This is a genomic window from Psychrobacter sp. UBA3483, from assembly GCF_002377905.1.
In the GTDB taxonomy this organism is placed as follows: Bacteria; Pseudomonadota; Gammaproteobacteria; order Pseudomonadales; family Moraxellaceae; genus Psychrobacter.
Genome location: NZ_DFQS01000050.1, coordinates 1 through 115,343 on the forward strand (window position 1 = coordinate 1; position 115,343 = coordinate 115,343).

Sequence of the window (115,343 nt, forward strand, 5' to 3'; positions counted from 1 at the left end):
TTTCGAAGTTGAGAGTGGGGTATCCATAGTAAATAATAAACGATAAAAGCAGAGCACAATAAGATTGCGCTCTGCTTTTTTATGCGCATAACTAACGTATCGTGGCACTTGTATAGAGGGCATTGCAGCATAAATATCAGGGTCTGCTATAATGAACGCCATCAGCCATTTAAAAGGCCAAGCATTACAATAACGAGGATTACTATGACAACTCATACGCCGACTGCAGACGCCCTAAATAATGAACTGCAAGCCCTGCAAGCACAGCATATTGAACTGGTGAATGAATCAATGAACCATGCCGGTTATTTTGACGGTAAAGAAAGCCATTTTAAACTGACCATTGTCAGTGATGCCTTTGAAGGCAAACGCTTGGTGGCGCGTCATCAACTCGTGTACAATCTAGCAAATCCGCTTTTGACCTCACAAGGTGGTCAAATCCATGCCTTGGCCATCCATGCTTATACGCCAACAGAGTGGCAAGGCCAAAGCCCTGATAGCCCACTATGTGCTGGACAAAATAAAGGCTAGATGACAGTTTTTTGGTCGCTATTGTTAAGCAACGAATTGTAAAAACTGACATTGAACGTTATCGTTAAATACTATAGATAAGCTGGCAAACGGCACCTTTAAAGGAAACCCTATCCAATGAAACACCTACATATGCTCATGGCCGTTCTGTTGATTGCGCTGTTTTTATACCAAAGCTATGTGGTATTAAGTGCAAACAAAAAGCCGCCATTTGCGGTAAAAATATCGACCCATATTCTCTATGCCGTTATTATTATTTCAGGGGCTGGCATGCTGGTGCAACTCATGAGTGTTAATGCGCCAGTACAGTGGGTATTTGCTAAAGTTATCTTGTTGGTTGCAGCACTCAGTGCCAGTATTAAAGCCTTTAATGATAAAGCTACGCCTAGCCAAAGAAAAACGGGCATTTTGATCGCGGGTATCGCCTATATTGGTATCTTGGTACTCGCCTTTACCAAGCCGGGTAATTTGTTTTAAGGGCGTTAAACGATATATTTTTCAATATCTTAATCACATTTTTTTTGCTATCTTAAACCAATATCAACCTCTCAACGTCGCCTTATGGAGCCACTATGAAAACTCTCACTGCAGCAACACTACTCGCAACAGCTGGCGTTTTTGCTCTCTCGGGCTGCGCCTCAACGGGTAACATTACCCCGCAATACGTACCACCAAGCGCCTACCAAAGTTATGACTGCCAAGCACTAAGCCAAGAATATAGCCGTGTCAATCGCTATGTCGATGCGGCACGCAATGAGCAATCTACCATAGCCGCCTCAGGTGTCGGCGTTGGGGTTTCCGCTGGACGTTGGGGTATCTCGCCTAATATCAGCTTTGGCGTGGGTAAAAGTAACAACACCAAAGCTCGTGATACCAAATTATCTCGCCTCTATGGTGAGCGTGATGCCATTATCCAATCTGCTCGTATCCAGCGCTGTAGCTTTGCCAATGGTATTAAGATTTATGGTGAGTAATCATTCATACCTGTTTCATAGTTTTGAAAGTCGTTTACAAACCAAAAAGCCAATACGCTTACGCATATTGGCTTTTTGGTTTGTAATCATGACGAGCAGTAACTCAGTCTCAGATTAAGAGTTTAAGCTTCTCACCCACTGCACGATTTGATCGCTCGGTAATGCTCCAGACTGTCGCGCGATTTCTTTACCATTTTTAAAGGCCACCATCGTCGGCAAGCTACGAATATTATAAGGTGCCGCCGCTTGCTCGTATTTATCGGTTTGTATCTTAGCAAACACCACTTGCGGCAGCTGACTGGCTGCGGCTTTAAACTGCGGTGCCATCATTAGACACGGCTGACACCAACTCGCCCAAAAATCAACGATGGTCAACACCTCGTTTTTTTGAATGACTTTACTAACCGTTTGGGCGTTTAGCTCATGCGGACTTGCCGTTAATAATGGTTGACCACATTTGCCGCAGTTCGGTGCTGAATTCAGGCGTGCTGCAGGTATACGATTGGTGGCACTGCAGTGCGGACAGACCAGATGAGAGTTTTGCTCACTCATTATAGAACTCCTTTATCATTAGCACTGGAATTGGCACTCGTCTTAGCAAAGCGCCTATGCTTGATATTTATGCATTTATTACGATAAAAATTAATCATTATTTAGCGCTTACACGTGTTCATCCCAAGCATTTTATATAACGGACAAAAACGGAATAGCCCAGTTAGCAGGGGGATTAGACCGACTACGCCCCACCAACTTTGGAAATAAAGCCCCAAGCCGATAATGACCAAACCAACGATAATACGTAGTAAACGCTCAGTACTTCCAACGTTAATTTCCATGGCTAAATCCTCAGTTATTATTAATTGATCCTAAAAAACAGCCATCTTTTTATCTCACCATATTTCTCATTTCATCTTACAGATTAGCATTATGATGGCTGCTACTGGTATTGTGCCTGCGTAACTTTCTGCTCTATTTGTATATTGAGGACACGCCCTAGTTACTAAAGCGCATTAATCGGTACTTTTAGATAACGGGTGCCATTGTCTTCTGGTTTTGGAAATTGACCAGCATCAATATTGAGTTGTACTGACGGGATAATGAGCCGCGGCATCTCTAAGTTGGCATCGCGGCGCTCACGCATCTCGACAAACTCGGCTTCATTAATGCCGTCTTTAACATGAATATTACCGAGCTTTTGCGCTGCTACCGTCGTGGTTGGGCAATGCTTGCGACCTTGACTTGGATAGTCATGACACAGATACATCAGGGTCTCATCAGGAAGTGCCAGCAGTTTTTGGATAGACTGATACAGGGTTTTGGCGTCTCCTCCCGGAAAGTCACAGCGCGCCGTACCCACATCGGGAGCAAATAGCGTATCACCGACAAAGACCACGGTTTTTTCATCGTCAGCGGCAAGATACGCCATATCCGCGCGCGTATGGCCGGGCACATACATGGCAGTAATCGTAATGTTACCAAGCATCAAGGTATCGCCATCGTCGGTCAAGATATCAAACTGGCTGGCATCGGTACGAAAGCTGCTATCAAAGTTAAAAATTTGCTTAAATATTTTTTGCACTTCGGTGATATATTGCCCGATGACCAGTTTACCGCCAAGCTCATCTTTTACATGGATAGCAGCTGATATATGGTCGGCATGAGCATGGGTTTCTATAATATAAACCAGCGCCCAACCCTGCTCACGCACGAACGCTATTACCTTATCGACACTAGCGGTATCCGTACGTCCTGACTTGGCATCGAAATCCAAAACAGGATCGATAATGGCACACACTTGCTGCTGCACATCAGCCAGTACGTGGGTGTAAGTCTCTGTGTCGCTATGTAAGAAAGAATGAACTTGCATGGCTACCCCTTTACTTGTATATGAATGTTTTAATTTTTAAGATATTGTTCCGTATAATGGGCGCTTACTTATGGCATTTGCTGCTAATTTATAGTATCTATCTCTAATGCTACCTCTATTACCTATGCTTTGCCTGTCAATACCAATACTATAGCAATCATTATACATTTTATCAATTTATATAATGTAAATAATGATAACTTGCTATAAATCGTAATATCATTGATAATTAACTATATATATCCATAACTTATCTATAAACTCTGCTTTTTCTATTTACATCTTTTATAAGGAGCTCGCTCTGACTACTTCAACTTCAGCATTGAGCACAACCACCACCCCCACTGGCAAGCCTGCATCTGCCAACGTCGCAGACTTTGCGCCCAAAGACCTTGCAGAGCAAATGCAACAAGCTTCCATGCAAGCCAGCCAGTTATTAAAATCGCTCTCGCATCCTGACCGCTTATTACTTTTATGTCAGCTGACACAAGGTGAATACTGTGTCAGTGAGCTTGAGGGCTTGGTCGGTGTCGGTCAGCCAAGTTTATCGCAGCAGCTAGGTATCTTGCGTAAAGACGAGCTGGTGACGACCCGCCGTGAAGGTAAGCAAATCTACTATAGTATCGCAAGTGAGGATGCATTATCGGTATTGCAGTTATTGTATGAACGCTTTTGTGCCAAAACAGATGCCTAACTGCTTGTTTGGTTTTTAATTATTTTTAACTTTCTTTATCGTGATGACATATCGCTATGCCTTCTATCGCTGCCCGTCTGATTCCTGCTTGGTTACGTCAGTATCAGCTGTCTGCCCTGCCGACTGACATCATCGCAGGCTTGGTGGTTGGCGTACTTGTCATTCCACAAAGCCTAGGCTATGCCGTGCTAGCGGGGCTGCCGCCTGTCTATGGACTCTATGCGGCTATCGTACCCGTGTTGGTATATGCGTGGATAGGCTCAAGTAATGTACAAGCCGTAGGGCCTGTCGCCATCACTGCGATTATGACGGCAAGCAGTTTGCATCCTTATGCCAATGATGGCACGCAGCAATATATATTAATGGCCAGTTTACTGTCATTGATGGTTGGGACGATGTTATGGCTGGCGGGCCGGCTGAAGCTTGGCTGGATTATGCAGTTTATCAGTCGCGGTGTATCGGCAGGTTTTATCAGTGGCGCGGCGGTACTGATTTTTGTCAGTCAGCTTAAATATCTGACAGGGATTCCTATTGCCGGTAATGGCCTCATCGGTTATTTATCGAGTATGCAAATGTACGCTCGCCAGCTGCATCCGCTAACCTTGGTTATCGGTGTTATGGCTTTTACACTGTTGTTTGCCAACCGTTATGCGAGCAAATGGGTCTGGCGCTCTTGGCTATCAGCCTCTTATGCCAAATGGGCTGAGCGTCTATTCCCGCTTATTTTGCTTACTCTTGCCATTGTATTAAGCATGAGTTTGCATTGGACAACAAACGGTGTGGCAACGATTGGCACTATTCCGCAAGGGCTACCTAGCTTTACCCTGCCTTACTTGCCAGATTTTCATGAAGCGCTCAATCTATTACCGAGCGCAGGTTTAATGGCGTTGATTATCTTTGTCTCAAGCAGCTCAGTGGCCAGCAACTATGCGCGCCTACGCGGTGAAAGCTTTGATGCCAATCGTGAGTTAACTGGGCTGGGACTGGCCAATATGGCGGGCGGCTTTTTTCAAAGCTTTACGGTCGCTGGCGGCTTTTCAAGAACGGCCATTAATGCCGACTCAGGCGCTAAAACACCGGTCGCAAGCCTGGTCACTGTGCTGGTTATGATTGCGGCGTTAATCGCTTTTGGCAATTTATTAGCACCTCTGCCTTATGCTTTATTGGGCGCGACCATCATGGCATCGATTGTCGGTCTCATTGATATGGCGACCTTAAAGTCAGCATGGCAACGCGACCGCTTAGATGCAGCAAGCTTTTTGGCGGCATTTATCGGTGTGCTGATATTTGGGTTAAATACGGGCTTAGTCATCGGTTTGATGGTGTCGTTTGCCAGCCTTATTTGGCAATCGAGCAAACCGCATGTCGCCGTCGTTGGTCAGCTAGCGGGTACGGGACATTTTCGCAATATCAATCGTCATGATGTGGTGACCTTTAGCAATTTATTGATGCTGCGTATCGATGAGAGCTTGTTTTTTGGCAATAGTGAATCCGTGCATCGCAGCGTCATACAAGCGACGCGGCAGTATCCTAACGCGCATGAAATTATCCTGATTATGTCCGCGGTCAATCATATTGACTTGACCGGACAAGAGATGCTTATCAGCCTCAATCAAGAGTTATTGAATCAAAAAAAGCACTTAAGCTTTAGCTTTATTAAGGGACCGGTGATGGATATTATCGAGCATACACCGGTCATAACCCATCTATCAGGGCAGGTTTATTTGAGCACCATGGATGCGGTCAATGCGCTTAAAGAGATTTGATAGCACCGTATTTATGCAACTCAAGTTAAATTATTCATGACCGTTATTGTCCGTGACAAAACATCAGTGATAAAACCTTAATTATAAAACATCAATGTCAAAACAGAGATACGATAACAGCTGTATTATGCTAAATTACTATTAGATTTAAAACTTATCGTCTCTAGAAACATCAGAAAATCTAACGCCATTTAATATATGCGACCGAAAAACTTATGACCGATGATTTAACGATTTATAAACAAATTTATCCAAGCCAATGCGTCAAGATTGCCGAGCTTGGCTACCGCTCTGTGCTCAATATTCGACCTGACGCTGAGACAGAGACGCAGCCTAATAGCTGTGACTTTACCAGTGCGACGGCAAAGGCCAACCTTAAATATCAGCATTTACCATTTGATGATGAGCGTTTAAGCATGGCGACTGTCGAGCAGTTTGCCGCCTTTTATCGCAGCATGCCAAAACCCATCCTGATGTTTTGCGGCACGGGTGCACGCGCCAAATTGCTCTATCAAAGTGCACTGATGCAAGGTTTGCTATAGAAAGCAGATAGGCTTTATTAAAATATTTTAATCTAAGCGCAAAATTTTCGTTTTTACGCTAAAAAATAACAAGGAGCTCTTATGAGCCATGAAGTGAGTATTACCGGACAAATCACCCCTGATCAAGTACCTATGATTGCTGAAAATGGTTTTAAGACCATTATTAACAACCGTCCAGATGGTGAAGAACCAAACCAACCAACCAGTGCTGAGATTGAAGCCGCGGCTAAAAAAGCAGGTCTTGCTTATAAAGAAGTGTCTTTTGCCGGTAGCGAGCTCAATCAAAACCATGTGGAAGAATTTGCTGACTTTTTTAACCAAGCTGAGCAGCCAATACTTATTTTTTGCCGTACCGGTAACCGCTCCACGGGTATTTATGAGGCGGCAAAGCGTATGGATTTGTTAGATGATTAATACTTTAGTGTTTTATTAATTTAACGGACTATTCAATCATTTAGCCCATATTAATATATGGGCTAAATAACGTTTATGCCCCTACTTAAAACACTATGACAAAAACTAGTGCTACAAGGAATGTGAGCGACTTGCAAAGATCATTTGAACTGACTTTCAATTTAACAAGGAATGTTTCATGAGTAATAACGTAATGGCTTTATTGCCGCTTGCCCTTGCCTATATTATGTTTACCTTAGGAACGGGGCTTAAGCTAAGTGATTTTAAGGTCATCGTCAATCACCCAAAGGCGTTTATCGTCGGCTTAGTTAACCAAATTATTTTTGTGCCTTTAGTGGCGTTAGCGGTCGTCTTATTCATGTCGCCACCACCTGCCATTGCCTTTGGTATCATGCTGATTAGCTTTTGCCCAGGCGGCGTGACTAGCAACATGCTCACCTACTATGCTAAAGGGAACGTGGCGCTGTCAGTGGCGCTCACGGGCGTAGTTAGCCTGTTATCAGTGGTGACACTGCCTATCTTAATTACACTGGCTTTTAATCACTTTATGCAAGATCAGGCAGGTTCTATCAGCGCACTAAAAATCGGCGTGGTGATGTTTTTACTGACTACCTTACCTGTGACCCTAGGTATGCTCGCGCGTTATAAATTTACTGATTTTATGGTACGTAGAAGCGGCATCCTAAATGGCTTAGCCAGTCTATTTTTTGTCTTAATCGTCTTTGCTGCTATTGCGACCAACTGGCAATTACTACAAGAGCAACTGGCATCTATTGGGTTTGAGTTGGTCTTTATCATTGTCATCTTGTTTGCGTTAAGTATTTTGACCTCTAAAGCCATGAATCTCAGCTGGTTTGATACCAAAACCATCTCGATAGAAACCAGTATTCAAAACAGCACGACTGCGATTACCTTGGCGCCTATTATTATGGGGGTCAGCACATTACCGGTCATCGCTCTACCTGCTGCGGTATATGGTGTGTTGATGTATGTGGTTGCGCTGCCCGTGATTGCGTTGATTCGGAATAAAAACTGATTGTATAAGCACAAAAAAAGCCATCTCATTTGAGATGGCTTTTAACACTAACGGTAGGGATAACTTACTGCATAACCAAGTATTCAAACGCTGATAATGCGGCTTTTGAACCTTCGCCCATCGCAATATTAATCTGCTTAAATGGTACGGTCGTGACGTCACCACAAGCAAAGATACCTTTGCGGTCGGTGCGGCAGCGCTCGTCAATTTCAATCTCGCCAAAGCGGTTTAGATCTACAAAGCCTTCAACGAATTCAGTATTTGGCACCAAACCAATTTGCACAAACACTGCTGAAGTATCGAGCTCTTTGGTTTCACTACTGCTACGATCTTGATAAACGAGCGAAGTCACTTTACCATCATGCGCTTTAATCTCTTGCGTTGCAGCACTAGTAATAATATCAATATTGCTCTTTTCTTTGGCTTTATTAATCAGTACTTGGTCAGCCTTTAAATCATCAGCAAATTCAAGGACGGTCACGTGTTTAACGATACCTGCCAAATCTAGCGCCGCCTCGATACCTGAGTTACCGCCGCCGACGACCGCGATATCTTTACCTTTAAAGAATGGGCCATCGCAGTGTGCACAGTAAGCCACGCCTTGACCCACGTTTTCATCTTCACCGGGAACACCAAGCTTACGCCACTGGGCTCCGGTCGCTAAGATAATACTGCGCGTCTCAAACGTCTCACCAGTGTTGAGATGGATACGGTAGTTTTCTTCTTCAGTTTCACTGATTTCTTTGACACTGACATGCTCTTTAAGCGTAATGTCATATTCGTGCAAATGTTTCTCGAAGTTCGCTGACAGCTCACTACCCGTGGTTAAAGGCACAGAGATTAGGTTTTCGATATCCTGCGTGTCTTTCACTTGTCCACCGATACGGTCGGCGACCATAGTGACTTTTAAGCCTTTACGCGCGGTATAAATCGCCGCCGCTACGCCAGCCGGACCTGCACCAATAATCGTCACATCTTGCTGCTCTAACTGTTCAGCGTCATCACTGGCTTCGCTCAATAAATCAGGAAATTGCTCTTGTAACTTCTCAATCAATTTAGCCGTATCGATTTTACCATTGGCAAACGGTTTACCATTTAAGAATACCGCAGGTACACCTTGGATGTTATTGGCCTCGACTTGCTCTTGAAACAAGGCACCATCAATCATCTCATTACTGATGTCATCGTTGAGCAGCGCAAATTGGTTCAGCGCCTGCACGACATCCGGACAGCTATGGCAAGATAGCGATACATAAGTCTGAAACTGTAGCGGCTTATTAAAACGCTTAATCAGCTTTTGAATACCTTCATCCAGTTTTAGCGTATGCCCGCCTGCTTGCAAAATCGCCAAAATCAGCGAGGTAAATTCATGGCCGCCCGGAATACCACTAAAAACGATACCCGTATCGGTCAATGCATCGCCGATATGGCTGACGACTTTAAAACTAATTGGGCTTGGTAAGCTCTCATCAGTTGCCGTTGCATCAAAATGAATTTTATCTGTCGTGCCAGCAATTTTAGTCAAAAAATCAATCAGCTCAGCGCGTTTGCTATGTTCGCCACTACCCAATACAAAGGTAATGGGACGGGTCATGTTTTCACTATAGCTTTTGACTGCATCTAATAAACCTTGATCTATCATGTTTGTTCCTCATTATTATCGAATATGTAACGTCAGCTATGTCGCTGGACATTTAAATAGGGTTTGGTAATAAGTTAAACAACTGATTTGAAACGCTATAAACGCTATAAACGCTCTACTTATCACCTTTGATACGTCTATTATCAAGGCTTTAGAGGTGCCACGCAAGCCGATAAACTCAAACTTTATGTTTGATAAAACAAATCATAAATAGGAATTGTATATTAATTTTAAAACGACCGATAAAAGAAAATCCATGACAGTCATGGTATCGGGTAAATTTTTTCGCTACAATCAAGTGAGGCGAATAAGAAAAACTCTTATTTACCGTTTGGCAGATTGACTGCTAGTGGTCATGAGCAAACGTCCTTTCTGCTGCTAATAAGCCTGTGCAAAATTGAGCTAAATTGCGATTTGGCTTGGTAACAATGAAGTCTCACAATCATATTAATTCATCAGAACACTCTTAACTAAAATGCGCTATGGCTTTAATAAGCGTGCGCTTCATAACAAGGATGACAACATGAGAAAGACTGATACATGGCAAGACAACAGAGAAATTATTGCTGAGCTTAAACAAAAAGACAGCTACTTTGCGAACATTTTTGATGAGCACACCCAGCTTGATCAGCAAATCAATCAGCTCGATAAAGATTTGGTGACGCACGCCAGCTGTGACGAAGAAATAGAAAAAATGAAAAAGCGAAAGCTGCACTTAAAAGATGAGATTTATAAAATAATCGATAAGAATAAAATACAATCTCACGCTTAACCAGTCGCTCGTTTATCGCGTTAAATATTATAAATTCTTATAAAAATGAGACAAAAAAGACCCCGTTAGCATAAGTTAACGGGGTCTCTTTTTGACACTTTATTTCGTATTACCAATTCAGCAAATACTGCTTCAAATAATACTAAAATCTCGATCTAATAACTTTAGTCTAATAAATAACGACTTAGATTTTACCTACTAGATCTAGACTTGGTTTAAGGGTTTCTTGACCTTGTTCCCAAGCTGCTGGGCAAACTTCGCCGTCGTTGTCACGAACGTATTGTGCCGCTTTTACTTTACGTAGCATGTCTTTTGCACTACGGCCGATGCCGCCTGCATGGATTTCAGCAACTTGAATCTTACCGTCTGGGTCTACTAAGAAAGTACCACGCTCTGCCAAACCTGCTTCTTCGATCATGACATTAAAGCCACGCGTAATACGGCCAGTTGGGTCACCGATCATTGGATAAGTGACTTTGCCGATAGCGTCTGAAGAATCATGCCATGCTTTATGAGTAAAATGTGTGTCAGTTGATACTGAGTACACTTCTACGCCTAGGCCTTTAAGCTCTTCATAATGGGCTGCCATGTCTTCAAGTTCAGTTGGGCAAACAAAGGTAAAGTCAGCTGGGTAAAATAGGAAGATGGCCCAATTGCCTTTTACATCTTCTGAAGTGATGGTTTTGAATTCACCATTTACAAACGCTTCTGCTGAAAACTCTGGAATTTCTTGATTAATAATTGACGCCATGATTGGCTCCTTTTTTTGATTGATTGTTGTTAAGTGAATGGCTGTTTATTGTTGCAGGTTTTGATTAACCTGCTCATTAACTGGGTTACAAGACAAACTATACGCGAATTCTATGGTTAATCCAGTTAAAAGTTTTTAATGTGATGTTTTGTTTTATTAAACTTGTTAAACTATTCTAACGGCTTTTTTTATACGAACATCGGCATTAAATTGCTATAGTACACAAGATAAACGCCCAAGACAAATAGCGTCCAAAGCCCATTAACAGAGAGGTTTTATGATTACCTTACGTCAACTTGAGTTTGCCTTAGCGGTTGCCAAACATCGTCACTTTAAACGGGCGGCAGAAGACTGCAATATTTCGCAATCGGCGCTAAGTTTAGGTATCGCCGAGTTAGAAAAACAATTAGATACGCAGATTTTTGAGCGTAATAATAAGCAAGTTTTGATTACGCCTATCGGTGAGGACATCTTGACGCGGGCGCAGCGCATATTTTCGGAGGTCAATGATTTGACCACGCGCGCGCACAGCCATCAATCGCCGCTTGCGTACCCGATGACGGTTGGTATCATTCCGACGATTGCGCCGTATCTGCTGCCAAAAGTACTGCCTGCTCTGCGCAAACACTACCCTGAATTTCGGATGACCGTTATCGAGCAGCAAACCGAGCGTTTGCTTGAGCAAGTGCGCTATGGTCATATTGATACGGCCATTATTGCACTGCCTTATGCGGTCGATGGTTTGCATACGTTTGAGTTTTGGGCGGAAGATTTCTTTGCTGTCTTTCCACAGGATGACGTCCATGCCAAGCTTGAAAAAATTAACGCCGATGAGCTAGCAACAGCCAATCTGATGTTACTTGGCGAAGGACATTGTCTGACCGATCAAACCTTGACCGTCTGTCATTTCGACCGCGCACAAATGAAATCAAGCTTTTCTGATGCCAGCTTAAACACCCTAATACAAATGGCGCTTGCCAATATGGGCACGACCTTGGTGCCAGAAATGGCGCTCGATCAGCTGCATTTGCAAAACCAAAATGCGGTCGCAGTACCATTAGCAGAAAAAGGGCCGCATCGTCATATTGCTTTTGTCACCCGCTTAAACTATGCCCGCGTTGATGATGTTAATTTATTAGGTAAACTCTTTAAACAAGCATTTGAAGATGCGGCTAGTAAGAAGTAAGCATTTGCCAATAGATTGCAGTCATTAAATAAAGGCTAAATATGGACGGGTTGTCACAACTAGAAACTGAGCTTGGGACGATTTTCGAGTGGCATTTAACGGCTATTAATAACGCTATCGAGCCAGCAATATTAAAAACACTTTGGCAAGATATCGCTGTGCGCTATAACGAAAGCCAGCGCGCTTATCATAGCTTGCAGCATATTTGGCAATTATTTGCGCAGTTTGAACAGATTAAGCATCATTTAAATGAGCTGCATATTATCGCATTGGCACTGTTTTATCATGACGTGATATATGATCCGACGCGCTCAGATAATGAGCTGAAAAGTGGAGAATATGCCGTAGAGGCGCTACGCCCTTATTTATCGGCAGCGCAGTGCCAATATATTTACGAGCTCATTATGATGACGGCTAATCATAGACTTGCTGAGTGCTCAAACGCTCGAAAGAACTTTGATGCCGCTTATTTACTAGATATGGACTTAAGTATTTTAGGGGCATGTTGGCTTGAGTATGAGCAGTATGCACAAGCAGTTCGGCAAGAGTACGCGCATGTCTCAACCATAGATTATCGCGTTGGGCGCATGGCAGTATTAAAAGGATTATTAGCGCACCCAACACTTTATCTGACGGATTATTACTCTACGCGGTTAGAAACGCAAGCTCGGCAAAACATCAAGCGTGAGATTAAGATTTTACGCGCATCTTAATAAACAGCTCACTGCCCTGCCGCGCAGGATGCGAGTTATAGCTCGTTTCCATAATCTCAATATCGAAATAGGGTGCAAAACGCTGCTGGTATTCAGCTTTCGTGCCGCCAAACGGCGGTTCCTCTCGTCCGAAATCCTTATCAAACAGCAGCCCAACCAGCTTACCATTCGGTTTCAATAATGCGGCCATTTTCTTGACATATTCATCACGGCGCGCAGGATTTATGGCACAAAAAAACGTCTGCTCAAGCACCCAATCAAACTGATATTGCGCTGTCGATAACGCAAAAAAATCAGCACAGACCAAATGCTCTGCTGGAAAGTTGGGATAGCGCTCTGCGAAAGCCTCAATCGGCGCAGGGGCAAAATCAACCAAGGTGACATTGGTAAACCCTTGCTCATGTAGATAACCGACCTCATAAGCATTGCCCGCGCCTGGTACTAAAATCGCTTGCTCTTTAGCAGTTTCAGGCAACTGGTCAATATAAGCTTTGAGCGGTGGTGACACCTGCCCCATATCCCAGCCGATACTGTCTCGCTCATAACGCTGCTGCCAAAACTGCGCTTGATTGACGTTTTCCATAGCACATCCTTGTTTCGATAAAAAACCTTATCTTAGCAGATTAAGACATGACATCTGGTTATTTAGCAGTAGGTTGTACTTTAATCTAGCTGCCCTGTTTTACCTGCCAGCATATTATGCCAATACTGGTAATCGGGCATTACCGTCGCCACCGTTTGCCAAAAAGCGCGGCTATGATTGGCATGATGCAGATGGCAAAGCTCATGGACGATGACGTATTCGGTGCATTCGATAGGATAAGCGGGCAGATAGACAGATAACCAAATCCGCCGGGCGCGAGTATTACAACTGCCCCAACGCGTATGCATTTTCTTTATACGTATCTCATTAGCATAAGCGCCGACAATCGGTTGCCATTTGTTAAACAATACCGGTAGTACTTCGGAGAGATGCTGCCGATAGTAGGCAATTTTTTCATCGTGGTTTAAGGTGAATGATTGCTCTAAGCCCCACAATAGCAGTGTGCTATCGGCAGTTGAAGATTCTTTTATAGATTGCTGTGATGGGATTTGCTGACGTTTATAGCGTTCTAATACGTGCGCGTGATTGGCGATTGCCCAAGGCACACGTTTTTCTATCGCCTGGGCAGTTTGCGCTGAGCTAAGAGAGGTTGGTATAGAGACCATTAATTTATGCGGTTTTAAGCGGAAATTGATATTTTTAACACGCTTTTTACTAATATGTAGCTCAATATCCGCTTGTGCCAAACAATGTATAGCGCTGTTTAATAAAGGCGAATGATACTGTGACGGCATATTCATATTCAGAGCGCTTGCAAGTGATTATCAAACGACATCATATGATATTTTCTGTTGATAAAAATACGCTCACCTTGATCTATAGTAGCAAGTTCAGCAGCTGCCAGGTTATTAACAGTTAAGGCGGTTAACTGACCTTGGCCATCACTAACGATAAAACCTGAGTGCGCATTAGCTTTAACATTGGCATTGGTGTTGGTATTGTTATCGCCTGCTTTATCAATATGCTGATTTGGCAACACTGCTGCTCCCGCACAATCTGGCAGGCTAACATCATCAATCAATGCACGAGTATTTAAGTCAAAAATCGCCGCACAGCCGCCTATTGGTGTGGTCACACATAATAGGTTACGCTCACTATCAACTGCCACACTGGCGATATATTGGTGGAAACGTTGCCACTGATTATTGGGCATCATCAGTGCTTTAAAATCAGACTCACCGCGTTTATGGGTCAATACTAACGGGACATTGATATGCTTTTCACCTTGAAACTGAATGCCTATCATCACCGTTCCATCGTCATGCATGGCGAGATGACGCACGCTCATCTGATTGTACTCAGGCATGATCTGCTCAAGCAAATCGCCAGTATGACGATTGAGGTAAACCAATGAGGGTCGCATCGTATCTAAATTAAGCTCTTCACGCGACGCCTGCTCGGTTTTGATACCACCATTCGCAATCACTAACGTCTCGCCATCAGGATGCATAATCAGCTCATGCGGGCCGATACCATGCGAGTCATACTCTGCTAGTTTTTTATAATCATCATGAGCATTATAAATACCGATTTTACCGTCTAAGCTTATGGTGTCATTTTCGGTCACATAGAGCAGCTTACCATCTAGGCTATAACAAGCATGGCCATAAAAATGACGATGCGTAGACGCTTTAATAGCAAACTTTACTTGCCCAGTTGCCGTATCTAATATCCAAAACCTTTCGCTCGGGCGCCGACCCATCACCACCACGTCGCGTGTTTGCTTGGTTGCAGCAGATAAGTTTTGTCTGTCGAAAATCGGCTGGACGACAATATCATGCACACGTTCTGACATAGTGGTTTGCCAAACAATTTGTCTATCGGCGTCGATACCAACCACACCGAAGTCATGCTCATTATGGCTGGCATCAGCGCTATCATTATTTGCTGAAATGCTTTTTGGCATAGACGCCACGCCACTCACCCAGCAGACTGTGCGCGGCAGTAGCGTGGTGGTATGTGCAGCGCTAAAATCAGCTAGGCTATTATGATTGGGGGTTTGCTTACCCTGTATCGGTAAACGATAAGCCTGTTGCCATGCTATTGCCGCTTGCTGACAAGCGTGGCAAAATTGCACGAGCTTGCGTTTTGGTGTTGAGTTTATCAACTGCAACTGCGAGCGCATACCTGCTACATAATCCCATAAGCTAGCATCAGGTTGCTGCTGCTTACGAAAACGATGATGGATACCGACCAGCGCGGCTGTACCTATGACAGCAGAAAGCGTGGTCAATGCGGATGTTACTAGCAGCTCATTATTAGGCTGCTGCTCTTGTGATTTACCTGCCGTTTTAGTATCGAGAGAGTGCATTTCTTAATCGCCATCGGTGCTATTAAAGCCAACGCGCAGACCAAGGGTTGGAATCAATTGACGCTTAATAATGCGCGTAATGGTCGTGAGATGATCAAGTAGTTCTTGCTGCGTCGCTTTATCAGCAGTCGCCAAATCTTCTGGCATTTGTGCCAGTAACGTCGTGGTATCAGCAAGCGCGGTTGATAGATTATCCGCCACTGCATTTTCATTATTGCCACCAAGAATAGCGGTCAAGACAGGGTCAGTCATTGCTTTATTTAAGGTCGCCAATTTAGCATTGATAATCGCACGGCTTTGTCCAGCGGTTGCAGCTGGCAGATGACCTTTTGCTTTGCCTGTCAAACCCAATGGCTGGTCGATAGCGTTAGATTTCATCGTCTCAACCAATGACAGCAACGAGTTAAACCATTGGTTTAAACCTCGATCGCTCTCGGCGGTTTTATCTATTGCTAGTAAATCAGTGGCATTTTGCTGCCAGTTTTTCTCGATATCTTTTAAGCGTGTGCTCAAAGCACTGCTCGCGCTCATCACATAAGCGCACTGCCCAGCATCCAGACTATCATTGGCATACAGCACTTCTTCTAAGCCTGGCACGCCTTGGACGATGGCGCTCTCATTCGCCAACTGCTCGGCGGTAAGCTTGGGATTGGCGGCAATCAAATCAGCAACCCCGCTGTGTACCAGTCCGCGCTCATCAGGATAGTAATTGATATATAAGTTACTCATGCTCGCCGTCGCTGGCCCAAAGTTAACCATCTCAGCGCCTGCCCAAGCTTGTGCGAGCACCAACCATTGATCGCGCAGTTCTTGTAATTTATCACCGCTCACTGGCGCTTGCTGACAATGCTTTTGTGCCAAATCATGCAATAAATCACTCTGCTTTGCGGCATCTGCATAGGCTGGAATAACCATGTCATTTGCCACGTGGGTCAGATAGGTTTTTTCGGTATCAGGACTAATATCAACAGCGCTAATCTTTTCAGCATTATTGTCTTTTTTGTCAGGAGTAGTAGAAGTAGCACTTTCTTGGGCGACTTGGCTGTCTACCTCTGGTGCTTTACTTTCTTCCGCAGGTTTGACGCAGCTGATTAGAATACCAGCACTTAGTGCTGATAATGCCATTGCTAAAGCAGGGTTTATTTTCATAGATTTCTCAGTATTTGGATGAATATTGCTATAAGTAATTATTTAACTTTGTATTTCTTACGTTGAATGACCATCGCTCTTAAAGTTTATACGCTTATTTTTATAATGATTTTAAGAAGGCATTCAACTCATTGCGTCCTTGTTTATCAAGCTTAAGCACTTTTTGCTTCTGCTTTTCTGCTTCGCCGCCATGCCAAAGTACCGCTTCCATTAAAGTACGCGCGCGCCCATCATGTAAAAACGTTGCTTGTGGATCGACCGTTTGCGCAAGGCCAATGCCCCACAAAGCAGGCGTACGCCACTCATAAGAGTTGGCTAAAAACTCAACCTGTAAGTCTTTTGATGGCAGCTTACCCGCAATGGTACGATCAGCAAGATCATTACCCATATCGTGCAATAATAAATCCGTATAAGGATAAATCACTTGTCCGTGCTGCTCAAGATGGTCATCGTCGGTCTTTGGCAACTGATAACGTGGCGTATGACAGCTTTGACAGCCCATATCATAAAAGCGTTTTTTGCCTGCCAATACCAGCTTGTCTTCGGCATTACGGCGATGTGGCACCGCTAGATTACGGGTATAAAATTCGACGAACTTTGCCACTTCATCATTGACTTCGACAGGCGGCTTACCATTACCTTGCTCATCAGCACCTGTCACTGCATTCACACAAGCGGTCTGCGCTGGCATACACGATTCATGGGGACGGATATTTGAGGTCAGCCCCATATCCTCATTAAACGCACTTTGGTTTTGAGTAATCAGCTTGGTTTGACCCGCTTTCCAGCCAAAGCGTCCTAATGCCACCTTACCCGTTTGCGGATCCATCACCATATTAAATTTACCGCTAATATCGCTATTAGCCTCATTTGCCTTGCTTGCCTTGCTTGCTTGCTTTTTAATGTCGTCATCGGGAATCTGCTCGAGTAGCCCAAGCCCAATCATTGGCAAGGCAACACGCGGCGACACCATCAGCTCAGCATCAAATGGACCATAACCGGGTTTGGTCAGATTGAAGGTTGGCGCGCGCAAGGTCTCGACATAACCATCAGCAAAAGTAACGGGTTTATCAGTCCACTGTACTACAATTCGAGCTTCAGCAGGGACGCCTTGCACACCGCGATCTTGCAGCTGACCGCCATACATAGGATGGACGACTTTTTCAATCAAGGAATCTTTCAGTTTTTGACGCTGCTCATCGGTAGTCGCCGGCATAGCAAGGCGAATCAGCAAGCTGTCGGCATCGTCATCAGCGCTCATCGGCGCATGACCGCGACCGTCTTTGATATGACAAGATTGACAGGCAGCGACGTTAAATAAGGCACCAAGCCCATCACGGCTATCGGTACTCGCCGGCGCGACCACCCAAGGTTGCCTAAAAAATGCATTGCCGATAAAGAAAGACCCTTTACGCGAGGCGGCGATATTTGAGGAAGGTTTAGAGTAGCTTTCGCTCGTGGTAATACTAATGCCTGTATCGCCACCTTGTTTGATTTCTTGCGCATCAAAGCTTGCAAGCTGCTGCATCGGCACGCCTGCTAGTGTTTCAATCGTTTGAGCACGCTCAGAAGTTATATTTTGCAAATGGCTACTGTCTTGAGCTTTATTATCGTCTTTAGTAACGACGTCGTCATTTGGAGATGGCTGGCAGGCACTTAATGAGAGCGCACAGGCCATTCCTAGCGATAGCTTTAATAGCGAATTTTTAAATATTAAAGGGGAATAAAACGCGGTAGATTGTTTGGCTGTTGACACATTACTGCTACTCATAGGGAACCTTAGTTCTGGTATAGAACCATTAAAAACACGTGCTATAATTTTTTCACTTCTATTCGATAAGTATTTCTAGCCGATCATTATGTCACGTCGATAAATAATCGCGGCGCCTGACATCTTTGTTTATGCTATTGCGTTAAAAAAAACACGCTGCCAACAGCGATCGACAGCGTGTATATTATACCCAAATTATTTTTCTGTGAAAATAATTCTCATTCACTGATAACGACTCATCAGGCACACAGATACAGGCAATGAAAGCTTCCTAAATTAAAGCCAAAAGCACCATTTTAAATAGATGTCCTTTTAAATAAGCGCTCTTTTAAATAAGCGCCTTTTTAAAACTGTGAACCCGCATCAGCGTCTAAATTATCAATACCAACGGCTTTTGCTGCATTTTCAATACCATCGGTCAGCTGTTGTAAGCTTGTGATACTGCTTTCAATCCAACCGCGGCGTTTGTTTTGCTCTTCAGCAGCAATACCGTGCTTGCTGGCTTGACCCACCGTTGCAATCATCTGATCGACCTTGATGCCTTCTTTCTCAGCTTTTTCAACGATGACTTTAAACGCCGCTTCTACGTTAGCAAAATCAGTCGCAAGTTTATCGGCCGCTTCTTTATTGCCGGTATCGACAAGATAATTCTTTAGTCCATAACCACCTACTGTCTTGCCAGCGACGGTTTTATAGCTGCCATTAAAGATATTTTGAATACCGCGGGCATTATTGGCATAGCTCAAATGGGTCAAATCACTAAAGCATTCATGCTCATCTTCGGTAGAGCCAGTGACAAACGCCACTTGTATACGCTCAGAGGCCAGCTCACCAAGTGCTAAGCTGCCCATTTGATACATGATTTGACGCAGACCGTTTTTGTCTTTACGGGCCATCATATCGCTACGTAAGGTGTTTTCGCTATCAGGTTGCCACTGGGCTTCCATTGCGGTCAAATCATCGACCAATAACTGGGTAACCGCTTTTAGATACTGTCCACGGCGCTCGCAAATACTCGCATCTGGGTTTGTCGTATCGCCGCTGGTACATTCGCCCTCGGTCGTTATATAGTCGCTCACCGGACGATTACCTGCACCTTCACCAACGCCATTGGTATCCTGTCCCCACAGCAGAAACTCAATCGCATGATAACCGGTAGTGACATTAGCCTCACTACCACCAATCTCGTTCATCTCAGCCAGCAAGTCAGGCGTAATGGTGCTGGTATCTTGCTTGATGCTACCAACCGTGATGCTCTTGCTATTGATAATATTGTCCTGACTGTTATATTCACCCTCATAACTGTCACTAACATAGTCAATCAAGGCTTCATCTAGCGGCCAAGCATTTACCTGTCCTTCCCAGCCATCAACGCTACCAAGTGCGCGTTTATCATCAGCGGTCACAAAGCCTTCGTCGAAGCGAAACACTTCAGTCTGTGAATATGGCTGACGCGCGGCTTTATAGGCAGCCTTTGCAGCGTCAAGATTGGCTTGGGTCGGCGTGTCTACATAAGTATTCACTGCTGTTTGTAAAAGTTTGGCCGTTTCTAAAGAATCTTTATAGGCGGCGTGCGCCATATCAGCATAGCTAATCAACAATCGATCGATATGCGCCTGATCAGCAGCCGAAGACGTTTTGTTATCGCTGTTTTGGGTTGCTTGGACGTCGGTTTGTGCCTCTGACGCTGTGGTCTCATCAGACTGTTTGGTACATCCTGATACTAGCAGTATCCCTGCCAATGCAGCAGCTAAAGTAGTCGGTAAAATTTTACGGCTTGTCGCTGGGCTGATATTCATACACGTCCTCGATGAGATACACTAATAAAATAGCAAGGTAGAAGTTTAAAGCGTTAGAAGAAAAAACTCGCAAGATAGATCGAAAATATTGCTTGGAATAACGCTTGTAATTTAAGTTTTTATTAAATACGAGCAAAATTTAACATCTGCGAATTATAATGTTATTGATAACTATTATCAAATATAATTTCTTGAAGATTGAACAAATTTTAGGCAAAAAAAAGACCAACTCCACGTTGGTCTTTTTTATTCGATATTTCACATATCAGTATCGATTAACGAACACTGCTTGGCGCGTTTACGGTTAGCTCAACACGGCGGTTCTGTTGACGACCATAATCCGTGCTGTTATCAGCGATTGGACGAGTCTGACCATAAGCAACCACGTTGATACGGTTACCAGCTACACCGCGATTAACCAGATAGTTTCTTACAGAGTTGGCACGATCGCGTGACAAGTTCATGTTATAAGATGGGTTACCTACGCTGTCAGTATGACCGGCAATCGTAACTGTGTTTTGGTTATACTCATTCATCGTTGCTGCAAGCTTATCAAGTGTTGGTCTAAACGATGGATTTAAAGAAGCACTGTCAAAGGCAAAAGTGATATTACCTGGCATAACCAAATCAATGTTACCGTTTGCATTTGGGGTTACAGTAACACCTGTACCCGCCATTTGCTGCTCAAGCTGCTTAGCTTGACGCTCCATATAGTAACCTACGCCTGCACCCAATGCAGCACCAATAGCAGCATCACGACCAGTTTTACTACCGCCTGTTGCTTTTGAGATAGTCGCGCCACCAGCTGCACCTGCTAGCGTACCGATAGCAGTTTTGTTAAGACGTTGCTGTCCAGTATTTGGATCAGTTGTACAGCCGCTCAATGCTAAGCCTGATGCTAATGCTGCAACTATTAATGTATTACGCATAATATGTCCTCTTAAGTTGAAAAAATGGGCTATCAATATAGGGTATCGATAAATAAACAATTTTTTTATAGATATTGCTTGTCACGAATATGGGTCAACAAACCTGTTTATTTGTTTATTCACACTTATTATCATTATGGCAATTACCGCCTATTTGTGTGTAATATTTTGTCACATCTATGTATGACAAATACATAGATATATATAGTCTAGTGTTTATAAAAGCGTGTTATTTGTTACCGCAAGTCACGTTTACAGTCGTACACTCTAATTATTTTCTGCTAACATTATCTTCTAAAATTTCTGATAAAAATATTTCAAGTCATTATAGAATCAAATAATGACTGGACTTAGATAAGGTTTTGGCCAATATTGGGACTAAAACTTACTAAGTAAGATGTGATTTTAACCTGCTAAAAATGGTGAGAAAAATCAGTGGTCTTTTTGAGATGATGTAAAAAAACGGCTTAACCCATAGTAATGAAACGATTAATGAAGCAAATAGGAAGGAATAAGACATGCGCTTGAACGCTGCTATGCAAAAAATACACGAACGCGCGCCAAAACTTGGCAAAGCAATGTCACTTACCACAGCAGCCGGAGTCATCGCTGCCAATAGTTTTGGTGGCAGTATTCCATTATGGCTTATGGGCGTTGGTAAAATCATCACGGGTGCCCCTATCGCTGATAAGACGGTGATTAAAATTGCCGAGCACTGGATTAGTAGCAATAACGCCTTGATTGATACCATGTTACCGCGTAAGGATTGGCGTATTCAGCTGCCGGACGATGTGCATGTGGACGGTAAATACCTGTTGGTCAGCAATCATCAATCATGGGTCGATACCAGCATCGTGCAATACATTAGTGAAAAGCGCTTACCGCTAACCCGTTTTTTCACCAAGTTTGAGCTCATTTATATTCCTATCGTTGGGCAGGCGTTTTACTTTTTAGATTTTCCAATGATGCGTCGTCACTCTAAAGAGGCGGTCGCTAAAAATCCAGCGCTAAAAGGTAAGGATATCGAAGAAGCCAAGCGCGCTTGTGCGTTATTAAAGGATAAGCCGTTTACTTTATTGAACTATTTAGAAGGCACGCGCTTTACCCAAGGAAAACATGATAAACAAAACTCGCCCTATACCCATCTATTAAAACCGCGCGCTGGCGGTTTGTCGCTGGCGATTAACGCCTTAGGCGCTGATATGGATGGTATCTTAGATATGACCATCGTCTACCCTGACGGCGTGCCAACCTACGGCGATTTATGGAAAGGCAATATCAAACGCTTAGGCGTCGATGTCCGCCATATTGCCATACCAGATGCGCTGTTTGCTGGTATTCAAGGTGGTGGTTACGAAAACGATGAGACCGTTAAAGCGCAAATGTTTGAGTGGGTCGAGGGAATTTGGCGTCAAAAAGATAAACGTATCACACAGATGCTGGCGGAATTCGAGACTCATCCGCAAGCGGCGCATCAAAGTCATTGAAAAAGGGTCATTAAAAAACAACATTAAAAATTGCGGATTTTTATATAAAAATATAACGGCTAAAATACCAAATTATAATGGTTGATGGCTTGTTTTTTGGCATGATTCATTGATAATGTGAATAGCCATTAAAACTCGCCACTGATTTGGTAGTGAGTGGCAAAAGACTACTCACTACCAAAGCCATTTACTACTTAATAAGGTATGACTGTGTCCGCCTCTTCTACTCGTGCGCCTATAAAACCAGCGCCTATTCAGTCCTCAGACATAAACAGCAGCCCGCCACCAAGACCGAATCGTCCCAAGCCCAATCGCTTGAAGCTGACCTATGATATCGTGATGCTCATCGCCATCAGTATCGATTTATTTTTAATCAGTATTGACGCTATCTTGATGAGTAATTTTAGTAGTAATGCCGCGCAGTGGTTAAGTATGAGCGAGCCACTAAGCTGGTATCAAAACCATATTCATGACTCGTTACGGACAGCGGGCGGTTTTTTTACGCTATTCTTGATTGCCGAGCTACTCTTGCGCTGGGCGGTTGCTATTAAAGAAAAGGTGTATTACCGCTGGTTCTTTTTCCCTTTTGTGCATTGGTATGAAGTGTTAGGCTGTTTTCCGCAGCTGCGCGCGCTGCGCCTATTTCGTGCCGTGGTTATCGGGCGCCGCTTATATCAGCTAGGTTATCAAGTATTACCGCAGCCGTGGATTAATCGCATTAATTTTTATATTAATTTGCTGTTAGAAGAGCTATCTGACCGCGTCATCTTAACGACTATTCAGACTTTTCGTCAGCAACTGACCGATCCTAACACTCATAAATCCTTTATCGAATCTACCATTGCCCGCAATCGCAATGAGATTGAAGCGGCGGTGCTATCGCTACTGCGTAAAGAGCTGGCGCCCAAACTTCAAGCACTGACCGAATCATCGGGCGGCGGCACTATTGTCGCCACCGAAATGGGCAATGCCATTAAAGAGGGATTGGCCAATACGCCTGAGCTACGCCGCTATCTGCGTATGATACCTATTGCTGGGACGTTAATTGAGTCGCAGCTACAACATGTGGGGCATAATATCGGCGAAAACGTGGTATATGCACTCAACGAGCGCCTACTTGATGCCGAACGTATTGACGCGTTAATGGTTGCTATCGCCAGCGGCGTTGCTCAAATCGATACCGACAACAGCGCCCTTGATACGTTAATCTCAAGCATCATCGCCGATGGTTTGGATGAATTTGAAGCTCAAATAAAAGTTCAGCAATGGAAACATCAAGACATGCTTAATTTGTAATTTTTTCAATAAAAACCAGATTTTTTGATACTCATAATTTTGATAGTCGCACTTTCAATAACCAAACTTTGATGCTATATGCCGAGGCAAAAACGGCACATTGAACACCGCAACACGACCATTTTTGAGGATGTATATTATGACGATTTCAGACGACAACCAGCAGGTGCTTGACTCACCAGCTTTGGCATTTTATGGCAAAATGCTGACCTTTTCACGCGTGCATTTTAGCACCGATGACTTTGCGGCGATTGGCAGCCAACTTGAAACCACGCTGAGTAATAAAAATAGCAATATCCCTGTATTGATTGACAGTGAGGTTGAGCAGGATTTAGCAGCATTAGTAGAGCTGCTTTGGTCGTGGGGTTTGCAGCCTATCGGCGTGGTCACAGGTTTGCTTGATGAGCAAGCATGTAAGCTACGCTTGGCGATATTTCCAGCGGACGGCAAACGTATCGAGCGTATTTTGCCCAGTAAAAAAGCTACTACACAGTTAAGTCAAGTAGCAGCTTCTAATGACAGCGCACAAACAACACCTGTGAGCGATTCTGTCAGCCCTACTACCGATAATACTGGCTCAGCTGTAAATAGACAAGCTGCTGCCACTGCCGAGGTAAATGCAACGACTGAAACCACCTTAACGGCAGAGACGCTTATCAGCGCCGAGCATATTACCAGCCTTATTTACGATCAAATGCTGCGCTCGGGACAAAGCCTCAACCACGTCGGCGGCGATTTAATTTTGACCAACAGTGTCAATAGTGGCGCTGAAGCCATTACTGACAATAACCTGCACGTTTATGGTCGCGCTCAAGGTCGTTTAGTCGCAGGCGCAACGGGTGATAAAGATGCGCGTATTTTCTGCCAAGTCTTTAACCCCTCTCTGGTCTCAGTTGCTGGCACGTATTGCTTACGAGATAACCTACCCGAGCACGTGATTGATAAATCGGTTGAAGTGCGTTATTTAGAAGGCGAAGGCTTGGTGTTTACGGTCATGGATAACGCCTAGGTTTTATTTGCTTTTTAGAGGACTCAAAGGCGTCATTTCATCATTATCAGTTTGAGTATACTTGGGCATAAATGATAAATTGACGTTTAAATAGTATGGTTAATATTATAGTAAGTTTACTTAACAAAACTGCGCTATGATGGATTGTTAGCTCTGCCACTATTTACGCTAGACTATAGACGCGGGCGTTGAGCACAGATAATAGAGGGCGTTTTGACTCCCTATTTAGCTGATATAATCATTATCTGTAGGCAGCTTTTGCGCTTAAATACGTACTGGCTATAAGTTTTTGTATATTTATGCTAGGCTTACGCTCGCAGATAGCACATCTTGGCTAGGTAAACGCCGAGCAATTGTGCTACTTTACATCTATACTGTTTCATCTAAAATGTTTTAATTAATAAATATCCCATCAATTCATAGGAGTGTGCCATTGTGGCGAAGATTGTTGTAATCACTTCGGGTAAAGGCGGTGTGGGCAAAACCACGACCAGCGCTTCTTTTGCCGCCGGTTTAGCATTACGTGGCTATAAGACAGTTGTTATTGATTTTGATGTAGGCTTACGTAATCTAGACTTGATTATGGGCTGCGAAAATCGAATTGTTTATGACTTTGTCGATGTTATCAATGGCAATGCCCGCCTGTCACAAGCGTTGGTAAAAGACAAGCAACTAGAAAATTTATATATCCTGCCTGCCAGTCAAACCCGTGATAAAGATGCCCTGACAGACGACGGCGTCGCAGAAGTCATGGATGAGTTGTCAAAGCAGTTTGACTATATTATCTGTGACTCGCCTGCTGGTATTGAACGCGGTGCTCAGCTAGCGATGTATCATGCAGATGAAGCCATCATCGTCACCAACCCTGAAATCTCTTCGGTACGTGACTCGGACCGTATCATTGGTATCTTGCAAAGCCAAACCAAAAAAGTGATCGAAAATCAAGGTACGGTACGCGAGCATTTAATCATCACCCGCTACAACGCCGACCGTGCGGCCGCTAACGAGATGATGGATATCGATACCATCTCTAACGATATTTTAAAAGTGCCGTTACTTGGTGTGGTCCCTGAAAGTCATTCAGTGCTTGAAGCGTCTAACCATGGCGAGCCGGTGATTCATTATACCGATTCAGTGGCTGGTCAATGTTATGACGATATCGTCGCCCGTTTCTTAGGAGAAGAGCGTCCATTACGTCATATTGATGTGAAGAAAAAGAGTCTACTACAGCGCTGGTTTGGGGGTTAATGATGAGTAAGAAAAAAGGATTTTGGAGTAGCCTATTTGGTACGGATGACAGCAGCAGTGCTGGCAGTGCTAATATGGCAACTGAGCGCTTAAAAGTTATTGTTGCAAGTGAAAATCGCTTGAATAACCGTTTGACCGCTGATCGTATTGAAAAAATGAAACGTGAGATACTAGAAGTGGTCAATAAATACGTCAACGGCGTACAGATTGATGATGTTAATATCAACCATCGCTCTGAAGACAGCCTCGATGTGCTTGAGATGAATATCAGCTTACCTGAACATAAAAAGTAAACGGCATAACTTTATATTTATAGCGTTTGCTAGATAAATGCTGGCACAAAAAAAGCCCTAAGTTTCATACTTAGGGCTTTTTTATACGCGCTCTTCCCATTTTTAAGTCGTTATTTTATACGCGCCATAATATTGTCTTTTTTGATAAATTGATGATATAGCGCGGCGCCAATATGAATCAAGGTAAAAACGATAATCATCGGCCACAAAATATCGGTATGCCAGTCATTAAAAACCCGTGCCAACCCTCTATCGGGGGTGACAAAGACAGGGATTTGAAATAAGCCAAAAATATCAACGGCTCGGCCACCATACACTGACATCAGCAGCCCTGCGGCAGGCATCGCGATTAATAAGGCATATAAAGCAAAGTGTGATAATTGTGCAAGCAGCATCTGCCATTTTGGCATTGCCAACGCTGGTGGTGCTTTAGTAAACAGCCGGCTGATCACGCGGGCTATCATCCAAAACAACAAACTGACCCCAAAAGCCTTGTGTAATCCGATATAGACCTTACTATCCAGATTGTCATATAACAGTATCATGATCCAAGTGACCAGTAATAATATGGCGCTAACCCAATGAAAGATTCGACTAGCAACCGACCACTTTGTCAGATTTGAATGGATATTATTCATAGTATATTTTATCGCTTCCTATTCATCGGTACTTATTGGCGCTGACTGATGCAAATCAGATGACATTGATTACAAGCTAACGGCTGGCAAATAAGCATAACAACTATTTATCCCAGATCAAGGCTAATAACCTTATTTAGAGCTAATACTAAAGTCCATGATAAAAAGTGTCACCATGAGCAAATTAGCCATCTAAGTCAACCAATTGATGGGCAATTTTATCCAAATCTGGCACCAAGTAAACCGTATCATCAATCATCACCGCTTGGAAAAGGTAGGATAGCACAACATCTTCTTGGACACGCTGCTGAACGGTATCAATTTTGCTGTCGGTTTTAATGAAATGCTCAGGCAAATCGATATCTTTGACATCAGAAATACGCGCCTGTAGTTGGCGGAGCTCGCCTGCTGTCTGTAGCGCGATGCGATGAGCGGTGGTATTGCCTTCTAAGATAAGCATCTTGTCCGGCGTTTGATGGCGCGGCAGTAGATGGAATACAGCGACTTCTTGTTGTTGCCATTCATAAGTCCATGTATGTTCACTATACTCATCCACACTTAAAATCAAACTACTAGGGATAAGCCAATCCGGTTGGTCGTCTGCTGGAACAATCGTCACGTCGAGCATACCATTGTTGGTGGTCAATAAGCTCACGGCTTCAAATGAGTGCTTTAGAATCTGTTTCATATGTTGCTCACAATAAATGACTCCGAAGAGGCGGGCATCGCCCTTTCAGCAATATAATGGGTAAGTTTTTCTGCTAAGGCTTTGGGGCTGCCGACAAACTGACAATAACCTGAATCAATAATGGCTTGCGGCTGACTTGGACAAGCGCTTGAGCTTGGGTCTTGTGCCCACAATTGACTGTCATTATCTTGGATTAAGCTTAAATACTGCGAACCATCATTTCCCATCCCAGAGAAGATAATATTGATAAGCTCACTGCCATAGACATCACTGGTATTTTTCAAGATTTGACCGATAGCGGGCTTATAATCGCCCTCCCACCCCTGATCCATTAAGATGATACGACCAGTTGAATCGCAAACAATTTGCTTATCAATAGGTACAATGAGACATTGCCCACCGCGCAGACGCTGTGAGGAAGTTATCAGCTGACAGCGCCAGTCATTATGGCGATTGAGTATGCGTGGTAGCGTGCCTATCATGGCTTGGTTAAAATGATGAGCCAGTAAAATACTCACAGGCAAGGTGGGTGACAAATGATCTAAAAATTCTTTGACCGCGCTAGGCCCGCCCATTGAAGCACCTAAAAATACCACATAATGCCAATCGTTAGGCTCATTTTGGTAAGCCGTATTCTTATAAGCAGGACTATCTACTGTCTTACTTAATAACGGCAACCCCAGCATTTGTGCAAGCTTGCGCTTGAGTTTGCGCTGCCATTTTGCATATTGTTGGGCTTCATTAAGATAAGGCGCTTGACTAAAACCTACTAACACTGCAGCAGGCTTAGCGGCGGTGGTCGCTGTTGCCATATGCTCATCATAATCACCGTCTATGAGCCAAATATCAATCGTCACTGTATAACTGCTCAACCTACTTTTTAATTGCGCTCGTGACACACAGTCAACCAGCTGCAAACCACAACTACGCACGGTATCAGAAAAAGCCATGCGCTGATGATGATCTTCTGCCACCACCAGCACCTTGATATCATTTTTATGCTTATTCCTTAGCATTAAGGCATGGACATTATCCTTCATTGACTAAGCTAGCCTCTATACCCAATAATCCTTGGATTTTATTAAGAAGCTGGTTTTCTTGGAAAGGTTTGCCCATGTAGTCATTGACCCCAATCTCAAAAGCGCGCTCGCGATGCTTTTCACCGGTACGTGAGGTAATCATAATAATAGGCAGCTGTTGCAAACGTCGGTTATGGCGAACTTGCGACGCAACTTCAAAACCGTCCATACGCGGCATTTCAATATCGAGTAACATCAAGTCTGGCGTGGTTTCTTGTAAAATCTCAAGCGCATCGATACCATCTTTGGCAAGGACCACATTGAAACCTTGACGCTCCAAGAAACGTGAGGTCACTTTTCGTACCGTGACTGAATCATCGACAACCAAAATGGTGGTTTTAGATTCTGTACTGCTACGAACACTGATAGCAGGTTTTGCGAATTCTCTGCCTAAAGCGGCATTTCGCATCAGTGCAATAAGATCAAGAATAAGCATTACCGAGCCATCACCCATGATGGTTGCTGCTGAGATACCCGATAAATTTGAGAACTGTTGGCCTAAAGGTTTTACCACGACCTCAATACGAGACCCTGCGATTTGATCAACCTGTAGGGCCATGTTTTGTCCACTGCGGTTTTTGATAATAATCAGTGGCACGCTGGTGTTGGTATTGACGACCAGTTCATTGAGTTTATTACCTGATAAAATCTCATTTAAATAACGCACGCGATAATCGTTATCTTCAAAGTTAAGCGTCGCTGCGCCCGATTGATAATAGTCATAAATTCTTTCTGGACTGATACGTACGACGCGCTCAATCTGCACCAGCGGTATCGCATAATAGCGGTCTGCGGCGCGAACCACCAACGCATCAGACACGGCAACCGTGAGCGGCACACGCATGGTAAAGCGCGAGCCTTTACCAAGCTCTGACACCACTGATACCGAGCCGCCTAACTGACGAATCTCACTAATTACGACGTCCATACCGACACCGCGACCTGATATTTGCGTCACTTGCTTACTGGTACTTAAGCCAGCATTAAAGATGTACTGCATGATATCAAGGTCGCTTAAACTGCTGTCTTCGGCGTCAATTAAACCTTGAGAAATGGCTTTATTGCGTACTGCTTCTACATCAATGCCGCGTCCATCATCAGTTAACTGGATAATGATTTCACTACCTTCACGCAGGACTTCTAAAGTAATTTGTCCATTACGCTCTTTACCAGCTTCTAAGCGCGTTGCAACCGTTTCAATTCCGTGATCGACCGCGTTACGTAACATATGCTCAAGCGGTGAGGTAATGCGCTCCAAAATGGTTCTATCCATTTCGTCATCAGCATTGATAATCTTTAAATCAACCGATTTGTTCAGCTCATTAGCCGTTTGGCGCACGATACGCTCAAGCCTTGGCGTTAGACGGGTAAAGGGTACCATCCGCGAATTCATCAAGCCGTCTTGTAGCTCAGTTTGTGTCCGCGATAATTGTAGCAATAGACTTTCGCTATCACGCATTTTTTCAAGTAAGGTATGATTAATATCAACCAAATCCGAGGCCGACTCGGTCAAGGATTTCGAAAGTTGGTTTAGCGAAGAATACTGGTCCATCTCTAGAGGGTCAAAGCCTTCATGATTGACCAACTCATCATCAATCTGCGATAAAATCTGCGCCTCAAGCTCAATCTCCATCCGGCGCAACTGATCCGCTAGACGTTGTACAGTCGTTCCCATCTCTTCAATACTAGTGGTCAAGCTACTCATACCCATATCGATACGCGCACGGTTGATCGCTGATTCACCTGATAGATTAATCATATGCTCAATCAGACCACCTGAGATACGAATCATCTCGTTGCTACTGGCGTTCTGTTCTTGCTCAGTCGTATCAGCCACCATCGGCGGCATCTCACTGATATCTTTTTGAATATAGGTAGATTCTTGTTTTTCTTTCGCCAGTAAAATAGCATCACGCTGCGGTTGCAAAGACTCTTTTGGTATGTGCTTTAAGCTATCAGGGTTTTTACTAAATTGCTGCAGCGCCTCAATTAATAAGTCTGGCGTTGGTGGGTTCACCTGTTGCGAGAGAATAAATACCGCATCTGCCAGCCAATCGTGACAGGCTACTAGTAGCTCTAAGACTTTTTTGGTAGCAGGTCGGCGACGATCAATAAAATCGGTATAAACGGATTCCATTTCATGGGCAAGGTCAGCGATACCACTTGCGGTCACCATACGCGCGCCACCTTTTAGGGTGTGTAAGTCGCGCTGTAGGGCTTGCAATGCAACCGTATCACCGGCATCACTTAAGAATGCTTGGAGATATTCATTGCGGTTGGTCAGCGCCTCTGCTTCTTCTAAAAACACCTCTAAAATATCTGGGTCAGGTAAGCCGTTCGCCCAAGATTGTTTAATAATTCTATCTAAACTTAAGAAATCTGCCGTTTTATCGATACGATGGGTGTATTCATCGGCGCTGATTTGCGGTTCTGCAGCAGCCTGATGTTGCGGCATTGGTACAATAAGCTCAACGTCTTTTGGTAACGCTGCTGCTTTTTCAAACTGCTGCAGCTGCTCGATCAGTTCAGGCGTAAAAAATGATTGCTGATAGCGGACAATATGCGCCACTTGCAACGACAAAGTATCTTGCACGACTTGCATAATTTCAAGCCACTGCGCCGTTGGCGTACGTCTTGCTTCAACGAACGCCTCATAAATGCTCTCCGCTTCATGGGTCAAATCGCCAATACTGCGTATGCCTGCCATACGCGCACCACCTTTGATGGTATGCAAGTGGCGCTGTAAAACCTTTAAGGTATTGATATTGCTGATATCAGCACGCCATTTACTAAAGCTATCATGGAGCGCATCATCAAGCTCTTGCGCTTCTTCTAAAAAGATTTCTAATAGCTCAATATCGGTATCGATGGTTTCAAGTGCAAGCTCAGGTGCAGCAACACTTTGCACTGTGCCCTTAGCCTCTTCTTCAGCCTCTTTATCAATATCAGTATGTCCTGCAGTACCTGCTTCTGCATTGCTATTGATATCGTCACTTTGAGCAATATTTTTTAGCTGCTCAATAACCTGCCCATCAATTTTCAATGAGGTGCTACCCGCTAAAGCATCAAATAAACCAACTAGCTGACCATGACCTGCAAGTAAAGCGGCTTGGATATCAGTATCACGGGGTTTTTCAGGATGATGACTTAAATAAGTATAAGCATTTTCCAATTCGCTAAGAATTAAAGCAAACTTTGGTACATCTTGTGCTTTGCTGGCTAGATGCTTTATCTGTGAGATTTGCTTTGCTATATAACTTTGAATCTGTTCTTGCTCTGCATTATTAAAGACCGCTTCTAACTGCCATTCTGCATCTAGTAGCTCATTGATATTATCCTCTAATAATTGGCTTATCGTTGGTCTATCATCGGCTGAGTCTTCGTCATCGCTAACGGCGTACTGCTCACCAAGCATAGCTTGTAAAGAAGCAATATCTCGCTGACTTTGCGCCTCTTCTAACGAAACCTCTTGCTCCTGAACGTCTCGTTTATAATTAGCTAGATAGCCTTCAATCAGCGTCACAGACTGAGCGAGCGCTTTTAAATGCTGAGCATTCATCGGCGTGTCCTGTTGCTGCAAAAGCTCCAAACTTTGCTCTATCGTCGTGCCAACCTCACTGATTGCCGTTAAAGCACTAGCGCCAGACGCTGCTCTTAGGGTATGAAAAGCGCGAACAATTTCATCACTCACGGCGACATAAGGCTCGTCTTGGTGATCAAAGACAAAATCTTTAACGCTCTCTAACAGCTCTTCGGCCTCTTCAACAAAAATATCGAAAAAGGCTTGTTCCTCTTCGCTTTGAGGCGTCAACACGATGGGGGTTTCGGCCATTTTTTCATTTACCGAATGAATGGTTCGCAGCGTACTATCAATGCTACTGTTACTTTCGGCAATGTCATAAGCAGTGTCATCAGCACGTTCTTGATCTGTATTTTTAACATCAGAATATTGCGCTGTGCTTATGTCCTGCTGTTGCTCAGAATCATCAAATAGTTGATCATGTAGCGTGCGGTAGCTGAATTCACCACCCAACTGCTTACTATAAGCCTGAGCACAAGCCACCCATAACGGTACAAGTGCAGGATAATCTTGACTGTCATTTTCAAAGGTAGTTAACAGCGTTGGATAAGCCGCTAACACATCACCAATAAGCTGCTGTATGTCTGCAGACGCTACAACTGTATTATCTAAAATACGGTTGAGCATATTTTCTATCGACCAGGCTAACTCGGCGCTATAATTAGCACCAACCATACGACCCGAGCCTTTTAGAGTATGGAAACCGCGACGAATATCAGCTAACTGGCTTAAGTTATCAGGAGTAAGCTGCCAATGCTCGTATAAGGGCACAATTTCTTCTAGAACTTCATTGGCTTCTTCTATAAATATCTCTTTGATATCAGGATCAGCATCGTTAGCATCTGTCGGTAGCGACTGCGCCGCTGCCATAAATGGGATTAATACGTCTGGTATCTCTAAATCCGTTAATGAGGCTGAAAAGTCTGTTTTTACTTCAAAGACTTCGTCAAAGTTGCTAACAGAGTCCTTTATGTCTAGAGTATCAACTTGTTCGATATTTAAGAGTCGCTCATCTGTCGATTGCGCACCCTCATCTAGTACCGCATTATTTTTTTCAACCTTACCTGTAAAGAAATTACCATCAAATGTCTCTAAACCTGTATTGATAGGCTGCTGACTTATTAAGTTACTGCTTTGCAAAATAGTAATGGCTGGATCAAAACTTGGTGGGTTCTGTGCTGCAAAATCCGCCAACATCGCTGGTAGACGTTTAGTGGTTTCTGTGACGAGTACCACGACCTCATCGGTCACTGGTAGGGTTTTGTCCAATAGACGGTTGAGTAGGTTTTCAATAGACCACGCCATCTCACTGATACTAAAAGCACCAACCATACGCCCTGACCCTTTTAAGGTATGAAAGCCTCTGCGCACTTCAGTTAATGGCGTTAAATCTTGCGCATCTTGCTGCCAAATGGGTAAAAAATCCTTTAAATCGGCAACAACCTCTTCAACCTCTTCGATAAATATCTCGCGAATATCTTCATCCACATCAAAGTTATCGGGCTTAAGCTCACTACGAGCATTTAATAAAGCGGCGCTTTGCTTTTTATCGCTATGGTATGTGTTATCGGTTGAATCAATGTCTTCATTAGCAGCAGTAATAGGCGCAATCTCGCCACTATCATCGTAGCGCAGTACATCATTTGTCGCTTGCTTTTGCGTTAAAAAGGTATCATTAACGGTTTCAGGCGCAGCTATATAGCCACTAAGTAGTGTCGCCGCCTTGTCGATATATTCGTGAGCTTTGGTCAATAAAAGCTGATCGAAGACCTGCTGCGCAAGATAGTCGAGCAGCAATTCGATAGAGGTTAAACCTTCGGCTAAGGCCTCGGTGACATCCCAGCTCAGTACGGCAACATCATGAGTGGTTAACTGATCGAATATATTTGCCATTTTATCGGTCGCTTGGCGGATAGATGACAGGCTCATACTGTCAAAAGCTTCGCCAATGTTAGAAAAATCTACAGCGTCTGGTAATAGGACTAGGTCTTGGCGCTGAATATAATCACTAAAGCCTTGCTTAACGTCTTCAACCGCAATACGCAGCTCGCGCAGCTCTTTATCGTCCGTCTTAATTTGGTGGCTACTTTCTACTTGCACGCTATCCATGTCATCATGAGTAATGACGTCAGCCGCAGGTATAAAAGAAGCTGCGCTTCCTATTTTACTTAAGATAATTTGTTCGGTATTGTAGATAGCATTGTATAATTCTTGAAGACGCTGCTCAATTTGCCACTGCTGTTGTGATTGCTCTTCTACCACTCCAGTTTGAGCAATTAAGTCACGTTCTATATCTGCTAGGATAGATGTTGCTTGCGAGGCAAACAATGTCCAACCACGACTTTCTAGCTGATTGCTGATTTGTTGTAGTGGTTTAATTAGGGTTTGCGGTTTATCAAGGCTAAAAACAAGTGTATCAATATCACTTAAAATACGCGGTAAAAAGCGTGTTTCGACCTCTTTTGGCGCTATGCTTTGCAGCATAGCTTGCGTGCTATCACTCTGTTTGGCAAAGCTACTGATTTCGATATAAATATTTGCTACCAGCTCGTTGATAATACTCGGCGATAGCGCTTTTTGATGGCTACTCGACTCTATTAACGCATCTAACTGACTCAATAGCGCAGCGTAATACTTAGGTCGCGGCGTTTCATTATGGGCAAGGTCATGTAGCCAAGCTTCAGTCAAATACCAAAGACGCTGCAAATCGGCATCTGCGGCGGTTTGCCATAAGTATTGACCGACTTTCTCTAAAATCGCCAGTATAGAAGCGTCATTGGTGTCAGCAGCAAGTAACGCTTGCACTTGTTGACGCCAAACCAATAGCAACTGCTGATACTGCGCCTGGTCTAAACTGACCATTGCCGTACTGACGGGTAGCGCAATATCAATAATATCGTTAGTGGCAATGCTAGCAAGACTGTCCTCTTTAGAGTCTAAAGCAGCGTCTACAAGGTGATCAGTCGCTATATCATAACGTGCTAAGAATTGGGTAAGCTCAGCTGATGTTTTATTTATAAAAGCTCTATGGAAATTGCCCGTACGCGCGTAGTAAACCAGCTCACGTGTAAGCAGTCGATGCCCTACTTGACCAATACGGCTGGCATCAGCACCGAAATTGTCTATTTCTGCCCCTGCAAGTAAGCTGAGCTTAGTGGCTAAACTAGCCAATATCGGCAAGTTAATCATGGTCAAAGCGCCACCAATCTGATGATAGCTCTGTGCCATCTGCTCATAATCAGCGCTTTTTTTACCCAATTGCCAGCCATCAGCTATCTGTGATAATTGCTGATCAAACAGTGGCAATAACCACTCAAGTGTCACCATGTCGTTGGGCTGGTTTTTCATAGATATATCCTAACTCGTCTAGGCGCTAATTTAAGCACTGGTTTTTTGCCAGGCGTTAATCTGTGGGTGTGCAATACGGCGCATGTTTGAAGGACGCCAAAATAACGCCTCACCTGGAGCCAATATAATATAACCGCCTACTGCGCACTGCTCTGATAGCCGCGCTAATATATCGCGCTGATCAAACTTACGAAAATAAAGCAGCATATTTTGGCAGACAATGACTTGTTGTAAATGCGGCGTCGGCGGTTTTTTATCGATAATGTTGTGTAAAGCAAAGCGTACATGCTGTTTTAGCGTTGGCATCACCTGCCAGTGGGCCCGAGCGTTTTTCTCTGTATTTTTTTGCATAGACACAGGCAGAAAACGTAATTCTTCAACGATACTTGCTGGCCGTAATGGTTGAATAAATTGCTGGCAATCCTGCGGAATTAAAGCCCGTTGTTTTTTATCATACTGACCTAAACGTGCTTTTTTTAAAGCTTGCTGACTGACGTCAGTCCCTAATATACGGTAATTAGTCAGCTGCTTTGCGGCCAAACTCATGGCCAGCGACCAAGTTTCTTGCCCACTGGCACAGCCGACGCTCCAGATACGGAATGAATCATCAGGATTGCTGGCATCAATACTAGCGCTGCTATCATTAGCATAGCAGCTAGTACTAGCAGCGATTAGCTGCTCTCGTTGCCACTGCAAGGCGTAATCAGTGATAAACTCTATAGAGGGCAAATGGCGAAAAAAGCGACTTTCATGAATGAGCACTTTATCTAACAATTGCTGGCGCAGCTCATGATTAATCGGCAACTGATTCCATAATTGTATGATGCTCAAACCACAGGCCAGTGCCGTTTGACTGACGGCGTTGACCAACCATTTACGTTGAACATTTGGCAATATAAAACCAATCTCTTGTTCTATATAGCGCTGCCATTGCTCAGTATCAAAAGCAACATCATCCCATAAAGCCTCAACTGCCAAAGCGTCAGCTTTATTTATCATCAGACTGTCTTTTTGAGTATGATTATTCACGTGACCTGCTATTAATAGTGTTGTTCAACAGAAAACAACGAGTAGCGCAACCGGTTGGTTAATATTTCAATATCACAATCATAAACTGATAACTAGAGATTATATCGCTCATAATTAATTACCAAGTAGTGCTTACTTACATTACATGCTCGCCGAGACGTTTTCATCAACCTCTGAATACTCATCTTCGCTAAGCTCTTGCTCCAACTGCTCGTCATCATTAGAGATCTTAAAGCCTGTGACCGACTCTTGCAGTGCCGCCGCCATTTCGCTCAGCTCACCAATAGAGCGCGCTGTCGCCATCGAACCAGACGAGGTTTGTGAGGTAATGTCTTGAATAATATTCATGGTATGCGAGATATGACCTGCAGACTCGGCCTGTTGTAGCGCGGCGTTAGAGATGTTTTGAATCAGGTCCGCCAAGGTATTAGAAACCGTTTGTACCTCTTCTAGTGCTTCACCCGCATCTTTTGCCAAACGGGCACCACGTACTACTTCAGAAGTTGTTGATTCCATCGACATAACCGCTTCACTGGTATCGGCCTGAATGGTTTTTACCAGCGTTTCAATCTGTTTGGTTGCATTGGCTGAACGCTCAGCGAGACGCTGAACCTCATCAGCAACAACCGCAAAGCCTCGACCTGCTTCCCCTGCCATTGATGCCTGAATTGCGGCGTTCAATGCCAGAACGTTGGTTTGGTCAGCAATATCGTTAATCAGACCAACGATATCACCAATCTCTTGCGAAGACTCGCCCAAGCGTTTGATACGTTTTGAGGTTTCTTGAATCTGATCGCGAATTACGTTCATACCTTCTATCGAGCGCTGTACAACTTCCGCGCCGTTATAAGCAATGGCAACCGAACGCTGTGCAACCGTCGCCGATTCTGAAGCGTTATTTGAAACTTGGTCAATCGAGACCGTCATCTCATTAATCGCCGCAGATACTCCAGCAATTTCTTGTGCTTGGTGCTCTGAGGCTTCAGCAAGCTCAACTGCATTCATCTGCGTTTGCTCTGAGGACTGCGAGACACGCTCAGCAGTACTGTTAATAACCAGTACCAATTGGCGTAATTGGTCAATTGCGAAGTTAACAGAGTCAGCAATCGCACCGGTAAAATCTTCCGATACCGTTGCGTTTACTGTCAAGTCACCATCTGCCAAATCGCCTAACTCATCTAGTAGACGCAAAATTGCAATCTGGTTACGCTCGTTCTCTTCTTGAATTTGGCGCGCGCGCTCAGACTCCGCTTCTGCTTCTTGACGACGGCGTAAGGTTTCTTTTTCAATCAATAAACGTTCGGAGCCGCCACGTTGTTTGAGTAACTGGTATAAAGCAAATAAAATGCCAAGCACACCTATCACAAAAACAATCACTGGTAAGATGACCGATTGATTAAAATTGGTTAAATATTGACTGACCGACGACAATGAATTGACCAGCCAAAACAGACAGGCCACGCTCACTAAAGCGCAAAGCCCTAGTAACAGCTTCCATTTACTATTAGCATCTGTCGTTGTTTTATTCGTACCAGCTACAGGGTTGTTTATAACATCACTCATCGTGCCTATTCCTTTCAAACAATCGTCAAAGTCGTATCGTGACTGACTCTGAAATCATATTGTCATCAAAACAACAGTGATTCACAAAGCCTGTATAAATGCTGACATCTCATCAAACCATGTCAGCCTTTGTTCTTTTCTTGCATTAACAAACACCCCGTTTGATAACCGACTTGTTTGTTAAAGTTTAGGTATTTACTAAAAATAGATATTTAGTAAACATCGTTAATCATTAAAAATGACTAGATGGCAGCATCGGTATATTGCAAATCCTGTGCCAGTAAGCTTGGCATAAACACATACCAATCTTGCTCATCTTTGACAAACTTACCATGATTATAAGGCGCAAACGGCGAGCTAGAGTCAAGCGCTTCTGCCCGATATTGATCTTGCGTAAACTGCTCAATACCCAGCACCTGATCGACCAGTAGCCCTGAAAATACATTATCGTGATCTATCACAATGACCTTACGCTGGCTCATTTGCGTCAATCGGCTAGGTACTTGTAAAAACCGTGACAAATCGGTTAACGGCAACAAGCGCCCGCGGATGTTAGCGATGCCCAGCATCCAAGGCTTTACTAAAGGTAAGCTGGTATATTCTGGCATGGACAATACTTCTGATACTTGACCCATTGGCGCCACCAAACGTTGACCACCAATTTCAAATACCACGCCTTGCCAATCAAACTCCTTGCCGCCGCGGCGACCACTTTTACGCGCGCGTGCTAAGTCTGCTATACGCAGCAGCTCAATAAATCCTCTGGATGCCACAAGCTACCCCATTACTTTACGAATTATCTGGACCAAACCACTTTCATCAATCGGTTTGGTGATATATTCTTTAGCGCCTTGACGCTTGCCCCATACTCTATCTGTTTCTTGATTTTTGGTACTGATCATAATAATAGGGATATGAGCAGTCGTTTTACCGCGCGTAATTTTGCGGGTTGCCTGAAAACCATTCATCTCAGGCATCACCACGTCCATCAAGATGACGTCTGGTAGATGGTCGGCTGCCATCTGACAGCCCTGCTCTCCATTGCTCGCTTCTAATACTTGAAAGTTATTTTTAGAAAGCATGTCGCGAAATTTCGCCATCTCAGATGGCGAGTCGTCAATGACTAAAACAGTAGTCATAGGTGTTTCCTTTATTTTCGATGATATCCATTAGGATATATTGTTAAAACAAACCGATTAAAAATAAATCGCATTGATTGAATGCCAATATGATTTACATCAAGATAAAAATTAAGCAGCAAGCACTCACTGTTAACCTAAATAACCGAGCTTATAATCTATTTTTTATAGCAGGTTTTTGACGCGCTACTATTGACGTTACTGATTATTTAACGATATTGGTTAATCGCCTCAAAAAGCTCATCTTTACTAAATGGTTTGGTCAGATACTCATCAGAACCAACAATGCGGCCGCGAGCTTTATCAAACAAACCATCTTTCGATGACAGCATAATCACCGGTTTGCTCGCATAATCTGGATTATTTTTTATCAAGGCACAAGTCTGATAACCATCTAAACGTGGCATCATGATATCTACAAAAATGATATCTGGATTATTATCAACAATCTTCGCTAAAGCATCAAAACCGTCAATGGCGGTGACGACTTCACAACCCGCTTTTTGCAATAAAGTTTCTGCGGTACGGCGAATGGTTTTTGAGTCATCGATTACCATCACTTTTAAACCATCAAAATTATTTTCCATTATCTCTGTCCTATAAACGACTATTTATTCGGGGTGCTATTTATGAATATGAACGATCACACTAAGATACTAATGCAAGCGAGGCGACGAATACAAGAAAATAAGCCGTTATCTCAATTAAGCCATTAGCGTTTGTCGTATAAAAAAATAGCTAAGTTTTTACGCAAAGTAACTGCCTATTCGCTAAGCATTGATAATAGCGCGTTATCATCCGTCACTATACGCACTTTAGGGCCAATTATCTTAGCCATTTGCGCGACATTTTAAGTTTTTTTGATGCTTTATGATAGCCATACTAGCTTGCGCAAACGTACCATCCAGTCATAACTGCAAATGCTTATTTTTCAATTCTTCCGCTTCCCAATTACCCTTATAATCGTTGTTAAAATGGCGCTAAAAGCAACGTGGAATGATTAAGCAGGAAATAATTCCTTTAAAACAGCAATTTCAACATAAACTCTTTTAAAATAAGCCCTTTTAAATGGGAACCTGCACAATCTTTAAAACGGTTATATTTTGGACATTATATAGAAGTAGCGCACACCTTACCGAATAATTTTCTTTTGTCATAAAAATGTATCAATATATTTTATTATGTTCGTTTTAGCACAGTTATGAGCGCATTTCCAGTCATTTAATGAATTTATGTTCAAATAAATATTGGTAAATTCAGCACTCTGGCCGAATTTCCCTTATTAACTATGATGATCACTAACTATTTGTTTTTACGCGTTATCTATCGCGTGATACATAGATAGGCTGAAATTCGCCGCTCGAAATCAGTAGATAACAGTAATCATTTCACCCCATCAAAATTCCCTATATAATAAAAATTCGTTGACAAGGGTGATCGGTATGACAGGTTTTATAAATTTAAGGCGTTTCAGTGCTAAATTTTCAAGTACCATACTTTTAGCTTTTAGCCCATTAAAAAAGAGCGCTTGTCTTTTGAGCACGGCGCTGCTTATCGCCTGCCAGCCCTCCCCGCCTACCTCAGAACCTGTCACAGCTGAAAATAGCGAGGCCTTTGACACGCCCCTGCTCATACGTGCTGATAGCATTACGATGACCTCTGATCATATCCTAAGCGTCAAACCAACCCGTTATCAGCCGAGCCTTGGTTTAGAAGGTCAGATTGAACCTATCAAACAGGTAAACCTAATTGCTACCCAAGCACTAACGGTGGAGCAGGTGTTGGTGAAAAAAAATCAACGGGTCGAAAAAGGCGCACCGTTATTCACCGTTCGACGTCAAGCAGCGCCTATTGAATCAACAGAGTCGTTTGAACCAGCCACTAATAAAACAACAACTTCTTTAGAGGTAAAAGGTGAAGTAGTCGATAATAAAGGTGCGGCCACTGAATCCAAAGCATCTGCCATTAATCATACTGAAGAGACGCCAGATGATATTGCTACTAATAACATCAATACGATAAAACCCAGTGCAGAAAAGGCCGATGAGGATAAGAAAGAAAATCTTGCTAATACAAGCCGTCACGACTTAAACGATAATCAAACTTCTACAAATACGAAAACGGTGAATAACTTGATAACAGTACGAGCAAGCTTTGCAGGCCGCATCGAAAAGCTATACCTCAAAAGCGGTCAAGAGATCGCACCGCGTCAGCCACTACTAAAGCTTAGTGATGGGACGGCGCTGCATTTTAGCGCAAGCTTACCGATTGAAGCCAAATCACAAATCTCCGTTGGACAAACGGTTAACTTCACGGCGGAAGGCTTGATTGATAAATTTACCGGTCAAGTCAGTAAGCTGACAGTTACTGAGCTACCAAAGCAGCTGTTGGTGTATGTCAATGTGGTTGATAATGAAGTCAGTCGCAACCAAATAAGACCTGATATGCAGGTGACTGGGCGCGTTGACTACGGACAAATAGAAGTTGGAACCATTGTTCCTAAGCGCGCGCTGCACAATGTCGACCTGACGGTGCTGCACAAACCGCCTTATAAGCCGCTGCGTCCTTTGCGTGCCAATGTCTGGATTATCAAACAAGATCAGCGCTTGACGCGCCAACCTGTCGAAGTCATCGAGTATGACCCTTTGACTAAGCAGTATTTAATTGCCGGTATTACCAATGACAGTTTGATTTGTTTGGCGAATTTACCGGTGGAATCTGAAGGCAAAAAGGCGGTGGTTTCATAATGTCCAGAGCCAGTAGTTACATTGTGTAGAAACATTAACAAAGCATGTCTTGTTTAATAACATCCTGATTAGGCAATATAGCGTAAAATAGCAACGATTAAGCCTTTATCTAAAACTGAGGCTATTGGAAACTAAGGGCGTGCTTATTTATAAAAGCAAATTTATAAAGATAGAATTTGTAGAAGAACACTTGGTAGCAATACTTTAAAAAAGCATTTTGCATAAACTATAACAACAACTAGAGGAAAAATTATGAGCAAGCAGATTTTACTAATCGAAGATGATCCAGATTTAGCCGAGTTAATCAGCGATTATCTGACCATGAACTATTATGATGTACATCATGCAGGGCTGGGTCAAGAAGGCTTAGACTTGTTGGACGCTAAAGAGCGCGATATTGATTTGGTGGTGCTAGATTTGATGTTGCCTGATATGGATGGCATGCAGGTTTGTCAGAAGATACGTGGCAACAAAAACAACATGACCAATAAAGTGCCGATTATCATGCTAACGGCAAAAGGCGATACTACAGACCGTGTATTAGGTCTAGAGATGGGCGCCGATGATTATATTGCCAAACCATTTGAGCCACGCGAATTACTCGCGCGTATTCGTGCCGTCATTCGTCGTCATGAGCAGCCAAATCAAGCTGACAGCCAGTCAGACAGCTTAACCTTTGGTCGTTTAAGCGTTTTTCCTGACAGTCATGAAGTCACTATCGATGACCAACCTGTGCGCTTGACGACGCATCAGTTTCAGCTGCTGCATTATTTTGCTACCCACTCGGGCAAAGTATTAAACCGTGAGCAATTATGGCAAGCGATGCCAAACGATGACAGTTCGGATAACATTGATCGCGCCATTGACGTGCATATTTCGCGTCTGCGTGCTTTAATCGAAGACAATCCGCGCCAGCCAAAACGTATCATTACCGTACGCGGTGTGGGTTATCAGTTCGCCACCGATCAGGTATAGTTAGCACATGCAATCAAACGCTATTAAACTAAGCCCGTATTGCAATAAAGTTATTAAAATAACGTGAATAAAATGGTTATAAGCGTTTGATAATAGAGATGATTTAATGCAACAACTGGGTTTTCGTTCCGTATTTGCCAAACTATTTGCCAGTGTGATGCTGGCACTTATCTTATTTGCGGTAGCGATGGTGTTATTGACCCAGTTGGTACATGACAAAGACGCTGGTATTCGCTCGGAGATATTAGCCACACAAATTTTGGGCCAAATAGACCCATTTTTGCATGAGTTAAATATTGCCGTTAGCAAGGACAACCGTTTACAAGCGCGCTTTATGCTAGCGGTGGTCAAAAAGAGCTTTGACATTTTTGATGAATCATTGCAAGCAAAAATGGGGCTATATGACAATGAAGGTCATTTGCTCATGCAAAGTGACAACAGTGATTTGCCGTTAGAATTACCTGCGCCGCCCTCGCTATTGGCGCGCGTCTTTCCCTCATTTGCCGAAACCTCTCCAACCAAGCAAGCCCAAGTTTATAGTAGCACCGGTTATACGCTATTATACGAATCACGCTTGCCGCCTAAAAAACCTGTCCTCTCTGCCGCCTTAAACTTATTTACCGGTACCTTACTGCTGCTGCTTATCATGGCAGGGGTGCTTTGGTGGATTGCCCGTACCATTACTTGGCGTATCAATCAGATGAGCCAACAAATGGCGCAATTGGGCGATGGCGACTTTACAGTGCGGGTCAATGCGCGTGGTAATGATGAGATTGCATCGCTTGCTCGTGGCTTTAACCAAGCGGCACAAAAAATTGAACACTTAATCAATGCCAATAATCTTCTATTGGCACACGCTTCGCACGAGCTGCGCACCCCTATCACCCGTATCCGTTTACAGATTGAGATGATGGATATGCTGGCAGGAGCATTGCCGAGCGATACCAAAGAAAAATTTGATAAGCGCGCCCAAGCCATCAATCGCGATTTGTCTGGATTAAACGACTTGGTCGAGAGTATTTTGCTGGTCAGTCGTTTAGATGCTGGACACGCGTTACAACAAGTTGAGCATTTAGACTTATATGACTTAGTAAACCAAGAGCGCCAGCATTATCCTGAAGCAACCTTGATTGGCGAGCATATCGTTATCGATGGTCAATCATCGATGCTGACTCATTTAATACGTAACCTATTGACTAATGCTATGCTGCACGGCAAGCCGCCTGTTACGGTATTACTTTACGGCGTGCAAACGCTGGATGAAGCTGACGCTATTCCCGATTATCTTTTGCAAACCATACTTTGCAGCAGTTTTATCGATTATAACAGCTCAGATTTTGATTCTTATGATGAAGAAGCGCCTGATAGCAACCATGCGCTTGAAACTGATCAAAACGCCCAGCAAAATGCTGACGCCACAATTACTAACGATAATATTGTTACTAGAGATAATAAAGGCACCTCAACCTTAACGTCGACGGAAGAAGCATCGGCCGCAGCGTTACTACCTGCGCCAGTGATTTATAAAAATGGTGAAAGTATCACTGCGGACGCTGAGATTGATGGCAACACGAATAGTGATAACAGCACAGATACTGATAATTCATCGATGGCAAAAACTGTTGACTCATCTAATGAGCTAAACAATGACCTAAATAGCACCACTGAGATAAAAACCTTTGTTGAGCCGTCGTTATTACTTACCTATCAGCGCTTTACCACCGATTTGACAGAAAAAATTAAAAAAGTTATTTGGCGGGCGGTTCCTAAACAACAAGATACCTCCATTGGCGATATCAACGATAAAGCTATCAATAAAGAGGGAGAAGAAGCGGATAAAAGCGTTAGTACTGAGAAGGATGACGCTAAAAGTGTCTCTAAAGACCATAATAAAGACAACGGTAATAAAGAGAACGGCGACACGTCAAACGCTACCCGCAAAGAGGGCATATTTAGTAAGCATCTCAAAAAACCGAAAGCTGAGCCAACACGCCCGCTACCGAAATTTGCGGTGCTGGCGGTGATTGATGAAGGCGAAGGTATCCCCGAAAATAAACGCGAAGAAGTCTTTAGCCCCTTTGTACGCTTACAGCAAAAAAACAAAGGCTCAGGGCTTGGCTTGTCGTTGGTTGCTCAAATAGTAACGGCGCACCAAGGCCGTATCATTACAGATACCATCAATGGTCATACGCGATTTTTAGTGGTATTACCCGTTAAGCACGACCCTCATTATCAGCATGACAGCCGTCACTAATCTCATCAGCTAACCAAGCTACAGCCAAGATTATCCGTTAATCATGGATGTCCATATCCAAAACGCTGCATAATATGCTATATTAGCGCCCCTTATTATAGGGTTATTGAAGGTTGATTTTAATTTGCGCACAAATACGCAAAAGAGCCTGCAACCGCTTCATAGCCATTAAAATATTTATTAAATTTTGAGCATTCCATGAGTGACATGATTGTCTTAAACGATGTGACCAAAAGCTTTTTAAGCGACCGGTCTATAAAAGATAAAGACGGCAAGCCACATTGGTTTACTGCGGTTGAGCCGACATCTTTAACGGTAAAACAAGGCGAAATCTTTGGTTTAATGGGTTATTCGGGCGCGGGTAAGTCTACCTTATTGCGCCTAATTAATTTACTTGAGCGCCCAGATTCCGGTCAAGTCATCATAGATGGTACCGATTTGACCACCTTATCGGCCAGTGATTTACGTATCGCTCGCCACAATATCGGTATGATTTTTCAGCAGTTTAACCTGATGTCCAATCGTACTGTCTATGATAATGTCGCCTTTAACTTAACGGTGGCAGGTTATCCGCGCGCCGATATTTATAAGCGGGTGATGGACTGCTTAGAAATCGTCGATTTGACCGACCGTGCTGGGCACTATCCTGCGCAGCTATCAGGCGGACAAAAACAGCGTGTTGGTATCGCCCGTGCGATCGCGCCGAGCCCAAAAGTATTATTGGCTGATGAGCCGACCAGTGCGCTTGATCCTTCAACCACGCGCAGCTTATTGACTTGTCTGCGTGATATTAATGAGCAGCTTGGCGTCACCATTGTCATCGTCACCCATGAGATGAGCGTCATTCGTAGGCTATGCGACCGCGCCGCGTTGTTACATCAAGGGCAGTTGCTCGAGGTTGCCGATATCCGCGACGGTCTGATTCAGGCCACGACCCCGATTGGTAAAGGCTTGGTTCATGAAGATTAAGAGGCAGGAGAATAGACATGTTAACTGGTGCTGAATTATCCGCCTCATTGGACAAGCTGCTTGCGCTACGTAAAGAAATTTTGCAGGCGTTTGTAGATACCTTTATTATGCTAGGTATCTCAACGACGGTCGCCATCGTCATCGGCGGTCTGTTTGGGGTATTCTTGTTTTTATCCAGTGATCGGCAGTTTTTGCAAAATAAAACCTTGTATGGTGTCCTTGGTGCGATCACCAACTTTATGCGCGCCTTCCCGTTTGTGATTTTGATGATTGCCATGAGTCCTTTTACCAAAGCCATCGTTGGTACTGGTATTGGACCGATTGCTGCATCACTAGTACTGGCGATTGCCGGTTCCTTTTACTTTGCGCGTCTGGTCGAGCAAAATCTGCGCGAAGTACCACGCGGCATTATTGAAGCAACGGAATCGATGGGCGCCCGCCCCTTGACCATCATCAAAGTATTGCTCAATGAAGCACGCTCGGGTTTGGTGTTGTCTGTGACCATTTTATGTATCAGCTTACTGTCGTTTTCGGCGGCGGCAGGTATGATTGGTGGTGGCGGTTTGGGCGATTTGGCCATTCGTTATGGTTACTATCGTTATCAAACTGAGGTGATGGTCTTTATCGTCGTGATGCTATCGATTATGGTTATCGGTATTCAGGCGTCTGGTAATTGGATCGCCACCCGTTTGGATAAACGTTAAGGCAAAAACTTAGACTTCACCCTCTCTATTATGGTGATTTCACCTTTTATTTTGAGAGGCAAAGACTGTTTAATATGAATAATACTCAAGGTTTAATGCCGATTCATCCTAAGCAAATGCTTGACTTTGTAACTGATTCCCTTTAATTTTGATACTATCTTAACAGCCTTTAACTTAGCAGCATTACTATTCATAATGTTGCTTTTTTAATGCGGATTTTTACTGTTGACATTTAATCCCTATTCCCTCCCCCTTATTAAGGAAGTTTCATGAAATTAACAGATATCAGCCGTCAACTCGCGACCGCATTGGCCACCGTTGGCGTATCAGGCCTTGTATTGGTCGGTTGCAACAACTCATCAGCGCCAGAAGCTAGTAAAGAGCCAGTCACTGAAGGTGCTACTGAATCAACGACGACAGAAACGGCAGCGGGCAACGATATCGATCCTGAACATAGCAAGATTGTGATCGGTACCACTGAAGGCGATTTTGCTGATATGGTTCGTAACCAAGTAAAAAGCTCGTTAGAAGCGCAAGGCTATGAAGTTGAGCTGGTCACCTTTACTGATTATGTACGTCCAAACATTGCTTTAGCTGATGGCGATTTAGACATCAATGTCTTCCAGCATAAGCCTTATCTTGATACCTTTAAAAAAGAGAACAATCTTGATTTGGTTGAAGTTTTCCAAGTGCCTACTGCGCCACTTGGCATCTATACTGGTAAAAAGACCAAGCTTGACGAAGCCTACAAAGGCATGAGCGTTTCTGCGCCTAATGACCCAAGTAACTTTGCTCGTGCATTGGTCATGATGGATGAGCTTGGCTGGATTACGCTAAAAGACAATATCGATCCACTGACCGCCTCAAAAGCTGATATCGCTGATAATAGCAAATACGACATCAAAATCGTTGAGCTAGAAGCAGCCCAGCTGCCACGTGCGCGTGATGAAGTAGACTTTGCTGTTATCAATGGCAACTACGCGACCGATGCGGGTATTAAGCTAACTGAAGCGCTATTTCAAGAGCCAAGCTTCGCTTATGTCAACTGGTCTGCCATCAAAACTGCGGATAAAGACAAAAAATGGGTCAAAGACGTGACCAACGCTTATAACTCAGACGCCTTTAAAAAGTATGCTCATGATAGCTTCCCAGGCTACAAATACCCAAAAATCTGGGGTGAGAACACTGCTACAGCCCCTGCAACCGCTGCTACTACAACAGATACTGCACCAGTTACCGAAGCTGCTGCTCAATAGTTAATATTAACCATTGTAAAAACGATTAATTCGGATAAATAAAACGTTTTTACAGTTAAAATTGCCTTAATTTGAAAAAGCCCATTATTTTGAATAGTGGGCTTTTTTGCTCTTAAATTTTATTGAATGGGTACAATCAACGACTCGCAATGACGTTACAGCCTGTTTGTGGTTTGTAGGAAAGCGTCACCTGCTCTTTCACTTAGCCTATTTTCTTTTTATAGTGGCTAAGCCTAATAGAGAATGTGCCTTAATATAAGCTTTGATTTAATAAAAATCGACGCTTAATAAAATCTAAGAAATTTATATGTCTGCTCAAATTCTCTATTAATAACGATAAGAACCATTAATAAATCACAAAAAAACAAGGATAATAATATGCGTGCTAAAACTTATAATATTCGCACCGCTGGACAAGCGAACATTCCGGTACTCGGACTGGGTACATGGCAATCAACGGGACAAGACTGTATCGATGTGGTCAGCCAGGGGCTACAAATGGGCTATGAGCATATTGATACTGCCCAAGCTTATGATAATGAAGTCGAGGTGGGAAAAGGCATTAAGCAATCAGGCGTCGCGCGTGATAAGTTCTTTTTAACGACGAAAATATTTCCTGATGACATGAAGTTTGAACCAGAAAAACTTATCGCTGCGGCCAAGCGCTCGCTAGAAAACTTAGATACTGATTATGTTGATTTACTGCTGCTGCATTGGCCTGATGATCGGGTGCCTTTGTCTGAAACGATGCCAGCGCTTTGCGAGCTACAAAAACAAGGGCTGACTCGTAATATTGGGGTATCTAACTTTAATATCGCCAATATTATCGAGGCTAAAAAATATGCTGATGTGCCGATTGCGGTTAATCAGGTTGAGTTTCATCCCTTTATTAAGCAAAACACCCTGCAGACTTTTTTAAACAATCACCATATTTTATTAGAAGCTTACTCGCCGCTTGCTCGTGGTGATGTGTTTGATAATGAAATCATTAAAGACATTGCTGATAAGCATGGGATTACACCAGCGCAAGTTTCACTAGCGTGGATTTTATCTGATAAGGCACGTATTGCCATTCCAAAAACCTCTAACCCCGACCATTTACAAGGCAACTTAGATGCTGTCAAGGTAACGCTCAGTGCGGATGAGCTTGAGAAAATCGGTAGCTTAGCGCGTAGCGATGGCCGTAAAATCAAGCATCCAGATTATTCACCAGAATGGGATGATTGATAAGCCATACTTATGTGAATACTAACAAAAAAGCCAGTGATCAAGGTCACTGGCTTTTTTATGTTTAATACTTTTTACGATACTATTAATATTTATATTGTCAGCGCTATTACTGCTGCAAAGTATCGGTCTTATGCACTTTTTCGGCAGGATTATATTGCTCAGAAGAAGGCACTGCGCCATTGCGATTGTTTTCTTTCATCGATTTGGCCACTTCTGGCGGCATATAGTTTTCATCATGCTTAGCCAATACTTCGGCTGCAACAAAGGTATCGCCTTGCATTTTACCTGTTGCCACTACGCCTGAGTTTTCAGCGAATAAATCTGGCAAGATGCCTTGATACGTCACGGGTACGGTTGATTCAAAGTCGGTGATCGCAAACTCCACGCTTAACGGGTCGTCTGGCGCACGTTGGACACTACCGGCAACGACCATACCGCCAGCGCGGATTCGCTTGTCCTGCGGCGCTTCACCTTGCGCAATGGCGGTGGCGTCAAAGTAGTAATCGGTCTGTTGCCCAATGGCGTAAATCACCAATACCACGGCAATCGCCGCCCCTGCAAGCGTAAACATAACCCACATCAGTTTTTTGCGACGAACTGCGTTCATACCACTACCTCATTGATGAGTCGCTGTTTTACAAACCACTCGTCTGCAAAACAGAAAATATTAAAGAAATTCCTATTAGACTGACTTGATAACAAGCCCGTCTAACCGTACTTTTCTAATACCTATATGGTAGCATTTTTTGCCCAAATCAATAAGCCCCCTCGCAACTGATGAGGTCATATATTCACCAGTAAGGCATTATTGTTTGCTAAGCTAAAAATTTGATATTAAAAAGGACTGTTTAAGGAGAATTGTTAAGAGGACTGTTTGGTGGCAGGATTGGGGGTCTTAGCAGCGCGCTGTGCTTGACGCGCTTGCTGAATGGATAGCTGCTTGATAAGCGCTTGGCGTTGACGGCGACTATAAATAATAAAAATCAGCATCACGCCGACCGTAATTGCCCAGCATGACCAGACAAAAGCGCCATGCTCACCCATGGCAATAAACTCAGAGACGCTATAAAAGTAAGGCTGCATTTTATTTCCCTAGCCGTTATTTGCTTGGTTTATGGTGATGTTTTATGGGCCTATTTACTGCGATCACGAACGTATTCTTTGACCCACGCTTTGCCTTGGTCTCGATATAAAATCAGGGTATTGGTCCGATAAATGGCCAATGAGGCGACCAGTAAATAACTACCAATAATCATCAGTAGCAAAGGCAGCCACATATCCGCCGACATTTTTGGTGCCGCAGTCAGCGTAAAGGTTGAACCTTGGTGCAAGGTATTCCACCACTGCACTGAGTACTTAATAATAGGCAAATTCACCGCGCCAACGATAGACAAAATAGCGGCCGCTTTACCGCGATTGGCGGTATGTTCAAAGGCGGCAAACAACGCCATTACCCCAGCATATAAAAACGCTAAAATGAGCATAGACGTCAAGCGTGCATCCCAAACCCAATACGTCCCCCACGTCGGTTTTGCCCAAATAGAACCGGTCAATAAGCTAATCACACAAAGCAAAAAGCCCATCGGCGCTAGTGCCTGAGCTACAAGGCTTGCGGTCTTAATTTTCCATACCAGATAAATGACACCAAGTACCGCTAAGGCAAAATAAATAGAGATAGCGAGACTGGCAGCGGGTACATGGATGAAAATAATGCGATAGCTATTACCTTGCAGATAATCCGGCGGCGCAAATGCCAAGCCCCAAACGCTACCGATGAGCAGACAGAGACCGGCTAATATCGCGAGCCACTTAACCCAAGGCGCAAAGATACGAAAAAACTGCTTGGTACCCACAGTGGTCAAAAAGACCTGCCAAATGCGTTGCCACAGGCTAGGAGATGAGACATTATTCAGGTTGGGCATGGGAATAAACCTATTACGCAGCTAGTAGTTATCGAGTAAAACGCATGATTCATACGACTACCCGCTAACTTGCTGGCGTTGAACGCTGGATAGAATCTACACGTGATTATTTGTTGAATAGCCTATTATAGCAAAGTTGCCAGTTTTCATCATGCTGTTAAGATAAAGGGCTTTCATCAGAAAAGGTATATAGTCGATACTAAATGAAAAGGATAGACAATACTATGCCGCGTGACTGGTGCAAATTTTTCTTGCTTGCTGTGCCTACGCCGACAGAGGCGACGAAAAATTTATCCCAGCCCCGCTGCCTCTTTTTAATATTGACCTGAATATAACATGCCAACATTAATTGTTAATTTAACCATGCCATTTTTAACGTCATTGCAATCACCCATGGCATCACCAGTATCGAAATGATGCTACCTGCTAATAATAACGCTAAAATCGGCAAGCCGTTGAGACCTGTGGCAAATAAATCAACCGCACCAGTAGCAAAAATCAATACCGGCAACTGCATCGGTAAGGCAATCAAAGGTACCAGCACCGCGCCGTTTTTTAGTGATAACGTCAAACTACTGGCGACTGCTGACAGCATGAGCAGCATCGGACTACCAGTAATAATAGACGCCATCAATATCCATGCCTCAAACCAGCTTAGCTGAAATAATGGCACGGCGAGCAAACTTAATGCTGCCACGATACCGCTACTAAAAATCCAATGGATGACCAAACGAATCAGCACCCATAAAGGCAGCGACGCTTTGGCGACGACCAGTTGCGCCAAGGTGCCATTATCAAGGGCAGGTTTAAACAAGCCATCGACACCCATCACCAGTGACAGTAATGCTGCAATCCACACTGCCGATACCCCAAGGCGTTGTAATAAAGCAGGCTCGCTGCCAACCGCTAGCGGAAACAAGGTGATAATCACTAAAAACAGTACCAAAGGATATAACCACTGTACCGCTCCTTGCTGCTTCACCTGCCATTCGCGGCGCCAAAGCTGCATAAAACTGATAGCGCGCACAGCAGCTGTATTAGCATTTGAGATGTTAGCATTCGAGCTTGTATTCACGGTTTTTACTGCACTGTCTGTGTCTATCATTTATTGGCTCTTCCACTAATGCTTGTCGCACTTATATTGACGCTTGTTGCAGTTAGGTTGATGCTTATGGCAGTTATATTTATAATATTTACACCATATAATCGGACAAATCGAGCACTTGATTGGCAACGCCAACCGCTTGATGACTGGTCATTAATATCGCACCGCCAGCCGTAGCGAATTCGCGCAACCTATCTTCCATGCGGGCCACCATATCGACATCAAGCGCGGTAAAGGGCTCATCAAGTAGCCATAGAGGGGTGACGTCAGGCGTTAATAAATACAAGCGCGCCAGGGTAATGCGCCGCGTCTGACCCGCAGATAAATGGCTTGAGCTGATGGTCTCAAACCCTTGTAATCCTACCCACGTAAGGGCGTCATCAATATCGGCGCTACTAGGGCTAATGCCATATAAATTAAGCAAAAACGTTAGGTTTTGGGCGACGGTCAGGTTTGGATGAATACCCAACTGGTGCGACACGTATAAAGGCTGCACGGGCAAGCTTGCTATCCCTTGATAAATAACCTCACCGCTTAACACGGGCAATAATCCAGCTAATTGCATCAGTAGCGTCGTTTTGCCAGTACCATTAGCACCGACCAAATGACAAATGCTACCCGTAGCAAGATTGAGCGTCACGCCTTCACATAAAGGAATCTCACCGCGCTGAACCGTTAGCCTATCAAGCGCAAGTAAAGCTGTATTCAGAGCCGTCATCCAAACCTCTCATTTATTTATTAAGCAGCAGGCAATATTCATCACAAACACAGCTGATGTTCGTGGCATAATACTTTATGCTTACTTCAACCCCACAGTATAACAAATTGTCGATTACTATGACCTCAAAACCTATGCAGACTTCAAAAGATAGCCAAAATTTAGACACTCAAAGTGTCACGAGTACCAACCTAACACTCGACAGCTTAATCGAGGCGCAAGTGGCGTTTATGCAGCAATGGCTGCATGCGCAAGCCCAGCCGCTATCAATGCAGGCTTGGAAGTGGTTTGGCGAACAGCCAATGGGTAAATACATCAGCAGCGATGATTTACAACACCTTATTAATGACTGGTTTCTCAAGCAGCCACTAAGCGAGGTGGTACGACGTGATATTCGCGATATTTTGCACACTATTATTTATCATCCGGTTAACGATAATGTACCTCTATCAGAACTGGTCGATGACAGCCAAGTTGAGATTCTAGCCAGCTACGTCGGCAGTCATGAAGAGCAGCGTAATATCTTGATGCATACGCTGATCGGCAATGAAACCTTTGCTGATTTATTGACCCAAACGCTGTATCACGCTATCAACGACTTTATGGAAACCACACTAGATAAAGCGGGCCCTGCTGGTAAGCTCATGAAGCTTGGGCGCAGCTCGTTTGAAAAAGCCACCAATCGCAATCTTGATGAAAAACTGCAGACCTACCTGCACCGCAATATTAAAGACTTAGCGCATCGAGCCGAAGCCAACGCCCAAGCGCATTTATCCAATGAAGAGGTTGCGCGCTTATTGGTCAGCGGTTGGGGGCGTATTAAAGAGAAACCGATTAGCGAAATCCAAACCTATTTGCGTGATGAGCCAAACGATAGCAGTATTGCGCATATTGAAAATAGTATTCAACAAAGCTACAACCGTTTGCGTCTATCGCCTTACTTGCACAGCCTTGTGGCTGCGAGCGTTGACACTTGGTATACCAACCATCAAGCCGATAGCATGGCCACTATCGCGGCAAGTTTACACATCGATGAGCAGGCAATAATACAATTGAGTACCGCCCTGCTGCCTGTTATTACGGACGCCCTTGAAAGCTCATGGTTTATGGCGCATATAACAGAGATGCTGCAAGCGTTTTATGACCAACCGAGTATCAGAGCAGGATTGGTATTGAGCACTGATTAATCTACTGTTGTAGCGTACGGTTTATCATTTAGTTTTTAAATTTCATCTTTTATTAGTCAGTCTATTATCTATGAGCCAATCTTCTAAATTCAGCTTATGGCAAAGAATCAAACAGCTGCTTAGTATATCAGCTGAACAGGTTGCTATTGACGATACGAAGATTGATAACGACTTGGACTCGGACTTGAGTTCAGATTCAAGTCTGACAAAACAGGATAAAAACAACGATTATTCTTTAGAAAATGAATGTGATAGTAATGAAGATAATGGTATAGCAAACTCTCCTAAAGACCCTAAGGTTAATAACAACGAGAATACGGATGTCAGTGGCTCTAGCGTTGACTTAAACCCTCATTTAAATCACAACGCACACCGCAGCGTTGATAACCGTTTCGATGAGGTTATTTATAGCAGCCTTAGTAGCAATCTTGATAGTCGGTTAGAGAGCTGCACTGATACTGATACTGATACTGATACTGATACTGATACTGACGCTTATTTTGATAATGACATTGACAGTATGGCGAAACAAAATGCGCTCAATGACACTCCCATTGTCAATTATCTTAAGCAGTATTTCGACGAGCAGCAATGGCATTACACCCATTATCGACCGAAAAGCAGTAGCAGCGATAATAACAATAATGACAGCCAGCAATCACACTACTTGTCTTTCAGGATGCGTAATAAAAAGCTTGATTGCGGCTACCTATTTCGCGTGCAAGAACACAACAACCTACTGGCTGTCTATGGTATTTTGCCGTTCTTAATACCTGAAAGCCATCAAAGCGCTGCGATGTTACTGATTACCCAAATCAATTACGACATGCTGATTGGCAATCTTGAAATGGATATTAATGATGGCGAGATACGCTACAAAAACGCCATCGATGTCGAAGCAGTCGGCATGGATGACACTACCATTGAGCACTTATTACAAAGTGTCATCGCGATGACCACGGTGACTTATGAGATATTTAGTGAGTTGGTCAACAATCAAAATCCTGCGGTAGAACTGCAAGAGCTATTAATGGCGCTACATCAGCAAGAGGACGCGCGCACCTTTTTCTTACCCACGCAGTTTGTTCAGTAATCCACTGTGCAAGCGAGATATTTGTCGCTCTTACATTTTCTCACCAATACCCTACTTTCAAAACCTTTAAACCTTTCTACTCTTTTATCCCTAAATCACTTTTTAAAAGACATACGTTAATACTATGCTAAAAATTGCTTATTCTGATATTTTTCGTTATTCCGTACCCGAAAAACACCGCTTCCCCATGCAAAAATACACCATGATTCCTGAGCGCTTACTAGCCGAAGGGACCATCACTAGCGATAATTTTTTTGCACCGAAACGTCTAAGCGAAGAAGAAATTTTGACCACCCATACGCCTGGATATTGGCAGCAGCTTAAAACGCAGACCTTACCACGTAAAGAAGCGCGCGCCATTGGCTTTGAGATGACGCCAGAGTTGGTAGAGCGCGGTCGTTATATTGCCCATGCTACCTATGAATGTGCATTATTTGCCCAGCAATATGGGGTGGCGATGAACGTTGCGGGCGGCACTCATCATGCCTTTGCCGATCATGGCGAGGGATTTTGTGTTTTTAACGATGTTTGCATCGCCAGCAATTTATTACTAAATCGCGGACAGGCACAACGAATCTTAATAGTGGATCTGGATGTGCACCAAGGTAATGGCAACGCCAGTATCATGGCGGATGAGCCGCGCGTTTTTGTCTTTAGTATGCATGGCGCGAAGAATTATCCGTTTCGCAAACAAGTTTCAGACTTAGATATCGAGTTGGATAATGATACGGCTGATACAGAGTATTTACAGATATTAGAGGATACGCTGCCGCGCTTAATTAATGAATTTGCCCCAGATATGATATTTTACCAATCTGCGGTCGACGTCCTTGCCACTGATAAATTGGGCAAACTTAGTTTGACGCTAGAGGGCTGTAAGGCGCGTGATGCGTTTGTCTTGCAACAAGCTAAGGCAGCCAATATTCCCGTTGCTATCGTCATGGGCGGCGGCTATTCAGAAGATATCGAAGACGTGGTTGAGGCGCACTGTAATACGTTTCGTTTGGCACAGAAGCTGTTTTTTGCGGAACTGATTGAGTAATGTACAACGTAGAAACAGGCGCGACGAAATAACGTAAGAAAATTAAAGAGATTAGCGAGAGTCTAGATGGCAAAAATATTGATAGGCATAGGAATTTTGCTGGTTATTATCGGCGTTATTTGGCTGCTGTTTCCAAATGCTTTTTCATGGATAGGCAATATGCCAGGCGATATCAAACACACCTCAGGTAATACTAGAGTGTACTTTCCAGTGGTCACCATGATTATCATCAGTATCGTTGCCACCATACTGTTAAATTTGTTTAATCGCTGAACTTGTTTAAGCGTTAAGTTTATAGCAACGCTATTATGCCTTGCCAGCCAACCCGAATACCGAGAACGGTAAGAATCAACAAGATAAGCTGACGAAAGCGGGCTTGCGGTAAATAGCGACGCAAGCGAATCCCAACTAACAGCGCAGCGATAGATAGAACACTAAGCAGAGTAATCAACTGCCATTCACCACTACTCAACGCCATGATAGGGTCACGCAAGACGATGATTTGGGCAATTTTACCCAAGAAATAGCACATGTTGCCGACTTTGGCGATGGTATGCTTATCGTCACTGGCTGACAATAAATACATCATGAGTATAGTCGACATGGCATTGGTCGCGCCGCCAATGATTCCAGCACTAAGTCCAACGATAATCAGTACAGGCTTGGTATTGGGCAAACGAATTTGCTTACCGAGCAAGCTACTGCTGACATAAAAACCAATCACCACTGCCAAGACTAACAAGATATAAGCGCTATCAATCCACAGCAGTAGCTTGGCACCAAGCATACTACCGAGCAGGCTGGTGAGTGCCAACAACCAATAGCGCCTGCCGTAATAGATGAAATTTTGCCAGATAGTACGCCCGCCACCTGCTAGCCAAGTCATGGCATTAAGTAATAATGAGGGAAAAATCACTAAAACAATAGCATGGGGTAACGGATAGATACTGGCAAGTGCGGTGGTGGTTACTAACGTCACACCCAGTCCGCTAATACCGTGCAGCAATGATGCTAAGGCAAAAATTGCAAGTAGTAATAATGTTTGGGTACTATCGCTATCCACAATATTTGCCATATCTGTCATAGAACTTATAACCTAGTAGCGATATTGACGACATATATTGACGACAGTAGAAACAGCATAACAAGGCGGTTTCTTATGATTGGTTATGATTGATGACGTTGCCAAATTGTTTCGCCAATAATAGTAGCCAACTGCTTGGCTATCTCATCTTTACTTGCCTTTTCAAGAATCACGTTATCGTGCTCATAACGCTCGGAGAAAAATACCTGCATGGCATTATCATCACTGGCAAAACCAATATCGGCGCGTGAGACGTCATTACAAGCGATTAAATCCAAATCTTTAGATAGCAGCTTACCACGGGCATAGTGCTCGACATCTTGCGTTTCTGCCGCAAAACCCACGACAAACAGCTCAGGATGGGCAAGTGAAATCGTCGCTAAAATGTCAGGGTTTTTAACCAAGCTTAGCGTCATCGCATCTTGCGTTTTTTTGATTTTTTGCGGTGCGGCATCGAGAGTACGATAATCAGCAACCGCAGCAGTGGCGATAAAGATATCAGCAACCTTTACACTACTCTCATTTTCAGCATGTTTATGTTCATGTTGATGCGCTTCACCGCAACCACAGTCATCGTAATGATGAGAATGGTCCTGGCTATGTTTATGAGAATGCTCATCAGCGTCTTCAGGCAAATACTGTAGCGCACTATGCGTGCCATCGACACATTGCTGTGCTGCTATCAACATATCTTGCGCTGACAACACATCAATGCGCGTGACATTGAGCGGTGTTGGCAGGGCAACTTTGCCACCAGCAATCAAAATAACCTCTGCACCAGCGGCCACACAAGCGCGGGCTAAAGCAAAGCCCATTTTGCCAGTAGAGTGATTGGACAAATAGCGCACCGGATCGATACCTTCTACGGTCGGCCCTGCGGTAATTACCACGCGTTTACCGGCTAAAAGCTGCGGCGTGGTTTGCATGGCCGTAAATAATTGCACTTCCGCTAATAAATCCTCAGGCTCAGGCAAGCGCCCTGCTCCGACGTCACCGCATGCCTGCTCGCCGCTGGCAGGTGCAATAATTTGATAATTCATATCACGCAGGGTTTGCACATTGAGATTCACCGCTGGGTGCGCCCACATTTGCTGATTCATCGCTGGCGCAATGATAACCGGCGCAGTCGTTGCCAAGCAGACCGTAGTCAATAAATCATCTGCCATACCCATTGCAAGCCGTGCCAACGTGTTGGCGGAAGCAGGGGCAATGACAATTAAATCTGCCCATTTAGCAAGCTCAATATGTCCCATGCCCGCTTCAGCATGCTCATCAAGTAATGAAATATGCACCTCATTACCAGTCAAGGCCTGCAAAGTCAGCGGCGTGATAAACGCTTGTGCGCCTGTGGTCATAATGACACGCACATCAAAACCCGCCTTAATAAGTAGACGGGCAAACATAGCAGATTTATAAGCGGCGATACCGCCAGTGATAGCAAGCACAATATTTGACATAAGCATGGCATCAATAAAAAAATGAAAGATAAAAATTGCGCTTATAGTAACAATTATGCGATAAGTTAGGGAAAGTTTTGTGGATTTATCTCAGTTATCTGGCATCCATACTTTATTAAGGAGTAACAATGGCGATTAAAGACTGGCATGAAGATGATAGACCGCGTGAAAAGCTGCTGAAATTTGGCGCCGCTCACTTATCTGACGCCGAGATATTAGCGATATTTTTGCGCACAGGTACTCAGTCGCAATCCGCTATTGAGCTTGCCCGTCACTTAATAGAGCAGTTTGGCAGCTTAGCTGAGCTGTTGGCTGCTCCAAAAGAGACTGTACTGGCTTGTCACGGTATTGGTCCTGCCAAATACGCGCAGATACTGGCATCGCTTGAGATGGGCAGGCGCTACTTAGACAGTCAGCTTAAAACTGGTCATGCGCTTGGGCGCTCGCAAATGGTCAAAGACTATATCAGCACCCAACTGCGCGGTGAGTCTCGTGAAGTTTTCGCCGTGCTGTGTTTGGATAATGCATTAAACCTCATCAATTTTGAAATACTGTTTACAGGCGGCATCTCTTCTTGTTCGGTTTGCATCAAACACGTCTTACGTCATGCGTTGAGCCACGCTGCCAGTCAGCTTATTGTTGCTCATAATCATCCACATACTGACGCTACCCCATCTACGGCCGATAACTTACTCACTTACGAGCTAAAAAAAGCTTGCGACTTAATAGATTTATCATTGGTTGACCATATCATCGTCGGGCGCAATGAAACGCTCTCGTATGCTGAGAAAAGCCTAGCGCCCTTTGACTAGCGACTTCTGTTTGACGCTTGATACATATTATCGACATAGCGTAGCATTTTGGCTCTTGATAGTTATAAACAACTGTTTCATATTGGTAGCTTACTTTATTTTTGCTCTGAGAGATTTATATGCAGTAGATATCGGCGAGCTTAAGTTTTAAATAAAGTCCAACACAGATATTCAATTTGTAGCATAAATGAGCTTGTTCTAAGCACCGCTATAATGAAAAATTAAAATAATAATTAACTTTATTACATCTTTCTTATTCATTTAAATTTTTACGCTTGTTGATTCGGCGTTAGCAAGGAGACAGTCATGGCCATTGGCTTTTTTATTTTGGCAATCCTCATTCAGTTAGCCATGATTTTGGCCATCTTTTTATTATCCTTATCGCGTGTCACCGGTAGTATCGTCGCCCTTGTTACCGTGCTCGTCACCGCCTTTATCAGTCCATGGTCGCTTATCTTAGGCTTACCAGTAGCGCTACTTTGCTTGGTATTATTATTCACCCCGCTGCGTCAGTCATTGATTACCAAGCCCGTTTATAAAGCCTTGGGCGGGGCGATGCCAAGCATGAGTGATACCGAACGTGAAGCGCTCGATGCCGGTACCAGCTGGTGGGAAAAAGAGCTGTTTATGGGCGCGCCGAATTGGGATACCTTTGCTAAATACCCGTACCCTGAATTATCAGAAGAAGAACAAAGCTTTATTGATAATGAAGTCGAAGTGCTGTGCGCGATGCTTGATGAGTGGAAAATTCACCACGAAGATAAAGAGTTGTCTCCAGAAGCATGGCGCTTTATCAAAGACAATGGCTTTTTGGGTTTAATCATTCCAAAAGAATATGGCGGACTGGAGTTTAGCTCGTATGCGCAAAGCCGCGTGATGAGTAAAATCGCTTCGCGCTCACCAACCGCTGCCGTTACTTGCATGGTGCCAAACTCGCTCGGTCCTGGTGAGCTGCTCATGCATTATGGTACTGATGCGCAAAAACAACGCTGGCTGCCGGGTCTTGCCAAAGGCGATGAAATCCCTTGTTTTGGTTTGACGGGCCCTGAGGCGGGTTCTGACGCTGGGGCGATTCCAGATACCGGTGTGGTTTGCTATGGTATGCATGAAGGCGAGCAAGTACTCGGTCTGCGTATGAATTTTTCTAAGCGTTGGATTACCTTGGCACCTATCGCTACCGTCGTTGGCTTAGCCTTTAAAATGTACGATCCAGAAGGTCTGCTTGGCGACCCTAAAAAGACCGATTACGGTATTACCTGTGCACTGGTGCCTGCCAGTCACGAAGGCGTCATTACAGGACCACGGCATAATCCAGTTGGCTCGCCATTTATGAATGGTACGGTCGATGGTACTGACGTCTTTATTCCGCTCGATTATATTATCGGTGGCGTCGAAAACGCTGGTCGCGGCTGGCGGATGCTAATGGAATGCTTAGGCGTAGGCCGCGGCATTTCCTTGCCAGCGCTATCAACGTCTGCCAGTGAAGTCAGCTATTTAACCGTTGGTGCCTTCGCAAAAGTACGGGAACAATTCAAAATTTCGGTCGGCAAGTTTGAAGGCATTCAGGACGTGACCAGCAGCATGGCAAGTAACACTTACATGCTTGAAGCATTTCGTCATTTGGTCACCTGTGGTCTAAATCAAGGTGGCACGCCATCAGTCATGACGGCAATGGCAAAATACTACGCAACCGAAACCATGCGCGGCATTATCAACGACGGTATGGATGTAGTCGGTGGTCGCGCCGTCCAAATGGGTCCGCGTAACTTTTTAGCGATTCCTTATCAAGCCATCCCTGTTTCTATTACCGTTGAAGGGGCGAATATCTTGACGCGCTCGTTAATGATTTTTGGTCAAGGAGCCATGCGTTGTCACCCTTATCTGTTCGATGAGCTACAACTGCTACAAAGTGAAGATAAAGAAGGCGCGTTTAAAGAGTTCGATAATTTATTCTTTAAACATTTGGGCTATACCTTTAATCGCGGTGCCAAAGCCTTTGTCGCAGGTTATGTCGGTGGTAGCAGTCACGCGCCAAGTTTTGCCGATGGCTTTACCCGTCCCTATTATAAAGACATCAACCGTTTGAGCGCAGGATTTGCCTTGACCGCTGATATGGCGTTAGGCTTACTTGCTGGTGATTTAAAACGTAAAGAGATGCTCTCTGGACGTTTAGCAGATATTCACGCCCATCTATTTATCTGTACAGCGATTTTGCAATTTTATGAATACGGTTCTAAATCAGAAGCCGAGCGCTTACACGCAGAAGTGGCATTAAAAAATAGTCTTTATACCATTCAAGAAGCCTTTTTATCTTTGTTTGCTAACTTTCCCAGTCGTATGGCTGCAGGTGTGGTTAGCTTTGTCACCTTCCCAAGTGGCCGTATCTTTGCGCCAGTGAGTGATGAGCTCAAACGTCAATTAGGCGATATCTTTATGGATGACTTTGAAGCCAATCCATTCCGTGACTACCTTAAAACTATGGTGTATTACAATACCGAACCTGATGATGTCATGGGGCGTATGGAAAACGCCTATCAAACCTTACTTGAAGTAGAACCTTTATGGCAGAAATTTAAAAAGGCGGAGCATAAAGACCATTTCGAAGGTCTGACCTTTGAGGATCATGTGGTTTATGCCAGCCAAAATGGCGATATTACCGAAGCAGAGGCGGAGCAGTTGATTCGCTATAATGCCATACGTTTTGATTCCTTATTAACCGATGTCTTTGATAAGCATTTAGCTAAAGCACAACCTCGCGATAATCCGCACAGTTTGGATAATGCCGTCAATAAACTGACCGATTATGCGCAGTTAAAAAACCAAGCGCAAGCAAGAAACGGTGTTGCTACCGACAATTCTGCGCAGAGGGCTGATGCGGTCACTGCCGATAAGCAAGAATCAACGGGCGATGACAATCCTGATCACGGCTATGAAAGCGATGGCGATGTCAAAATGGTCAGCGAGCAAGACACGGTCGAAGAAGTGCGTGAACAAGCCGACTTTAAGGATGCAAATCCTGATGCAGAAGCGCTTGACCCGCGTCGCCGTGATGCAGAAACCCATCTAAGCGAGCGTATGGGCTATAATCATCGTCTGCATAAAACGGACTCGCATGCTGACACAACACAGAATCAGATAGAAAACGGCGTAGAAAAACCTGAAAATCATGCTGAATGGCAAGATGGTCTACGTCGTGACGAAAATGACAAGATATAAAAAAGGTTTGAAGTTATTGCGGTTTTAAACAGTCACGGTATAAAACCGCCAAATCAGCCTTTACTCATACTTGGTTCGTTCTTAAGCGAGATTATTCAATCTGAATGGTCTCGCTTTTTGCTTATACCCTAACTATTACCAGTAAATTTAATCAAAAATTACTTATATTATTCAATTTAATCTAAAAATTTTTGCCGCCAAATAAACTTAAAATACCGTGCGTTTATTCTCTTGCATTTTTTTAGTCATAAATATTTCTTGCAGTCACCCCAACAATTCTTTTATATTGTCCCCAAAATCTGACTTCAAAGACAGATAACCAACTTTTAGACGTAACAACAGTAAGCATAAAAACGACACCCATACGGCAGTATCGTTTTTATGGCTGCGCGTTACGGCAATCAAGGACAGTAGTTATGTGGAAGAATATGGGATTAACGGGCAAGATTATTGTTGCCATGGTGCTGGGTATCATACTGGGTTTAATTATAAACTATTCAGGACTGAATACTGAAGGCAGCTTTGTTAGTGACTATGTGACCAATGGTTTATTTGCCATTATCGGTAAGCTGTTTGTTAACTCGCTAAAAATGCTGGTTGTACCCTTGGTACTGATTTCGCTTATTTGCGGAGTTTGCGGCATCGGTGATATACGCTTGCTGGGTCGTATCGGTACCAAGACCTTTTTTATCTATATGATGACAACGGCACTGGCCATTGCCACTGCGATTGGCCTTGGTGTGCTGTTTGGTATCGGTAAAGGTATGGATATCGAAACAGAAGCGGCATTTGAGGCGCAATCAGCACCGCCTCTGCTTGATGTATTTTCCAATATTATCCCATCCAACCCCATCAGTGCGATGGCGAATGGCGATATGCTATCGATTATTTTCTTTGCTATTTTAATCGGTATCAGTATCTTGATGGTTGGTAAACCTGCTAAAGGTTTGGTGCAAAGCTTGGAGCTTATTAACGAAGTCATCTTAAAGATGGTGACCATCATTATGAACCTCGCCCCTTATGGTGTGTTTGCGCTATTAGCAAAAGCCATGTCAGAGCTTGGCTTAGACCTTATCTGGTCGCTGCTTGGTTATGTCGCGGTATTGATTGGCTCGCTTGCCTTCCATTTCTTTGTGACCATGATGATTGTTCTGAAGCTGGCTTCAGGCCTATCGGTGCGAACCTTTTTAACAAAAATGCGTGAAGTACAGATTTTTGCGTTTAGCACCTCAAGCTCGAACGCGACGATTCCAATTACCTTACGTACTGTGACCAAACGTATGGGCGTCAACAACTCTGTCGCTTCGTTTACCGTGCCCTTTGGTGCCACCATCAATATGGATGGGACGGCTATCATGCAAGGAACGGCGACCATTTTTATTGCCAATATCTATGGTATTGATTTGGGCATCACCGAATATTTGACCGTTATTTTGATGTCGGTGCTTGCCTCCGTTGGTACAGCAGGTGTTCCTGGGGTTGGTTTAATTATGCTCTCGATGGTTTTTGCACAAGTAGGCTTACCAATCGAAGGTATTGGGCTTATCTTAGGGGTGGACCGTATCCTTGATATGTTGCGTACTGCTGTCAACGTCAGTGGTGATGCAGCGGTAACCGCTATCGTCGCGAAGTCAGAAGGCAAGATGGATTTGGCTATTTATAACGACCCTGATGCGGGTACAAAAGACGTCTTCGATGGCCATATCGATGAAAACAGCGAGCGCGAATTCTCTGAAGTCTTTAGCGATGGTATTATGGGCAGTGAATACGACGATATTAAACGTGGCTAGTTTTAATAGTGGTGAAGTTCAATATAGCTAGTGTGAATATAAAATAACCGATGATGAAAGTTTGGTAATAAAAAAACCTCAGTTGATTTTGAACTGAGGTTTTTCTATTTATATCGTAAATTAAATAAGGTTTTTAAAATTCATACCAATACATATTAACCAAACACATATTTCGTCAGCATCGCTATACAAACCAAAACAATCATTGGACGAATCAGTTTACTACCGCCTTTGACAACCATATGCGAGCCAAAGTACGCTCCTATCGTCTGTCCGACCATCATGGCCAGTCCCACTTTCCACAACACATTACCGCCTAGAATAAAGAAAATAAGCGAGCCAATATTGGTGGATAAATTGAGCACCTTTGCTGCGCCCGTTGCTTCAATAATTTGACGACCACGCAGTGCCACATTGCCTAAAGCAAAAAACATTCCCGTACCTGGTCCGATATAACCATCATAAAATCCAATCAAAGGCGCCACTACCTTTTGCCACGTGCTTTCTGAGATGCGCGGTGCGGCTTCCACTTCACCCAACCTTGGGGCAAATAAAGTATAAATACCAATGGCCGCAATCAAAAACGGAATCAGCTTTTCTAGCAAATCAGGCGGCGATAACTGCACGGCAATCGTACCAAGCACAGAACCAATAAAAGCCGCGATAATCGCAAATTTGATACTTTGAGGTTTGATAACACCTTTTTTAATCATGGTAATAGACGCCGCGAGCGCCCCTGACGCCGCTTGCAGCTTATTGGTGCCTAAGGTTAGCACAGGCGGGATATTGGCAAGCAGCATGGCAGGAATGGTCAATAAACCGCCGCCGCCCGCGATGGCATCAATAAAACCTGCCAGCGCCGCAACCGCCGTCAGCATTAAAATAATCTCGATAGAGAGCGATACGTCCATGACACTGACCTTGAAAATTTATAATAAAAAGAAGCAAGCTTAACGTTAAAATTTGTGTAAAGGCGCTCATTATAAAGATAAAACCGTAAAAAAAACCAAAAACCTAGCAAAGTCTGCTAGATTTGTTATATCCACTAAATTATTAATAGGTACTTTGACAGTCGTTGCTTATTCAGGAAAGCTGCATAAAAGCGTTAACGTATTTAATTGTTTATATGAATAAAATTATGAGAAACTAGATCCATCGGTTTGCTACGTCATCTTTAACGACAATTACGGCATGAATGATGAGGGTTTATGGTTTGGTTAAATGGATTTGAGCAAGCCAAAGTAAGAAAGCAAGCCTGCGCAATTTAGAAATTTGAGTTTTTTGCACGATTTAGCACGTTTTATTGAGTGAATGAGGATAATATGGCAATACAAAGAATCAGAGCATTTTTCAACCTCGAAGCGTCAGGCGGCATTGTCTTAGCGCTGGCAGCTATCGCGGCAATGATTATTGCCAACACGCCTCTTAGTACTTGGTATGAATCTTTTATTCATGCGCCCGTCGCCATTCAAATCGGCAGCTTTGCGATTGCAAAAGACGCCCATCACTGGATCAACGATGGTCTGATGGCGGTGTTCTTTTTTTTAGTTGGTCTTGAGCTTAAGCGTGAAGTGCTTATCGGCGAGCTCTCCAACGTCAAACAAATTATCTTACCCGCTGGCGCGGCATTGGGCGGCATGATTATGCCTGCTATCGTCTACTTACTCTTTAACTATAATGAGCCTGAATTTTGGAAAGGTTGGGCCATTCCGGCGGCGACCGACATTGCTTTCGCCCTTGGTATTTTAAGCTTACTTGGCAATCGCGTGCCAAACTCGCTCAAGGTATTTTTGGTATCCATTGCTATTTTTGATGATATTGGCGCTATTTTAATCATCGCTTTGTTTTATACCAGTGACTTATCGCTCGGCTCGCTCGCTGTCGCTGCTTTGTGTTTACCGTTCTTATATCTACTCAATCGCCGTAACGTCACCAGCATTACCCCTTACATATTAATCGGGGTGATTATGTGGATTGCCGTGCTCAAATCTGGCATTCACGCGACCTTAGCTGGGGTGGTACTCGCGTTATTTATTCCGTTATTTGACCGTACTGACCCTGAACACTCACCGCTTGAAGAGCTTGAGCACGACTTACAAAATACGGTGTCTTACGGTATTCTGCCATTATTTGCCTTTGCCAATGCCGGTATCTCACTCAAAGGCGCAGGCTTTGCCGAGCTGTTTCACTCCGTGCCACTCGGTATTGCTGCCGGACTGTTTATCGGTAAACAAATGGGCGTGATGCTGATGTGCTGGTTAATTTTCAAATTGGGTATTTCTACCATGCCGAAAGGTATGACCTTTAAGCAAATCTATGGCGCAGCGTTACTGTGCGGCGTTGGCTTTACCATGAGCTTATTTATCGGTGGGCTGGCCTTTGGTGGCGCCACACCATTATTTGATGAGCGCTTAGGTATCATTATGGGTTCAATCGTGTCTGGTATCGCAGGTTATTTAATGCTAAAAGCCACCCTAAAAGACGAGGTCAGTAATACCTCGGTGGACTTAACCCATCATTCTTAAGCACTCATTAAGCGTGAGCGACTTATGACTATCACGCTAAATAAGCCGCTTAATGCGCTTAAGATGAGTGGATAAAAGCAGACGATATAGAGTAGATAATAATATGGATGCCATCGATATTGCTAAAAACAATGCCAAAGGAAATAGCGCCAGTGCTCGACAAAAAACTGACCCTAAGCCTTCAATTCACGCTTACCAGCGCCATGGACGCACGACGGCGATTGATGACCATAGTGATCTACAAGTCTTAAAGCGTATTAACCGTTATTTATTACCAAAAGACTCTGTTATTTCGCAAGAGTTGTTGGAGGAAATGGTTGCAGGCTATGATATCGGTGATCCAGTGGCAGATGCATTAGCCGCTGACGGTATTCGTTTTGCCAAACCCTTGCAGCAATTTGTCATTAGCGATAGTAATGGTGGCAATGAAAGCAACTTCGATACTAACCTTTTAAACAACCCTGCATTTAACGCCTTAACCGAGCAATTTAGCAGCCATCCTGCTTGGTTTGACCCTAAGCTTGCACACATCGGTGCAGTTGCTTACCGACGTTATCCATTGATGCTGATTTGGCTGTTACGTAATGTCGCGTTAATGGCCGGCTATAGTATTCCCGCCCTCTCCCTACCGCTCATTCAAACGGGTGCATTAATGCATGACGCCCTACCACGTTTGATGCGTACGTATGCCTATATCTTAGCCGTCTCTGAACATCCACAACTAAACTCTAGCGCTTATAATAACCGTCAACCGATAGAGCAGGTATTGGCGATTGGCTCAGAAGGCTGGCGGCAGTCTATCAAGGTGCGGCAAATTCACACTACAGTGCGGCAAAACTTACTCAAAGGTAAAGGCAATGCCGCTAAAGGTATCATACCGAGTACCGACCAACACCATCATCCAGATGGCAGTTGGAATACTGACTATTGGGGTCTACCGATTAATCAAACCGATATGATTGCCACCCACTTGCAGTTTTCATTATTGATTATGCGCGGGTTGCGGCTGCTTGGCGCCCGTATCAGCACTGAGGAAGCAGAAGGTATCTTGCATTTATGGAATCTTGCCAGCTATTGGATGGGCGTTGATTTACAGCGCTTACCAAAAGATGAAGCCGCTTGTTGGGAATGGCTCTATACCTATTTATCGATTCAACAGCTTGATTTTAAAATGGGTCAGCCACTAGCCAAAGCGCTGCACGATTTGCCGCGGCAGCTGATGGGTGAGGACAATCGCCGTGGACGTTTCGTTGAAATGGTCAATGCCAGCGTGACGCGCACTTTGGTCGGCGATGATATCGGCGACGGGCTGGATCTACCAAAATCGAAAATCCGTTTTGGCGTCTTATCGTCGGTGCCGATTCTTTTTGCGCTTGATACGGCACGCCAGCACAATCAAAGTGTGGCTGAAAAATTAGAAGCCTTCCGCGCCAAACGCCAAGATAATATGAATTGGTGGCTAAAGAAAAACGACGATTATTATAAATAAAGCATGATAAATGCAGGCAATTTAAAGGGAGGAGTCACTTACTATTAGATAATACTGATAACAAATAATATTATGTAAATCTATAAACCATAACTAGAAAGCATATGTTGAATATTATTAGTAGTAAATAGAATATGTTAAGCCATTATCAACAGCGTCTACAATAACTATAATAAATCCGCAAAAGACGCACTTGGCTTTGATTAGAAAATGCTGCTACTTTAGATACTCCAATGAATCACCGCAAGCGACTGACGTGTTAATGACGCGTATTCTGGATGCGGTAATACCACTCGAGTTGCCGATCAAAGCCCGTCTCTAACAAGCTGGCTATGACGCGTCCTGTCAGACCCCAAACCGTTTCACCATCGACCTGCCAACTAGGCGTGAGGATAGTCGCGGTCTGATCTTGCATCGTATATTCTATCGCATACTCTACAGTAGGCTGGGTGAGCAAGGTTTCAAAATCTGCCCAAAAGATACGCGAGATTTCACCAAGCTCAGGTACTAGCAATAAATCCGGCGCAATCAGCGCCACAATAGGACGCACGCTCATGCCGCTTTTTGAAGTTTGAATCGGTAACTGGCCAAGCAGTTGGACTTTATCAGGTGGCAGTGCTGTCTCTTCGCAGGCTTCACGCAAGGCGGTGACGACATTATTACCGTCGCTGGCGTCATGCTTACCGCCAACACAAGAAACTTCGCCAGCATGACTGTTCATATGGGCGGCGCGGCGCGTTAGTAGCAGCTTTGGATGGCGCTCATGGGTGATAGCAACCAATACCGAGGCGTCAGCAATCGGTGTCTGATACAGGCTCTCTAAGACACGAGCGCTACGAGAAGTGTTAGAGCTGTTGTACAACGCAGGTCTGGTGACAGCGTTTAAGGTCTCATGCTGCACGCGTTCCGCCAACTTTCGAATGGTGGGATAACGAATAAAGTCTGGCACAGCGACTGAAAATTCATCGAAGTGGACAGACTGCGGGGGGAGTAACATTATTATTGCCCTATATTTTTATCAGTATGAAGCATCAAATAGCCATTAAATATAAGTACTGACGACACAAGTAACCATTTTAAAAATCACATATTCTTAGGAAATGTTTGTGGATAAGATTTTTTCATTAAATAAGATGCAGGGAAAAACCGATGATTGCCCGCAAAGATTACCATTGGTCATCATTGCCCTTGCTTGGGCTGGCGGTACTTTCGCCACTGCCATACTGGCGCTGTTAGGCAGTTGGCAAAACGTTGCCATGATTTTAGGCTCATTTGGTGCCAGCTGTTTGCTTATTTTTGCTTATCCCGAGAGCCCCTTTGCCCAACCTAGAAACATCGTCGGCGGCCATCTTATCACCACTTTTACGGGTCTATCGTTTTTGACCTTGTTTGGTATTGAGTGGTGGAGCTTATCGCTGGCGGTCGGTACGGCGATTGCGCTGATGCTATTGTTACGCGTACCGCATCCACCCGCTGGCTCCAATCCCTTAATCGTCATGCTCGGTGGCGTCAATTGGCATTTTTTAGTCACCCCTACGCTAATCGGTGCACTCGCCTTGGTAGTGGTGGCTTTGATTTATAATAATATCGGTCGCGGTCGTCATTATCCGCGTTATTGGTAAAGCCATCCTGCAAGGTAAAAGGTAAAGCGATCATCTATTATTTGATATCAGTCTAGCCTAGCGCAATCTGAACACGACTGCATATAATTTATGTGACTGGGCTGGCGCGGTCATCGCTGCCCCGGCAGTGACGCTTAAAAATGCCTTTTTTCATAGACACAAGGCTAGCTACAATTGGCTTAGCAAAAATGTGTGCTTTTTATTATCACTGCCAGTGCAATGAGAATTTGTGTTATCTTAGGCTTAATGGCTATTATCAAATAAAACTTGATAGGCTAAAGTCATATTATTTTATAAAACAAGAATTATAATTCTTCAAATAATGACAACCTTTTCTCATTCCTCTTTTTTATTATATAAGGCAGTTGATATGCGCTATTGTCTACAATGCGGTCATGAAGCAGAACGCAAAATACCAGCCACCGATAATATGCCGCGCTTGGTATGCCCAAATTGCAATTATATTCATTATGAAAACCCAAAAGTTATTTGCGGCTCACTGGTCGTGCATAAACACAGAGTGCTGCTATGCCGCCGTGCGATTGAGCCACAATATGGCTTATGGACGCTGCCCGCAGGCTTTATGGAAAATGGCGAAACCATGGCAGAAGGCGCAGCGCGAGAAAGCTTTGAAGAGGCAGAAGCAGTGGTTACTAATCCGCACTTATATTGTTTATATGATATTCCTGATATCGGGCAAATCTATAGCATCTATATCACCGAGCTAAAAGACGGTGCCTACGGTATTGGCTCTGAAAGTCTGGACTGCGCGTTATTTGCTGAAGAAGACATTCCATGGGACAAGCTCGCCTTTGAAGCGGTACGCCGTACCTTAAAGAGCTATTTTGCTGACCGCAAAAAGTTTGATGACCATAACGACTTCCCTATTCATCAAGATATGATTGGTAAGGACCAAGCCATTAAGCGTTATTAATACAGCTTTTAAAACTATTTACCCGCTATAAAAACTGCCGCTATCAATCTAAATACTGAGAGCGGCGGTTTTTTATACAGTCAATAATTTGCTATGACTGATTTCACGATAAGTCAAAAACTAGCTTTTAATCTTGCAAACCTTAAAGCCAAGCTCTTTAACCGCTGCCTCTTTATCATAAGGTGCTAATACTGCACGAACATGATCCTTTCCTTGCAAATATTGCTTAGCCACACGTTGTATGTCATCGATAGTGACGGCTAATATTGCCGCACGCATTTTACGCTGCCAGTCGACGCCGCGATGATGCAGATTGGCAAAGCAGGCTTTTACCGCCTCTCCTGCTGGAGAGCCTGGTTTATCCATGCCTGAGATAATACCTAAGATGGCTTCTTCTAATTGCTCGTCGGTTTGCGGCTCATTTAATAACCACTCGATACTGGCTTCAAAATGCGAAAAAGTTTCAGCACACTGCGGATCGCGATAGCTAAAGAACTTAAAGGCGCACGCGTTAGAATCGTAGCCCGCGCCACCACCATAAGCACCGCCGCGCTCACGAATGGCACTATGCAAGTAGCCATTGCGCAGATACGGCGCTAACACCATCAAGGCAGCGGTATCAGGATGGTCGGCTGCTGGCACGGTATATGCGCTAGCATTATGATAGACGTTGGTCGGCACTAGCCACGCCAAATCGTCAACATCGAGCGCCACCCCACTTTCTAGTGCTTTGACCGCGTCTTTCTCGCCATTTAACGCCGCCTCAAGTTGCAACTCGGCAAACTCGCTTGGGATATTGTCTTCAATACCTGCATCAGAGTTTGTGATTTTTTCAGCAATCTTTGGCGCTTGGCTGTCTTTCCAGCTCTCAACAATTAAATTACTTAAACGTTCAGTTTGCTCGGCTTCACAGATAATGACGGCGTGTTTCGGCAAGCTGATTAAACGTTGATGTAAATCCATCAAGCTGGTTGCCAATTTATCCCACTGCGCATCATCAGTACTGGCATGGGTTAAGAAGTCTTTGAGCGCGTTCAATGCTGGCAGACCGCTACGTACATATTCTAACTGTGCTTGGCGACTCATGCCGCGACTGGCGGTTTGCATGGCATAAGAATGACCAGAACCGGCAAGGTTTGACTGCCAACCAGCTGCGCGCTGCTGCAAAATCTCTTTGATACGGTCATGTTCGCTAAAGACGCTGTGCTCCATGACTTCTTTAAGCAAATCAATGGCTTCAGGCTTACGATTTAGCGCCCGCGTTGCCACCACAAAGTAACTACTAATCGCTTGACTGTCATCGATATTGGTACGCTGGCTGATTCTTGCGGTCACGCCTGATGAATGCGCCGCTTGCTTAGCTTGCATCTCATGAGCGCTTAGCGAATCCGTACCGAGCTCAGATAATAAGCTTAAGTAAATTGGCAATAATGGATGATTAATTACTTCATTAACGGGTAGCTCGCTTGTATCCTGATTACCAATCGCATCGGTCAACGGCACAATCACTTGATAATAGTATAAGCCATTGGTACCGGCTTCATATTCAAATAAGGTGCTCTCTTGTCCGCTTAAATTTACTTGTTTTTGTGTGCCTTGTTTAAAGCTGATATCGGTCGGGACATCTTCTAAGCCAACTTTTGGCAACAAGCTTAAATCATCAGGTGCTGCTTGGCGAGCTGCCAAATCAAGGGCTTGTTGCTTTAAGATGGCTTTATCATCAGCAGTCAAATCCATCGCAATGGTATCAAGACGGGTTTGCTCAGCGGCTGCCAAACGGGCTGTTTTTTCGCTATCAGGCGTCAACGTGACACGGACACGATGTTGATTATCAAGTAAATGAGTCTTGATTAAATTCGGTAACCACTGTTCGTCTTTGACTTGCTCACGCAGCCATTGCAAGTGCTCATCAACTTCCCAGACATCGATAGGGTTGCCATCATGAATCGCCGTGCTAAAGCCTTCTAGCATGAGATTTAGACCATAAGGCATACTATCGCCACCGATATGACGCTGATCTATCTCGATTTGATGCAAAATGGTTTCGATGGTTTCCTCATCGATTGGTTTACTCGCGACCTCTTTAAGCAAATCAAGAATGCCCTGCTCTACCGCTTCGGCATGCTCAGGGTTTGAACCGCGCAGACCGGTATAAAAGACCATTTCATAATGACTATCATCGAGTCCCAATAATGGACTTGGCGCTTTACCGAGTGAATGGCTGTCCAAATACGCACGCAGCGGCGAACCAGCATGCTCAACCAACACGCCTTCTAACAGACGCAACGCCAGACGCTGCTTTGGATCGGTAATTGATGGCAATAACCAAGCCACCACATGATGCGTTTGGTCAGGACCGGCTTCGTCAGCAGTATAAGTGTCAACCGCGCTGATTGGTGCAGACAGACGCTTTTCTGGACGTGAAACGTGTTTTTTGCCCGCTTCAAACTGAATCAAGGCATCGTCATGGATTTTTGCTTGCGTTTGGGCAACCGGAATATTACCAAAGCTCATAATCACACTGTTTGATGGGTGATAATGACTTTGATGGAATTCAACCAGCTCATGATGGGTCAAATCAGGAATATCAGCAGGATCGCCGCCCGAATTATAATGATAGGTCGTTGTTGGGAACAAGTGATGGGCGACCGTATGATAGAGCTGGTCAATCTCGCCACTCATCGCGCCTTTCATCTCATTGAACACAATACCTTTAAACTGCGGTTTATCATTTTCGTCTAACTCAACGCGGATGCCTTCTTGGGCAAAATCCAGCGGATGAATATTCGGGAAAAACGACGCATCAAGATAAACGGCCAGCAAGTTAAAATAATCGTTCTTATTTTGCGTGGCATACGGATAGGCGGTCCAATCAGCAGCAGTCATCGCATTCATAAACGTATTTAATGAACGTTTAATCATCGAAAAGAACGGGTCGCGGACAGGGAACTTTTCAGAGCCACACAAAGCCACGTGCTCTAAGATATGCGCCTCACCTTTTGAGTCCATTGGCTGGGTACGAAAGCCGACCAAAAAAGCATTTTCGTCACTCGGATGGGCTAAATGGTAATGCATGGCACCTGTCTTGACGTGCTGGCTTATCAGCACATCCATTGATAATGCCTCAATGTGACGATGCTCAAGCAGCTCAAACGCTGGATGCAGGGTTAAATCAGCGGTAAATGGCGTGTCAGTCATAGTTGTCCTTATAGAGTAACCTGATAGCTTCTTCGTCAAGCGCTCATGTGGCCGTTAACTGATAAAGCAGCTCAGGATAAACAATCAAAAATGAAAAGGTTTATATTTATAAAATTGATTGGTCTAAACTTAATAATGTTATAAAAATAACAGTGTTATACAAAATACAGGTAATCTTTCAATAGAATGGCAGTTATCAGCTAAAAAGAATTTGCCTAACGAAACTAGATGGGGCTTAGGGCTTGATAAGTCAAGATAGTGCTAGGAGAAAAATAATAACGCTTCAAGATTAAATCATAAAGATAGTGTGGATTTAACAAAGCCTACTTAACAGCAGTCAGTAGTAGTGCTATAGTTGAAATCATCTGTCAAAAGGAGCAGCTCATGAGTTACGAACATATTTTATTGGTCACCGACTTGATGTCCGACGCTGATGTGGTCGCCCAAAAGGCCAAACGTATCGTCGAGAATCGTCCGAACGCCAAATTATCGGTATTACATATCGTCAAAGATACCATGGTCGGCTTTGGCTATGAGCTGGTGCCTGCCTCAAGTTTATACGATGAAATCGATGATGAACGCTGCCAAGAAGCGCGTGCCAAACTGGCTCAGTTTTTGGAGCGTAACGACTTACATGCGGTCAACTCTGAAGTGACCACTGCCATCTCTAACAGTGAAGGCATCGTCAATTATTGCCATAAGCATGACGTTGATTTATTAGTCATCGGTCGTCATGAGCGACATGGTATCTCGGCTTGGCTTAGTGGCGCGACGGCAGATAATATCTTGCCAAACGTCCCATGCGACAGCTTAGTCGTGAGACTCGATAAACCCGTTAATAAATAACGCTAAGAACAGACTTAACATAATTCCCAAGTTATTTAAAACCATTAAAAAAGCTCATTAAAAAAAGCGCACTGTGTGACAGTGCGCTTTTTTACTGTTCGTTAAAACAGTAAACTTTCTCACTACAATCTCTATAGTGAGTGAAAAGTAATATCGATATATCACGTACTACTGATATCAATTTTTCTTGCTTGCTGTGCCTGCGCAGACAGAGGCTACAAAAAATTGATATCAGCAATACCATAGTATTTTTAGGATATTTTGACTATACAGTTACCAGTAAAATCAATCTTCTATCAAAATATCAATAAAACTCTGCCAAATCGGGCTTTGATGCCGGGCTTTATGCCACACGAGCCACCACGTGCGCGCTAAATCGATACCCGCTACTTTCACCTGCACCAACTTCCCTGCCGTAAGTTCTGCCTCAATGACATACTGCGATAAACAGCCAAGCCCAATATCGGCGCTGACCATATGCTTAATCGCTTCTGACTGCTGAATCGCCATGACAATCTCGGCATGCGGCAGATGTTGCAATAATTGCTCATCTATTATTTGCCGTGTCCCCGAACCTGCCTCTCGTACCAGTAATGGCAGCCTTGCCAATTGTTCCGCGCTGAGCTCATAGCATTTTTCTTTATCGTTATAGGCCATGTCTGCCAGCCATTTACTATGAGATTTAGCAAATACCATCAAGGTATCGGTGCGCCAAGCGCGCTGCTCAATGACTTTCATATCTGTCGGGCGCGGCATACCTTCTACAAGCGCAATATCAATATTTAGTTGTTCAACCTCGCCGACCACTTCTTGGGTATTGGCAATATACATATCGATATGGGCATCGGGTAGCGCTTCGTACAATTTGGCAAGCAGCGGCGGCAGCACATAATTGCCGATCGTGGTACTCGCACCAATATGAATCTGCCCTGCTTGATGCTTATGATAATGCTCAAGCGCTAAAGCTTGTCCCAAAATCGCTTGCGCCTGTATATAGATAGGATGGGCGTTTGGATGCTGATTGAGCCTGCGCCCGACGCGCTCAAATAGCGGCATTTGCAGCCGTGCCTCCAGCTCAGTGAGCGCACTACTGACCGCCGACTGCGATAAATGCAGCGCTTCACTGGCACGGCTGGTACTGCCAGTTTGATAAATACTGACAAACACCGATAGCTGCTTCAGGGTAATTTTTGGTAGCGTCTGAACGGTCTTTTTCATAATGTCTCTGACATCCTATACAAACTAAAAACTTCTAAAAAATCACTTAATATCAGAAACTACTTACTAACCTAATAAATCGATAGCTTATATCTTATTAATCTGTTTTTATTATAAATCAGTTTGTCTTATACTGTCTATTCATAAGCTTATGCTTATTTCGATTATAGAAGATAAAAAATAGGATGCGTACGATATGAACGCAGTGGCACAAACCATGAATAATTACTTCCCGCATAATCGTCATGCGATGGGACTTATCGTCGTGCTGATTGGGAGCTTGTTTTGTTTGTGGTTAAATGTCAGCCTAAACACATGGTCAAATGGACGCATTGTTGGTCTGTCATCGTTGACGCTAGCAATTTTACTTGGCATGGTACTTGGCAATACGATTTATCCAAATTTTTCTGATCAATTAAGTGCGGGTGTTGGTTTTGCTAAAGGTCAAATACTGCGCCTAGCCATTATATTTTATGGCTTTAAGCTAACCTTAACCCAAGTCGCAAGCGTTGGTATGCCAGCCGTTATGACAGATGCATTGGTGCTGACCTCGACATTTTTAATCACCTATTGGCTTGGCACCAAATGGCTAAAGATCGATAAGCAAACCACTTTATTGATTGGCTCAGGTGCCAGTATTTGCGGTGCGGCAGCGGTGATTGCCGCCGAACCTGTGGTCAAAGCCGAAGCGCATAAGGTCACCATTGCCGTTGCCACGGTAGTCGTATTTGGCACAATTGCCATGCTGCTCTATCCGTTTTTATATCAGCTTGGCTGGCTACAACCTTGGTTAAACGCCCAGCAATACGGCATTTATACTGGTTCGACCATTCATGAAGTAGCGCAAGTAGTGGTCGCCGGTAATGCCATTAACACCGAGGTTGGCAATACCGCAGTCGTCACAAAAATGATACGAGTGATGATGCTAGCACCTTTTTTATTGATTTTATCGTTTGCCTTAACCAAGACCAGCAACGACAATGACGAAAAGCCGTCATTTATAAGTCGCGTGCAACAGGTTAAAGTACCTTGGTTTGCCTTTCTTTTTATTTTAGTCGTGTTGCTGCATACGTGGGTGCCGATGACAGCAAACTTTGAGCAGAGTATGGTCATGCTTGATGATGTGCTACTTACCATGGCGATGTTTGCTCTTGGTTTGACCACTCATATGAGCGCTATTAAACAAGCTGGCATAAAACCGCTGATACTTGGTGCGATTATGTTTACTTGGCTGATCGTCGGTGGCGGTTTGATCAATATTGGTATTAGCTCTCTTTAAATAAATCAACGGCTATCAAACGATCAACATAACCTAAAGCAATATTAAAAAAGCCTACAACTGATATAGTTCGTAGGCTTTTGCATGGTAGAGACATTTTATTTATTGGTATCAAATAAGTGCCATTAAAATTTAGACGAAAAAAAACGAACCCTAAGGCTCGTTTCTTTATTCATCTTGCTCTAGTTGTCTATAAAGACAAATTAGATAGCAACGATGTTATGTGCTTGTGGGCCTTTTTGGCCTTGAGTTACAGTGAACTCAACTTCTTGGCCTTCAGCCAAAGTTTTAAAACCTGAACCAGTGATTTCGCTGTAATGAGCAAAAACGTCTGCGCCGTTTTCTGGAGCGATGAAACCAAAGCCTTTAGCTTCGTTGAACCACTTAACTGTACCTTTTTGAACGTCTGACATAGTCATAACCCTGATATTTAATTTATTTTTGGCCTAATTGGCCGGTAACGCTTGCAAATAGCTACTGAACGATAAATATTAAAACGAAGGATTATAACTAATACTACGAGGTAATGATTTGGTGCAGAACTGCTCTTAAGCTTGCAAGCATTATAGGTGGCCTAGCGCAGTATGGCAAGCCTTATCTTATCTTTAGTGTAACAAAGCGCAATTATTGGCTATTTTTTGACCTTATTTGCTTTATTTTTAGGTATTTGGCAAAGATTTTAAGCATTTATTCTATATGTTTAGGCATTTGGCAAACGGAATAAATATATTGCGACGCTACTACATACAGCTGCAACGAGCCATGCTACCCATAGCGTATCGGCTGGCAAGCGATAAAATAACATCGCCGTAGATATAGACATCATAATCGTCGCCAACCACTTGGCATACAGCGGTACGGCGCGGCGCTCTTCCCAATCACGAACAAACTTACCAAAATACTTGTGATTAATGAGCCAAAAATGAAAACGTCGTGAGCTACGTGCCCAGCAACCTGCTGCCAGTAATATAAAAGGGGCTGTCGGCATGACTGGCAATAATGCGCCAATAATCCCCAGTACAAAAAACACCCAACCAAATATCAAAAATGCCCAACGCACCGCGGGGCTATTATGCTGATTGGTCTTTGGTCGGTAGTAAAATGCTTTTTTATTTTCGCTCATATAATTAATGTCATTGGCTTAGATTTGTTATGGTTTAAGCATGCTATAGTACTCAAAACGGTGCAAGGTTATTTTTACGAGGTTTTTGCTATAAGTAGGTATGTTTAGTTAGGGGTTGGGTAAGTTAATTGACATACTTCTTATTATATTAAAATGCAGTTTATTCACGCATTATAATAAGAAAGCCACCTAATCAGGTGGCTTTCTCATATATAAGATTAGTTAAATACTACAACGCTTTTAACTCTTCCATCTGCGCTGTCATCGTTTTAAGCTGCCCTTCTAGCTCAGCCAGTTTCGCCTTCTCAGCCTCAACCACTTCGACTGGTGCTTTACTGACAAAGCCTTCATTACTAAGCTTGCGGGCGATACCTTCGGCTTGACCTTTCAACTTATCATATGACTTGCCCAAACGTGCCAGCTCAGCGGTTGGGTCAATTAGCCCTTTCATTGGCACAAGCACGCGTAGCTGACCGACCATACTTGATGACGACAATGGCACTTCATCACCTTCTTTCAGTATCTCTAAGCTCTCAACTTTGGCAAGCGCTTTGAACTGGTTTTTGATACGTGATAGACGCGCATCTTCGTCGCTAGAGATATTTTGTAGGAGCACTGGCAGACGTACCGCATTACCCAGTTTCATCTCGCCGCGAATATTACGCACGCTAGCGATTAGCTCTTGTAGCCACGCCATATCTGCCTCAGTTTGCTCACTGATTTGGGCAGTATCGGTTTGTGGATAGTCAGCAACGACGATGCTGTCGGTATTCTTACGACCCAGTAGCGGTGCAACCGTCTGCCAGATTTGCTCAGTCAGATACGGCATGATTGGATGACTAAAGCGTAGCGCCGTCTCTAGCACATGCAGCAGCACATAGCGGATTTGCGCTTTACGCTCCTCTGTCACCGAGTCATCATTGAGGCTGGCTTTGGCAAGCTCAACATACCAGTCACAGTACTCATTCCAGATAAACTCATAAATATCATGGCTGACCATATCGAGGCGATACTGGGCAAAATGCTGATGGATATTGCTAATCGTCGAGTTTAGACGACTCATGATCCATTTTTCTGGTAATTCCCAAACATCCGCGTTGGCGCTTTGGTCAATCGTTTGCGCATTGCCTTCTTTATCGACACAGTTCATCAGTACAAAGCGGCTGGCGTTCCAGATTTTATTACAGAAGTTACGATAGCCTTCGACACGTTTTAGATCAAAGTTGATATCGCGACCGGTACTGGCAAGCGAGGTAAAGGTAAAGCGCAGCGCATCAGTACCGTAGGCTGGGATACCTTCTGGGAACTCTTTACGGGTTTGCTTCTCAATTTTCGCGGCGTCTTTTGGGTTCATCATATTGCTGGTGCGTTTTTCCACCAGTGCTTCCAGATCAATACCATCAATAAGGTCGATAGGATCTAAGACGTTACCTTTTGATTTGGACATCTTCTGACCGTTACCATCACGTACCAAACCGTGCACATAAACGGTTTTAAACGGTACTTGCGGCGTGCCATCTTCGTTTTTGACGAAGTGCATGGTCAGCATGATCATGCGCGCGACCCAAAAGAAGATAATGTCAAATCCAGTGACCAATACGCTGGTCGGGTGAAAGGTTTTAAGGACGCGCGGATCAGCGTTCGGGTCTGCCCAGTCAAGCGTACTAAATGTCCAAAGGCCCGAGCTAAACCAGGTATCAAGCACATCATCGTCTTGGCGCAATTTGACGTCGTCGCTTAGATTGTATTTAGTGCGCACTTCCGCTTCATCACGGGCAACATAAATCTCACCTGTCGCGTCGTCATACCACGCAGGGATACGATGTCCCCACCATAGCTGACGGCTGATACACCAGTCCTGCAAGTCGGTCATCCACGACATATACATATTTTTATATTGCGCAGGGACGAACTCAATACGACCATCTTCTACGGCATCAATCGCAGGCTTAGCAAGCTTACTCACCGCTACATACCATTGATCGGTCAACCATGGCTCAACAATGGTGCCGCCACGCTCAGCACGTGGGGCTTTGAGCGCGTAGTCTTCGATATCTTCTAGCCAACCTTGCTCGTCCGCTTGCTCAACAAGGAATTTACGCGCCGCAAAACGCTCAAGTCCAGCATATTCACTTGGCGTCGTTTCTAGCGTTGGCTCACGCGTTTGCAAATCGACGTACACCTCCATCGCAGGTAAGATATTGGCGCGTTCATCAAGGATATTAATCAATGGCAAGTTATGACGACGACCGAGTTCATAGTCATTAAAGTCATGGGCTGGGGTGATTTTCACACAGCCGGTACCAAATTCGATATCAACATAATCATCGGCAACGATAGGCACAATGCGACCAGTAATCGGCAAGGTAATGGTTTTGCCAATCAAATGCGCGTAACGCTCGTCCTTTGGATTGACGGCAACGGCGGTATCGCCCAGCAAGGTTTCAGGGCGCGTGGTCGCTACAACTAAGTAATTTTTGCCGTCTTGAGTCGTCAAATCTTTATCAGTAAAATGATAGCGGAAATGCCATAGGCTGCCTTTTTCGTCGACGTTTTCTACTTCTAAATCTGATAGCGCCGTTTGGAACTTAGGATCCCAGTTGACCAAGCGCTTACCACGATAAATCAAGCCATCATCGAATAGGCGTACGAACACTTCTTTTACCGCATTAGACAAGCCATCATCCATGGTAAAGCGCTCACGCGACCAATCAACCGAGCTGCCAAGGCGGCGAATCTGGCGGGTAATATTGTCACCCGACTCTTCTTTCCACTCCCACACCTTATCGATGAAATCTTCACGCGTCATATCACGGCGTTTCAAACCTTGCGCTTCCAAACGACGCTCAACCACCATTTGGGTGGCAATGCCTGCATGATCAGTACCCGGTTGCCACAGTGTGTTGTCACCATCCATACGGTGATAACGCGTTAGTGCATCCATGATGGCATTGTTAAAGCCGTGACCCATATGTAGTGAACCGGTGACGTTCGGTGGCGGCAAGGCGATAGAAAACGACTCGTCTTTATCAAAGCTTGGCTTAAAATAACCGTTTTCTTCCCAACCTTGATACATGCCTGCTTCGACATCGCTTGGATTATAGGCGTTCTCTAATTGGCTTAAGGCCGCCTGAATCGATTGGGTCAGGTTGGTTTTGGTATTATCAGGGGTATTAGAAGTACTCATAATAGAATGGTCTTTTATTAAAAATGAAAGTGGTCAAACAAAGTTATCGAAAAATAGGAAAAATGATTAATAGAGTGATTTTAACGCAGATAGGCAGATTTTGTTAGATGCTAAGGACATTTATCAGTCTTCAATGGCGGATTTACAACAGTAATCGGCTGAACACCCAACACAATAAACGCTGTGCATACGATAGAATAAAGAGAAACCTAAATTATCATCAGATAAACAGCGAGCCGACCGTGTCCAAAGATACCGCGCACAACGATAACAATAGAAGTAGCAATAACAGTCACTCTAAAGCTGAAAAAGGAGAGGATGTACGCTCTATAGATGATGGCACTTGTTATAAAGACAATGCTCAAGGTGATAGTGCTGAAGTAAAAAGAAACAGCGTTGAAGATAAAGCAGACGGCAATGCTAACGCACAGAACGACTCCGATACTACAGAGAACTTAGAGGACGAAGATTTCTCTGAGGATATTAGCGAAGAAGACAAAGAAACCATCAAAAAAGTAGCCAACGATGACAATTTCAGCCAAGCCAAAAGCTATGCCAGTATCTTGGTTGAGCAGGTGATGGATGCCAGAGAAACTTTTGAGCGTTCGCTTGGCTCGTTATTTACCAGTGCTTTTACTGCAGGGCTTGAGATTGGTATCAGCTTCTTTATGATTTTATCAGCTTTTGCGCTTTTGAGTGGTGTGGTCCCAAGCCATTACGCCATCGTCCTCGCTTCCCTACTTTATCCGATTGGCTTTATCGTTGTTGTCATCGGTCAGTCGCTTTTATTTACTGAACAAACCTCACTGTTGAGCCTGCCTGTTCTCAACAAAATCGAACCCTTACACAAATTGTTACGCCTTTGGGGCATTGTCATCGCCGGTAACGTCGTTGGTGGCTGTTTATTTGCCGCTTTGATGATAGGTTTGGGGTTAAATATGCAGCTGTTTAGCGTCAGCGACATTGATGTCTATGCCGAGCATATCTTAGGGTTTAGATGGTGGGTGATATTTGGCAGTGCCATCTTGGCAGGCTGGATGATGGGCGTCACTGCATGGCTTGTGACCTCAGCACGCGACACCCTTAGCCGTATTGTTTTAGTGACGTTGATTACCGGCAGTATTGGCTTTTTAGGTTTGCATCATAGTATCGTCGGTAATATTGAGATATTTTCTGCTTTGCTTTATGGCAATACTGTCAGCTTGGGGCGCTATTTGCTATTTTTAGCAGTGATATTGGTGGGCAATACCGTTGGGGGTGTAGTGTTTGTCGCGGTACTGAAAAATCGAACATTCTTATTTGATATTGCCAAAGCAAAAGAAGAAACCGCCAAAGATAAAGCAGATGAAGAAAATAATATAAACAGCCGTATAAACACTCGCCGTCCTTATTAAAAATAATCTGTTATACCGTTTTAACGCGTCTTTTTAAACGCAACGCCCCTGTCCCATAACAGATTTTAAGCATTTAAACCTGTTGTGGGATTTTATGAACGAATGATACAAAAGCTTAACGTCTGTCTAAATCATTAGCGTTAAAGCATGCGCGCGGCTAACACACTGCTTTCTATTTCAGACTTTCTCAGTTTATGATGCCGCGCGCTAAATATGCGTACCAAAATCCCTGCCGTCAAGAACATTACCAAGGTATAGATGGCTGGCATCATCGACATATCGTAGTTCGACAATAACGTCAACGCCATAAATATCGACAAAGTACTGTTTTGGAGGCCGACTTCTAGCGTGATTGACGTTCTTTGCGCCAAATTTAGACCGAACCATTTGCTACTATAATAACCAAGCGCCATGGTTGAAAGGTTCAATATTATCGACACAGGACCGGTCGCGATAAAGGCGTCGACGATGATATCGCGTTGCACATAGCCCAAAAACAGCACTAAAAATGTTAAAAACAGCACGCCAAAGCGAGACACATAGACTTGTGAGCGATCGGCGACGTTTGGCGCATAACGCTTAATCAGCATGCCGATACTAATAGGCACAATCGTTAGCAACACCAAAGTGAGCACCGTTTTTAATACTGGCAATTCAAACGTACTACCGCTGCCCATAAAATAAATCAATGAAAAGCTCAGTACAATCGGAATGGTCAAAACGGTGATAACGCTGGCAATCGCGGTCATCGTCACCGACAGTGCCACATCGCCTTTGGCCAAATAGGTAAATAAGTTTGAGGTGGTACCGCCCGGGCATAACACGAGCAGCATAACGCCAACGGCATACTCTGGGCGTAATGGCATGATATTGGCTAAAGCAAAGCCAATAATTGGCAGCAGTATCAACTGATTGGTCAAGCCAATACCGACGGCTTTGGGGTATTTTAGCACTCGTTTAAAATCATTGGTGACAAGAGTCAAGCCCATGCCCATCATAATTAAAAACAAGCAAATAGGAATAATAACTGAGTTTACTAAAGTAACTAGCGCCAAACTTTCCATACTAACATCCCTGTAAATGTGACCTACTACTAGATCAACTTGCCATGATTAGGTGACAACTACTGCTTAGCATTCCTTGCTAAGACTGGTGAGTAGCGGTCAACGCCTAACATTAACCAACATCACACGTTTTTATACTATTACTGCTATAGTTTTTATCAAAAAGCTTATGGCATCACTGGTTGATTATCGCTAAAAGTTAGCAGACTATAAATGAGCAAGCTTTAAAACCAGCAAACAATACAGCGAGTATATAGCGCAAATGTCATATATATTTGCTTTATTCAACGACTCATCAGTCAAGTGCAAAATGTGGGGATAGAGTAGAAATAGAAAAGGTTTGGCAGAAAATTCTAAAGAGTTACGGTTAAATGATGTCTAAGGTGTCGCGGCGTTATCAGAATTCTCACGACTATGGACGGCGGTACCATAAGCAATGGCTTCGACCATGCTGCCCAATTGATTGATGTTACTGACTTCAAAACGCACGCCATAGATATGATTATAGCCTTTCGCCTGCGCTTGGCTGCGCATACGTACTGCGGCTTCACGGCGCGCGCGATCGAGCAAGGTTTCATAAGTGGTTAGGTTTTTGCCAAAGATACTTAAAACGCGAGCAATGACCATTTTAAAATAATCTTGCGCAATCACCACGCTGCCCAAGACCAACTCACCCCCAGTATGAGGCGCAAGCTTAGGTACATAAAAACGCTCAGTCGAGACGATAATATGCCCAAGCTCTTTTTCAGCAACTTTTAAATGTGCTAAGTGCTGACGCTCATGCCGTGAGCCAAAGAACCAACCGACCACAAACAGTACCAGCAGCGGCGCGTAGTTGATGAGCATTTGGGTGAGAGAATTATTCATGAACCATCTCGAGCGTCAAAAAGCGTTGCTGCTTTTTTTGCTGATTAATTAACCAAAAGGATTGAAACGTGGCAAATCATCATCGGCGGCAGCTGGTTGTTGCGGCACAGCTTGGTTATGACTTTGCACATCCGTAGGACCAGAAGGATTGCTCGGCGGTTGATGAGATGACGGCGTAAAAATGGACTGCTGCGGCATGGGAACCGCTTTAACCGCTGTGCCATAGACAAACAGCTCAGAAGCGCCTTGGGCAATGCTCGAAGTCGAAAACCGTAAACCTACCACAGCATCAGCACCCAAAGCCTCTGCTTTGATGACCATACGATCGATGGCTTCTTGGCGTGATTCTTCTAACAGCTCAGTATAGGCCGTCAGCTCACCACCAACGATATTTTTTAGCCCAGCAAATAAGTCTTTGCCCACATGCTTTGAACGTACGGTACTGCCGTAGACGACATCTAAGCGCTCGGTAATCTGATAGTTAGGTAAGTGCTCAAGGTTAGAAAGTTGCACAGTCATGCTACAGCCTTATCGGTGACTTATAGGGGTTCAATGAATATGTATGGTTTCACTGAATAATAAACAATTAATATTTTTGAAAAAAACCATCCTAGTCATTGGTATGAAACAATAAAAACAGTTCGGTCAAATTGCCTTCGATGCTATTGGCCATTTGCGCCATTTTATCTTCATCAGCGCGCATTTCGGCAAGCTCAGGATCCTCATCATCGATGCCGCTTAGCACAATCATTGGTAAGGTTAAGACCGCCACATCTTCTGCCGTTTCTTCATCTTCAAACCAATCGCTGGCTTCATCGCCATACATCGCATCGACAAAACCAATCGACCAGGCAACGATATCGGACTCTTCTGAAAAATCGACCGCCACTTCCTCATTACCGGCATCTTCACCAAAAGGTAGCTCAATCGGCGTCTCGTTTTTTAGTTCAGCCATAATTGAGTCGCGCCAGCGCTGAATACCGTCAATCACATTTGCAGGAATGTCACTGACGTGACCTTCAAATAGCGCATCTAGCCAATTTGGCAATGGACGTCCGATAATAGTAGCCGTTAAAAAACCGTGGGTGGCAACACTATCCAGCACGAACTGGCTCTCATCATTGTCCAAATAGTCTAATAGTTCATCGAAACTGAGTGGGTTATTCATAGCATGGAGTCCTTGGCGGCTAGATTACGGCGTACGCCATACATGAGTATGGCAACATAAAAACAGTGGGAAATCTTAGGATAAAGAGACAAAAACACGAACGCGGTTGCAAGTTATATAAATAGCGCAAACGCTTTTATCCAACAGGCGGATTAAAAAAGAGCTGATTACAGCATAATTTTTAACAATTTAATATTATTAAAAATACCTGACAATCAGCTTAGCACAATATACTTAACATGATGATTGCTCATCTGTGTAATCAGTTAACAACTTTCGGCTAACAAGCAGCCATTATACCAACTTCGCCTGATGATCAAGCGGTAACCTTAAAACCAGAATAACGAATTAAATATCGTCATCATCCCAATCATCGCCATCTTCATCGAAATTATCAATGTCATCAAGATCGTCTTTGAGCTCTTTTTCTAGACGTTTTTCTTCTAGTAAGTTATCAATCAAACGGCGTTTTTCAAGGCTGCTTAAACGCGTGCGCACACTGGTTTCAGCCTCTTCCACCATCTTGGCGTCGTCATCATCGACAAAATCATCATCAAAATCGTCATCAATATCAGCGTCACTCATGACCAACTCCTATCATTTTTCGGCAAAGGTATTAAAAATACATAAATATATATATATGCCTTATAAAGTCTCTCCCCTGCGTTGTCAATCCTTTTTATCATTACGGCAACGTTATGCACAAAGCCAATAAGCGCCCAAGTCATTATCGTGCAGGCAATTGTAGAGATTCAATGACGTTTAAAGTGGTAAACTTACCCCTGCGCTTCTGTCTCTTCAATCATCAATACCGCATTACGTACATCAGCCAGACGCTGAATCATGGCATCGTTACCGCCATCGAATATCGCACATTCGCGCTCATAAACGGTGGTTGGGCGCATGACACTTTGGAGCTGCACATGATGATTGATTTGTTTAATGCCTGCATTTGGTAACAAAATAAGCATTTGCTCTTTTTTACCGACGCTCTCTAATAAATGACTCATCGCCTCAACTTGCGCATTGTCACTGACACCCGCTTTCGCCGGTAAAGCAAATCTAGACAGCTCGATATGCTTGTCGTGGATGATTTTATTCAGCATTAAATACAGCTTAGCGAGCATCACCCCTGCCAAGGCCACTTTGGCGTGGCTATTATCTGCCTTCAGCATCACATAAGCGCCGCTTTCGTCAAAGTTTGGCTCATTAATCGCGCTGACTCCAAGCAATAATGGTTGCTTGAGTAATTCGGTCACGGCTTGGTTCAATAACTGCGTACATAATGCCAAATAAGGCAGACGCTGCGACGGCGCTAAGCGCTCGAGCATATTGAACTCATCGTGAAAGACAATCTGGACGCTGACACTATCAAATGGACGGTTGGCAGACAGCCGAGCTATACCATTAGAACCGTTAGACTTATGGTTATCATCATTATTTGCATTGGCAGCGGTCACTTCGTCTTGCAGGTTGCCCGTGTCATCGTTACTGATATCGTGCTCAGTTGTGTTATGAGTCGCATCAAGCTCAGGATTTTGACCTTGCTGTCCTCTGACGTATTGATTGACTGCACTATGAATATCCAGTTTACGCGGTAGATCCAATTTATCAGTATTTGGATTGCGGCTGACAGCAGTCGCCGTGGCATCGGCTGCACTAGTGGATTCTGTTGACACACCTTCTGTGTCATCGCCACGCTCAAGGTTGCGTTCATAACCGCGCGCAAATTCGCGCTGATCGATCTGTCTGTACTGCTCGCGATGTAAATCTTGAATATCGCGGCTTAGGGCATTGATTTGCTCTTTGGTTGGGCGTGCAATATAACCATAAATCAGCCATAGTAATAAATGCAGCAGCATTGAGCCAATCACAAACGGCCACTGCATGGCGATAATCTCGCCCTTACTAATGTCTTTGAGGGTCAAGGCCACACTACCGATGACCGCGTCGCCTTTGGTCGCGATTTGGCTAATGGTGTCGCCTTGCTGCATCGGTGCATTACCGACTGGCACCAAGATGTCACCATTATTGTCTTTAATCAAAATGCGCGTGACGTCCTGCTCGCTGGTATAGCGATTGGCTATGACGCTGAGGCTGACGCGGTCTTTGTTTTCTAAAGATAAGCGCGCTTCATCGATGAGCTGAGCGACCATTTGCTCGCCCTTTTGGGCACGGCTATTGCTCAGCTGCTGATCGGTACTGATGACCAATAATAGGGTCTGCAAACAAAAACTAACCAGAAGAATAATGGCAAACAACCCTTGCCGCGGCGCTAAATACGTCATGATATGGTAAACTTTTTTGGATAAATGGAAGTAAAAAAACGAGGCCAAGGCTCATTTTCTACGAAGTATATGCAGCTTTTAATTTGTCTATCTTTTCTTCTTTGCTTAATGTGCTAGCGCCGCCACTCAATCGACAGTATTAGAACACATGGCAATTAAGCAATTAGCACTTAAACAGATGGCACTTAAACAAATGCTATGAGACCTTGCCATCGTACAGCAGATTTGTTGTGCAATTATGTTTGGCTCATACATTTATCGACAAATCGAGCGCTTATTTTCTCTACTATATCATCATAGTAAAGGTTATGGCGTTAGCGAATCGCATAAATTTACTGTAAGAATTTTCTTCTAAGCGGCGGCGCTTTTTAGGCATGCTGAGCATTTTTATCAGACTGTGAGACTTTGTACTTCATCTATAGGCGCTGCCTACTAAAGCTGCTATTATTCCCAATCTTACATCAGCATACAAGGGACAATTGAGCGATGCAAAAAAATACATCTTACTCGTTACCAAAAGACAGCAAAGCTTGGCAACAAGCGGTCGACTCTGTAGCCTCATTATTACCTGAGGGCACAAATCTGCAAGATTTTGATGCACTACAATCCTTGCCAGTGTTTGCCTTGATTGTGGTATTGCCGACTCATGTATCTTCGCTCGATATTCATCAATATGTGCAGTCTTGGGTCGATGAGCAGCCAAACTGGCACTTGGTCACTGTCGCAGAAGACGCTGACGCCAATTTTGTTGATGTTGAGATTGCTGATATAGACACCACGCAGCCATTTGCTAAGCGCTCGTTTATTGATGTGCAAGTGTTCCGCTATTTGCTAGTACCCGTCACCGATACTCTCATGCACCCTGCTAAAAAAACAGCAGCGGCACACATTATCGATGACCAATTGACCACGCGTCTACGTCATGACTTAGCCGAAGACTATAAAAACTCGCAAAGTGCAATGAGTAGCGACCATTTAGATGTTGTCGACTGTCATATCTTGTCGGTCGGTCATATGCTACGTACGCATAAGCTGGCCTGTTTTGATATGGACTCGACCTTGATTGAACAAGAAGTCATCGTTGAGCTGGCAAAAACTGCAGGGATTGGCGAGCAAGTTGCAGCCATTACCGAAGCGGCGATGCGCGGTGAAATGGATTTTGATGAATCTTTTGCACAGCGCGTGGCCTTATTAAAAGGCATATCGACCGATGTGCTTGATGATATTTGTAGCCGTTTAACCTTATCAACAGGCGCGCTGACCACAATCAGCGCCCTTAAAGTCTTGGGTTATCATACGGTCTTGGTCTCAGGCGGCTTTACCTATTTTGCCCGTTATATCGCTGAGCAATTGGGTATCGATGAAGTCCACGCCAATGCACTAGATATCGAAGATGGCGAAGTGACCGGTCATGTGCAACTGCCGATTATTAATGGCGCCAAAAAAGCAGCGATTGCTGAACATACCGCCGAGCGCTTGGGTATTGATATGTCGCAAGTGGTTTGCGTCGGCGATGGTGCCAATGATTTACCGATGATGGCGCTAGCGGATTTGGGCGTGGCGTTTAATGCCAAACCCATCGTTCAAGCGCGTGCGGACGCTGCTGTCAATGTTACAGGGCTTGAAGGCGTGCTTTATGCGCTTGGCTATCCAGCCTTTGCCCTCACTAAATAACGCTTAACCATTCTAAAAAATTAGCTAGGTTAAGGATTTGTCTTTAGCCTAGTTTTTATGGTTGAAGCTTTTTTACCCTATTCATCTTACTTTTATCTTGTTAAATAAAAAAGGACTGTCCATGACGGCATCACAATCACCGCGGCCAGATGCGCCGTCATCTTCCACTCCTCTAGATAATGCGTCTTTAACCCAAGAAAGCACCCCTATTTATAACGATAACCCAAAGCAGCTATTTGGCGTCTATGCCAAAGGCATTGCGATGGGGGCGGCGGACATTGTACCCGGTGTTTCTGGCGGTACGATTGCCCTAATTGCAGGTATTTACGAGCGCTTGATTAATGCTTTGAGTAGCGTCGGCCCTCATCTTTGGCAAATATTTCGTCAACAAGGCGGGCTTAAAGGCTTGGTCGCCGTATGGAAGCAAGTTGATGCCACTTTTTTAGTGTGCTTGTTACTTGGCATCGCCACCAGTTTCGCTACGTTAGCTGGATTTATTAAGTATCTACTCGACCATCAGCCTTTACTGATTTGGTCATTCTTTTTTGGTTTGGTGGTGGCAACGGTCTTTATCTTATTGACTGAGATCACGCGCTGGAATATAGGACGGATGGTATTGTTTTTGCTGGGGGCTGGTAGTGCCGTTGTCATTAGTAGCTTGCCCTTATTGACCACCGCGCCGAGTTTGCCTTATTTGTTTCTTGCAGGTGCGATTGCTATTTGTGCGATGATATTACCCGGTATCTCAGGCTCATTTATCCTATTATTAATGGGCGCTTATGACACCGTACTCGAAGCAGTGCATACGCTAAACTTTAGTATTATTTTTACCGTGATAGCTGGCATGGCAACGGGGTTATTACTATTTACCCGTATGCTCAAATGGTTGCTATCACGCTATTATCAAGCAACTCTTGCTTTGCTGACAGGCTTTATCGCAGGCTCACTGGTGAAAGTATGGCCATGGAAAACCGATGTACTCGGTACATTAAATAACGATGCTATCAATAACGTCATGCCATGGCAATATCCTACGGGTGCTCATTGGCTAACCACTTTAGGCTTGATGCTGTTAGGCGCTGTGTTGGTCACCGCTTTATCATGGTGGGGGCGCCGCGGCGTTCGTCCTTAAAGCCAAATCTACGTTAAAAATTATGTTAAGTCTCAAAAAGCGCCCACGATTGAGGCGCTTTTTTGTTGCTATTAACGGCGATATTTGCACGCAATTTTCTTAAAATTGTTTAAAAAAATCAAACGTCAGCTGTTGTCGCAAAGTCGTCGCTAGCCTCTTTAGCTTTAGGTCGCAAACTTCCATAATGACTCTGTTGGAATTCACCTGATAAAGAGCGAGATGAACAATGTTATTAACCATATTTTCTACTTTTGCCAGTGAGACATGGGGCGCAGGTGCCATATTGGGTACTGGACTGCTAATGGGTTTGGTGCTTGCGCTGGCTTTATCATCGCAGCGTTGGTTACTGTGGTATCTGTTTGGTGGCATGGCGTATTGGTTAGCGGTTGAAGCCATTCATAGCTTGTTAAGTTATTGGTCGTTACTATCAGAATGGCATAATTATGTGGTCGCTATGGGTATTAGCTGGTTACCTTTGATAGGTTGGGTACTCTATAGAGCTTTGCGTTACGAAGACGTCAGCCGCACTGTGCATCAGCAGCGCGAGCTACAAGCCGCTCGCTATATTGAACACACGCCTGTTTATGATGATGACTATCAACCGCGCTTTCACTAATTCGGTCATTCACTAAGCTTGCCCAATCATGCTGCTGTCATCGAATGTTACAAGATACTTAAGGCACTCTACGTAAATCCTAAAGAATGGAAACTTATCATCTATTCAATCGTTTATAATCTAATTATATATTTGTCATAAAAATTGTTATAAAGTACGCATTATTTTGCGTTTCATTTCTCATTCTTTAGGTTCTTTAGGAGTTCGATTATGTTTACTGTTCCTGTATTAGATATTAAGTCTGACCCATTAGATGTGTTATTGGCGATGATTGGTTATCGTTTATCGATGCTCGCTGATAGCGAAGATGAAGACGTCAAAGCGCTGTTTGCTGATCGTAAAGTCACTATCGAGCTTGCCAGCACTGACGCTGATATCGCGCGTTACTATAGCTTTGATAATGGTCAATTTAGTCAACACAGTGGTCATGCCAAAGCAGCAGATTTGACGATTAATTTTAAAGATTCAATGACTGGCGTTAAGCTATTGACGAAAGGCAGCCTTCCTGCCTTTATGACTGCCGTGCAAGAAGGCAACTTGAGCATTGAGGGCGACTATAGCCTAATGATGTGGTTCAATAAGCTTGCCAAACATATCGTGCCAGCGGTGCCAGAACAATGCAAACCTTACATCCAGCAAGCCAAACCTTATGCCTATAAAGCGCAGCAGTTGGCCAATCATTGGATCGGTGTTGCTAAGCATAAATTGGGTAAATAATTGCGTCACCTAATTAAGTAGCTGACTAACCTCTAATGAGCTACTTACCACTATTCTGATTTTATAAAAAGGTTGCGGTATACTATACGGCAACCTTTTTTATTGCCTAGATTTTATCGTTTTAACTTTAGCAAGGGCAAAACATCCAGGGTTATTTAATTGTTCTTCATTTAACTAATCGCTATTAATTTATCTAATACTTCTAAATACCGTTATAAAAGGATTTATCTCATGGCAGGATTGCTTAATATCTCAGAACCGAATGCCAATCACCATAGTCATAACCACACTGATACGACCCTTAATAATAAAAATGCGTCCCATGATTTTCTGGCAAGCTTAGCGACAGACGCGACTAAAAAGCGCGAGACAAAATACAACCGTGAACAAATCGCTCAGTTGTTTGACTTGCCATTGATGGATTTATTACTGCAAGCACAGACCATACACCGTCAACACTTTAGTGCCAATGAAGTACAAATCAGCACCTTACTGTCTATCAAGACTGGTAACTGTCCAGAAGATTGCGGTTACTGCTCGCAGTCTGGTCACCACCGCGATACCACTAAGCTACAAGCGGAAAAACGTATCGAGGTCGATAAGGTCATTGCCGCCGCCAAACGCGCCAAAGCCACAGGCTCATCGCGTTTTTGTATGGGTGCAGCGTGGAAACACCCAAGCGCCAAAGACATGCCTTATGTGGTCGAGCTGGTCAAAGAAGTCAAAGCATTGGGACTTGAGACCTGTATGACCCTCGGCATGCTTGATACCCAACAAGCGGCGCAATTGGCAGATGCAGGTCTTGATTATTACAATCATAATCTCGATACCTCAAGAAGTTACTACGAGCAAGTGGTCAGTACCCGCAGCTATGATGAGCGCTTAGATACCATTGCAAACGTACGCAATTCAGGTATTAACGTTTGTAGCGGCAACATCGTCGGCATGGGTGAAAGCCGTGATGATCGCATCGATTGGATCCATGAGCTACTGAAAATGCCCAAAGCGCCTGAATCTATTCCAGTCAATTTATTAGTGCCTATTCAAGGGACGCCGATTGGCGATAAAGTCTTAGCAGAAGGTCAGCTATCCGTTCTTGAATGGATACGGACGATTGCTGTGACGCGTATTTGCTGTCCAACCAGCTACGTACGCTTATCTGCTGGACGCGAAAGCTTGTCTGACGCTGAGCAAGCATTGGCATTTATGGCAGGGGCAAATTCATTCTTTTATGGTGATAAGCTTTTGACCACCGGCAATGCCAGCCAGTCAGGTGATGATAGACTGATGCGCGAGCTTGGGTTAATCAAGCAATTTGCCGCACCACGAGCCCCAAAGCAAGTAGCGGTGCTTGACGCCATGAGTGGTCATCAGTCGCAAGTTGTCTTAGCAGAGTAAATGCCATGCGTGCCACTACCATTATCGCGTCATCTGCGCTAAGCTTGCCGACATTATTAATTAAGAAACTGCGCACGACATTTAGCACAAAATATTAAAACGTAAGAGAGAAAACGATGGCAGATTATTTTAATTGGATTAAAGCGGCACACATTATCTCTATGGTGTGCTGGTTTGCGGCGATATTTTATCTGCCACGCCTATTCGTATATCATGCGATGAGCGAAGACAGTATCAGCCACGAGCGCTTTGCTATTATGGAGCGTAAGCTCTATCGCGGTATCATGACGCCATCGATGATAGCCACTTGGTTGTTTGGTCTATGGATGTTGGGGCTTGGTTGGGATGTTTATAAGACTCAGGGCTGGCTACACGTAAAACTACTATTGGTGGTCCTACTTTCTGGTTATCATGGCGCTTGCGGATTTTATCGTAAAAAGCTTATTGATAATCCGCATTATAAATCGCATAAATTTTGGCGCTGGTTTAATGAAGTTCCGGTATTTGCGTTAATTTTCATTGTCATTTTAGTGGTGGTAAAACCTTTTTAAAAACAGCGAACAGTAAAGCTTATTCATCTTAAAAGTATTTTTATCTTGAGTCTGAAATTCATAAAAAGGCGTCTGTTACTTATTAAAGTGACGGACGCTTTTTTTAAGTCTTGTTATCTCAAATCAACGCTATAGTCAAAATATCCTAAAACGCGACGGTATTGCTGATATCAATTTTTTGTAGCCTCTGTCTGCGCAGGCACAGCAAGCAAAAAAAATTGATATCAGCAGTGCGTGATGTATCGATATTACTTTTCACTTACTATATTAAACGTTTGGCCGCATGATTTGATAGACATTGCTTAAATCATAAACACGGTAGCGCGCAGGTTCACGGCGGTTTTCACCGGCATAGCTCAGTATTAATGCTTGCTTGGCGCGCTCATCGACCCAGCCAACAAACAGTCCGCTGTGCTCGACGCCATTGTAGCCATGATTGATATAATACAGCCAATCACCGACTTCAATATCCTTGCTGCTGGCATAAGGGCCTTGCCCATAGGTGCCTTTATGGATAGTATTACGGCTCACCCCAGCTCGGTTAAATACCGCATTGAGATAGTCCCAGCAGCCACCTTTAATAATCGTCCGCTCATTGAGTGCCATCTTGCGCGCAGTGCTGATGACTTCCCGCGCCGCCTGACTGCTCTGGGTCTCAGCATTGCTGAGTAGCGGCAAATATTCGCTATCGACATTGTCATAACTGCCCGATAAAAATGCCGGCAGAACAGATGATGCTTGGCGCTGTACTTCAGGATAACGGTAATTGCTTTGGGCATTGCCGATGTAAGCATTTTGGTTAGCATACGAGTTATTGAAAGCGCGATTAGTAGAATAACTTGGCTCTACACTGCTCGTATTTGAGCGATAGCTAGCAGCATTGCCAGCACGTTGAATGGTAGAGCGCGTCGTGATTTTGGCAGGAGGAACCGCTGAATACGTTGGGGTATATCGGGCGCTATAATCAGGTTGAGCTGATTTTTGTGCAATCAAGGCGCTCATACTATCAGCGTTTGCTTGGCTGACCTGAAAAATTGCAGCAAAGGTAAATAATAATGCACTGCTCGACGTTGTGATTGACCAAAGTGACAAACGCGACATGACCAACTCCTTGGCAACATATTATTGATGATTCAGCTTGCGTTATTGACCACTCACAAAGCTTGGTCTTTATAAGCTGGTATCAATAAGCATATTAACGATAAATAAGATAAATTTTTCAATCCTACTTATAAACCATTTGCACAGGAATCTGCAAGTACTATTGCTTTGAGGTAAGCGATAAAAGGTATGAAATTGAGGATAAACGGTAAAACGAGACATGGTTTTTAGAAGGATATGATTTTTATAAAAATATCGGCTTTAGAAATATGAACGGAGATTTAGGAAAGATAATCAATAATCAGTTTGAATATTGGGCTTAAACAAACAGACCAAAGGATAAAAGCCAATCAATAATTTACTCATCGCTCATTTTTATATTGGCATGGCGTTTGCTCAAAGCCTGACCTTGTAGGATGGCTTTGGCAGCGGTTGCTTCTTGGATATTATCAAAGCCACTGATTAGATATTTACGAATGTCATCACAGTCAACAATCTGTAGCTGCTCGCCAATTAATGTAATTTTGTCGCCATCGGTCAGATGGATATGCTCGCGTTTACCTTGATTGTCATGTACCAACTCGCCATCGCGCACCCACAAGACGCCGCTACTAATAACGCCGCTCATGGTTTTTTTACGCTGCTGGCGCTGCTGATTAAAAATAAAACTACCGATAATCAATAGTGCCAAAGCGCCAATTGCTAAGCGCTCAGGTAGCAAGCTCATTGCCAAAGCGACCGCCACCGCTCCAACCAACAATGCGGTGCCAAACCAAAACAGCCCATTATCGGCTGCGGGCGACTGACCTTGCAAGGTGATTTTAGCGCCGTCATCGGTCAGCTTTAGCATGCATGATTACCTGTTTAAGAGCAGTGGAGAGTTAAAAATTGAAATAATAAACCTCAAAAATACGCTTAGAGATTTACCAACCTAACGCAGTTTTTTGCATATCGATCAGCTCAGCGATACCTTTTTCAGCAAGGATTAGCATAGCGTCTGCTTGTGCGCGGGTAAAGGGTTTTTCTTCTGCCGTACCCTGTAGCTCGATAAACTCACCTTTTTGGGTCATCACCACATTTAAATCGGTATCACAGCTGGCATCTTCTTCGTAGTTTAAATCCAGATAGGCTTCGCCGTCTTTCATACCAACCGATACCGCAGCGACCAAACCAATCAATGGATCAGCTTTTAGCTTTTTGGCTTTTTGTAGGCTTTCTAACGCATCGATAAGAGCAATCGCCGCGCCCGTCACACTGGCGGTACGCGTGCCGCCATCCGCTTGCAAAACATCACAATCAAGATAAATGGTATTTTCGCCAAGCTTACCCAAATCAATCATCGCTCGTAAGCTGCGACCGATCAAACGCTGGATTTCTTGCGTACGCCCTGATTGTTTGCCACGTGCCGCTTCACGCTGGTTACGGGTATTGGTCGCACGCGGCAACATGCCGTACTCGGCGGTAACCCAACCTTTACCTTTACCTTTGAGCCAGCGTGGTACGCCCGCCTCCACGCTCGCGGTACATAATACTTTGGTATCGCCAAAGCTGACCAATACTGAGCCTTCAGCATGCTTCGTATAATGGCGCTCAAAGCTGATTGAGCGAAGTTGGTTAAGCTCACGGTTATCAATACGCATAAAAATTCCTAGTACGATGTTATAAAATCAAAGTGATAAAGCGTTATAAATTAACAGGGTCGTCGCGACGTCAACAGCTATGTTGGCAGACGAAAAGATGACGTTATCCTAACGTGACAGCGGCGCAATAGCAAGATTCACCAAGCTATTACGCCGCTACTTTCGCAAGATTTAATGCTAAAAGTTTAGTGCTAAAAGTTTGCTGCTGACTTTATTCTAACCCTTCCATCTTACGCAATTCTTTACGCAGGATTTTGCCGACGTTTGATTTTGGTAATTCATCAACGAACTGGATATGACGCGGACGCTTATAACCGGTTAATTGCTTTTTGCCAAATTCAATCAGCTCTTGCTCGGTTACCTCGCCTTTTTTGACCACAAACAGCTTAGGATCTTCGCCGCGCTCGTCATTAGGAATACCGATAGCGCCGCATTCTACCACATTTGGATGCTCACTCATGGCCTCTTCGATTTCATTTGGATAAACGTTAAAGCCTGACACCAAAATCATGTCTTTTTTGCGATCAACGATTTTTATAAAGCCTTTTTCGTCCATGATACCGATATCGCCCGTTTTCAAAAAACCATTTGCGGTAAAGGTTTCAGCCGTTTCTTGTGGACGATTTTGATAGCCAATCATGACTTGAGGCCCTTTGACACAGATTTCGCCGCGATCACCGAGTGCAACTTCATTTTCATCATCATCGATTAAAATAATGTCGGTGCTAGAGGCAGGAATACCGATTTTACCGGTAAACTCAGAGATAGTCATGGGGTTAAAGGCCACCACAGGTGAGGTTTCAGACAAGCCGTAACCCTCGACAATAGGTAAACCGGTGATTTTATGCCACTCTTTTGCCACGCTTGGCAAGACCGACATACCGCCGCCAATCGAGGCTTTCAGATTAGAGAAATCTAAATCGGCAAAGCCTTCTTTATGTACTAAACCGTTAAATAAAGTATTTACTGCAGGGATAAATGCCGGTTTATATTTACCCATCTCTTTAATCAAACCGTCTAAATCACGTGGATTTGGAATCAGCAGACCAGCATAACCTTGGTACATACCGTACATACCACAAACCATAAACGAGAACACATGGTATAGCGGTAGTGCGGTCAAAATCACATCGTTAGCATCGACATCATCATCGAAAGCACTGTTCATCAGGACACTGATTTGGAGCATATTGGCGACTAAGTTGCCATGTGACAACATCGCGCCTTTGGCAACACCGGTGGTACCGCCCGTATATTGCAACAAGGCCACATCGCTTAAGTTTAAATCAGGACGCTTATACTTGCTCGCTGAGATAGCATTTAACGCCTGTTTGAAGCTTGTGCTACCAGGCAAGCGGTAGGCCGGAATCATCTTTTTCACGTGGCGCGCAACAAGATTGACGACGGTGCCTTTGACCAAACCAAGCATATCGCCCAATTTACAGACGATAACGTGCTGCACTTGACCTTTGTCTTCGGCTTCTTGGTAAGTTTTGGCAAAATTCTCAACGATAAATAACGCTTTGGCACCGCTATCGTTTAGCTGATGCGACAACTCGCGACTGGTATATAGCGGGTTGACGTTGACCAAAATCATGCCAGCGCGGATGATACCGAGCATCACAATAGGATACTGCAAGATGTTGGGCATCATAACGGCAACTTTGTCACCTTTGACCAATCCTAATGACTGCAAATAACTGGCGATTTGGCGGCTGTATAAATCTAACTGCTTAAAGGTGATTGACGAACCCATGCAAATATAAGCAGGTTTTTGCCCATAACGGCTAAAATTACGTTCGAACACTTCCAGTAAAGACGTATTGTCTTCTGGCATATCGATGGTTGCATTGATGCCATAACGCTCATACGCGCCTAACCACGGACTGTCGCTGTCTATCGTCGGCATGGTAGGAAAGGTATTTTCAACCATTGATTGGTTATCTGCCGCAGCGTTATGGTTTTTGGCTTCTTTATTGGTACTGTCCGTCATAATCTTCCCTAAATATTACTGTTAGTAAGTTGCTATTAAAATTTATTAAATAGAATCACCGTGGTTTACAATCACTTATTTATAAAAGCAAAAACTTGTGAATAAGAAGTCTTATGACATAAGAAACTGCTTATTCAAGAGAATTTGCCATTCACAAACTTTTAAGTTAAAAATCCCTAGTCATATAAAGCCATGCCCGAGGGTGTTCATGATGATAATTTGCTACGTTTATCGTCAAATACAAAGGTTAAGTAAAAAATCTATGGGCAAGAACTATAGCAGTTTTGCGCCCAGTTCTCTATGAATACTAGCAAACCCTCATAGAAAAACAAAAAAAATGATAAGGTCATTTGCATAAGACCTTATCATCTTTCACTATTAGCCTATCAAATATCAAGATGTTTTTATCAATGCTCAGTATTGATAAATCGCTATAAAAAGCCCGCTAAATTTGGTATTGGACTGTTTATGATATGAGACGGTTTAAGCGTGTTTATTCTCTTCAAAAGCGCGTAAGTCTTTATGTAAAATCTTACCGACGTTAGATTTTGGCAGCTCGTCGATAAATTCAACATAACGAGGACGCTTATAACCGGTGAGGTTTTCTTTGGCATAAGCAAGTACTTCCTCTTTAGTCAGGCTGTCATCACTACGTACGACAAAAATCTTCGGCACTTCGCCGCTCTTTTCGTCATCGATACCGATAACGCCGCATTCCAAAATCTTTGGATGACCAGACATCACATCTTCCACTTCGTTTGGATAAACGTTAAAGCCTGAAACCAAAATCATATTCTTTTTGCGATCGACAATTTTAAAGTAGCCTTCTTCATCCATCACGCCGATATCGCCGGTACGGAAATAGCCATCAGCCGTCATGACCTCAGCCGTCGCATCTTCGCGTTTCCAGTAGCCTTTCATGACCTGCGGACCACGAACACAGATTTCGCCGCGCTCGCCAATTGGCAACTCATTACCTTCTTCGTCCAAGATGGCCATGTCAGTCGCTGGCATCGGTAGACCAATATTTCCTGAGAACTTGCCGGTACCTTGCGGATTTGCCGACGCGACAGGAGATGTCTCTGATAAACCATAACCTTGCACGATAATATTGCCGGTTATTTTTTCCCACTTAGTCGCCGTGTCTTTTAATACTGCCATACCGCCGCCCATCGACATCTCAAGCTTGCTATGATCCAACGCTTGAAATGCTTCGCTATTGGCAAGCGCATTAAATAGCGTGTTGACCGCTGGGAAAAACGCCGGTGGATAGTCTTTATAAGCCTTGATCAAGCTTGCACCATCACGTGGATTTGGTACCAGCAGACCGATACAACCACTGTATAAACCGTACATACCGCAAACGGTAAATGAGAAAATATGATACAGCGGCAAGGCCGTCATAATAACCGGCTGCTCGTTACGCTCTTGGAATTTATCAAACGCATCGCCAAGATAAGTGTCACATTGAATAAGGTTGGCGACCAAGTTGCCATGCGTCAGCATCGCGCCTTTGGCAACACCTGTGGTGCCACCGGTATATTGTAGTACCGCTACATCATCAAGACCAATATTGGTTGGGCGTTTATAATTTTTGGCAGATAATTTATTGAGCGCTTTTTTAAAGTTTACGCTACCGTTAACTTTATAATCAGGGACCAATTTTTTGACGTGGCGCACGACCGCATTCACAATAAAGCCTTTTAGCGGGCTCATCAAATCGCCCATCGAGGTAATGACAACATGATCAACCAAGTCTTTACCGATGTCTTGATAGGTTTTGGCAAAGTTTTCTAGGATAAACAGCACTTTGGTATCAGAGTCTTTTAACTGATGTTCAAGCTCTTTGGTGGTATAAAGTGGATTGACATTGACCAAGGTCATGCCAGCGCGTAGCACCCCTAGTACAGCGACCGGTAGCTGCAAGATATTGGGCATCATAACCGCTACTTTATCGCCCTTTTGTAGGCCAAGCGACTGCAGGTAAGCGGCAATTTGTTTGCTATAACGGTCTAAATCTTCATAAGAAAGCTTCACATCCATGCACACAAAAGCGGTACGACCTGCATGGGTAACGAAATTCTGTTCGAGGATATCAATCAAAGAAGTATTGGCGGGCGGCATATCAATGTCGTATTGGATGCCAAGTTTTTCGTAAGTTTTTACCCACGGTTTGTCATCACGACGAATTACGTTACCTTGATTTTCCATAATCTTACTGCTCCTAATAATAGTGTGCTGGTATCAATCCATTCCTAACCCAAAAGGTCAAACATACCAAATATCGCCGTACAGCCAACCATTGATATAACACAAGTAATGGTGGGCAGCTGACGATATAAAATATGGCGAAGGATCAACAATATAGCGGTAAATAGCCCTTTGTTGATAACATACACACTTTATACAAACTACTCAATACAAAAGATTGAAACTTGAGTTCTTAAACTTACTTGACGGTGTATATATTCATTAAAATCAGTAACTTAAATACCAATACCCGCTACAATAGCCACTTTTTTTATAATAGATATTTGTTTGTTATTAGTAAATTCGTCATTTTTATCGTTATTTATCGAAATTTTTAAAACTATAAATCCGTCGCGTTGCTATTATTTGCTAAACACCTCATGCTAAACATCTTAGAGTAAGAATGTTATATCAAGCGCGTCACGACCTGTCGTCTATTCTGACTTATGCCTTTTTAATTCTGCCAATATCCTTTACGATAGCACTATCTTATTGCTCCCTATTTTATCGATATACACTTATTAAAAACCTTTTTTAAGAATCAAAAGCGAACCCTATTTTATGTCCGATGTTATTGATCATACGATTGACCCTATTATCCCCAATGAACCGATGGATACCCGCTCCGTGGCGGAATTCACCGAGCAAGCTTATCTTAACTATGCCATGTACGTCATCATGGATCGCGCGTTGCCCAATATCGCCGACGGTCTAAAACCCGTACAGCGCCGTATCGTTTATGCGATGAGTGAGCTTGGCTTGAAATCGACCGCTAAAGCCAAAAAATCAGCGCGTACGGTCGGTGACGTCTTGGGTAAATATCATCCGCATGGCGATAGTGCCTGTTATGAGGCGATGGTGCTGATGGCACAGCCGTTTAGTTATCGCTATCCGCTGATTACCGGTCAAGGCAACTGGGGCAGTCCTGATGATCCCAAATCCTTTGCTGCCATGCGTTATACCGAAGCCAAAATGTCGGCTTATGCCAATACCTTGCTTGCTGAGCTTGGTCAAGGCACGGTCGATTGGCAAGATAACTTCGATGGCACCATGCAAGAGCCGGTCACCCTGCCCGCGCGCTTGCCCAATATTTTATTGAATGGTACAACGGGTATCGCCGTCGGTATGGCAACCGATATTCCGCCGCATAACCTTAATGAAGTAGTACGCGCCGCTATTCGTCTGCTAAAAAATCCTGAGCTATCGGTTAAACAATTAACCCAATCGATACCAGCGCCTGACTTGCCAACGCCTGCTGAAATCATCACCAGTAAAAAAGACTTACAGGCGATGTATGAAAGCGGTCGTGGCAGTTATAAAATGCGCGCCACTTTCCATATTGATCCCAAAGAGAAAAATCTCGTCATCATCGACGCGCTTCCTTATCAAGTGTCAGGCAATAAGATTCAAGAGCAAATCGCTAAACTCATGATGGATAAAAAGCTGCCATGGGTGATTGATATCCATGACGAATCAGACCACGAAAACGCTTGCCGTATCGTGCTTGAACTACGTTCATCGCGCGTCGATGTCGAACGTGTCATGAGTCATTTATTTGCCAGTACTGACCTTGAGAGCAATTACCGCGTCAACATGAATATGATTGGTTTAAATGGTAAGCCGCAGGTCAAAAACCTCAAAGAAATTCTAGAAGAATGGCTCGTCTGTCGCCGCTCAGTGGTCACGCGCCGTCTGCAATATCGCCTCGATAAAATTGATAAACGCTTGCATATTCTCGCAGGTTTACTAATTGCCTATCTGAATATCGATGAAGTCATTCGTATCATTCGTGAAGAAGACGATCCAAAATTATCATTGATGCAAGGCTATGATCTGACTGAAATCCAAGCCAATGCTATCTTGGATATTCGTCTGCGCCAGCTGGCAAGACTAGAAGAGATTGAGCTGCGCCGCGAGCAAGATGAGCTGGCTGCCGAACGTGCCATCATTCAAGAATACTTGAACAATCCAGACAGCCTGACCAATCTGATGATTGACGAGCTTAGCGCCGACATGAAGGAACACGGCAACGAGCGCGTATCGCAATTAGCAGAACGCGAGGAAGCGCAAGCACTCAAAGAGTCTGACCTCGTACCAAGCGAGCCTGTCACCGCTATCTTATCGAAAGCGGGCTGGATTCGCGCTGCCAAAGGTCACGACGTCGATGCTGCTGGCATGACTTATCGCTCAGGTGATAGCTATCAAGCGCATGTACGTGCTAAATCCAATGAAAGAATTTACGTACTCGACAGCACTGGGCGCAGCTATAGTATCGACGCCCATAGCCTCGCCTCGGCTCGTGGTCAAGGCGATCCGCTGACCAGCGTACTCAAACCCCCAGCAGGCGCCAGCTTTGAGCAGCTATTAACGGGCGATAATAACCAACGTATCATTCTCGCAAGTTCAGCAGGTTATGGTTTTATCAACACCATCGGTAATCTAGATAGCAATCAAAAAGCGGGGAAAAACATCATCAACTTAGCAACTGATAGCCGCTTGCTACCTGTTGCGCGGATCGATGCGCCAGCGGATATGACTGCCAATGCTAATAATGAGAATGCCGAAGATGAAAGCAACAATGTAAGTGCGACGCCTGATCATCTCGCTGTCGTAACCAATGCGGGCTATCTATTGATATTTGCTCTTGATGACTTGCCTGAACAGGCTCGTGGTAAGGGTAATAAGCTGATCAAATTAAAAGACGGTGAAGAGGTGCTTGCTATCACGCCACTTAGTCAGCAAGACAGCCTAGTCATCACTGCTGGTAAACGTCATGTGACGCTAAAACCAAATGATTTGGCTAATTATACCGGCACTCGCGGTAATCGCGGCGGGCAGTTGCCAAGAGGCTTTCAGAATGTGACGAGTGTTGAGATTGGTTAATAATAGCTATGCTTGGCATACTAGTCTTTAACATTTAAAGCTTAAAATACTTTTAACAAAAAGCCGCTTATACACAAGGTATAAGGGGCTTTTTTAGGCAAGCTAAAACAGAGGACAATTATGGTCAAAAAACATTACTCATCTAAAAATTGTTGGATTCGGTATCTGCAAAAACTGCTGTCAAAAAGCTTTCAATCTGAGTACTTGTCATTAGATAGGGATTATAGTCAGAACCTGCTGAGAAGCTTTTTAAGGCATATTCTTTATCTTCAGCGCTTGATGTTAGATATTTAACTAAAAACCCATTCCATTGCCGCGATTCAATTTCCTCTATATTAACAATATTAGGGGAAATGGTTGAATGCTTGTCCAGTATTTTCCCTAAGGCAATATTGATAGCAGACCTTGTGCTTTGAAAACTTTGAACGAAATAACCTTCGCTAATGACCAAAGCGGAAACGATATTGTCTTCTTCAAAATATCTTCGCCAATACTCATATGCACGAGTCAGCTCGATTCCCGAATCTAGGTCAATATTTTTGGCGACATATTCATGTTGATAAGAATATGCTCGCCATTTCTTTTTTTCTCTTCGAGGGTATGACCTGTCATTATGTGCATAAGGAACCTTATGGATAAAAAGCTTGTTTAAGCTAAGATACACTTTATTATAAAAAATAATCAATAAGGTTTTTGCATTTTGACCAATTTTCTATCACCTATCGTGATTTCTTAGGCTTGTAGCTATCGTAGATACCATCTTGTACAGCTTACTCTGACACTTGAACTAACTAAATATATTGATGCCAAAAGTATCTACAATAAACATGGTCGCACTCAATAATACACCGATGAATAAACACAGTTTCATGCCAAACGGCATATATTTAAAGGGTATTTGGGTAACACCGTATAGATGCAGGTTTTCAGCTTTGCTAATGGGATAAAACATTATCCCAGCAGCGAGCATAAACGTAAACGGTGCTAAAAAGTAAAAGTGCTTTAGTTTTGTTGGCATATCAGCAGTATACAAATTCATCGTATAGGCACTGATTAACATAATAAATAGCGCAATAAAACGACTGGCTAAACGGGACTGAGCAAATTGCTTGGCATGTCTTTGTACATCATATACCCGTTGCGTCTGTGTTTTAATGACAGGGTCTGGATAAAGTTGTTGCTGCGCTTTGATAACAGAGATTAATCTTCCTTTCCTGACAAAGCTAATTATTGACGAGTACGCCCAATATGCTAAGCCTGCGCTCATAAGAAGCAGCCACCATGTTGCACTGGGGTTGGAGTAGGTCGCCCACACCATCAAGATGACTATGAATAATATCAATATCGTAACGAAAAACTGTAATAAATCACTTATTCGACTAGACTGCAAGCTAAACAATATAATGCGCTTTCGAGAAGCGAATGTGGGAGACTCTGCACCTAGTGGAATATCGCCCGTAAGTTTTTGACCAATAATTCTGAATGTACCCTTTATACTGCTATCATTTAAACCCGCTCCATAATGTAGCACCTCAAGAAGCGCATCAATGCGAGCTTGTTCTTTATTATTAAACACAATATCAATTCCTTTGAGGTCACTTCTCAGAATTTTAGGAGTAGTTTTTGCATTTTACAAGCTGCAACGTTGTTTCATTAATGAATAGAACAATTTAAGGCCCAATACTCAAATCCTAACCCTGCCTCAACCCCAAAATCGGAATCACTAAATCTTCCTCATCAGTCAAATGTTGCGAGAGTAAATCGGTCGCCTCCACCAAAGTCTGATGCAATTGTTCTGCCAGCATTTTATCCTCAACCTCACTTCTCGCCAACGTATCGTTTTGCACTTGCAACTTATCAAGTAGCGCATCCAAGCGTACATGGTCGCGACCCAATATCTCAAACCCTGCCTGTAACTGCGGATACATCCGAATAAACTCAGGGAAAAACCCCTCATCCTCGACGCCATGATGCTGATGCAATTTGAGAATGTGCATACTGATACGTTTGAGTAGCTGCGAGCGATATTCTGCCCAGTCGTACTCGCCAGATTGATAAGCCTCACTTATCTGTGTCAAGATACGCTGACGCTTGCGTATGTTAGTATGTACTTTTAGCCAGCCCGATGTTTTGTAAGCATAATCTGCGCTAAACCATTGATCTGGCGGTAGCTTGTTGAATAAGAACAACCAATCCGTCTCAAGCCGACTGTCAGGATGACGCGGTGATAGAATAAATAAGTCATCGTCTAAAGATTTTCGGCTAGCAGTGTTATTAGTAGATACGGGCATTATATTATCCTTATCGCACAGTTTCGCATTGTATGAATTTATTAATAATACTAAACCTAGTAAACATGGTGTTAAAGGTTTATATAAAGCCAAAAGGAAAAAAAATCAACCGTTTACGGGCTAGCGCGTTTTAAATAGGCAAGGCAAAAAACGAATTAAAAAGGTTACATAAATGAGCCACAACCACTCTATTGCTGTATTTTTAGCCCTATAAAATGGATACTTACTCATAAATCCAAACAACATTATTAGTACTAAACCTTAAAATTATTCAGCAAATCTCAACGACTCTGAACACTTGCTTTAAACACCTAAATAGTCGTTTTTCAAATATAAAGGATACTCATGTTTATTGTAGATAAGGCGGCGCCGGCCATTATGAATCAGGCGTTACCGGTGCCGAAAGTGATATTTTTTGACATTGACGATACGCTTAGCCGTAACGGTATTATCGCCGCGCACAACCAAGCGACTCTTGAGGCGCTGGCCAAAACTGACATTAAATTGGTGATTTCGACCGGACGATCTAAAGCGATATTGCCAGCGGATATTTTAGCCTTGCTCGAAGCGGATGTCTTAGATGCCATCATTTGTATGAATGGACAATATAGTTTTGATAATAAAGGCTTGATTAGCCATTATCCATTGTCTGCTGAGCAAGCGGACAAAATTGTGCAGTTATGCCAGACAAGTCAGCTGATTCATAAGTTTGACTCGGCGACGCACATTGCTTGGTCAGGCGAAAACGAGCGTTTGCGTGATTTTAATGCCAAAACGCCGAACTCTATCGTTGATCCACTCTATTATCAATCAAACCCCGTTTATCAATGCTCAGTGTTTTTTAACAATCAATTCGATAAAATGCAAGATATCGACTTTTCACAGGACGATTTAAAACTGGTGCATTGGCATCATATCGGTGCCGATATCTTGCCGATAGAGGCATCCAAGGCGCGAGGCATTACAGACGTCTGTCAATATTATGGGGTAGATGCCAATGAGTGTATGGCTTTTGGTGATGGTATGAATGACTTAGAGATGTTTGATTTGGTCGGCTATGCGGTAGCGATGGGCGATGCCCAGCCTGCGTTGATTGCGCGTGCAGATTTTGTCACCGGTACGATTGAAGAGCGCGGTATCCAGTCGGTACTCGAGCAATTTCATATAGCGTCTTGATAAATAGTTTATAAAAACCGCTATTTATCTAAGGCGTGTCCTCCTTTTTAAAAGAAGAGCACGTCCTAGCAAAATTTAACGACGCTTAGCCATCAAACCATAAAACCAGCTACCGACTTTATAAAATCCGACGATGATTAAGATTATGACCAATGCTGCAAGTACATAAGCCAGCCAAGTTGGCACGTGACTTAGCCAGCCAATGGTAAATGCCAAACCAAGATAAGTTTCAACTGGCCAGTTAAGGATAGGCGTCGGTGAGCCTGAATTAAATACCATCATAAAACCTATGATGCCAATCAAAGCCATCACTATCCCAGCGCGTACACGATTATTCATTGTATTCTTCTTTTAATTCACTCACTTTGGGTAATGTTTCTTATTTTTTTATATGATCGTTTATGACGCTTGTATCATGACACGATGTTGCATTCTTTATTGTTATACTAAGGTAGATTTTTTCAGCCTTATAAAATAAATCAGCGCTCATCATTAGTATGTTTATTGCCCCGCTTTTTGTTGTCCAAATCTCACAAAATTCCCGCATTCTGACGATGACTAAGCCGTTATTACTACTAACTTTAACAACGTCTTGAAAAACGCTATGTATGATTGCCCTTTAAATTATGCTTAATCATAGCCATAATGATATACATAGCTGTCAATTTTAGCATCGTGCCTGTTTTACGGGTTTTCTTGCTTTGCACCATTCTTATTTTAGGAGAGATATTTTGACTCATTTATCATCGTCGCGCGCTGTTGCTCGTAGCGCTCGCATGCTTCCAAAAGCCCTATTAGCCGTGGCGGTTGGGCTCGCACTTGTGAGCTGTAGTAAATCAGATAACGCCGCTACCGATAGCGCTGCGACCAGTACAGAAACGCTTAATTTGTATAACTGGTCGGAATATATGCCGCAAGAAATCCTCGATGGTTTTACCAAAGAGACCGGTATTCGCGTCAATTACACTACTTTTGATTCTAACGAAGCTATGTACGCTAAGCTTAAATTGCTTGATGATTCTAGCCAATACGATTTAGCGATTCCATCGACATATTATGTCGAAAAAATGGCCAAAGAAGGGCTTTTGCAAGAGCTTGATAAATCTAAGTTAAGCAACTTTAAAAATCTAGATACCTCATTTACCAATACCAAAGTTGACCCAGAAAACAAATATTCGATTCCTTACATGTGGGGCAGCACCGGTCTTGCCATCAATGGCGAAGCGGTCGATCCTGCAACCGTAAATAGCTGGAATGACTTATGGCGTCCTGAGTATAAAGGTCAAGTGATGCTAATGAATGACATGCGCGAAGTGTTTGGCATGGCGCTCTTAACCTTGGGCTATTCAGGTAATAGTAAAAACCCTGAGGAAATCAAAGCGGCTTATGAGAAGCTAACGACCTTGATGCCAAATGTGAAAACCTTTAACTCAGACGCCTCGCGTATGCCGTATATGGAAGGGGAAACCACGGTTGGTATGAGCTGGAATGGTGAAGCTATCATCGCTAATAACGAAGGTTTAACCAGCTTGGTATATAAATACCCAACTGAAGGAGCTATTCTTTGGATGGACAACTTTGTCATTCCTAAAAATGCCAAACAGGTGGATGCGGCGCACAAATTTATCGACTATTTGCTGCGTCCTGAAAACTCTAAAATCGTCAGCGAAGAGATTGGTTACGCATCACCGAATATGGCCGCCCGTGAGCTGATGCCAGAAGAGGTGCGCAACAATCCAACCATTTATCCAAGCAAAGAAGTGCTAGCAAAAGCGGAGTTCCAAGAAGATGTCGGCGATGAAGCTTTGCAGGTTTATCAGCAGTATTGGGATAAGCTAAAAACGGGTCGTTAATTCTGTAAATTAATACACATTTATTGATTGCTGTTTTAGATGCCTATTATCTATCCAAAAAAAACGCTGCCTTCATTAAGTCAGCGTTTTTTATTTGTTTTTCTATTTATAAATGCAAATCGGTTTCGCTGCCTTTATGCTCAATACGGCGCTGCTCGCGGCGCTGATAACGTAGACCTGAGGCGGCAAACCATTGCGGTTTGGTGGTTTGCAATAAATCACTCAGTCGCTGCAACTGCACTTGCAGCGTTTGGGTGAGCCAAAAATAGCCTTGCCACTCAAAACCTAAGTTTTCCACACTTGGATATTCTGACACTGCGATACGGGTAATCGGGCGAAACACTTCATCATTTGGACTACGTAATACTGCTGCCATATGCTGCATCGCTTGGGTCAGTTCGTGCTGATAATGAATCAGTAAAATATGATTTTCATCGTCAATTTCGATGTTTGCCAAGCGCGGCGCGGCGCTTAACAGTAAGTCAATGGTACCAATAATATTGCGATGGGTACGCTGAATGGTCTCTAGCGTTTCTTTTTCAATCCCAGATTCGCTCGCTGTCGCCGCAATATGCGGACGTACGGCAAGCAGGCGCTTATTGATTTTTTGCAGCGCTTTGACCAAGGCTTTATTCACTGGTGTATCTGGTACAGAGGGGTTTTTTGGGTAAATAATACTGGCTGAACTGGTCGCTTTACTATATTTAAAGGGTTTTGGTACTAAAATCTCGGCATCAATATGATTGCCCACTCCAGCGTATAAATTACCGCAGGTTTCAAGGTTACTGGCCAATAAAAACCGCCACATTAGCGTTGATTTCAGCGGTAAAATCAAGGTCGCAGCGACCGCAACCCCTGCGCCAAGTAAAATATTAATGGCGCGATACAGACCGTCTTGGGTGATATTGCTATGGTCAGGGCTTGAGACTATCATCAGCATGGTGATGCCCGTTAGCAGCCCGATATAACCCAACTGCTTAACCGCCACGTAGCCAATAATACCGCTGATAATACCAATCAGCCCATAGTATAACCATAGCCAGCCGCCGGTATATTGAATCAGCCATAAAAAGCTCAACCCAACCACCACGCCGAGCAAAGTGCCGAGTATGCGCTCCTTGGCCTTGGTATAAATCGCCCCTTGATATTGCAACAAACCCAATATCACAAACACGGTGATGGTCGTCCATTCGCCATGCGGCAAGTGGGTAAACTCATTTAATAAGAGGGCAATAAGCACGGCCACGCCCAAACGTATGGCATGCAACACATCGGCATGCTGATAGCGGGCGTAAGGCTCTACAAACGGCGCGGTAAATCGTTGCCAAAAAGTCGGTTTCACGCAGGGCGTCTCTTATAATGAATAAATAAAAAGTGGCTTAAATGATAACTGCTAGCTTAACCATTCATAAAGCAATTATCAAAAAAATAACGCCTTTTATCTGTTAAAAGAGAAAAGACGTTAAAGGTGTAAAGATGCTAGCCCATAACCAGAAAAATATTGGAAAAGCGTATTTGACTATTGATAGCTGCCAACAGCTAAATACTAGACTTCTAAACGCTAGACTTCTAAGAAATCCAAAATCCCTTCTGCCGCTTCACGACCTTCCCAAATCGCCGTCACCACCAAATCAGAGCCGCGCACCATATCGCCACCGGCAAATATTTTTGGATTACTGGTTTGGAATTTAAAGGTTTGTTTTTCGGCGGCGACGACTCGACCTGACGTGTCCATTGTCACATGCTGACTGGCAAACCAATCGGCCGGGCTAGGACGGAAACCAAAAGCCAGAATAACCGCATCACACGGGATGATTTCTTCTGAGTTAGGAATGGGCTCAGGGTGGCGGCGACCATGACTGTCAGGCGTGCCCAAATGCGTGGTAATCACCTTAACCGCATTCACCTTGCCATTTAAGCCAATGATTTCTGTCGGTTGACGATTGAATAAAAACTCAACGCCTTCTTCGCGCGCATTGACCACCTCACGGCGAGAGCCGGGCATATTTTCTTCGTCACGGCGATAAGCGCAAACTACTTGCTGCGCGCCTTGACGCACACTGCTACGGTTACAGTCCATCGCTGTATCACCGCCGCCTAGCACCACCACTTTTTTGCCTTTTAAATCGATATAGTCTGCTGGATTTTTTTCCCAGTTATTGCAGCGATTGACGTTAGCTATCAGATAATCTAGCGCATCGTAGACGCCTTCTAGCTCTTCGCCTGCAAAGCCGCCGCGCATATAAGTATAAGTGCCCATGCCCATAAATACCGCATCGTACTCGCTTAACAACTCATCAATACTGACGTCGCTACCGATTTCAGTCTCTAAACGGAACTCCATGCCCATACCTTCAAAAATGACACGGCGATTGCGCATGACATCTTTTTCCATTTTAAACTCTGGAATACCAAAGGTTAATAAACCGCCAATCTCAGGACGCTTATCAAAGATAATAGGTTTGACCCCGTTTCTGACTAAGATATCGGCGCAGCCCAGTCCTGCAGGCCCTGCGCCAATAATAGCGACTTTTTTATCCGTCCAAACCACCTCGGACATATCAGGACGCCAGCCAAGGGCAAAAGCGGTGTCATTGATATATTTCTCAACATTGCCGATGGTGACCGCGCCAAAGCCATCGTTTAGCGTACAAGCGCCTTCACACAAGCGGTCTTGCGGGCAGACACGGCCACAAACTTCAGGCAAAGTATTGGTTTGATGACACAATTCTGCTGCCTGAAATATTTGTCCTTCTGCCGCTAATTTAAGCCAGTTGGGAATGTAATTATGTACCGGACATTTCCACTCGCAGTATGGATTGCCGCACTCAAGACAGCGGTGCGATTGCTGCGCTACTGATTCGCTATCGAACGGCTGATAAATTTCTACAAACTCTGTTGAGCGCGTAACGATGTCTTTTTTGATCGGCTCAAGGCGCGGTACATCTAAAAACTGAAAACTATTTTCTAAGCGTTTTGCCATGGTATTGTCTCTTCTATAGTGGGTAACGACAGCCAATATCTGCAGCCTAAATGAGGCAAATTTACGGATAGAGGTTGTCATTTACCTGCTTAAAACCTATGAATTAAACTGCTTGTAAACCTATTATTGACCAAGCCAATTTATTGTGGGTCAGCCGTCGTGGTTTTAAGCAGGGTTGCAACGTTTGCCGCTTTGGGTTTTACCAAATAGAACTTACGCGCGTAATGCTCAAAGTCCGCTAAGATGGTTTGCCCCCACGCACTGCCCGTTTTTTCAACATGAGTTTCAATCACTTGTTGCAAGTAAATACGATGACCTTCCATTTGCTCGCTTGAGATACGGTTTAAATCAATCAGTTCATGATTACAGCGATCGAAAAAGTCACCATTCATATCGAGGACATAAGCAAAGCCGCCGGTCATGCCTGCGCCGAAATTCAGCCCCGTACGCCCAAGGACGGTAATGATGCCGCCGGTCATATACTCGCAGCAATGGTCGCCCGTGCCTTCGATAACCGCATGAGCGCCCGAATTACGTACGCCGAAACGCTCGCCTGCTGTACCCGCCGCATACAACTTGCCACCGGTAGCGCCATACAGACAAGTGTTGCCGATAATGGCGGTTTCATGCGTGGTAAAGCTTGAATCTTGCGGTGGATAAATGACAATCTCACCGCCCGCCATGCCTTTACCAACATAGTCATTGGCATCGCCTTCTAGCTCAATATGCAAACCGCCCGCATTCCAGACCCCTAAACTTTGACCTGCGGTGCCGTTTAGATGCAGCTTAATGGGTCTATCACTCATGCCAAGGTTGCCCCAGACCTGCGCAATCTCGCCGGAAATACGCGCGCCGATAGAGCGATCACAGTTACCGACGGCGTAGCTATAATCGCCGCCGTTACCTTGACGGATACTTAACAGCATATCGTTAATCATTTGCTCAGCAAGCAAGCCTTTATCAAATGGCTCATTACGCGCCACCTGACAAGTTTGCGCTTTGCCGCTACTGGCTGGATGACTAAATAATAACGGCGTTAAATCCAAATGCCGCTGCTTATCAGTATTACCTTCTAACACGTCAAGCAAATCGGTACGCCCGACCAGCTCCTCCATACTGCGCACGCCGAGAGCGGCAAGCCATTCGCGCGTTTCGGTGGCGACAAATTTAAAGAAGTTAATCAGCATTTCTGCTTCACCGATGAAATGCTCATCACGTAGCTGGGCTTTTTGGGTGGCAACGCCGGTTGGGCAGTTATTAAGATGGCAAATCCGCAAGTATTTACAGCCAACGGCAATCATCGGCGTGGTGCCAAAACCAAAGCTCTCTGCCCCAAGAATTGCGGCTTTGACCACATCAAGACCCGTTTTTAGACCGCCATCGGTTTGAATACGAACTTTATCACGCAAGCCGTTGACCCGAAGCGATTGATGCGTTTCAGCAAGCCCTAGCTCCCACGGCGAGCCAGCATGAT

General features: G+C 43.9%; 98 protein-coding genes and 1 pseudogene (1 of these 99 running past the window's edge). 46 read left to right on the forward strand and 53 right to left on the reverse strand.

Annotated features, from left to right (window positions below):
• Positions 1 to 204 precede the first annotated feature (204 nt).
• From B2866_RS08955 to B2866_RS08965, 3 genes are all read left to right on the forward strand, one after another.
• Complete coding sequence (locus tag B2866_RS08955) at positions 205 to 531, forward strand: BolA family protein (protein ID WP_296193042.1); 327 nt, start codon at positions 205 to 207, stop codon at positions 529 to 531.
• Between the two features lie 117 nt (positions 532 to 648).
• Positions 649 to 1,008, forward strand: coding sequence for a SirB2 family protein (locus B2866_RS08960; protein WP_296193043.1), 360 nt, complete (start codon positions 649 to 651; stop codon positions 1,006 to 1,008).
• Positions 1,009 to 1,103: 95 nt separating this feature from the next.
• On the forward strand, positions 1,104 to 1,505 hold the full coding sequence (locus B2866_RS08965) for a hypothetical protein (protein ID WP_296193047.1): 402 nt from the start codon (positions 1,104 to 1,106) through the stop codon (positions 1,503 to 1,505).
• 114 nt (positions 1,506 to 1,619) lie between these two features.
• Here the strand turns inward: B2866_RS08965 and trxC are convergent, their stop codons facing one another.
• From trxC to B2866_RS08980, 3 genes are all read right to left on the reverse strand, one after another.
• Complete coding sequence (gene trxC, locus B2866_RS08970) at positions 1,620 to 2,057, reverse strand: thioredoxin TrxC (RefSeq protein ID WP_296193050.1); 438 nt, start codon at positions 2,055 to 2,057, stop codon at positions 1,620 to 1,622.
• A 101-nt stretch (positions 2,058 to 2,158) separates the two neighbouring features.
• Positions 2,159 to 2,341, reverse strand: coding sequence for a YgaP family membrane protein (locus B2866_RS08975; RefSeq protein ID WP_296193053.1), 183 nt, complete (start codon positions 2,339 to 2,341; stop codon positions 2,159 to 2,161).
• Positions 2,342 to 2,505: 164 nt separating this feature from the next.
• A complete protein-coding gene (locus B2866_RS08980; RefSeq protein ID WP_296193058.1) occupies positions 2,506 to 3,372 on the reverse strand; it encodes an MBL fold metallo-hydrolase in 867 nt (288 codons plus the stop codon).
• A gap of 322 nt (positions 3,373 to 3,694) precedes the next feature.
• On the opposite strand from B2866_RS08980, the gene B2866_RS08985 reads away from it, so the two are divergent.
• The 5 genes from B2866_RS08985 to B2866_RS09005 all read left to right on the forward strand — a co-directional run bounded on the left by B2866_RS08985 (position 3,695) and on the right by B2866_RS09005 (position 7,824).
• Positions 3,695 to 4,066, forward strand: a complete 372-nt coding sequence (locus B2866_RS08985) for a metalloregulator ArsR/SmtB family transcription factor (RefSeq protein ID WP_313474222.1) — start codon at positions 3,695 to 3,697, stop codon at positions 4,064 to 4,066.
• 56 nt (positions 4,067 to 4,122) lie between these two features.
• Positions 4,123 to 5,832, forward strand: a complete 1,710-nt coding sequence (locus B2866_RS08990) for a SulP family inorganic anion transporter (RefSeq protein ID WP_296193061.1) — start codon at positions 4,123 to 4,125, stop codon at positions 5,830 to 5,832.
• 215 nt (positions 5,833 to 6,047) lie between these two features.
• Positions 6,048 to 6,374: a beta-lactamase hydrolase domain-containing protein gene (locus B2866_RS08995; RefSeq protein ID WP_296193063.1), complete on the forward strand. Its 327-nt coding sequence runs from the start codon at positions 6,048 to 6,050 to the stop codon at positions 6,372 to 6,374.
• Between the two features lie 81 nt (positions 6,375 to 6,455).
• Positions 6,456 to 6,788 (forward strand): TIGR01244 family sulfur transferase, encoded by a 333-nt coding sequence (locus B2866_RS09000; RefSeq protein WP_200661802.1) that lies wholly within the window; start codon positions 6,456 to 6,458, stop codon positions 6,786 to 6,788.
• Between the two features lie 178 nt (positions 6,789 to 6,966).
• Positions 6,967 to 7,824 carry a bile acid:sodium symporter family protein gene (locus B2866_RS09005; protein ID WP_296193069.1) on the forward strand — a complete coding sequence of 286 codons (858 nt, stop codon included), beginning with the start codon at positions 6,967 to 6,969 and terminating at the stop codon, positions 7,822 to 7,824.
• Positions 7,825 to 7,888: 64 nt separating this feature from the next.
• Here the strand turns inward: B2866_RS09005 and ahpF are convergent, their stop codons facing one another.
• The gene (gene ahpF / locus B2866_RS09010) at positions 7,889 to 9,466 is read right to left on the reverse strand and encodes an alkyl hydroperoxide reductase subunit F (RefSeq protein ID WP_296193072.1); all 1,578 of its coding nucleotides are present in this window, start codon (positions 9,464 to 9,466) and stop codon (positions 7,889 to 7,891) included.
• A gap of 523 nt (positions 9,467 to 9,989) precedes the next feature.
• On the opposite strand from ahpF, the gene B2866_RS09015 reads away from it, so the two are divergent.
• Positions 9,990 to 10,238: a YdcH family protein gene (locus tag B2866_RS09015; RefSeq protein WP_296193076.1), complete on the forward strand. Its 249-nt coding sequence runs from the start codon at positions 9,990 to 9,992 to the stop codon at positions 10,236 to 10,238.
• Positions 10,239 to 10,422: 184 nt separating this feature from the next.
• Here B2866_RS09015 and ahpC read toward each other — a convergent pair whose 3' ends face one another.
• The gene (gene ahpC, locus B2866_RS09020) at positions 10,423 to 10,989 is read right to left on the reverse strand and encodes an alkyl hydroperoxide reductase subunit C (RefSeq protein ID WP_296193079.1); all 567 of its coding nucleotides are present in this window, start codon (positions 10,987 to 10,989) and stop codon (positions 10,423 to 10,425) included.
• Between the two features lie 277 nt (positions 10,990 to 11,266).
• Between ahpC and B2866_RS09025 the strand changes: the two genes are divergently transcribed.
• Together B2866_RS09025 and B2866_RS09030 are read left to right on the forward strand one after the other, a co-directional pair.
• On the forward strand, positions 11,267 to 12,175 hold the full coding sequence (locus B2866_RS09025; RefSeq protein WP_296193082.1) for a hydrogen peroxide-inducible genes activator: 909 nt from the start codon (positions 11,267 to 11,269) through the stop codon (positions 12,173 to 12,175).
• Positions 12,176 to 12,216: 41 nt separating this feature from the next.
• Positions 12,217 to 12,888, forward strand: coding sequence for a hypothetical protein (locus B2866_RS09030; protein ID WP_296193084.1), 672 nt, complete (start codon positions 12,217 to 12,219; stop codon positions 12,886 to 12,888).
• Here B2866_RS09030 and B2866_RS09035 read toward each other — a convergent pair.
• From B2866_RS09035 to B2866_RS09065, 7 genes are all read right to left on the reverse strand, one after another.
• On the reverse strand, positions 12,866 to 13,471 hold the full coding sequence (locus tag B2866_RS09035; protein WP_296193087.1) for a methyltransferase domain-containing protein: 606 nt from the start codon (positions 13,469 to 13,471) through the stop codon (positions 12,866 to 12,868). The two genes, B2866_RS09030 and B2866_RS09035, sit on opposite strands and share 23 nt — an antisense overlap.
• Positions 13,472 to 13,551: 80 nt before the next feature.
• Entirely contained in the window at positions 13,552 to 14,232 is a 681-nt protein-coding gene (locus B2866_RS09040; protein ID WP_296193090.1) for a M48 family metallopeptidase, read from the reverse strand.
• A 2-nt stretch (positions 14,233 to 14,234) separates the two neighbouring features.
• A complete protein-coding gene (locus tag B2866_RS09045) occupies positions 14,235 to 15,803 on the reverse strand; it encodes a DUF1513 domain-containing protein (protein WP_296193092.1) in 1,569 nt (522 codons plus the stop codon).
• A 3-nt stretch (positions 15,804 to 15,806) separates the two neighbouring features.
• Positions 15,807 to 16,952: an imelysin family protein gene (locus B2866_RS09050; RefSeq protein ID WP_296193095.1), complete on the reverse strand. Its 1,146-nt coding sequence runs from the start codon at positions 16,950 to 16,952 to the stop codon at positions 15,807 to 15,809.
• A 100-nt stretch (positions 16,953 to 17,052) separates the two neighbouring features.
• Complete coding sequence (locus tag B2866_RS09055) at positions 17,053 to 18,630, reverse strand: di-heme oxidoredictase family protein (RefSeq protein WP_409520843.1); 1,578 nt, start codon at positions 18,628 to 18,630, stop codon at positions 17,053 to 17,055.
• A 437-nt stretch (positions 18,631 to 19,067) separates the two neighbouring features.
• Positions 19,068 to 20,522 carry an imelysin family protein gene (locus B2866_RS09060; RefSeq protein WP_296193103.1) on the reverse strand — a complete coding sequence of 485 codons (1,455 nt, stop codon included), beginning with the start codon at positions 20,520 to 20,522 and terminating at the stop codon, positions 19,068 to 19,070.
• Positions 20,523 to 20,797: 275 nt separating this feature from the next.
• Positions 20,798 to 21,451 (reverse strand): OmpA family protein, encoded by a 654-nt coding sequence (locus B2866_RS09065; RefSeq protein WP_296193108.1) that lies wholly within the window; start codon positions 21,449 to 21,451, stop codon positions 20,798 to 20,800.
• Between the two features lie 518 nt (positions 21,452 to 21,969).
• Between B2866_RS09065 and B2866_RS09070 the strand changes: the two genes are divergently transcribed.
• The 5 genes from B2866_RS09070 to minE all read left to right on the forward strand — a co-directional run bounded on the left by B2866_RS09070 (position 21,970) and on the right by minE (position 26,784).
• A complete protein-coding gene (locus B2866_RS09070; RefSeq protein ID WP_296193111.1) occupies positions 21,970 to 22,938 on the forward strand; it encodes an acyltransferase in 969 nt (322 codons plus the stop codon).
• Positions 22,939 to 23,148: 210 nt separating this feature from the next.
• Positions 23,149 to 24,234: a hypothetical protein gene (locus B2866_RS09075; RefSeq protein ID WP_313474216.1), complete on the forward strand. Its 1,086-nt coding sequence runs from the start codon at positions 23,149 to 23,151 to the stop codon at positions 24,232 to 24,234.
• Positions 24,235 to 24,373: 139 nt separating this feature from the next.
• On the forward strand, positions 24,374 to 25,243 hold the full coding sequence (gene minC, locus B2866_RS09080) for a septum site-determining protein MinC (protein WP_296193115.1): 870 nt from the start codon (positions 24,374 to 24,376) through the stop codon (positions 25,241 to 25,243).
• A 435-nt stretch (positions 25,244 to 25,678) separates the two neighbouring features.
• Positions 25,679 to 26,491 carry a septum site-determining protein MinD gene (gene minD, locus B2866_RS09085; RefSeq protein WP_286797042.1) on the forward strand — a complete coding sequence of 271 codons (813 nt, stop codon included), beginning with the start codon at positions 25,679 to 25,681 and terminating at the stop codon, positions 26,489 to 26,491.
• A 2-nt stretch (positions 26,492 to 26,493) separates the two neighbouring features.
• A complete protein-coding gene (gene minE, locus B2866_RS09090) occupies positions 26,494 to 26,784 on the forward strand; it encodes a cell division topological specificity factor MinE (RefSeq protein ID WP_200661789.1) in 291 nt (96 codons plus the stop codon).
• 110 nt (positions 26,785 to 26,894) lie between these two features.
• On the opposite strand, the gene B2866_RS09095 is transcribed toward minE, so the two are convergent.
• The 9 genes and pseudogenes from B2866_RS09095 to pilG form a co-directional block, all read right to left on the reverse strand.
• Positions 26,895 to 27,422, reverse strand: coding sequence for a cytochrome b (locus tag B2866_RS09095; protein WP_296193127.1), 528 nt, complete (start codon positions 27,420 to 27,422; stop codon positions 26,895 to 26,897).
• Between the two features lie 184 nt (positions 27,423 to 27,606).
• A complete protein-coding gene (locus B2866_RS09100; protein WP_296193130.1) occupies positions 27,607 to 28,110 on the reverse strand; it encodes a hypothetical protein in 504 nt (167 codons plus the stop codon).
• Complete coding sequence (locus B2866_RS09105; protein ID WP_296193133.1) at positions 28,107 to 29,084, reverse strand: chemotaxis protein CheB; 978 nt, start codon at positions 29,082 to 29,084, stop codon at positions 28,107 to 28,109. Before B2866_RS09105 ends, B2866_RS09100 begins: the two co-directional genes overlap by 4 nt.
• A gap of 55 nt (positions 29,085 to 29,139) precedes the next feature.
• Positions 29,140 to 36,117: an Hpt domain-containing protein gene (locus B2866_RS09110; RefSeq protein ID WP_296193136.1), complete on the reverse strand. Its 6,978-nt coding sequence runs from the start codon at positions 36,115 to 36,117 to the stop codon at positions 29,140 to 29,142.
• A 30-nt stretch (positions 36,118 to 36,147) separates the two neighbouring features.
• Positions 36,148 to 37,146: a CheR family methyltransferase gene (locus B2866_RS09115; RefSeq protein WP_296193139.1), complete on the reverse strand. Its 999-nt coding sequence runs from the start codon at positions 37,144 to 37,146 to the stop codon at positions 36,148 to 36,150.
• 225 nt (positions 37,147 to 37,371) lie between these two features.
• Positions 37,372 to 38,376, reverse strand: a pseudogene (locus B2866_RS09120) (methyl-accepting chemotaxis protein); the annotation flags it as partial.
• 575 nt (positions 38,377 to 38,951) lie between these two features.
• Complete coding sequence (locus B2866_RS09125) at positions 38,952 to 39,482, reverse strand: chemotaxis protein CheW (RefSeq protein WP_200661782.1); 531 nt, start codon at positions 39,480 to 39,482, stop codon at positions 38,952 to 38,954.
• Positions 39,483 to 39,485: 3 nt separating this feature from the next.
• Positions 39,486 to 39,848 (reverse strand): response regulator, encoded by a 363-nt coding sequence (locus B2866_RS09130; RefSeq protein ID WP_200661781.1) that lies wholly within the window; start codon positions 39,846 to 39,848, stop codon positions 39,486 to 39,488.
• Between the two features lie 209 nt (positions 39,849 to 40,057).
• Positions 40,058 to 40,435 carry a twitching motility response regulator PilG gene (gene pilG / locus B2866_RS09135; RefSeq protein WP_045453505.1) on the reverse strand — a complete coding sequence of 126 codons (378 nt, stop codon included), beginning with the start codon at positions 40,433 to 40,435 and terminating at the stop codon, positions 40,058 to 40,060.
• Positions 40,436 to 41,383: 948 nt separating this feature from the next.
• Here pilG and B2866_RS09140 point away from each other — a divergent pair.
• The 7 genes from B2866_RS09140 (at position 41,384) to B2866_RS09170 (ending at position 49,980) form a co-directional block, all read left to right on the forward strand.
• Entirely contained in the window at positions 41,384 to 42,595 is a 1,212-nt protein-coding gene (locus B2866_RS09140; RefSeq protein ID WP_296193149.1) for an efflux RND transporter periplasmic adaptor subunit, read from the forward strand.
• A 252-nt stretch (positions 42,596 to 42,847) separates the two neighbouring features.
• Entirely contained in the window at positions 42,848 to 43,570 is a 723-nt protein-coding gene (locus tag B2866_RS09145; protein WP_068403530.1) for a response regulator transcription factor, read from the forward strand.
• A gap of 106 nt (positions 43,571 to 43,676) precedes the next feature.
• Positions 43,677 to 45,824, forward strand: a complete 2,148-nt coding sequence (locus B2866_RS09150; RefSeq protein ID WP_296193154.1) for a sensor histidine kinase — start codon at positions 43,677 to 43,679, stop codon at positions 45,822 to 45,824.
• Between the two features lie 198 nt (positions 45,825 to 46,022).
• On the forward strand, positions 46,023 to 46,793 hold the full coding sequence (locus B2866_RS09155; RefSeq protein WP_068403535.1) for a methionine ABC transporter ATP-binding protein: 771 nt from the start codon (positions 46,023 to 46,025) through the stop codon (positions 46,791 to 46,793).
• Positions 46,794 to 46,810: 17 nt separating this feature from the next.
• The gene (locus B2866_RS09160) at positions 46,811 to 47,497 is read left to right on the forward strand and encodes a methionine ABC transporter permease (RefSeq protein ID WP_068403538.1); all 687 of its coding nucleotides are present in this window, start codon (positions 46,811 to 46,813) and stop codon (positions 47,495 to 47,497) included.
• A gap of 269 nt (positions 47,498 to 47,766) precedes the next feature.
• Positions 47,767 to 48,753, forward strand: a complete 987-nt coding sequence (locus B2866_RS09165; RefSeq protein ID WP_102076451.1) for a MetQ/NlpA family ABC transporter substrate-binding protein — start codon at positions 47,767 to 47,769, stop codon at positions 48,751 to 48,753.
• Positions 48,754 to 49,131: 378 nt separating this feature from the next.
• On the forward strand, positions 49,132 to 49,980 hold the full coding sequence (locus B2866_RS09170; protein ID WP_068403543.1) for an aldo/keto reductase: 849 nt from the start codon (positions 49,132 to 49,134) through the stop codon (positions 49,978 to 49,980).
• A gap of 109 nt (positions 49,981 to 50,089) precedes the next feature.
• Here B2866_RS09170 and ccmE read toward each other — a convergent pair whose 3' ends face one another.
• From ccmE to ccmA, 5 genes are all read right to left on the reverse strand, one after another.
• A complete protein-coding gene (gene ccmE / locus B2866_RS09175; protein WP_296193165.1) occupies positions 50,090 to 50,590 on the reverse strand; it encodes a cytochrome c maturation protein CcmE in 501 nt (166 codons plus the stop codon).
• Positions 50,591 to 50,844: 254 nt separating this feature from the next.
• The gene (gene ccmD, locus B2866_RS09180; protein WP_296193167.1) at positions 50,845 to 51,066 is read right to left on the reverse strand and encodes a heme exporter protein CcmD; all 222 of its coding nucleotides are present in this window, start codon (positions 51,064 to 51,066) and stop codon (positions 50,845 to 50,847) included.
• Between the two features lie 50 nt (positions 51,067 to 51,116).
• Complete coding sequence (gene ccmC / locus B2866_RS09185) at positions 51,117 to 51,905, reverse strand: heme ABC transporter permease CcmC (RefSeq protein WP_296193171.1); 789 nt, start codon at positions 51,903 to 51,905, stop codon at positions 51,117 to 51,119.
• A 352-nt stretch (positions 51,906 to 52,257) separates the two neighbouring features.
• The gene (locus B2866_RS09190; protein WP_296193352.1) at positions 52,258 to 52,914 is read right to left on the reverse strand and encodes a heme exporter protein CcmB; all 657 of its coding nucleotides are present in this window, start codon (positions 52,912 to 52,914) and stop codon (positions 52,258 to 52,260) included.
• A gap of 184 nt (positions 52,915 to 53,098) precedes the next feature.
• Positions 53,099 to 53,728 (reverse strand): heme ABC exporter ATP-binding protein CcmA, encoded by a 630-nt coding sequence (gene ccmA / locus B2866_RS09195; RefSeq protein WP_296193174.1) that lies wholly within the window; start codon positions 53,726 to 53,728, stop codon positions 53,099 to 53,101.
• Between the two features lie 134 nt (positions 53,729 to 53,862).
• On the opposite strand from ccmA, the gene B2866_RS09200 reads away from it, so the two are divergent.
• The 4 genes from B2866_RS09200 to B2866_RS09215 all read left to right on the forward strand — a co-directional run bounded on the left by B2866_RS09200 (position 53,863) and on the right by B2866_RS09215 (position 57,323).
• Positions 53,863 to 54,915 (forward strand): hypothetical protein, encoded by a 1,053-nt coding sequence (locus tag B2866_RS09200; RefSeq protein WP_296193176.1) that lies wholly within the window; start codon positions 53,863 to 53,865, stop codon positions 54,913 to 54,915.
• Positions 54,916 to 54,985: 70 nt separating this feature from the next.
• Complete coding sequence (locus B2866_RS09205) at positions 54,986 to 56,008, forward strand: YbjN domain-containing protein (protein WP_296193178.1); 1,023 nt, start codon at positions 54,986 to 54,988, stop codon at positions 56,006 to 56,008.
• A gap of 124 nt (positions 56,009 to 56,132) precedes the next feature.
• On the forward strand, positions 56,133 to 57,050 hold the full coding sequence (locus B2866_RS09210) for a histone deacetylase family protein (RefSeq protein ID WP_296193180.1): 918 nt from the start codon (positions 56,133 to 56,135) through the stop codon (positions 57,048 to 57,050).
• Between the two features lie 66 nt (positions 57,051 to 57,116).
• On the forward strand, positions 57,117 to 57,323 hold the full coding sequence (locus B2866_RS09215; protein WP_296193184.1) for a DUF2905 domain-containing protein: 207 nt from the start codon (positions 57,117 to 57,119) through the stop codon (positions 57,321 to 57,323).
• A 19-nt stretch (positions 57,324 to 57,342) separates the two neighbouring features.
• Here B2866_RS09215 and B2866_RS09220 read toward each other — a convergent pair whose 3' ends face one another.
• Both B2866_RS09220 and coaBC read right to left on the reverse strand, forming a co-directional pair.
• Positions 57,343 to 58,125 carry a sulfite exporter TauE/SafE family protein gene (locus B2866_RS09220; protein WP_296193353.1) on the reverse strand — a complete coding sequence of 261 codons (783 nt, stop codon included), beginning with the start codon at positions 58,123 to 58,125 and terminating at the stop codon, positions 57,343 to 57,345.
• 92 nt (positions 58,126 to 58,217) lie between these two features.
• Positions 58,218 to 59,591, reverse strand: a complete 1,374-nt coding sequence (coaBC, locus tag B2866_RS09225; protein WP_296193185.1) for a bifunctional phosphopantothenoylcysteine decarboxylase/phosphopantothenate--cysteine ligase CoaBC — start codon at positions 59,589 to 59,591, stop codon at positions 58,218 to 58,220.
• A gap of 128 nt (positions 59,592 to 59,719) precedes the next feature.
• Here coaBC and radC point away from each other — a divergent pair, with 128 nt between their 5' ends.
• From radC to B2866_RS09240, 3 genes are all read left to right on the forward strand, one after another.
• Positions 59,720 to 60,403: a RadC family protein gene (gene radC, locus B2866_RS09230; RefSeq protein ID WP_296193188.1), complete on the forward strand. Its 684-nt coding sequence runs from the start codon at positions 59,720 to 59,722 to the stop codon at positions 60,401 to 60,403.
• A gap of 306 nt (positions 60,404 to 60,709) precedes the next feature.
• Positions 60,710 to 63,619, forward strand: a complete 2,910-nt coding sequence (locus tag B2866_RS09235; protein WP_296193191.1) for an acyl-CoA dehydrogenase — start codon at positions 60,710 to 60,712, stop codon at positions 63,617 to 63,619.
• Between the two features lie 416 nt (positions 63,620 to 64,035).
• The gene (locus B2866_RS09240) at positions 64,036 to 65,409 is read left to right on the forward strand and encodes a dicarboxylate/amino acid:cation symporter (protein ID WP_296193194.1); all 1,374 of its coding nucleotides are present in this window, start codon (positions 64,036 to 64,038) and stop codon (positions 65,407 to 65,409) included.
• A gap of 155 nt (positions 65,410 to 65,564) precedes the next feature.
• Here the strand turns inward: B2866_RS09240 and B2866_RS09245 are convergent, their stop codons facing one another.
• Complete coding sequence (locus tag B2866_RS09245) at positions 65,565 to 66,320, reverse strand: TSUP family transporter (protein WP_296193197.1); 756 nt, start codon at positions 66,318 to 66,320, stop codon at positions 65,565 to 65,567.
• A gap of 411 nt (positions 66,321 to 66,731) precedes the next feature.
• Here B2866_RS09245 and nhaA point away from each other — a divergent pair, with 411 nt between their 5' ends.
• Both nhaA and B2866_RS09255 read left to right on the forward strand, forming a co-directional pair.
• Positions 66,732 to 67,934 (forward strand): Na+/H+ antiporter NhaA, encoded by a 1,203-nt coding sequence (gene nhaA, locus B2866_RS09250; RefSeq protein WP_296193200.1) that lies wholly within the window; start codon positions 66,732 to 66,734, stop codon positions 67,932 to 67,934.
• A 103-nt stretch (positions 67,935 to 68,037) separates the two neighbouring features.
• Positions 68,038 to 69,423, forward strand: coding sequence for an oxygenase MpaB family protein (locus tag B2866_RS09255; protein ID WP_296193202.1), 1,386 nt, complete (start codon positions 68,038 to 68,040; stop codon positions 69,421 to 69,423).
• Positions 69,424 to 69,682: 259 nt separating this feature from the next.
• On the opposite strand, the gene B2866_RS09260 is transcribed toward B2866_RS09255, so the two are convergent.
• Positions 69,683 to 70,420 (reverse strand): NUDIX hydrolase, encoded by a 738-nt coding sequence (locus tag B2866_RS09260; RefSeq protein ID WP_296193205.1) that lies wholly within the window; start codon positions 70,418 to 70,420, stop codon positions 69,683 to 69,685.
• A gap of 103 nt (positions 70,421 to 70,523) precedes the next feature.
• Here B2866_RS09260 and B2866_RS09265 point away from each other — a divergent pair, with 103 nt between their 5' ends.
• Both B2866_RS09265 and B2866_RS09270 read left to right on the forward strand, forming a co-directional pair.
• Positions 70,524 to 71,045 carry an HPP family protein gene (locus B2866_RS09265; RefSeq protein ID WP_296193207.1) on the forward strand — a complete coding sequence of 174 codons (522 nt, stop codon included), beginning with the start codon at positions 70,524 to 70,526 and terminating at the stop codon, positions 71,043 to 71,045.
• A gap of 370 nt (positions 71,046 to 71,415) precedes the next feature.
• Positions 71,416 to 71,979, forward strand: a complete 564-nt coding sequence (locus tag B2866_RS09270; RefSeq protein ID WP_296193210.1) for an NUDIX hydrolase — start codon at positions 71,416 to 71,418, stop codon at positions 71,977 to 71,979.
• A 120-nt stretch (positions 71,980 to 72,099) separates the two neighbouring features.
• On the opposite strand, the gene B2866_RS09275 is transcribed toward B2866_RS09270, so the two are convergent.
• Positions 72,100 to 75,177: an insulinase family protein gene (locus B2866_RS09275; protein WP_296193212.1), complete on the reverse strand. Its 3,078-nt coding sequence runs from the start codon at positions 75,175 to 75,177 to the stop codon at positions 72,100 to 72,102.
• A gap of 384 nt (positions 75,178 to 75,561) precedes the next feature.
• Between B2866_RS09275 and B2866_RS09280 the strand changes: the two genes are divergently transcribed.
• Positions 75,562 to 76,023, forward strand: a complete 462-nt coding sequence (locus B2866_RS09280) for a universal stress protein (protein WP_068403584.1) — start codon at positions 75,562 to 75,564, stop codon at positions 76,021 to 76,023.
• 285 nt (positions 76,024 to 76,308) lie between these two features.
• Here the strand turns inward: B2866_RS09280 and B2866_RS09285 are convergent, their stop codons facing one another.
• On the reverse strand, positions 76,309 to 77,241 hold the full coding sequence (locus B2866_RS09285; RefSeq protein WP_296193219.1) for a LysR substrate-binding domain-containing protein: 933 nt from the start codon (positions 77,239 to 77,241) through the stop codon (positions 76,309 to 76,311).
• Positions 77,242 to 77,437: 196 nt separating this feature from the next.
• Here B2866_RS09285 and B2866_RS09290 point away from each other — a divergent pair, with 196 nt between their 5' ends.
• Positions 77,438 to 78,520: a YeiH family protein gene (locus B2866_RS09290; protein ID WP_296193222.1), complete on the forward strand. Its 1,083-nt coding sequence runs from the start codon at positions 77,438 to 77,440 to the stop codon at positions 78,518 to 78,520.
• A gap of 203 nt (positions 78,521 to 78,723) precedes the next feature.
• Here B2866_RS09290 and cspE read toward each other — a convergent pair whose 3' ends face one another.
• From cspE to B2866_RS09305, 3 genes are all read right to left on the reverse strand, one after another.
• A complete protein-coding gene (gene cspE, locus B2866_RS09295; protein ID WP_068403593.1) occupies positions 78,724 to 78,933 on the reverse strand; it encodes a transcription antiterminator/RNA stability regulator CspE in 210 nt (69 codons plus the stop codon).
• A gap of 287 nt (positions 78,934 to 79,220) precedes the next feature.
• Complete coding sequence (locus B2866_RS09300) at positions 79,221 to 79,643, reverse strand: YbaN family protein (RefSeq protein ID WP_296193225.1); 423 nt, start codon at positions 79,641 to 79,643, stop codon at positions 79,221 to 79,223.
• A gap of 229 nt (positions 79,644 to 79,872) precedes the next feature.
• A complete protein-coding gene (locus tag B2866_RS09305) occupies positions 79,873 to 82,830 on the reverse strand; it encodes a valine--tRNA ligase (protein WP_296193228.1) in 2,958 nt (985 codons plus the stop codon).
• 242 nt (positions 82,831 to 83,072) lie between these two features.
• Between B2866_RS09305 and B2866_RS09310 the strand changes: the two genes are divergently transcribed.
• Positions 83,073 to 84,224 carry a formate/nitrite transporter family protein gene (locus tag B2866_RS09310; RefSeq protein WP_296193231.1) on the forward strand — a complete coding sequence of 384 codons (1,152 nt, stop codon included), beginning with the start codon at positions 83,073 to 83,075 and terminating at the stop codon, positions 84,222 to 84,224.
• 140 nt (positions 84,225 to 84,364) lie between these two features.
• Here B2866_RS09310 and B2866_RS09315 read toward each other — a convergent pair whose 3' ends face one another.
• The 6 genes from B2866_RS09315 to B2866_RS09340 form a co-directional block, all read right to left on the reverse strand.
• Entirely contained in the window at positions 84,365 to 85,288 is a 924-nt protein-coding gene (locus tag B2866_RS09315; protein WP_296193234.1) for a bile acid:sodium symporter family protein, read from the reverse strand.
• A 378-nt stretch (positions 85,289 to 85,666) separates the two neighbouring features.
• Complete coding sequence (locus B2866_RS09320; protein WP_296193237.1) at positions 85,667 to 86,155, reverse strand: YbjQ family protein; 489 nt, start codon at positions 86,153 to 86,155, stop codon at positions 85,667 to 85,669.
• A 48-nt stretch (positions 86,156 to 86,203) separates the two neighbouring features.
• Complete coding sequence (locus B2866_RS09325) at positions 86,204 to 86,668, reverse strand: YbjQ family protein (protein ID WP_409520842.1); 465 nt, start codon at positions 86,666 to 86,668, stop codon at positions 86,204 to 86,206.
• 97 nt (positions 86,669 to 86,765) lie between these two features.
• Positions 86,766 to 87,323: a UPF0149 family protein gene (locus B2866_RS09330; RefSeq protein WP_198328712.1), complete on the reverse strand. Its 558-nt coding sequence runs from the start codon at positions 87,321 to 87,323 to the stop codon at positions 86,766 to 86,768.
• Between the two features lie 348 nt (positions 87,324 to 87,671).
• The gene (locus tag B2866_RS09335) at positions 87,672 to 87,908 is read right to left on the reverse strand and encodes a PA3496 family putative envelope integrity protein (protein ID WP_068403618.1); all 237 of its coding nucleotides are present in this window, start codon (positions 87,906 to 87,908) and stop codon (positions 87,672 to 87,674) included.
• 191 nt (positions 87,909 to 88,099) lie between these two features.
• Complete coding sequence (locus tag B2866_RS09340) at positions 88,100 to 89,611, reverse strand: hypothetical protein (RefSeq protein WP_296193249.1); 1,512 nt, start codon at positions 89,609 to 89,611, stop codon at positions 88,100 to 88,102.
• Between the two features lie 486 nt (positions 89,612 to 90,097).
• Between B2866_RS09340 and serB the strand changes: the two genes are divergently transcribed.
• From serB to hemJ, 6 genes are all read left to right on the forward strand, one after another.
• Positions 90,098 to 91,285: a phosphoserine phosphatase SerB gene (serB, locus tag B2866_RS09345; protein WP_296193252.1), complete on the forward strand. Its 1,188-nt coding sequence runs from the start codon at positions 90,098 to 90,100 to the stop codon at positions 91,283 to 91,285.
• Positions 91,286 to 91,406: 121 nt separating this feature from the next.
• Positions 91,407 to 92,417, forward strand: coding sequence for a DUF368 domain-containing protein (locus B2866_RS09350; RefSeq protein WP_296193256.1), 1,011 nt, complete (start codon positions 91,407 to 91,409; stop codon positions 92,415 to 92,417).
• A gap of 226 nt (positions 92,418 to 92,643) precedes the next feature.
• Complete coding sequence (gene aciT, locus B2866_RS09355; protein WP_296193258.1) at positions 92,644 to 93,033, forward strand: AciT family ciprofloxacin tolerance protein; 390 nt, start codon at positions 92,644 to 92,646, stop codon at positions 93,031 to 93,033.
• Between the two features lie 210 nt (positions 93,034 to 93,243).
• The gene (locus B2866_RS09360) at positions 93,244 to 93,750 is read left to right on the forward strand and encodes a hypothetical protein (RefSeq protein WP_296193260.1); all 507 of its coding nucleotides are present in this window, start codon (positions 93,244 to 93,246) and stop codon (positions 93,748 to 93,750) included.
• Between the two features lie 231 nt (positions 93,751 to 93,981).
• The gene (bioB, locus tag B2866_RS09365; RefSeq protein ID WP_296193262.1) at positions 93,982 to 95,148 is read left to right on the forward strand and encodes a biotin synthase BioB; all 1,167 of its coding nucleotides are present in this window, start codon (positions 93,982 to 93,984) and stop codon (positions 95,146 to 95,148) included.
• Between the two features lie 116 nt (positions 95,149 to 95,264).
• Positions 95,265 to 95,699, forward strand: a complete 435-nt coding sequence (gene hemJ / locus B2866_RS09370) for a protoporphyrinogen oxidase HemJ (protein WP_296193264.1) — start codon at positions 95,265 to 95,267, stop codon at positions 95,697 to 95,699.
• Between the two features lie 267 nt (positions 95,700 to 95,966).
• Here hemJ and B2866_RS09375 read toward each other — a convergent pair whose 3' ends face one another.
• The 5 genes from B2866_RS09375 to B2866_RS09395 all read right to left on the reverse strand — a co-directional run bounded on the left by B2866_RS09375 (position 95,967) and on the right by B2866_RS09395 (position 102,644).
• Entirely contained in the window at positions 95,967 to 96,800 is an 834-nt protein-coding gene (locus B2866_RS09375) for a hypothetical protein (protein WP_296193267.1), read from the reverse strand.
• A 358-nt stretch (positions 96,801 to 97,158) separates the two neighbouring features.
• Complete coding sequence (locus B2866_RS09380) at positions 97,159 to 97,650, reverse strand: hypothetical protein (protein WP_296193269.1); 492 nt, start codon at positions 97,648 to 97,650, stop codon at positions 97,159 to 97,161.
• Positions 97,651 to 97,723: 73 nt separating this feature from the next.
• Positions 97,724 to 98,440 carry a ribonuclease PH gene (gene rph / locus B2866_RS09385; protein ID WP_068403634.1) on the reverse strand — a complete coding sequence of 239 codons (717 nt, stop codon included), beginning with the start codon at positions 98,438 to 98,440 and terminating at the stop codon, positions 97,724 to 97,726.
• A gap of 211 nt (positions 98,441 to 98,651) precedes the next feature.
• Complete coding sequence (locus B2866_RS09390) at positions 98,652 to 100,373, reverse strand: AMP-binding protein (RefSeq protein WP_409520841.1); 1,722 nt, start codon at positions 100,371 to 100,373, stop codon at positions 98,652 to 98,654.
• Positions 100,374 to 100,916: 543 nt separating this feature from the next.
• Complete coding sequence (locus tag B2866_RS09395; protein ID WP_296193275.1) at positions 100,917 to 102,644, reverse strand: AMP-binding protein; 1,728 nt, start codon at positions 102,642 to 102,644, stop codon at positions 100,917 to 100,919.
• 600 nt (positions 102,645 to 103,244) lie between these two features.
• Here B2866_RS09395 and parC point away from each other — a divergent pair.
• Positions 103,245 to 105,566, forward strand: a complete 2,322-nt coding sequence (gene parC, locus B2866_RS09400; protein ID WP_296193278.1) for a DNA topoisomerase IV subunit A — start codon at positions 103,245 to 103,247, stop codon at positions 105,564 to 105,566.
• Positions 105,567 to 105,708: 142 nt separating this feature from the next.
• Here parC and B2866_RS09405 read toward each other — a convergent pair whose 3' ends face one another.
• From B2866_RS09405 to B2866_RS09415, 3 genes are all read right to left on the reverse strand, one after another.
• Positions 105,709 to 106,251 carry a hypothetical protein gene (locus B2866_RS09405; protein ID WP_296193279.1) on the reverse strand — a complete coding sequence of 181 codons (543 nt, stop codon included), beginning with the start codon at positions 106,249 to 106,251 and terminating at the stop codon, positions 105,709 to 105,711.
• 102 nt (positions 106,252 to 106,353) lie between these two features.
• The gene (locus B2866_RS09410) at positions 106,354 to 107,142 is read right to left on the reverse strand and encodes a hypothetical protein (protein WP_296193282.1); all 789 of its coding nucleotides are present in this window, start codon (positions 107,140 to 107,142) and stop codon (positions 106,354 to 106,356) included.
• A gap of 115 nt (positions 107,143 to 107,257) precedes the next feature.
• Positions 107,258 to 107,857 carry a hemerythrin domain-containing protein gene (locus B2866_RS09415; protein ID WP_296193285.1) on the reverse strand — a complete coding sequence of 200 codons (600 nt, stop codon included), beginning with the start codon at positions 107,855 to 107,857 and terminating at the stop codon, positions 107,258 to 107,260.
• A gap of 345 nt (positions 107,858 to 108,202) precedes the next feature.
• On the opposite strand from B2866_RS09415, the gene B2866_RS09420 reads away from it, so the two are divergent.
• A complete protein-coding gene (locus B2866_RS09420) occupies positions 108,203 to 109,033 on the forward strand; it encodes an HAD family hydrolase (protein ID WP_296193288.1) in 831 nt (276 codons plus the stop codon).
• Between the two features lie 75 nt (positions 109,034 to 109,108).
• Here B2866_RS09420 and B2866_RS09425 read toward each other — a convergent pair whose 3' ends face one another.
• Complete coding sequence (locus tag B2866_RS09425) at positions 109,109 to 109,372, reverse strand: hypothetical protein (protein WP_289049819.1); 264 nt, start codon at positions 109,370 to 109,372, stop codon at positions 109,109 to 109,111.
• A 392-nt stretch (positions 109,373 to 109,764) separates the two neighbouring features.
• Here B2866_RS09425 and B2866_RS09430 point away from each other — a divergent pair, with 392 nt between their 5' ends.
• Positions 109,765 to 110,886: an ABC transporter substrate-binding protein gene (locus B2866_RS09430; RefSeq protein WP_296193298.1), complete on the forward strand. Its 1,122-nt coding sequence runs from the start codon at positions 109,765 to 109,767 to the stop codon at positions 110,884 to 110,886.
• A 106-nt stretch (positions 110,887 to 110,992) separates the two neighbouring features.
• Here the strand turns inward: B2866_RS09430 and B2866_RS09435 are convergent, their stop codons facing one another.
• The 3 genes from B2866_RS09435 to gltB form a co-directional block, all read right to left on the reverse strand.
• Positions 110,993 to 112,228, reverse strand: coding sequence for an FUSC family protein (locus B2866_RS09435; protein WP_296193301.1), 1,236 nt, complete (start codon positions 112,226 to 112,228; stop codon positions 110,993 to 110,995).
• 219 nt (positions 112,229 to 112,447) lie between these two features.
• Positions 112,448 to 113,869, reverse strand: coding sequence for an FAD-dependent oxidoreductase (locus B2866_RS09440; RefSeq protein ID WP_296193355.1), 1,422 nt, complete (start codon positions 113,867 to 113,869; stop codon positions 112,448 to 112,450).
• Between the two features lie 140 nt (positions 113,870 to 114,009).
• A protein-coding gene (gltB, locus tag B2866_RS09445) for a glutamate synthase large subunit (protein WP_296193303.1) crosses the window boundary here: on the reverse strand, positions 114,010 to 115,343 show its 3' portion. 3,130 nt of this gene lie beyond the right edge of the window; only the last 1,334 of its 4,464 coding nucleotides appear in the window; its start codon lies off the right edge, out of view; its stop codon occupies positions 114,010 to 114,012.

What these genes read in the sequence shown, in the direction of transcription:
- B2866_RS08955 (WP_296193042.1), top strand. Translation starts at nt 205, where the DNA reads ATGACAACTCATACGCCGACTGCAGACGCCCTAAATAATGAACTGCAA.
- B2866_RS08960 (WP_296193043.1), top strand. Translation starts at nt 649, where the DNA reads ATGAAACACCTACATATGCTCATGGCCGTTCTGTTGATTGCGCTGTTT.
- B2866_RS08965 (WP_296193047.1), top strand. Translation starts at nt 1,104, where the DNA reads ATGAAAACTCTCACTGCAGCAACACTACTCGCAACAGCTGGCGTTTTT.
- trxC (WP_296193050.1), bottom strand. Translation starts at nt 2,057, where the DNA reads ATGAGTGAGCAAAACTCTCATCTGGTCTGTCCGCACTGCAGTGCCACC.
- B2866_RS08975 (WP_296193053.1), bottom strand. Translation starts at nt 2,341, where the DNA reads ATGGAAATTAACGTTGGAAGTACTGAGCGTTTACTACGTATTATCGTT.
- B2866_RS08980 (WP_296193058.1), bottom strand. Translation starts at nt 3,372, where the DNA reads ATGCAAGTTCATTCTTTCTTACATAGCGACACAGAGACTTACACCCAC.
- B2866_RS08990 (WP_296193061.1), top strand. Translation starts at nt 4,123, where the DNA reads ATGCCTTCTATCGCTGCCCGTCTGATTCCTGCTTGGTTACGTCAGTAT.
- B2866_RS08995 (WP_296193063.1), top strand. Translation starts at nt 6,048, where the DNA reads ATGACCGATGATTTAACGATTTATAAACAAATTTATCCAAGCCAATGC.
- B2866_RS09000 (WP_200661802.1), top strand. Translation starts at nt 6,456, where the DNA reads ATGAGCCATGAAGTGAGTATTACCGGACAAATCACCCCTGATCAAGTA.
- B2866_RS09005 (WP_296193069.1), top strand. Translation starts at nt 6,967, where the DNA reads ATGAGTAATAACGTAATGGCTTTATTGCCGCTTGCCCTTGCCTATATT.
- ahpF (WP_296193072.1), bottom strand. Translation starts at nt 9,466, where the DNA reads ATGATAGATCAAGGTTTATTAGATGCAGTCAAAAGCTATAGTGAAAAC.
- B2866_RS09015 (WP_296193076.1), top strand. Translation starts at nt 9,990, where the DNA reads ATGAGAAAGACTGATACATGGCAAGACAACAGAGAAATTATTGCTGAG.
- ahpC (WP_296193079.1), bottom strand. Translation starts at nt 10,989, where the DNA reads ATGGCGTCAATTATTAATCAAGAAATTCCAGAGTTTTCAGCAGAAGCG.
- B2866_RS09025 (WP_296193082.1), top strand. Translation starts at nt 11,267, where the DNA reads ATGATTACCTTACGTCAACTTGAGTTTGCCTTAGCGGTTGCCAAACAT.
- B2866_RS09030 (WP_296193084.1), top strand. Translation starts at nt 12,217, where the DNA reads ATGGACGGGTTGTCACAACTAGAAACTGAGCTTGGGACGATTTTCGAG.
- B2866_RS09035 (WP_296193087.1), bottom strand. Translation starts at nt 13,471, where the DNA reads ATGGAAAACGTCAATCAAGCGCAGTTTTGGCAGCAGCGTTATGAGCGA.
- B2866_RS09040 (WP_296193090.1), bottom strand. Translation starts at nt 14,232, where the DNA reads ATGAATATGCCGTCACAGTATCATTCGCCTTTATTAAACAGCGCTATA.
- B2866_RS09045 (WP_296193092.1), bottom strand. Translation starts at nt 15,803, where the DNA reads ATGCACTCTCTCGATACTAAAACGGCAGGTAAATCACAAGAGCAGCAG.
- B2866_RS09050 (WP_296193095.1), bottom strand. Translation starts at nt 16,952, where the DNA reads ATGAAAATAAACCCTGCTTTAGCAATGGCATTATCAGCACTAAGTGCT.
- B2866_RS09055 (WP_409520843.1), bottom strand. Translation starts at nt 18,630, where the DNA reads ATGGCCTGTGCGCTCTCATTAAGTGCCTGCCAGCCATCTCCAAATGAC.
- B2866_RS09060 (WP_296193103.1), bottom strand. Translation starts at nt 20,522, where the DNA reads ATGAATATCAGCCCAGCGACAAGCCGTAAAATTTTACCGACTACTTTA.
- B2866_RS09065 (WP_296193108.1), bottom strand. Translation starts at nt 21,451, where the DNA reads ATGCGTAATACATTAATAGTTGCAGCATTAGCATCAGGCTTAGCATTG.
- B2866_RS09070 (WP_296193111.1), top strand. Translation starts at nt 21,970, where the DNA reads ATGCGCTTGAACGCTGCTATGCAAAAAATACACGAACGCGCGCCAAAA.
- minC (WP_296193115.1), top strand. Translation starts at nt 24,374, where the DNA reads ATGACGATTTCAGACGACAACCAGCAGGTGCTTGACTCACCAGCTTTG.
- minE (WP_200661789.1), top strand. Translation starts at nt 26,494, where the DNA reads ATGAGTAAGAAAAAAGGATTTTGGAGTAGCCTATTTGGTACGGATGAC.
- B2866_RS09095 (WP_296193127.1), bottom strand. Translation starts at nt 27,422, where the DNA reads ATGAATAATATCCATTCAAATCTGACAAAGTGGTCGGTTGCTAGTCGA.
- B2866_RS09100 (WP_296193130.1), bottom strand. Translation starts at nt 28,110, where the DNA reads ATGAAACAGATTCTAAAGCACTCATTTGAAGCCGTGAGCTTATTGACC.
- B2866_RS09110 (WP_296193136.1), bottom strand. Translation starts at nt 36,117, where the DNA reads ATGAAAAACCAGCCCAACGACATGGTGACACTTGAGTGGTTATTGCCA.
- B2866_RS09130 (WP_200661781.1), bottom strand. Translation starts at nt 39,848, where the DNA reads ATGACTACTGTTTTAGTCATTGACGACTCGCCATCTGAGATGGCGAAA.
- pilG (WP_045453505.1), bottom strand. Translation starts at nt 40,435, where the DNA reads ATGGAAAATAATTTTGATGGTTTAAAAGTGATGGTAATCGATGACTCA.
- B2866_RS09145 (WP_068403530.1), top strand. Translation starts at nt 42,848, where the DNA reads ATGAGCAAGCAGATTTTACTAATCGAAGATGATCCAGATTTAGCCGAG.
- B2866_RS09150 (WP_296193154.1), top strand. Translation starts at nt 43,677, where the DNA reads ATGCAACAACTGGGTTTTCGTTCCGTATTTGCCAAACTATTTGCCAGT.
- B2866_RS09155 (WP_068403535.1), top strand. Translation starts at nt 46,023, where the DNA reads ATGAGTGACATGATTGTCTTAAACGATGTGACCAAAAGCTTTTTAAGC.
- B2866_RS09160 (WP_068403538.1), top strand. Translation starts at nt 46,811, where the DNA reads ATGTTAACTGGTGCTGAATTATCCGCCTCATTGGACAAGCTGCTTGCG.
- B2866_RS09165 (WP_102076451.1), top strand. Translation starts at nt 47,767, where the DNA reads ATGAAATTAACAGATATCAGCCGTCAACTCGCGACCGCATTGGCCACC.
- B2866_RS09170 (WP_068403543.1), top strand. Translation starts at nt 49,132, where the DNA reads ATGCGTGCTAAAACTTATAATATTCGCACCGCTGGACAAGCGAACATT.
- ccmE (WP_296193165.1), bottom strand. Translation starts at nt 50,590, where the DNA reads ATGAACGCAGTTCGTCGCAAAAAACTGATGTGGGTTATGTTTACGCTT.
- ccmD (WP_296193167.1), bottom strand. Translation starts at nt 51,066, where the DNA reads ATGCAGCCTTACTTTTATAGCGTCTCTGAGTTTATTGCCATGGGTGAG.
- ccmC (WP_296193171.1), bottom strand. Translation starts at nt 51,905, where the DNA reads ATGCCCAACCTGAATAATGTCTCATCTCCTAGCCTGTGGCAACGCATT.
- B2866_RS09190 (WP_296193352.1), bottom strand. Translation starts at nt 52,914, where the DNA reads ATGCAGCTTTGGCGCCGCGAATGGCAGGTGAAGCAGCAAGGAGCGGTA.
- ccmA (WP_296193174.1), bottom strand. Translation starts at nt 53,728, where the DNA reads ATGACGGCTCTGAATACAGCTTTACTTGCGCTTGATAGGCTAACGGTT.
- B2866_RS09200 (WP_296193176.1), top strand. Translation starts at nt 53,863, where the DNA reads ATGCAGACTTCAAAAGATAGCCAAAATTTAGACACTCAAAGTGTCACG.
- B2866_RS09205 (WP_296193178.1), top strand. Translation starts at nt 54,986, where the DNA reads ATGAGCCAATCTTCTAAATTCAGCTTATGGCAAAGAATCAAACAGCTG.
- B2866_RS09210 (WP_296193180.1), top strand. Translation starts at nt 56,133, where the DNA reads ATGCTAAAAATTGCTTATTCTGATATTTTTCGTTATTCCGTACCCGAA.
- B2866_RS09215 (WP_296193184.1), top strand. Translation starts at nt 57,117, where the DNA reads ATGGCAAAAATATTGATAGGCATAGGAATTTTGCTGGTTATTATCGGC.
- B2866_RS09220 (WP_296193353.1), bottom strand. Translation starts at nt 58,125, where the DNA reads ATGGCAAATATTGTGGATAGCGATAGTACCCAAACATTATTACTACTT.
- coaBC (WP_296193185.1), bottom strand. Translation starts at nt 59,591, where the DNA reads ATGTCAAATATTGTGCTTGCTATCACTGGCGGTATCGCCGCTTATAAA.
- radC (WP_296193188.1), top strand. Translation starts at nt 59,720, where the DNA reads ATGGCGATTAAAGACTGGCATGAAGATGATAGACCGCGTGAAAAGCTG.
- B2866_RS09235 (WP_296193191.1), top strand. Translation starts at nt 60,710, where the DNA reads ATGGCCATTGGCTTTTTTATTTTGGCAATCCTCATTCAGTTAGCCATG.
- B2866_RS09240 (WP_296193194.1), top strand. Translation starts at nt 64,036, where the DNA reads ATGTGGAAGAATATGGGATTAACGGGCAAGATTATTGTTGCCATGGTG.
- B2866_RS09245 (WP_296193197.1), bottom strand. Translation starts at nt 66,320, where the DNA reads ATGGACGTATCGCTCTCTATCGAGATTATTTTAATGCTGACGGCGGTT.
- nhaA (WP_296193200.1), top strand. Translation starts at nt 66,732, where the DNA reads ATGGCAATACAAAGAATCAGAGCATTTTTCAACCTCGAAGCGTCAGGC.
- B2866_RS09255 (WP_296193202.1), top strand. Translation starts at nt 68,038, where the DNA reads ATGGATGCCATCGATATTGCTAAAAACAATGCCAAAGGAAATAGCGCC.
- B2866_RS09260 (WP_296193205.1), bottom strand. Translation starts at nt 70,420, where the DNA reads ATGTTACTCCCCCCGCAGTCTGTCCACTTCGATGAATTTTCAGTCGCT.
- B2866_RS09265 (WP_296193207.1), top strand. Translation starts at nt 70,524, where the DNA reads ATGTTTGTGGATAAGATTTTTTCATTAAATAAGATGCAGGGAAAAACC.
- B2866_RS09270 (WP_296193210.1), top strand. Translation starts at nt 71,416, where the DNA reads ATGCGCTATTGTCTACAATGCGGTCATGAAGCAGAACGCAAAATACCA.
- B2866_RS09275 (WP_296193212.1), bottom strand. Translation starts at nt 75,177, where the DNA reads ATGACTGACACGCCATTTACCGCTGATTTAACCCTGCATCCAGCGTTT.
- B2866_RS09280 (WP_068403584.1), top strand. Translation starts at nt 75,562, where the DNA reads ATGAGTTACGAACATATTTTATTGGTCACCGACTTGATGTCCGACGCT.
- B2866_RS09285 (WP_296193219.1), bottom strand. Translation starts at nt 77,241, where the DNA reads ATGAAAAAGACCGTTCAGACGCTACCAAAAATTACCCTGAAGCAGCTA.
- B2866_RS09290 (WP_296193222.1), top strand. Translation starts at nt 77,438, where the DNA reads ATGAACGCAGTGGCACAAACCATGAATAATTACTTCCCGCATAATCGT.
- cspE (WP_068403593.1), bottom strand. Translation starts at nt 78,933, where the DNA reads ATGTCAGACGTTCAAAAAGGTACAGTTAAGTGGTTCAACGAAGCTAAA.
- B2866_RS09300 (WP_296193225.1), bottom strand. Translation starts at nt 79,643, where the DNA reads ATGAGCGAAAATAAAAAAGCATTTTACTACCGACCAAAGACCAATCAG.
- B2866_RS09305 (WP_296193228.1), bottom strand. Translation starts at nt 82,830, where the DNA reads ATGAGTACTTCTAATACCCCTGATAATACCAAAACCAACCTGACCCAA.
- B2866_RS09315 (WP_296193234.1), bottom strand. Translation starts at nt 85,288, where the DNA reads ATGGAAAGTTTGGCGCTAGTTACTTTAGTAAACTCAGTTATTATTCCT.
- B2866_RS09320 (WP_296193237.1), bottom strand. Translation starts at nt 86,155, where the DNA reads ATGAATAATTCTCTCACCCAAATGCTCATCAACTACGCGCCGCTGCTG.
- B2866_RS09330 (WP_198328712.1), bottom strand. Translation starts at nt 87,323, where the DNA reads ATGAATAACCCACTCAGTTTCGATGAACTATTAGACTATTTGGACAAT.
- B2866_RS09335 (WP_068403618.1), bottom strand. Translation starts at nt 87,908, where the DNA reads ATGAGTGACGCTGATATTGATGACGATTTTGATGATGATTTTGTCGAT.
- B2866_RS09340 (WP_296193249.1), bottom strand. Translation starts at nt 89,611, where the DNA reads ATGACGTATTTAGCGCCGCGGCAAGGGTTGTTTGCCATTATTCTTCTG.
- serB (WP_296193252.1), top strand. Translation starts at nt 90,098, where the DNA reads ATGCAAAAAAATACATCTTACTCGTTACCAAAAGACAGCAAAGCTTGG.
- B2866_RS09350 (WP_296193256.1), top strand. Translation starts at nt 91,407, where the DNA reads ATGACGGCATCACAATCACCGCGGCCAGATGCGCCGTCATCTTCCACT.
- aciT (WP_296193258.1), top strand. Translation starts at nt 92,644, where the DNA reads ATGTTATTAACCATATTTTCTACTTTTGCCAGTGAGACATGGGGCGCA.
- B2866_RS09360 (WP_296193260.1), top strand. Translation starts at nt 93,244, where the DNA reads ATGTTTACTGTTCCTGTATTAGATATTAAGTCTGACCCATTAGATGTG.
- bioB (WP_296193262.1), top strand. Translation starts at nt 93,982, where the DNA reads ATGGCAGGATTGCTTAATATCTCAGAACCGAATGCCAATCACCATAGT.
- hemJ (WP_296193264.1), top strand. Translation starts at nt 95,265, where the DNA reads ATGGCAGATTATTTTAATTGGATTAAAGCGGCACACATTATCTCTATG.
- B2866_RS09375 (WP_296193267.1), bottom strand. Translation starts at nt 96,800, where the DNA reads ATGTCGCGTTTGTCACTTTGGTCAATCACAACGTCGAGCAGTGCATTA.
- B2866_RS09380 (WP_296193269.1), bottom strand. Translation starts at nt 97,650, where the DNA reads ATGCTAAAGCTGACCGATGACGGCGCTAAAATCACCTTGCAAGGTCAG.
- rph (WP_068403634.1), bottom strand. Translation starts at nt 98,440, where the DNA reads ATGCGTATTGATAACCGTGAGCTTAACCAACTTCGCTCAATCAGCTTT.
- B2866_RS09390 (WP_409520841.1), bottom strand. Translation starts at nt 100,373, where the DNA reads ATGGTTGAAAATACCTTTCCTACCATGCCGACGATAGACAGCGACAGT.
- B2866_RS09395 (WP_296193275.1), bottom strand. Translation starts at nt 102,644, where the DNA reads ATGGAAAATCAAGGTAACGTAATTCGTCGTGATGACAAACCGTGGGTA.
- parC (WP_296193278.1), top strand. Translation starts at nt 103,245, where the DNA reads ATGTCCGATGTTATTGATCATACGATTGACCCTATTATCCCCAATGAA.
- B2866_RS09415 (WP_296193285.1), bottom strand. Translation starts at nt 107,857, where the DNA reads ATGCCCGTATCTACTAATAACACTGCTAGCCGAAAATCTTTAGACGAT.
- B2866_RS09420 (WP_296193288.1), top strand. Translation starts at nt 108,203, where the DNA reads ATGTTTATTGTAGATAAGGCGGCGCCGGCCATTATGAATCAGGCGTTA.
- B2866_RS09425 (WP_289049819.1), bottom strand. Translation starts at nt 109,372, where the DNA reads ATGAATAATCGTGTACGCGCTGGGATAGTGATGGCTTTGATTGGCATC.
- B2866_RS09440 (WP_296193355.1), bottom strand. Translation starts at nt 113,869, where the DNA reads ATGGCAAAACGCTTAGAAAATAGTTTTCAGTTTTTAGATGTACCGCGC.